113 protein-coding genes, 4 tRNA genes and 1 pseudogene (2 of these 118 cut by a window edge) are annotated in these 112,870 nt (G+C 59.1%); 50 read left to right on the top strand and 68 right to left on the bottom strand.

The features are described from left to right. Positions 1–1,994: the 3' portion of a DUF748 domain-containing protein gene (locus J2X66_RS27060; RefSeq protein ID WP_310270803.1), read on the top strand. The gene continues 958 nt to the left of window position 1, outside the view; only the last 1,994 of its 2,952 coding nucleotides appear in the window; the start codon falls outside the window, past its left edge; the stop codon is at positions 1,992–1,994. A gap of 35 nt (positions 1,995–2,029) precedes the next feature. After that, positions 2,030–2,290, top strand: coding sequence for a DUF2845 domain-containing protein (locus J2X66_RS27055; protein WP_310270895.1), 261 nt, complete (start codon positions 2,030–2,032; stop codon positions 2,288–2,290). A gap of 180 nt (positions 2,291–2,470) precedes the next feature. Here J2X66_RS27055 and J2X66_RS27050 read toward each other — a convergent pair whose 3' ends face one another. Both J2X66_RS27050 and J2X66_RS27045 read right to left on the bottom strand, forming a co-directional pair. Beyond that, positions 2,471–2,824, bottom strand: a complete 354-nt coding sequence (locus J2X66_RS27050) for a BON domain-containing protein (protein WP_310270800.1) — start codon at positions 2,822–2,824, stop codon at positions 2,471–2,473. A gap of 310 nt (positions 2,825–3,134) precedes the next feature. Then, on the bottom strand, positions 3,135–3,557 hold the full coding sequence (locus J2X66_RS27045; RefSeq protein ID WP_310270797.1) for a pilin: 423 nt from the start codon (positions 3,555–3,557) through the stop codon (positions 3,135–3,137). 225 nt (positions 3,558–3,782) lie between these two features. On the opposite strand from J2X66_RS27045, the gene pilB reads away from it, so the two are divergent. The 5 genes from pilB to yacG are packed head-to-tail and all read left to right on the top strand — an operon-like array spanning position 3,783 to position 8,394. Continuing rightward, positions 3,783–5,483, top strand: coding sequence for a type IV-A pilus assembly ATPase PilB (gene pilB, locus J2X66_RS27040; RefSeq protein ID WP_310270794.1), 1,701 nt, complete (start codon positions 3,783–3,785; stop codon positions 5,481–5,483). 2 nt (positions 5,484–5,485) lie between these two features. Beyond that, positions 5,486–6,703: a type II secretion system F family protein gene (locus J2X66_RS27035; RefSeq protein ID WP_310270791.1), complete on the top strand. Its 1,218-nt coding sequence runs from the start codon at positions 5,486–5,488 to the stop codon at positions 6,701–6,703. A 1-nt stretch (position 6,704) separates the two neighbouring features. Further along, complete coding sequence (locus tag J2X66_RS27030) at positions 6,705–7,577, top strand: A24 family peptidase (RefSeq protein WP_310270788.1); 873 nt, start codon at positions 6,705–6,707, stop codon at positions 7,575–7,577. Beyond that, positions 7,574–8,197, top strand: coding sequence for a dephospho-CoA kinase (coaE, locus tag J2X66_RS27025; protein WP_310270785.1), 624 nt, complete (start codon positions 7,574–7,576; stop codon positions 8,195–8,197). The genes J2X66_RS27030 and coaE overlap by 4 nt, the downstream gene beginning before the upstream one ends. Continuing rightward, on the top strand, positions 8,194–8,394 hold the full coding sequence (gene yacG, locus J2X66_RS27020; RefSeq protein WP_310270782.1) for a DNA gyrase inhibitor YacG: 201 nt from the start codon (positions 8,194–8,196) through the stop codon (positions 8,392–8,394). The genes coaE and yacG overlap by 4 nt, the downstream gene beginning before the upstream one ends. A 4-nt stretch (positions 8,395–8,398) precedes the next feature. Here yacG and J2X66_RS27015 read toward each other — a convergent pair whose 3' ends face one another. The 3 genes from J2X66_RS27015 to J2X66_RS27005 form a co-directional block, all read right to left on the bottom strand. Continuing rightward, positions 8,399–8,614, bottom strand: a complete 216-nt coding sequence (locus J2X66_RS27015) for a hypothetical protein (protein WP_310270777.1) — start codon at positions 8,612–8,614, stop codon at positions 8,399–8,401. Positions 8,615–8,677: 63 nt separating this feature from the next. Next, on the bottom strand, positions 8,678–9,367 hold the full coding sequence (locus tag J2X66_RS27010) for an energy-coupling factor ABC transporter permease (protein WP_310270774.1): 690 nt from the start codon (positions 9,365–9,367) through the stop codon (positions 8,678–8,680). Continuing rightward, positions 9,364–9,831, bottom strand: a complete 468-nt coding sequence (locus J2X66_RS27005; RefSeq protein ID WP_310270892.1) for an FAD/FMN-containing dehydrogenase — start codon at positions 9,829–9,831, stop codon at positions 9,364–9,366. The genes J2X66_RS27010 and J2X66_RS27005 overlap by 4 nt, the downstream gene beginning before the upstream one ends. 128 nt (positions 9,832–9,959) lie before the next feature. On the opposite strand from J2X66_RS27005, the gene J2X66_RS27000 reads away from it, so the two are divergent. The 5 genes from J2X66_RS27000 (at position 9,960) to J2X66_RS26980 (ending at position 13,406) form a co-directional block, all read left to right on the top strand. Next, entirely contained in the window at positions 9,960–10,586 is a 627-nt protein-coding gene (locus tag J2X66_RS27000) for a DUF1780 domain-containing protein (protein WP_027924174.1), read from the top strand. Next, positions 10,583–11,110 (top strand): MOSC domain-containing protein, encoded by a 528-nt coding sequence (locus J2X66_RS26995; RefSeq protein ID WP_310270770.1) that lies wholly within the window; start codon positions 10,583–10,585, stop codon positions 11,108–11,110. The genes J2X66_RS27000 and J2X66_RS26995 overlap by 4 nt, the downstream gene beginning before the upstream one ends. 50 nt (positions 11,111–11,160) lie before the next feature. Next, on the top strand, positions 11,161–11,334 hold the full coding sequence (locus tag J2X66_RS26990) for a DUF3094 domain-containing protein (RefSeq protein ID WP_032833555.1): 174 nt from the start codon (positions 11,161–11,163) through the stop codon (positions 11,332–11,334). A 60-nt stretch (positions 11,335–11,394) separates the two neighbouring features. Beyond that, positions 11,395–12,693, top strand: coding sequence for an NAD(P)/FAD-dependent oxidoreductase (locus J2X66_RS26985; RefSeq protein ID WP_027924176.1), 1,299 nt, complete (start codon positions 11,395–11,397; stop codon positions 12,691–12,693). Between the two features lie 314 nt (positions 12,694–13,007). Continuing rightward, positions 13,008–13,406, top strand: coding sequence for an EF-hand domain-containing protein (locus J2X66_RS26980; protein WP_310270766.1), 399 nt, complete (start codon positions 13,008–13,010; stop codon positions 13,404–13,406). A 63-nt stretch (positions 13,407–13,469) separates the two neighbouring features. Here J2X66_RS26980 and J2X66_RS30375 read toward each other — a convergent pair whose 3' ends face one another. From J2X66_RS30375 to rluD, 9 genes and pseudogenes are all read right to left on the bottom strand, one after another. Next, complete coding sequence (locus J2X66_RS30375; RefSeq protein WP_405046810.1) at positions 13,470–14,333, bottom strand: methyl-accepting chemotaxis protein; 864 nt, start codon at positions 14,331–14,333, stop codon at positions 13,470–13,472. Beyond that, a pseudogene (locus tag J2X66_RS30370) lies at positions 14,325–15,095 on the bottom strand (MCP four helix bundle domain-containing protein); the annotation flags it as partial. The gene J2X66_RS30375 and the pseudogene J2X66_RS30370, both read right to left, overlap by 9 nt. A 169-nt stretch (positions 15,096–15,264) precedes the next feature. Continuing rightward, positions 15,265–15,341: transfer RNA gene (locus tag J2X66_RS26970), tRNA-Pro, on the bottom strand. Positions 15,342–15,437: 96 nt separating this feature from the next. Further along, positions 15,438–15,513, bottom strand: a tRNA-Lys gene (locus J2X66_RS26965). Positions 15,514–15,518: 5 nt separating this feature from the next. Continuing rightward, positions 15,519–15,595: transfer RNA gene (locus tag J2X66_RS26960), tRNA-Pro, on the bottom strand. A 9-nt stretch (positions 15,596–15,604) separates the two neighbouring features. After that, positions 15,605–15,680: transfer RNA gene (locus tag J2X66_RS26955), tRNA-Asn, on the bottom strand. Between the two features lie 299 nt (positions 15,681–15,979). Continuing rightward, positions 15,980–18,544 (bottom strand): ATP-dependent chaperone ClpB, encoded by a 2,565-nt coding sequence (clpB, locus tag J2X66_RS26950; RefSeq protein WP_310270761.1) that lies wholly within the window; start codon positions 18,542–18,544, stop codon positions 15,980–15,982. Positions 18,545–18,674: 130 nt separating this feature from the next. Next, the gene (gene pgeF / locus J2X66_RS26945; RefSeq protein ID WP_310270759.1) at positions 18,675–19,400 is read right to left on the bottom strand and encodes a peptidoglycan editing factor PgeF; all 726 of its coding nucleotides are present in this window, start codon (positions 19,398–19,400) and stop codon (positions 18,675–18,677) included. Continuing rightward, positions 19,397–20,359: a 23S rRNA pseudouridine(1911/1915/1917) synthase RluD gene (gene rluD, locus J2X66_RS26940; protein ID WP_007942311.1), complete on the bottom strand. Its 963-nt coding sequence runs from the start codon at positions 20,357–20,359 to the stop codon at positions 19,397–19,399. Before rluD ends, pgeF begins: the two co-directional genes overlap by 4 nt. 151 nt (positions 20,360–20,510) lie before the next feature. On the opposite strand from rluD, the gene J2X66_RS26935 reads away from it, so the two are divergent. From J2X66_RS26935 to J2X66_RS26920, 4 genes are all read left to right on the top strand, one after another. Beyond that, complete coding sequence (locus J2X66_RS26935; RefSeq protein WP_310270753.1) at positions 20,511–21,533, top strand: outer membrane protein assembly factor BamD; 1,023 nt, start codon at positions 20,511–20,513, stop codon at positions 21,531–21,533. 122 nt (positions 21,534–21,655) lie between these two features. Beyond that, complete coding sequence (locus J2X66_RS26930) at positions 21,656–21,889, top strand: PP0621 family protein (RefSeq protein ID WP_027924182.1); 234 nt, start codon at positions 21,656–21,658, stop codon at positions 21,887–21,889. Next, a complete protein-coding gene (locus tag J2X66_RS26925) occupies positions 21,879–23,468 on the top strand; it encodes an ATP-binding protein (RefSeq protein ID WP_310270749.1) in 1,590 nt (529 codons plus the stop codon). The genes J2X66_RS26930 and J2X66_RS26925 overlap by 11 nt, the downstream gene beginning before the upstream one ends. A gap of 2 nt (positions 23,469–23,470) precedes the next feature. Beyond that, the gene (locus J2X66_RS26920; protein ID WP_310270746.1) at positions 23,471–24,811 is read left to right on the top strand and encodes a sigma-54 dependent transcriptional regulator; all 1,341 of its coding nucleotides are present in this window, start codon (positions 23,471–23,473) and stop codon (positions 24,809–24,811) included. Between the two features lie 58 nt (positions 24,812–24,869). On the opposite strand, the gene thiO is transcribed toward J2X66_RS26920, so the two are convergent. Genes thiO through J2X66_RS26885 form a run of 7 tightly spaced genes read right to left on the bottom strand, consistent with a single transcriptional unit; the run spans position 24,870 to position 31,617 of the window. Beyond that, a complete protein-coding gene (gene thiO / locus J2X66_RS26915) occupies positions 24,870–25,970 on the bottom strand; it encodes a glycine oxidase ThiO (RefSeq protein ID WP_310270743.1) in 1,101 nt (366 codons plus the stop codon). 55 nt (positions 25,971–26,025) lie between these two features. Further along, a complete protein-coding gene (locus J2X66_RS26910; RefSeq protein ID WP_310270739.1) occupies positions 26,026–26,427 on the bottom strand; it encodes a type IV pilin protein in 402 nt (133 codons plus the stop codon). A 14-nt stretch (positions 26,428–26,441) separates the two neighbouring features. Next, entirely contained in the window at positions 26,442–29,534 is a 3,093-nt protein-coding gene (locus J2X66_RS26905) for a PilC/PilY family type IV pilus protein (RefSeq protein WP_310270736.1), read from the bottom strand. Next, the gene (locus J2X66_RS26900; protein WP_310270733.1) at positions 29,521–29,991 is read right to left on the bottom strand and encodes a PilX N-terminal domain-containing pilus assembly protein; all 471 of its coding nucleotides are present in this window, start codon (positions 29,989–29,991) and stop codon (positions 29,521–29,523) included. Before J2X66_RS26900 ends, J2X66_RS26905 begins: the two co-directional genes overlap by 14 nt. Continuing rightward, complete coding sequence (locus J2X66_RS26895; protein WP_310270730.1) at positions 29,988–30,701, bottom strand: prepilin-type N-terminal cleavage/methylation domain-containing protein; 714 nt, start codon at positions 30,699–30,701, stop codon at positions 29,988–29,990. The genes J2X66_RS26900 and J2X66_RS26895 overlap by 4 nt, the downstream gene beginning before the upstream one ends. Further along, positions 30,698–31,147: a type IV pilus modification protein PilV gene (gene pilV / locus J2X66_RS26890; RefSeq protein WP_310270727.1), complete on the bottom strand. Its 450-nt coding sequence runs from the start codon at positions 31,145–31,147 to the stop codon at positions 30,698–30,700. The genes J2X66_RS26895 and pilV overlap by 4 nt, the downstream gene beginning before the upstream one ends. Continuing rightward, positions 31,144–31,617, bottom strand: a complete 474-nt coding sequence (locus J2X66_RS26885; protein WP_310270724.1) for a GspH/FimT family pseudopilin — start codon at positions 31,615–31,617, stop codon at positions 31,144–31,146. The genes pilV and J2X66_RS26885 overlap by 4 nt, the downstream gene beginning before the upstream one ends. Positions 31,618–31,747: 130 nt before the next feature. On the opposite strand from J2X66_RS26885, the gene J2X66_RS26880 reads away from it, so the two are divergent. Continuing rightward, positions 31,748–32,266: a GspH/FimT family pseudopilin gene (locus J2X66_RS26880; protein ID WP_310270721.1), complete on the top strand. Its 519-nt coding sequence runs from the start codon at positions 31,748–31,750 to the stop codon at positions 32,264–32,266. Here J2X66_RS26880 and ispH read toward each other — a convergent pair. From ispH to murJ, 6 genes are all read right to left on the bottom strand, one after another. Beyond that, positions 32,263–33,210 (bottom strand): 4-hydroxy-3-methylbut-2-enyl diphosphate reductase, encoded by a 948-nt coding sequence (gene ispH / locus J2X66_RS26875; RefSeq protein WP_310270718.1) that lies wholly within the window; start codon positions 33,208–33,210, stop codon positions 32,263–32,265. The genes J2X66_RS26880 and ispH overlap by 4 nt on opposite strands. A 78-nt stretch (positions 33,211–33,288) precedes the next feature. Beyond that, positions 33,289–33,726 carry an FKBP-type peptidyl-prolyl cis-trans isomerase gene (gene fkpB / locus J2X66_RS26870; RefSeq protein ID WP_177327872.1) on the bottom strand — a complete coding sequence of 146 codons (438 nt, stop codon included), beginning with the start codon at positions 33,724–33,726 and terminating at the stop codon, positions 33,289–33,291. Between the two features lie 7 nt (positions 33,727–33,733). Continuing rightward, a complete protein-coding gene (gene lspA, locus J2X66_RS26865) occupies positions 33,734–34,246 on the bottom strand; it encodes a signal peptidase II (protein WP_310270715.1) in 513 nt (170 codons plus the stop codon). After that, the gene (gene ileS, locus J2X66_RS26860) at positions 34,239–37,070 is read right to left on the bottom strand and encodes an isoleucine--tRNA ligase (RefSeq protein WP_310270712.1); all 2,832 of its coding nucleotides are present in this window, start codon (positions 37,068–37,070) and stop codon (positions 34,239–34,241) included. Before ileS ends, lspA begins: the two co-directional genes overlap by 8 nt. After that, entirely contained in the window at positions 37,071–38,021 is a 951-nt protein-coding gene (gene ribF / locus J2X66_RS26855; RefSeq protein ID WP_027924197.1) for a bifunctional riboflavin kinase/FAD synthetase, read from the bottom strand. Positions 38,022–38,149: 128 nt separating this feature from the next. After that, positions 38,150–39,688 (bottom strand): murein biosynthesis integral membrane protein MurJ, encoded by a 1,539-nt coding sequence (gene murJ / locus J2X66_RS26850; RefSeq protein WP_310270709.1) that lies wholly within the window; start codon positions 39,686–39,688, stop codon positions 38,150–38,152. A gap of 252 nt (positions 39,689–39,940) precedes the next feature. Between murJ and rpsT the strand changes: the two genes are divergently transcribed. Next, positions 39,941–40,219, top strand: coding sequence for a 30S ribosomal protein S20 (gene rpsT, locus J2X66_RS26845; protein ID WP_007942340.1), 279 nt, complete (start codon positions 39,941–39,943; stop codon positions 40,217–40,219). Between the two features lie 183 nt (positions 40,220–40,402). Here the strand turns inward: rpsT and J2X66_RS26840 are convergent, their stop codons facing one another. The 5 genes from J2X66_RS26840 to rplU all read right to left on the bottom strand — a co-directional run bounded on the left by J2X66_RS26840 (position 40,403) and on the right by rplU (position 44,178). After that, positions 40,403–40,867 carry a CreA family protein gene (locus J2X66_RS26840; RefSeq protein ID WP_015096894.1) on the bottom strand — a complete coding sequence of 155 codons (465 nt, stop codon included), beginning with the start codon at positions 40,865–40,867 and terminating at the stop codon, positions 40,403–40,405. Positions 40,868–40,879: 12 nt separating this feature from the next. Continuing rightward, positions 40,880–41,998, bottom strand: a complete 1,119-nt coding sequence (gene proB, locus J2X66_RS26835; protein ID WP_027924199.1) for a glutamate 5-kinase — start codon at positions 41,996–41,998, stop codon at positions 40,880–40,882. A 137-nt stretch (positions 41,999–42,135) separates the two neighbouring features. Further along, positions 42,136–43,359, bottom strand: coding sequence for an Obg family GTPase CgtA (gene cgtA / locus J2X66_RS26830; RefSeq protein ID WP_027924200.1), 1,224 nt, complete (start codon positions 43,357–43,359; stop codon positions 42,136–42,138). Between the two features lie 194 nt (positions 43,360–43,553). Then, positions 43,554–43,829: a 50S ribosomal protein L27 gene (gene rpmA / locus J2X66_RS26825; protein WP_007943982.1), complete on the bottom strand. Its 276-nt coding sequence runs from the start codon at positions 43,827–43,829 to the stop codon at positions 43,554–43,556. Positions 43,830–43,863: 34 nt separating this feature from the next. After that, positions 43,864–44,178 carry a 50S ribosomal protein L21 gene (rplU, locus tag J2X66_RS26820; RefSeq protein ID WP_003176051.1) on the bottom strand — a complete coding sequence of 105 codons (315 nt, stop codon included), beginning with the start codon at positions 44,176–44,178 and terminating at the stop codon, positions 43,864–43,866. 240 nt (positions 44,179–44,418) lie between these two features. Between rplU and J2X66_RS26815 the strand changes: the two genes are divergently transcribed. From J2X66_RS26815 to J2X66_RS26805, 3 genes are all read left to right on the top strand, one after another. Next, on the top strand, positions 44,419–45,387 hold the full coding sequence (locus tag J2X66_RS26815; protein ID WP_027924201.1) for a polyprenyl synthetase family protein: 969 nt from the start codon (positions 44,419–44,421) through the stop codon (positions 45,385–45,387). 122 nt (positions 45,388–45,509) lie between these two features. Continuing rightward, positions 45,510–45,851: a zinc ribbon domain-containing protein YjdM gene (locus J2X66_RS26810; RefSeq protein WP_027924202.1), complete on the top strand. Its 342-nt coding sequence runs from the start codon at positions 45,510–45,512 to the stop codon at positions 45,849–45,851. A 207-nt stretch (positions 45,852–46,058) separates the two neighbouring features. Further along, positions 46,059–46,316 (top strand): hypothetical protein, encoded by a 258-nt coding sequence (locus J2X66_RS26805; RefSeq protein ID WP_310270701.1) that lies wholly within the window; start codon positions 46,059–46,061, stop codon positions 46,314–46,316. A gap of 113 nt (positions 46,317–46,429) precedes the next feature. Here the strand turns inward: J2X66_RS26805 and J2X66_RS26800 are convergent, their stop codons facing one another. From J2X66_RS26800 to J2X66_RS26790, 3 genes are all read right to left on the bottom strand, one after another. Continuing rightward, a complete protein-coding gene (locus tag J2X66_RS26800; RefSeq protein ID WP_027924204.1) occupies positions 46,430–47,047 on the bottom strand; it encodes an FKBP-type peptidyl-prolyl cis-trans isomerase in 618 nt (205 codons plus the stop codon). A 121-nt stretch (positions 47,048–47,168) separates the two neighbouring features. Further along, a complete protein-coding gene (locus tag J2X66_RS26795; RefSeq protein WP_310270698.1) occupies positions 47,169–47,480 on the bottom strand; it encodes a DUF6482 family protein in 312 nt (103 codons plus the stop codon). Between the two features lie 212 nt (positions 47,481–47,692). After that, on the bottom strand, positions 47,693–48,181 hold the full coding sequence (locus J2X66_RS26790) for a TIGR00645 family protein (RefSeq protein ID WP_027924206.1): 489 nt from the start codon (positions 48,179–48,181) through the stop codon (positions 47,693–47,695). A 170-nt stretch (positions 48,182–48,351) separates the two neighbouring features. Between J2X66_RS26790 and J2X66_RS26785 the strand changes: the two genes are divergently transcribed. Beyond that, entirely contained in the window at positions 48,352–50,181 is a 1,830-nt protein-coding gene (locus J2X66_RS26785; RefSeq protein WP_310270695.1) for a hypothetical protein, read from the top strand. Positions 50,182–50,185: 4 nt separating this feature from the next. On the opposite strand, the gene J2X66_RS26780 is transcribed toward J2X66_RS26785, so the two are convergent. Further along, the gene (locus J2X66_RS26780; RefSeq protein WP_027924208.1) at positions 50,186–50,515 is read right to left on the bottom strand and encodes a hypothetical protein; all 330 of its coding nucleotides are present in this window, start codon (positions 50,513–50,515) and stop codon (positions 50,186–50,188) included. Between the two features lie 262 nt (positions 50,516–50,777). Next, a complete protein-coding gene (locus J2X66_RS26775; protein WP_310270690.1) occupies positions 50,778–53,216 on the bottom strand; it encodes an AAA family ATPase in 2,439 nt (812 codons plus the stop codon). Positions 53,217–53,494: 278 nt separating this feature from the next. Between J2X66_RS26775 and J2X66_RS26770 the strand changes: the two genes are divergently transcribed. The 4 genes from J2X66_RS26770 to J2X66_RS26755 all read left to right on the top strand — a co-directional run bounded on the left by J2X66_RS26770 (position 53,495) and on the right by J2X66_RS26755 (position 56,980). Continuing rightward, the gene (locus J2X66_RS26770; protein ID WP_123433504.1) at positions 53,495–53,983 is read left to right on the top strand and encodes a DUF3015 domain-containing protein; all 489 of its coding nucleotides are present in this window, start codon (positions 53,495–53,497) and stop codon (positions 53,981–53,983) included. Between the two features lie 92 nt (positions 53,984–54,075). Next, complete coding sequence (locus J2X66_RS26765; RefSeq protein WP_310270687.1) at positions 54,076–55,929, top strand: DUF4105 domain-containing protein; 1,854 nt, start codon at positions 54,076–54,078, stop codon at positions 55,927–55,929. Positions 55,930–56,058: 129 nt separating this feature from the next. After that, entirely contained in the window at positions 56,059–56,415 is a 357-nt protein-coding gene (locus J2X66_RS26760) for a hypothetical protein (RefSeq protein ID WP_310270685.1), read from the top strand. A gap of 70 nt (positions 56,416–56,485) precedes the next feature. Further along, the gene (locus J2X66_RS26755) at positions 56,486–56,980 is read left to right on the top strand and encodes a GreA/GreB family elongation factor (RefSeq protein ID WP_310270682.1); all 495 of its coding nucleotides are present in this window, start codon (positions 56,486–56,488) and stop codon (positions 56,978–56,980) included. Between the two features lie 95 nt (positions 56,981–57,075). Here the strand turns inward: J2X66_RS26755 and ettA are convergent, their stop codons facing one another. Continuing rightward, on the bottom strand, positions 57,076–58,740 hold the full coding sequence (gene ettA, locus J2X66_RS26750; protein ID WP_123433500.1) for an energy-dependent translational throttle protein EttA: 1,665 nt from the start codon (positions 58,738–58,740) through the stop codon (positions 57,076–57,078). Positions 58,741–59,025: 285 nt separating this feature from the next. Between ettA and J2X66_RS26745 the strand changes: the two genes are divergently transcribed. From J2X66_RS26745 to J2X66_RS26725, 5 genes are all read left to right on the top strand, one after another. Beyond that, positions 59,026–62,874, top strand: coding sequence for an EAL domain-containing protein (locus J2X66_RS26745; protein WP_310270679.1), 3,849 nt, complete (start codon positions 59,026–59,028; stop codon positions 62,872–62,874). A 211-nt stretch (positions 62,875–63,085) separates the two neighbouring features. Next, positions 63,086–64,339 (top strand): serine hydroxymethyltransferase, encoded by a 1,254-nt coding sequence (gene glyA / locus J2X66_RS26740; RefSeq protein WP_310270677.1) that lies wholly within the window; start codon positions 63,086–63,088, stop codon positions 64,337–64,339. 275 nt (positions 64,340–64,614) lie between these two features. Next, entirely contained in the window at positions 64,615–65,928 is a 1,314-nt protein-coding gene (locus J2X66_RS26735) for a C4-dicarboxylate transporter DctA (protein ID WP_310270674.1), read from the top strand. A 57-nt stretch (positions 65,929–65,985) separates the two neighbouring features. After that, positions 65,986–66,690 (top strand): FadR/GntR family transcriptional regulator, encoded by a 705-nt coding sequence (locus tag J2X66_RS26730; RefSeq protein ID WP_027924218.1) that lies wholly within the window; start codon positions 65,986–65,988, stop codon positions 66,688–66,690. A gap of 24 nt (positions 66,691–66,714) precedes the next feature. Next, complete coding sequence (locus J2X66_RS26725; RefSeq protein WP_310270671.1) at positions 66,715–67,404, top strand: GntR family transcriptional regulator; 690 nt, start codon at positions 66,715–66,717, stop codon at positions 67,402–67,404. Between the two features lie 68 nt (positions 67,405–67,472). On the opposite strand, the gene yjiA is transcribed toward J2X66_RS26725, so the two are convergent. The 3 genes from yjiA to J2X66_RS26710 all read right to left on the bottom strand — a co-directional run bounded on the left by yjiA (position 67,473) and on the right by J2X66_RS26710 (position 70,890). Continuing rightward, positions 67,473–68,447: a GTPase gene (gene yjiA, locus J2X66_RS26720; protein ID WP_310270669.1), complete on the bottom strand. Its 975-nt coding sequence runs from the start codon at positions 68,445–68,447 to the stop codon at positions 67,473–67,475. Between the two features lie 163 nt (positions 68,448–68,610). Next, positions 68,611–68,808, bottom strand: coding sequence for a YbdD/YjiX family protein (locus tag J2X66_RS26715; protein ID WP_007895266.1), 198 nt, complete (start codon positions 68,806–68,808; stop codon positions 68,611–68,613). 15 nt (positions 68,809–68,823) lie between these two features. Continuing rightward, positions 68,824–70,890, bottom strand: coding sequence for a carbon starvation CstA family protein (locus J2X66_RS26710; protein ID WP_310270665.1), 2,067 nt, complete (start codon positions 70,888–70,890; stop codon positions 68,824–68,826). A 161-nt stretch (positions 70,891–71,051) separates the two neighbouring features. Here J2X66_RS26710 and J2X66_RS26705 point away from each other — a divergent pair, with 161 nt between their 5' ends. Next, positions 71,052–71,420, top strand: coding sequence for a PilZ domain-containing protein (locus J2X66_RS26705; RefSeq protein WP_310270662.1), 369 nt, complete (start codon positions 71,052–71,054; stop codon positions 71,418–71,420). 122 nt (positions 71,421–71,542) lie between these two features. On the opposite strand, the gene radA is transcribed toward J2X66_RS26705, so the two are convergent. Genes radA through katB form a run of 3 tightly spaced genes read right to left on the bottom strand, consistent with a single transcriptional unit; the run spans position 71,543 to position 75,099 of the window. Beyond that, positions 71,543–72,910 carry a DNA repair protein RadA gene (gene radA, locus J2X66_RS26700; RefSeq protein WP_008040321.1) on the bottom strand — a complete coding sequence of 456 codons (1,368 nt, stop codon included), beginning with the start codon at positions 72,908–72,910 and terminating at the stop codon, positions 71,543–71,545. Between the two features lie 45 nt (positions 72,911–72,955). After that, the gene (locus J2X66_RS26695) at positions 72,956–73,498 is read right to left on the bottom strand and encodes an ankyrin repeat domain-containing protein (RefSeq protein WP_310270657.1); all 543 of its coding nucleotides are present in this window, start codon (positions 73,496–73,498) and stop codon (positions 72,956–72,958) included. Positions 73,499–73,557: 59 nt separating this feature from the next. Continuing rightward, the gene (gene katB / locus J2X66_RS26690) at positions 73,558–75,099 is read right to left on the bottom strand and encodes a catalase KatB (protein WP_310270655.1); all 1,542 of its coding nucleotides are present in this window, start codon (positions 75,097–75,099) and stop codon (positions 73,558–73,560) included. Positions 75,100–75,383: 284 nt separating this feature from the next. Here katB and mscL point away from each other — a divergent pair, with 284 nt between their 5' ends. Further along, the gene (gene mscL, locus J2X66_RS26685; RefSeq protein WP_310270652.1) at positions 75,384–75,797 is read left to right on the top strand and encodes a large-conductance mechanosensitive channel protein MscL; all 414 of its coding nucleotides are present in this window, start codon (positions 75,384–75,386) and stop codon (positions 75,795–75,797) included. Between the two features lie 44 nt (positions 75,798–75,841). Here the strand turns inward: mscL and J2X66_RS26680 are convergent, their stop codons facing one another. After that, positions 75,842–76,618 (bottom strand): ferredoxin--NADP reductase, encoded by a 777-nt coding sequence (locus J2X66_RS26680; RefSeq protein WP_310270649.1) that lies wholly within the window; start codon positions 76,616–76,618, stop codon positions 75,842–75,844. Between the two features lie 344 nt (positions 76,619–76,962). Between J2X66_RS26680 and J2X66_RS26675 the strand changes: the two genes are divergently transcribed. Both J2X66_RS26675 and J2X66_RS26670 read left to right on the top strand, forming a co-directional pair. After that, the gene (locus J2X66_RS26675) at positions 76,963–77,670 is read left to right on the top strand and encodes an autoinducer binding domain-containing protein (RefSeq protein WP_310270646.1); all 708 of its coding nucleotides are present in this window, start codon (positions 76,963–76,965) and stop codon (positions 77,668–77,670) included. A gap of 177 nt (positions 77,671–77,847) precedes the next feature. Next, positions 77,848–78,972 carry a class I SAM-dependent methyltransferase gene (locus tag J2X66_RS26670; RefSeq protein WP_310270643.1) on the top strand — a complete coding sequence of 375 codons (1,125 nt, stop codon included), beginning with the start codon at positions 77,848–77,850 and terminating at the stop codon, positions 78,970–78,972. A gap of 70 nt (positions 78,973–79,042) precedes the next feature. On the opposite strand, the gene J2X66_RS26665 is transcribed toward J2X66_RS26670, so the two are convergent. The 4 genes from J2X66_RS26665 to J2X66_RS30365 all read right to left on the bottom strand — a co-directional run bounded on the left by J2X66_RS26665 (position 79,043) and on the right by J2X66_RS30365 (position 82,166). Beyond that, positions 79,043–79,210, bottom strand: coding sequence for a DUF2474 domain-containing protein (locus tag J2X66_RS26665; RefSeq protein ID WP_310270640.1), 168 nt, complete (start codon positions 79,208–79,210; stop codon positions 79,043–79,045). A gap of 70 nt (positions 79,211–79,280) precedes the next feature. Next, positions 79,281–80,288, bottom strand: a complete 1,008-nt coding sequence (cydB, locus tag J2X66_RS26660; RefSeq protein ID WP_310270637.1) for a cytochrome d ubiquinol oxidase subunit II — start codon at positions 80,286–80,288, stop codon at positions 79,281–79,283. A 3-nt stretch (positions 80,289–80,291) separates the two neighbouring features. Beyond that, positions 80,292–81,728: a cytochrome ubiquinol oxidase subunit I gene (locus tag J2X66_RS26655; RefSeq protein ID WP_310270634.1), complete on the bottom strand. Its 1,437-nt coding sequence runs from the start codon at positions 81,726–81,728 to the stop codon at positions 80,292–80,294. A gap of 144 nt (positions 81,729–81,872) precedes the next feature. Next, positions 81,873–82,166, bottom strand: coding sequence for a hypothetical protein (locus J2X66_RS30365; RefSeq protein WP_405046807.1), 294 nt, complete (start codon positions 82,164–82,166; stop codon positions 81,873–81,875). Positions 82,167–82,224: 58 nt separating this feature from the next. Between J2X66_RS30365 and J2X66_RS26650 the strand changes: the two genes are divergently transcribed. After that, complete coding sequence (locus J2X66_RS26650) at positions 82,225–83,463, top strand: MFS transporter (protein ID WP_310270631.1); 1,239 nt, start codon at positions 82,225–82,227, stop codon at positions 83,461–83,463. Positions 83,464–83,470: 7 nt separating this feature from the next. Here the strand turns inward: J2X66_RS26650 and J2X66_RS26645 are convergent, their stop codons facing one another. Beyond that, on the bottom strand, positions 83,471–84,022 hold the full coding sequence (locus J2X66_RS26645) for a DJ-1 family glyoxalase III (protein WP_310270628.1): 552 nt from the start codon (positions 84,020–84,022) through the stop codon (positions 83,471–83,473). Between the two features lie 67 nt (positions 84,023–84,089). After that, positions 84,090–84,557 carry a DUF4879 domain-containing protein gene (locus J2X66_RS26640; RefSeq protein ID WP_310270888.1) on the bottom strand — a complete coding sequence of 156 codons (468 nt, stop codon included), beginning with the start codon at positions 84,555–84,557 and terminating at the stop codon, positions 84,090–84,092. A gap of 214 nt (positions 84,558–84,771) precedes the next feature. On the opposite strand from J2X66_RS26640, the gene J2X66_RS26635 reads away from it, so the two are divergent. Together J2X66_RS26635 and trmA are read left to right on the top strand one after the other, a co-directional pair. Continuing rightward, the gene (locus tag J2X66_RS26635; RefSeq protein ID WP_310270625.1) at positions 84,772–86,067 is read left to right on the top strand and encodes an NCS2 family permease; all 1,296 of its coding nucleotides are present in this window, start codon (positions 84,772–84,774) and stop codon (positions 86,065–86,067) included. Then, positions 86,064–87,143 (top strand): tRNA (uridine(54)-C5)-methyltransferase TrmA, encoded by a 1,080-nt coding sequence (gene trmA / locus J2X66_RS26630; protein WP_310270623.1) that lies wholly within the window; start codon positions 86,064–86,066, stop codon positions 87,141–87,143. The genes J2X66_RS26635 and trmA overlap by 4 nt, the downstream gene beginning before the upstream one ends. 54 nt (positions 87,144–87,197) lie before the next feature. On the opposite strand, the gene J2X66_RS26625 is transcribed toward trmA, so the two are convergent. Continuing rightward, complete coding sequence (locus J2X66_RS26625) at positions 87,198–87,644, bottom strand: DUF2442 domain-containing protein (protein WP_310270620.1); 447 nt, start codon at positions 87,642–87,644, stop codon at positions 87,198–87,200. Beyond that, the gene (locus J2X66_RS26620) at positions 87,641–88,069 is read right to left on the bottom strand and encodes a DUF4160 domain-containing protein (protein ID WP_310270617.1); all 429 of its coding nucleotides are present in this window, start codon (positions 88,067–88,069) and stop codon (positions 87,641–87,643) included. The genes J2X66_RS26625 and J2X66_RS26620 overlap by 4 nt, the downstream gene beginning before the upstream one ends. A gap of 267 nt (positions 88,070–88,336) precedes the next feature. Here J2X66_RS26620 and J2X66_RS26615 point away from each other — a divergent pair, with 267 nt between their 5' ends. From J2X66_RS26615 to J2X66_RS26605, 3 genes are all read left to right on the top strand, one after another. Then, positions 88,337–89,248 (top strand): LysR substrate-binding domain-containing protein, encoded by a 912-nt coding sequence (locus tag J2X66_RS26615; RefSeq protein WP_310270614.1) that lies wholly within the window; start codon positions 88,337–88,339, stop codon positions 89,246–89,248. Between the two features lie 141 nt (positions 89,249–89,389). Then, on the top strand, positions 89,390–89,830 hold the full coding sequence (aroQ, locus tag J2X66_RS26610; protein WP_310270612.1) for a type II 3-dehydroquinate dehydratase: 441 nt from the start codon (positions 89,390–89,392) through the stop codon (positions 89,828–89,830). A 5-nt stretch (positions 89,831–89,835) separates the two neighbouring features. After that, positions 89,836–90,690, top strand: coding sequence for a shikimate dehydrogenase (locus tag J2X66_RS26605; RefSeq protein WP_310270609.1), 855 nt, complete (start codon positions 89,836–89,838; stop codon positions 90,688–90,690). Between the two features lie 47 nt (positions 90,691–90,737). Here J2X66_RS26605 and J2X66_RS26600 read toward each other — a convergent pair whose 3' ends face one another. Continuing rightward, on the bottom strand, positions 90,738–91,415 hold the full coding sequence (locus J2X66_RS26600; protein ID WP_310270606.1) for a TetR family transcriptional regulator: 678 nt from the start codon (positions 91,413–91,415) through the stop codon (positions 90,738–90,740). 102 nt (positions 91,416–91,517) lie between these two features. Next, entirely contained in the window at positions 91,518–93,419 is a 1,902-nt protein-coding gene (gene quiC, locus J2X66_RS26595) for a 3-dehydroshikimate dehydratase QuiC (RefSeq protein WP_310270603.1), read from the bottom strand. Between quiC and J2X66_RS26590 the strand changes: the two genes are divergently transcribed. Continuing rightward, positions 93,418–93,657, top strand: a complete 240-nt coding sequence (locus J2X66_RS26590) for a hypothetical protein (RefSeq protein WP_310270600.1) — start codon at positions 93,418–93,420, stop codon at positions 93,655–93,657. The genes quiC and J2X66_RS26590 overlap by 2 nt on opposite strands. A gap of 149 nt (positions 93,658–93,806) precedes the next feature. Further along, positions 93,807–95,108 carry an MFS transporter gene (locus J2X66_RS26585; RefSeq protein WP_310270597.1) on the top strand — a complete coding sequence of 434 codons (1,302 nt, stop codon included), beginning with the start codon at positions 93,807–93,809 and terminating at the stop codon, positions 95,106–95,108. Positions 95,109–95,157: 49 nt separating this feature from the next. Here J2X66_RS26585 and J2X66_RS26580 read toward each other — a convergent pair whose 3' ends face one another. Next, positions 95,158–96,036 carry a DMT family transporter gene (locus J2X66_RS26580; protein ID WP_310270594.1) on the bottom strand — a complete coding sequence of 293 codons (879 nt, stop codon included), beginning with the start codon at positions 96,034–96,036 and terminating at the stop codon, positions 95,158–95,160. Between the two features lie 119 nt (positions 96,037–96,155). Further along, entirely contained in the window at positions 96,156–96,932 is a 777-nt protein-coding gene (locus tag J2X66_RS26575; RefSeq protein WP_310270590.1) for an IclR family transcriptional regulator, read from the bottom strand. Between the two features lie 261 nt (positions 96,933–97,193). On the opposite strand from J2X66_RS26575, the gene J2X66_RS26570 reads away from it, so the two are divergent. Together J2X66_RS26570 and J2X66_RS26565 are read left to right on the top strand one after the other, a co-directional pair. Beyond that, positions 97,194–98,087 carry a neutral zinc metallopeptidase gene (locus tag J2X66_RS26570; RefSeq protein WP_310270587.1) on the top strand — a complete coding sequence of 298 codons (894 nt, stop codon included), beginning with the start codon at positions 97,194–97,196 and terminating at the stop codon, positions 98,085–98,087. Next, positions 98,088–99,047 carry an alpha/beta hydrolase gene (locus J2X66_RS26565; RefSeq protein WP_310270584.1) on the top strand — a complete coding sequence of 320 codons (960 nt, stop codon included), beginning with the start codon at positions 98,088–98,090 and terminating at the stop codon, positions 99,045–99,047. It abuts the gene before it with no gap. A 32-nt stretch (positions 99,048–99,079) separates the two neighbouring features. Here the strand turns inward: J2X66_RS26565 and J2X66_RS26560 are convergent, their stop codons facing one another. The 3 genes from J2X66_RS26560 to J2X66_RS26550 all read right to left on the bottom strand — a co-directional run bounded on the left by J2X66_RS26560 (position 99,080) and on the right by J2X66_RS26550 (position 101,218). After that, complete coding sequence (locus tag J2X66_RS26560) at positions 99,080–99,673, bottom strand: HAD family hydrolase (protein ID WP_310270581.1); 594 nt, start codon at positions 99,671–99,673, stop codon at positions 99,080–99,082. Then, positions 99,670–100,539 carry an acyl-CoA thioesterase II gene (gene tesB, locus J2X66_RS26555; protein WP_310270578.1) on the bottom strand — a complete coding sequence of 290 codons (870 nt, stop codon included), beginning with the start codon at positions 100,537–100,539 and terminating at the stop codon, positions 99,670–99,672. Before tesB ends, J2X66_RS26560 begins: the two co-directional genes overlap by 4 nt. Before the next feature lie 109 nt (positions 100,540–100,648). Next, positions 100,649–101,218, bottom strand: a complete 570-nt coding sequence (locus tag J2X66_RS26550; RefSeq protein ID WP_310270576.1) for a GNAT family N-acetyltransferase — start codon at positions 101,216–101,218, stop codon at positions 100,649–100,651. A gap of 74 nt (positions 101,219–101,292) precedes the next feature. Here J2X66_RS26550 and J2X66_RS26545 point away from each other — a divergent pair, with 74 nt between their 5' ends. Together J2X66_RS26545 and J2X66_RS26540 are read left to right on the top strand one after the other, a co-directional pair. Next, complete coding sequence (locus J2X66_RS26545) at positions 101,293–102,213, top strand: histone deacetylase (protein ID WP_310270573.1); 921 nt, start codon at positions 101,293–101,295, stop codon at positions 102,211–102,213. Between the two features lie 194 nt (positions 102,214–102,407). Then, a complete protein-coding gene (locus J2X66_RS26540; protein ID WP_310270570.1) occupies positions 102,408–103,655 on the top strand; it encodes a TIGR03862 family flavoprotein in 1,248 nt (415 codons plus the stop codon). A 62-nt stretch (positions 103,656–103,717) separates the two neighbouring features. Here J2X66_RS26540 and J2X66_RS26535 read toward each other — a convergent pair whose 3' ends face one another. Next, positions 103,718–105,052 carry a DEAD/DEAH box helicase gene (locus tag J2X66_RS26535; protein WP_027924254.1) on the bottom strand — a complete coding sequence of 445 codons (1,335 nt, stop codon included), beginning with the start codon at positions 105,050–105,052 and terminating at the stop codon, positions 103,718–103,720. 78 nt (positions 105,053–105,130) lie between these two features. Continuing rightward, complete coding sequence (gene yedA, locus J2X66_RS26530; RefSeq protein ID WP_310270566.1) at positions 105,131–106,057, bottom strand: drug/metabolite exporter YedA; 927 nt, start codon at positions 106,055–106,057, stop codon at positions 105,131–105,133. Positions 106,058–106,220: 163 nt separating this feature from the next. On the opposite strand from yedA, the gene J2X66_RS26525 reads away from it, so the two are divergent. After that, on the top strand, positions 106,221–106,679 hold the full coding sequence (locus tag J2X66_RS26525) for an Lrp/AsnC family transcriptional regulator (protein ID WP_310270563.1): 459 nt from the start codon (positions 106,221–106,223) through the stop codon (positions 106,677–106,679). Positions 106,680–106,700: 21 nt separating this feature from the next. Here J2X66_RS26525 and J2X66_RS26520 read toward each other — a convergent pair whose 3' ends face one another. The 3 genes from J2X66_RS26520 to J2X66_RS26510 form a co-directional block, all read right to left on the bottom strand. After that, a complete protein-coding gene (locus tag J2X66_RS26520) occupies positions 106,701–107,312 on the bottom strand; it encodes a 3'-5' exonuclease (RefSeq protein ID WP_310270560.1) in 612 nt (203 codons plus the stop codon). A 22-nt stretch (positions 107,313–107,334) separates the two neighbouring features. Then, positions 107,335–107,814 carry an NYN domain-containing protein gene (locus tag J2X66_RS26515; RefSeq protein ID WP_007990686.1) on the bottom strand — a complete coding sequence of 160 codons (480 nt, stop codon included), beginning with the start codon at positions 107,812–107,814 and terminating at the stop codon, positions 107,335–107,337. Positions 107,815–107,952: 138 nt separating this feature from the next. Next, positions 107,953–108,717, bottom strand: coding sequence for a DUF2076 domain-containing protein (locus tag J2X66_RS26510; RefSeq protein WP_310270558.1), 765 nt, complete (start codon positions 108,715–108,717; stop codon positions 107,953–107,955). 179 nt (positions 108,718–108,896) lie between these two features. Between J2X66_RS26510 and J2X66_RS26505 the strand changes: the two genes are divergently transcribed. Further along, positions 108,897–109,571: a YciC family protein gene (locus tag J2X66_RS26505; RefSeq protein WP_027924259.1), complete on the top strand. Its 675-nt coding sequence runs from the start codon at positions 108,897–108,899 to the stop codon at positions 109,569–109,571. A 66-nt stretch (positions 109,572–109,637) separates the two neighbouring features. Beyond that, on the top strand, positions 109,638–110,714 hold the full coding sequence (locus tag J2X66_RS26500) for an endonuclease/exonuclease/phosphatase family protein (protein WP_310270553.1): 1,077 nt from the start codon (positions 109,638–109,640) through the stop codon (positions 110,712–110,714). A gap of 122 nt (positions 110,715–110,836) precedes the next feature. On the opposite strand, the gene J2X66_RS26495 is transcribed toward J2X66_RS26500, so the two are convergent. The 3 genes in view from J2X66_RS26495 to J2X66_RS26485 are tightly spaced (at most 9 nt apart) and all read right to left on the bottom strand, a layout consistent with a single transcriptional unit that may run on beyond the window. After that, entirely contained in the window at positions 110,837–111,673 is an 837-nt protein-coding gene (locus J2X66_RS26495) for an ABC transporter ATP-binding protein (protein WP_310270550.1), read from the bottom strand. Next, the gene (locus J2X66_RS26490; RefSeq protein ID WP_027924262.1) at positions 111,661–112,464 is read right to left on the bottom strand and encodes an ABC transporter permease; all 804 of its coding nucleotides are present in this window, start codon (positions 112,462–112,464) and stop codon (positions 111,661–111,663) included. The genes J2X66_RS26495 and J2X66_RS26490 overlap by 13 nt, the downstream gene beginning before the upstream one ends. 9 nt (positions 112,465–112,473) lie before the next feature. After that, positions 112,474–112,870: the final stretch of an ABC transporter substrate-binding protein gene (locus J2X66_RS26485; protein WP_310270547.1), read on the bottom strand. It continues 590 nt past the right edge of the window; 397 of the gene's 987 nt are visible here — the last part of the coding sequence; its start codon lies off the right edge, out of view; it ends in the stop codon at positions 112,474–112,476.

Here is a 112,870-nt window from a genome sequence, read left to right as displayed (position 1 = left end):
GGGCCGCCCTCGAAGCCGACGGGCAACTCGACTGGCAAAAGCTGTTCGCCAGCCAGCCGTCCAAATCCGCCGCCAAAGCCAAGGCCGAACCGGCCAGTACGCCAGCGGCAGCCGACTCGCCCAAACCGGAACCGGCGCCACCGAGCAAACCGTGGCAGGTGCTGCTCAAAGACGTGCAGCTGCGCAATTACCAGGTGCACCTGGCCGACCGCAAGGCGCAGCCCCCCGTAGCGCTGGAAGTCGGCCCGTTGAACCTGGACTTGCAGAACTTCGACAGCCTTAATGGCTCACCTTTCAATCTCAAGCTCGACACCGGCGTGGGCAAACAGGGCAAGCTCCTGGCAGACGGCGTGGTCAATCTCGCCCCGATCAGCGCCAAACTGAAGGTACAGACCAAAGACATTGACCTGCGTATCGCACAGTCCTACATCACCCCGTTCATTCGCCTGGAACTGCGCAGCGGTATGCTCGGCAGTGATCTGGCGGTCGATCTGAAAAGCACCGAGCCGTTGGCGTTCAGCGTCACCGGTCGTGCACAGGTCGATCAGTTGCACACCCTCGACACCCTTAAAACCCGCGACTTCCTCAAGTGGCAACAACTGGTGCTCGAAGGCCTGAATTATCAGCACGGCGACAGCCTGTCGATCGACAAGGTCAACCTGTTCCAGCCGTATGCGCGCTTCATGATCAACGATGATCGCACCACCAACATCGATGACCTGCTGATCCCGCAACCGCCCGATAGCGGCGCCAAAACCGCAGCGGCCAAACCGGCCAGCAAAGACAAACCCCTGGGCATTCACATCGGCGGCATTGCCATCAATGACGGTTCGGCGAACTTCGCCGACTTCAGCCTGACACCGAACTTCGCCACCGCCATCCAACAGCTCAACGGACAGATCGGCACCATCGACAGCCGTCAGGCGAAACCGGCCAGCGTGGACGTCAAGGGCAAGGTTGACCGTTATGCGCCGGTGACCATCAAGGGCGCAGTCAATCCGTTCGACCCAATGGCCAGTCTCGACATCGCCACCAGTTTCAAACGGGTGGAACTGACCACGCTGACGCCCTACTCCGGCAAATTCGCCGGGTATCGCATCCGCAAGGGCCGGCTCAATCTTGATGTGCATTACTTGATCACCAAAGGCCAGCTCAAAGCCGAAAACAAAGTGGTGATCGAGCAATTGCAACTCGGTGAAAAGGTCGACAGCCCGGATGCCGTGAGCCTGCCGCTGAAACTGGCGATTGCTTTGCTCAAAGATGTCGATGGCAAGATTTCCATCGAGTTGCCGGTCACTGGCGACCTCAATAATCCGCAGTTCAGCATCATGCCGATTGTCTGGCAGACCCTGCGCAACCTGATCGTCAAAGCGGCCGCTGCGCCGTTCAAACTGATTGGCGGACTGGTCAGTGGCGGCGGTTCCGAGGACTTGGGCACCGTGTCGTTCGCGCCGGGTTCAAGCGATTTGAGCAAGGACGCTGAAAGCGCCCTGGTCAAACTGTCCCAGGCCTTGAAGGAACGTCCAGCCCTGCGCCTGGAAATCGAAGGCACGGCCGCCGCCAGCAGCGACGGCCCGCTGATTGCCGAGCAACGCCTGGAACGTGAATACCAGTACAACTACTACAAAATGCTCCAGCGTCGTGGCGACAAGGTGCCGGCCCAGGCTTCGTTGCTTGAGGTCCCGGAGAACGAGAAAGGCCCGCTGCTGGAAGGCATCTACCGCACACGCCTGAAGACCCAGCCGCCAGCCGAATGGAAGGACCTGGGCAAGGAAGAACGCACCGCGAAAATGCGCGCCGACGTGATCAAGTTCTGGAGCTCCAGCGATGTGCTGTTGCGTCAGTTGGGGCAGGAGCGCGCCAGCAGCATCAAGGACTATCTGGTGGATAAGGGTCAGTTGGCCGATGACCGTGTGTACTTCATCGACGCCAACCTTGGCGAAGCCGAAAGTGATGGCCGGGTGGTAACGCCGCTGCATCTGGACGCGGAGTGATCGTGAGGCGATTGCTGACGGGACTGGCCCTGGTGATGATTGCCAGCCAGGCCTCGGCGGCCGATACGCTGCGCTGCGGCAGTCAATTGATCAGCGTTGGGGACAGGTCCAGCGAAGTGCTGCAGAAGTGCGGTGAACCGGTCAGCCGCGATGTGCTGGGCTACAAACGCAGTGCCAACCGACGCGAAGAGTTTCAGGTGGAAGAATGGACGTACGGGCCCAATGGCGGGATGTACCAGTTCCTGCGGTTTGAAGGGAATCGCCTGACGCAGATCACCAGCAAGCGCGGCAACTGAACTCATCGCTCCTACATTTTTATTTTGGGTGCCGCAAATAGAACAGGCCCCCGACACGAATGTCGGAGGCCTGTAATGGCCACATCCTTATGGCCGTTCGCATGAACTCCTAAGAAGCGGCAGGCGTATTACTCAGCCCGTCTGCCACACCTTCTCCCGGTCCAGGCGAGAAGTCTTGCCTTACTCGGCTTTCAGGCCGTCAGCGGAGACCGCTTTGACGCCTTTGATTTTCTTGGTGATCGCCACGGCGGTGGCTTTCTGGGAATCAGTCACTGCAACAGTGGACGACAGCGACACAACACCTTTGTTGGTTTCAACTTTGATGTCGGTACCAGGAATGCCTTTTTCGGTCAGCAGGTCGCTTTTGACTTTGGTCGTGATCCAGGTATCGGAAGTAGCTTCCTCAACCTTGGCAGCCTCACCAGCAGCCAAGGTCATTGGCGCTTGAGTGGTGGTGGTCTGTGCGAATGCCACGTTGGCCATGGTCAGGGTCAGCGCGGTAGCAGTAGCGGCAGCGATAGCGAACTTCTTCATACGAGTAACTCCTGTTTTTCTAGAAAGTCTGCTGGTTGTCTTCTCAGCAGGGTTACTGAGTATGTTGCGAACGCTGTGCCAACTTTACCAAATCAAATAAATCTTTATAAATCAATAACTTATAAATTAGGCCCATTTTCGAAATCATGCAAAATGCATGACCCGGGAAATCTCTGCATGCAACATGCGGCTTTTCACAAAGTTCCTAACACGCTGAATTTTTTGGCTTTTTTTCTGTGTCTGAAAGACATTCGCAAGCAAAAAAAAGCCCCGTGTCCTTTGGACGCGGGGCTGTTCTGGAAGTCAGCCTTCAGGTAGCGGAACCCGTGCAACCTTTAGGCACATAGTCCTGTTGAGCGGTGCTGGTACACGACCAGCCATTGGTTGCATCGCGGGTCAAGGTAATGGTCTTGCTCAGCACTGGCGCCGGTGCATTCAGAATTGTGCACACAATCGTGCCCGCGCCAGTGGACGCAGTACCGGTCACCGCAACGGTGCAGTTGCTGGTTGTGGCATTACCCGCCGGCGCAACGTTGGCAACCGTCGGCGCAGTCCCCTGATTGATCACATCTTCATACGGCACCTTCATCGCGGAAATCTCCGCCAGACCGGCCGTCACCTTCGCCCGGGCCTGATATTTGGAATACATCGGCAACGCAAACGTCGCCAGAATCCCGATGATCGCCACCACGATCAGCAGTTCGATCAGGGTAAAACCTTTCTGAGTCTTCATAGACAAGCTCCATGCATGAGTCGGAATCTCATGATCTGAAAGAGCTCCAGCATAGGCCGTGCCAAGCACGACAACCCCTGCTGACGGGGCGCCAGGTCGAACAAATGACCTTTCCTACACCCACTAACCGCACTATCTGACACTTTTTGTCACCTCAACGCGGCTGGTTGGGCTCGGGTCCTTGACTAGGCTATAAGTCATGAACTGCCTGTGTCCGGTATCTCAATGAATGACATCGCCCTTAGCGGTCTGGCCAAGCAATTGGTCCTGGCCGAGCTGCTCACTGACAAAAGCGCGCAACATGCGTATCAGCAAGCCCTGCGCAATAAAATCTCCCTGGTCAGTTACCTGGTGCAAAACAAACTGTTGAAGAGCAGGCAGATCGCCGAGATCGCCTCGGAGCATTTCGGCATGGCGCTGCTCGACCTCAATGGCCTGGACAGGGAAACCCAGCCCAAGGGACTGGTCAGCGAAAAACTGATCCGCCAGCACCACGCCCTGCCCCTCTGGCGGCGCGGCAACAAGTTGTTCGTGGGTGTTTCCGACCCGACCAATCATCAAGCGATCAATGACATCCAGTTCAGCACCGGGCTGAACACCGAAGCCATCCTGGTGGAGGACGACAAGCTCAGCGAGGCCATCGAGAAATTCTTCGACAGCCACGCCAGCGGCCTCGAAGACATGGCGGACGTTGACCTTGATGGGTTGGACATCGAGTCGGTCGACGACATCAAAAATGACGCCATCGCCGGGCAGGATGCCGATGACGCCCCCGTGGTGCGGTTCGTCCACAAAATGCTGCTCGATGCGATCAAGAGCGGCTCCTCGGACCTGCATTTCGAGCCCTACGAAAAAACCTATCGGGTGCGGATGCGCACCGACGGCATGTTGCGCGAAGTGGCCAAGCCGCCCATCCAGTTGGCCAGCCGCATTGCGGCGCGGCTGAAAGTCATGGCCAGTCTGGACATCTCCGAGCGGCGCAAACCTCAGGACGGGCGGATCAAGATGCGCCTGTCAAAAAGCAAGTCCATCGACTTTCGGGTCAATACCCTGCCGACCTTGTGGGGCGAGAAAGTGGTGATCCGGATCCTCGACCCGGCCAGCGCGCAAATGGGCATTGATGCCCTCGGCTACGAGCCCGACCAGAAAGACCTGTACATGGCCGCCCTGAAGCAGCCACAGGGGATGATTCTGGTCACCGGGCCCACCGGCTCGGGCAAGACCGTGTCGCTCTACACCGGCCTGAATATTCTCAACACCGTCGACATCAACATTTCTACCGCCGAAGACCCGGTGGAGATCAACATGGAAGGCATCAACCAAGTCAACGTCAATCCCAAGCAAGGGCTGGATTTCGCCCAGGCACTGCGTTCATTCCTGCGCCAGGACCCGGATGTGATCATGGTCGGCGAAATCCGTGACCTCGAAACCGCCGAGATCGCCATCAAGGCCGCGCAGACCGGGCACATGGTGCTGTCCACTTTGCACACCAACAGCGCGGCCGAAACCCTGACCCGTTTGCTCAACATGGGCATTCAGGGCTTCAACATCGCCACCTCGGTCACCCTGATTATCGCCCAGCGACTGGCGCGCAAATTGTGCAGTCACTGCAAGACACCCATCGAGATTCCCCGCGAAACGCTGCTCAAGGAAGGCTTTCCCGAGGAACGCATCGGCTCATTCACGATCTATGATCCGGTCGGTTGCGATCAGTGCAACGGCGGCTACAAAGGGCGAGTCGGGATTTATGAAGTGGTGAAGAACACCAAGGACCTGCAACGGCTGATCATGGCCGAAGGCAATTCACTGGAAATCGACAGCCAGATGCGCAAGGACGGTTTCAACGACTTGCGCACCTCGGGCCTGATCAAGGCCATGCACGGCCTCACCAGCCTTGAAGAAATCAACCGGGTCACCAAGGACTGAACATGGCGGTCAAAGCAGCAAAAATCAGCGTCTACGCCTGGGAAGGCACAGACCGCAAAGGCACGAAAATGACCGGCGAGTTGAGCGGCCAGAACCCGGCGTTGATCAAGGCCCAATTGCGCAAGCAAGGCATCAACCCCGGCAAGGTGCGCAAAAAATCCGCGTCGTTTTTCAGTTTCGGCAAACGCATCAAGGCTCAGGACATTGCCCTGTTCACCCGGCAGATGGCGACCATGATGAAAGCCGGCGTGCCGCTGCTGCAGTCGTTTGAGATCATCGGCGAAGGCTTTGATAACCCGGCGATGCGCAAGCTGGTGGACGAGGTCAAACAGGAAGTGGCGGCGGGTAACAGCTTCGCCGCGTCCCTGCGCAAGAAGCCACAATATTTCGATGAACTCTACTGCAACCTGGTGGACGCCGGCGAGCAGGCCGGTGCCCTCGATACCCTGTTGGAGCGGGTCGCGACCTACAAGGAAAAGAGCGAAAGCCTCAAGGCCAAGATCAAGAAAGCCATGACCTACCCTCTGGCGGTGGTCTTCGTCGCAATCATTGTCACCGGGATTCTGCTGGTCAAGGTCGTGCCGCAGTTCGAGTCGGTGTTCAAGGGCTTTGGGGCCCAATTGCCGGCGTTCACAGTGATGGTCATCGGCCTGTCGGAATTCATGCAGCAGTGGTGGTGGGCAATGCTCGGCGGGTTGTTCGCGGGCATTTTCGGCGTGCGTCACGCCTTCAGGAAATCCCCGGGGTTTCGCGACTGGCTGGACACCTGGCTGTTGAAACTGCCACTGATTGGCACGCTGATGTACAAGTCTGCCGTGGCCCGCTACGCCCGTACGCTGTCGACCACCTTCGCCGCCGGCGTGCCACTGGTCGAAGCACTGGATTCAGTGGCCGGTGCCACCGGCAACATCGTGTTCAAACGGGCGGTGTTGCGCATCAAGCAGGACGTGTCGACCGGCATGCAGCTGAATTTTTCCATGCGCACGTCCGGCATCTTTCCCAACATGGCAATTCAGATGACGGCCATTGGCGAAGAGTCCGGTGCGCTGGACGACATGCTCGACAAGGTCGCGAGCTTCTACGAAGACGAAGTGGACAACATGGTCGATAACCTCACCAGCCTGATGGAGCCATTCATCATGGTCGTGCTCGGTGTTATCGTCGGGGGCCTTGTGGTTGCGATGTACTTGCCCATCTTCCAACTCGGCTCAGCGATCTGACATGCCATTGACTGAAATCCTTACGGTTTACCCGGCGTACTTCGTGGTCATCGCCTTGGCGGTGGGCCTGGTGATAGGCAGTTTTCTCAATGTGGTGGTCTGGCGCCTGCCGAAAATGCTCCAGCGCGAATGGCGGCTGCAAGCCCATGACGTGCTGGGCGTGCCTCCCGAAGTGCCGGGCCCGACTTACAACTTGATGCTGCCCCACTCCCACTGCCCGCACTGCGACCATCGAATTCGCGCGTGGGAAAACATTCCGGTGCTCAGTTACCTGTTTTTACGCGGTCGCTGCTCAAGCTGCGCCGCACCGATCAGCAAACGCTACCCCCTGACCGAACTGACCTGCGGCCTGCTCTCGGGGTTTATCGCCTGGCATTTCGGTTTCGGCTGGCCGGCTTGCACGGTGCTGATCCTGACCTGGGGCTTGCTGGCGCTGAGCCTGATCGACGCCGAGCACCAACTGCTGCCGGATGTGCTGGTGTTGCCGCTGCTGTGGCTGGGGTTGATCGTCAACAGCTTTGGCGTTTTCGTCTCACTGCATGAGGCGCTCTGGGGGGCAGTGGTCGGGTATTTGGCATTGTGGTCGGTGTATTGGCTGTTCAAACTGCTCACCGGCAAGGACGGGATCGGCCATGGCGATTTCAAGTTACTGGCCATGCTCGGTGCCTGGGGCGGCTGGCAGATTTTGCCACTGACGATCCTCCTGGCATCGCTGGTAGGCGCCCTTCTCGGGGTGATTTTGTTGCGCCTGCGCGACGCGAAAACCTCGTCGCCAATTCCCTTCGGCCCCTATCTCGCGATTGCCGGCTGGATTGCCTTGCTCTGGGGTGGTCAAATAACCGACTTCTATTGGCAGTTTGTCGGTTTGAAATGAATATCCCTGTGCAAAAACCCTGGATTCTCGGCTTGACCGGCGGCATCGGCAGCGGCAAAAGCGCGGCCGCCCAACACTTCATCGACCTCGGTATCCACGTCGTCGACGCTGATCATGCGGCGCGCTGGGTGGTCGAGCCGGGGCGCCCGGCGCTGGCCGCCATCGCTGAACACTTCGGCCCCGGCGTGTTGCAAGCCGACGGACAACTGGACCGTGCCGCTCTTCGAAAACTGATTTTTGAGGTGCCGAAAGAACGTTTGTGGCTCGAAGGCTTGCTGCATCCGTTGATCGGTGAAGAAATCGCACACAATCTGGCCAAGGCACAATCGCCCTACGCGATTCTGGTTTCGCCACTGCTGATCGAGTCCGGGCAATACGCCATGACCCAACGGGTGTTGGTGATCGATGCGCCGGAACAGTTACAGATCGAACGCACCTTGCAGCGCGACCAGACCAGCGAGCAACAGGTCCAGGCGATCCTCAAGGCCCAGTCCAGCCGCGAAGACCGCTTGAGCCATGCCGACGATGTGGTGGTCAACGACCGCGACCTCGCCTGGCTGCACAGCGAGGTCGAACGCCTGCATCACTTTTACCTTACTTTGCGTGGAGGCCAGTCATGAGCCAACCAACAACCGTCGAATGCCCAACCTGTGGCGCGCCTGTCGAATGGAGCCCCGAGAACAAATTTCGGCCGTTCTGCTCGGATCGCTGCAAACTGATCGACCTGGGCGCCTGGGCATCGGAAGAACACAAGATTCCGGTCAGCCCGGACGCTGAAGACGAAATGTTCAGCGAAGATTTCGCCTCGCGTCACTGATTTCTCAGGGCCGCATAAAACCGTAATCCTGGTCGTCATCGAGGTTTTCCGCGAGAAAGCGCAACTCGTCAGCCAGGTCCTCGATACTGCGCACCGCCTTGCTTTGTTGCACCACTGCGCTGAGCAAGGCGCGCAGGCTCAACCCCGGATCAAAACCCACCTCCTGCGCCCCTTCAAGACTCTGACGCAGTTCCTGTCTTGCCCATTCGTACACACTCATGCCCATGCTCCTCAAGGTTTGGTCGAGCATGAGTTGACCGGCGGTTAGCCGATTTGATGTGGATCAAGACCTCGGATCGTCGTCTTTCCAGGGGGCCGACAGGTAGCGTGTGCGATTGAACGTCTCCAGCCATTCCGGGCAAAACACCACCAACGCGCTGACGATCATGCCGTTGATGAACGCTTCCGGAAAAATCAGCAGCCACAGATAACCGACAAAATCTTCCAGCCAATACGGCATGACAAAAATTTCGTCGTACCACAGCACCCACAGCGCCAATAGCAGACACAACAACGCCGACAGCGCCGCCGCAAAAAAGCCGGAACAGAAGATATAGACAAAGGGATTACGCGGTTGCGCGCGCTCCACCAGGATGGCCATGCACTCGGTGACCAGCACCGGCAGCAAGATCAGCAACGCCCCGTTCACACCGACGGCGATCAGGTCCTGACGCCCGAGCAGCACCAGCCCGAACTGCGCAATCAAGCCGCCGATGATTGCCAATGGCCAGTCCAGCAACAACGTGACGGCCGTCATGCCGATAAAGTGATAAGACACGCCGGTATCGAAATCCCGCCGCACCAGCCACAGCATAAACAGCGCGAACACCGTGCCGAACAGCAAATGCTGGCGCCGACTGTCGGTGAATAACTCCACCCACGGCGCACGCCAGATCGCCCAGAGCAGCACGGGCACATAGATCAGCCAGCCGACCGTCAGCGTTTCGGGTGACAGCAGCTCGGCACCGATCATGGCCGGACCTTCTCCAGCGCCTCATGCAGCTGCGCGGCCGTGCTGAATTCGTGTTGCGCCACCAATTGGCCTGCCTTGAGTTGCAGCCACAGCACCTTGTCCACCGCCCCTGGGTAACGCGGCACTATGCGCCCCTCACGGTCCAGCATTACCCTGTAGGAATAATCGCGCATGGCCGGAATAGCAAACATCTTCGCGATCAGCTGTGGCATGCGTTGGATGTCCGCTAGAAATACAACGTGCCGCGCCTCCAGATAGCCTTTGGGCTGGCCTTGCAACGCAGCCTCAACCAGTTTGGCGGCTTCCATGCTCCGCGCCACCAGCAGCGTCTGAGTCTGATTATCGAGCGTGAAGGCCTGATCGAACTGATCGAGCAGGGTCCAGGGCGCCAGTCGCTCACCCACCTCCAGCGCCTGGGCCCACACGGGTAGAAAACTGAGCAGCAACACCGGCCAATATTTCACGTTCACCCCTTGTCCTATCACTTATGCATGATGGCCATCAGTCTACACCGCCGATTCTGACTGCCCAGTGATCTCCAATGCCGGTAAACGGTTTCTGCTTGTCGCATTTGAACGCTAAGCTTGGGCCTATGGATGACTCAGATTATTTACGCCTGCTGACCATTGCGGCCGAGCAAGCCAACGCGTTCCTTTCCAATGCCCGCAAATGGGAGCGTGAGCGTTGGGTCTGCCAGCGCCTGCTGCAAGGGCTGAACATTTCCTACCGCGCCGACGAGTTCGCCCCGGCCGGGGAGCCGCCGGATGTGTTGTTTCGCGAGGCGAATTTCGAAGTGTTCTTCGTACTCGATGAGGGCCGCCGCCTGAACGACGAATGGCGCGACGAGCTGCAACGTCGGCGCAGCGCGTTTTCCCTGAGCCAGTTGGTGCGCCGCGAAGCCAAGCCTAAGCGCATCCCTGCCAATGAGTTTTTACTGCGACTGGCGCCAACCTTGCGCAAAAAAGCGCACAACTACAAAGAACGCGGCATGGACCTGGGGGAGCTCGACATCATCGCCTTCGCCAGCCTCAAGCGTGAAGTGCTGGACCTCAACAGCCATTTTCCGCCACCCACCGAATATTTGCGCCAGGGCTGGCGTTCGTTGTCGCTGGTCGGCCCGACATTCGCCCGGGTGCTGTTCGCGCACCCGGATGCGCCGGATTTCCTGCGCAGCAACCTGGGGCGCAGCATCGTCTTCGATGTTGGAATCAGCCTGTGAGCCCACTCCAGGAATTGATCGCACAAGTCCCGCAAACCGGCCGCGTCCGCTGGATCGGCGTGCGCCCGGCCCCTCATGTACCGATGATCGAACTGGATGCAGTGGAAGCGCGACTCGAGGCCGGTTTGACTGGCGATCGAGCCCGTCCCGGCATCCGTAACGCGCGGCAGGTGACATTGATTCAATGGGAACACTTGGCCGTCATCAGTTCGCTGATGGGGCGCCCGGACGATCAACCGGTTTTACCTGATGATTTGCGGCGCAACCTCGTTATTAGCGGTATCAACTTGTTCAGTCTCAAGGGCCGGCGCTTCCGGATCGGTCAGGCGATTTTCGAAACCACCGGTTGGTGCCAGCCTTGCACGCGTCTGCAAAACAACCTCGGCCCCGGGACCTTTCAAGCCGTGCGTGGCCATGGCGGAATCACCGCTCGGGTGATACAAAGTGGAATCATTCGACTGGACGACACGGTGAGCGTCGAGCCCATCCCGGACAGCGGCTATGCTCCGTTCAACGTGCGTTAAATCTGCCTGTAGCTTCTACACATTCAGCAACGTCTACTGACGAGGCCTTTATGACCAGCCGCCTGAACCCCGACGACCAAAAGCATGTCGAAGAGTACCTGCACTTGTCCCAGCACCAAGTCGAGCGCCGGCCTTTCCGGCCGTGGATGCTCCTGGTGGTGGTGTTGGCGGTGACCATAGGCCTGGGCCTGTTGAGCCGATTTATCAGTTACCTGACGCTATGAGCTGCCTTGCGCTCGCTCGGATAACCGTACCGATTTCTTTTAGCCTTGCGAGTTATCCCCATGTCCCATCGTATTGTTATTGTCGGCGGCGGCGCCGGCGGTCTGGAGTTGGCTACCCGTCTGGGTAAGACTCTGGGCAAGCGTGGCACGGCCAGTGTGATGCTGGTCGACGCGAACCTGACCCACATCTGGAAACCGTTGCTGCACGAAGTGGCGGCCGGGTCGCTGAACTCTTCCGAAGATGAACTCAACTATGTTGCCCAAGCCAAATGGAACCACTTCGAGTTCCAGCTGGGGCGCATGAGCGGGCTCGATCGCACGCAGAAAAAAATCCAGCTGGCCGCCACTTACGACGAAGCCGGCCTGGAACTGGTGCCCGCCCGTGAAGTGGGTTATGACTCGCTGGTGATCTCGGTCGGCAGCACTACCAATGATTTCGGCACTCAAGGCGCGGCGCAGCATTGCCTGTTCCTCGACACCCGCAAACAGGCCGAACGCTTCCACCAGCAACTGCTCAACCATTATCTGCGTGCCCATGCCGGGCAAACCGACAAGGTCGAACAGATCAGCGTCGCCATCGTCGGTGCCGGTGCCACCGGTGTTGAACTGGCCGCCGAGCTGCACAACGCAGCGCATGAACTGGCGGCTTATGGTCTGGACCGGATCAAACCGGAAAACATGCACATCACCCTGATCGAAGCCGGTCCACGGGTATTGCCGGCCCTGCCGGAACGCATCGGCGGGCCTGTGCATAAAACCCTGGAGAAACTCGGGGTCAACGTCATGACCAATGCGGCGGTCAGTGAAGTGACGGCCGACAGCCTGATCACCGCCGATGGCAAAGTGATCAACGCGAGCCTGAAAGTCTGGGCCGCCGGGATTCGTGCGCCGGGCTTCCTCAAGGACATCGATGGCCTGGAAACCAACCGCATCAACCAGCTGCAAGTGCTACCGACCCTGCAAACCACCCGCGACGAGAACATCTTCGCGTTCGGCGATTGCGCGGCCTGCCCGCAACCGGGTACCGATCGCAATGTGCCGCCACGCGCTCAGGCAGCGCATCAGCAGGCATCGTTGCTGGCCAAATCGCTGAAGCTGCGGATCGAGGGCAAGGCGTTGCCGGAGTACAAGTACACCGATTACGGCTCGTTGATCTCGCTGTCGCGTTTTTCGGCTGTGGGTAACTTGATGGGCAACCTGACGGGCAGCGTGATGTTGGAAGGCTGGCTGGCGCGGATGTTTTACGTGTCGCTGTACCGCATGCACCAGATGGCGCTGTATGGGGCGTTCCGAACGGCGATGCTGATGCTGGGCAGCAAAATCGGGCGAGGGACTGAGCCGCGATTGAAGCTGCACTAAAAACCCTGTAGGAGTGAGCCAGCTCGCGATCGCGGAGTGTCATTCAACATTGATGGCACTGACACACCGCCATCGCGAGCAGGCTCACTCCTACAATTGATCTCCATTGATTTGGAGATGTGTGTCTCACTGTATCTCCCCCCGCGTTTTCGCTCCTTCGCTTACAAACTCCCCCTTGCGCGACACAGTAGCGATACACCCATCCCGCTAAATGGCCACACCCGAGCAAGGCAACTCGCCAGCTTCGGTTGTCGCCGCACTTACGTGGCAACCCTTTATCGAGTGGTTGTGTCGTGCAACCCAGGAGAATTGAAATGTCCCGTACTACCAAAAACACTATCGGTCTGCTTGGCGCTGTTCTGGCTGGAGGCATGATGTTGACCGGCTCCGTCTTCGCTTCGCAGCCACTGACTCAAGGCTATCTGTTGGCCTCGGCTGAACAGGTGGTGAAAACCCCTGAAGGCAAATGTGGCGAAGGCAAGTGTGGCGACGCGTCGATGGCCAAGACCGACACTGATGGCGACGGCAAGGTCTCCCGCGCCGAATTCCAGGCGGTCGCGCCGAAGTCCAACTTCGACAAGATCGACACCAACCACGACGGCTTCATCGACGAGCAAGAGGCTTTCAACAACGTGAAAGCCAACTTCGAAGCCAACGGCAAAAAAATGCCAAAAGGCCTGTTCGAGCACCTGAAAGACCAAGACGGCGCCTAAGCCTCTGAGCACCACGCCCCGCTTTCTTCACCGAGAAGCGGGGCATTTTTTCGTCGGGCAGATTTACACCTGGAAGCGTTGCACCATGGTGCTCAACGAATTGGCCAGACGTGAGAGCTCATGGCTGGAGGCACTGGTCTGATTCGCCCCGGCAGCGGAACGCACGGACAGGTCGCGAATATTCACCAGATTGCGATCCACTTCTCGCGCCACTTGGGCCTGTTCTTCAGCCGCGCTGGCGATCACCATATTGCGCTCATGGATCTGGTGAACCGAGTCGGTGATGGTCTGCAGCGCTTCGCCCGCACGCTCGGCCAGGGCCAGAGTCGTCGCTGCGCGAGTTGAGCTCGCTTGCATCGAATCCAGCGCCTGGGTCGAGCCGCTGCGCATGCCCTGAACCATTTGTTCGATTTCCTGGGTCGATTGCTGCGTGCGATAAGCCAGTGCGCGAACTTCATCAGCCACCACCGCAAACCCCCGACCACTTTCCCCGGCGCGCGCCGCTTCGATGGCGGCGTTGAGTGCCAGCAGATTGGTCTGCTCCGCAATTGCACGAATCACATCCAGCACCTTGCCAATGTCCTGCGACTGGTTGGCCAGGGATTGAACCAGGCCACCCGTCACTTGCACATCACTGGCCAGCGCACCGATGGCCGTGACCGTTTCGCTGACGCGCTCCTGACCGGCGTGGGCGGATTCGCTGGATTGGCGCGTAGCGTCAGACGTCGACACTGCATTGCGAGCAACCTCCTCAACCGCTGTAGTCATCTCGTTGACGGCGGTGGCGGCTTGTTCGATCTCGTTGTTCTGCTGTTGCAGGTTTTGCGTGCTGTCGAGGGTGACCGCGTTCAACTCATCCGCCGCCGTGGCCAGTTGCGCCGCCGAGCCGCTGATACCTTGCAAGGTGTCACGCAGGTTCTGCTGCATGGTTGCCAGCGCCTTGAGCAAGCGGCTGACTTCGTCGTTGCCATGGGTTTCGATCGGCCGCGTCAGGTCGCCACGGGCCACGTTTTCCGCGGCCTGCAACGCTTCGCCCAAGGGCTTGACGATGCTGCGGGTCAGCAACATGGCGAGGCCGACGGTGGCCAGGGCCGCCAACGCGATGAACAGGCTGACGATCATTCGCGACGTGTCGTAATGCGCGGCGGATTTCTCGCTTTCGGCGGCGACTTGCTTGGCGAACAGGTCCGCCAGATCACTGAGCTGTTTACCGGAGCCATCGACCACGGTTTTCATGTCGATCAGCAGCAATTTGGTCAGTTCGTCACGACGACCTTGTTCCGCCAGGGAAAACGATTGGGCAATACCGGAACGGTAGGCCGCGAAGGTGGTTTTGAACTGGTCATATAACACCTTGCCTTCAGGTGTGTTTACCAGTTTGTCGTACGCCGCAATCCTGTCGCTGAGTTCCTTGTCGCGAGTATCCATCTGGCTGCGGTACTGAGGGATGTTGTTGGGGTCCTGATCCAGAGCCATGCGCAGGGAAATGGTACGGATGCGCAACATGATCTCGCGGATCTCGTCGCCACCGCGGATGCTCGGCAGCCATTGCTTCTCCACCGCCACCTCACTGTCGCGAATGCTCGCCATCTGCCCCAGCGCAAACACACCGAGCAAGGCGACCAATACGGCGATCAGGGCAAACCCCAAGGCCGCCCGAGGAGCAATATTCAACTGACGAAGCAACATAACGAACGCCCTTTTTTGTAATGGCCTGGATAAGGGGCGTGTATCGGCAGAACCCCGTCGCTTCGCTATCGGCAAGTTGTACGATGACTTGAAGGGGATCGCATTTTCGGTGGATAAAAACGGCAGACAAAAAAAATCCCCGTATCTTTCGATACGAGGATTTTTAATATGGTCGGGGTAAGGGGATTCGAACTCCTGACATCCTGCTCCCAAAGCAGGCGCGCTACCGGACTGCGCTATACCCCGGTAAAAAAAAGGCGACCTTCACAAGTCGCCTTCTTCGATCAGCGCTTTTGGCCTCTGATCTTAAGATCTGATCCCAGCGTTAACTGGTTTCAAAAATGGTGGGTCGTGTGGGATTCGAACCTACGACCAATTGGTTAAAAGCCAACTGCTCTACCAACTGAGCTAACGACCCAAAAATGGTCGGGGTAAGGGGATTCGAACTCCTGACATCCTGCTCCCAAAGCAGGCGCGCTACCGGACTGCGCTATACCCCGGTTTGAAATTGGCTCCGTGACCAGGACTCGAACCTGGGACCCAATGATTAACAGTCATTTGCTCTACCGACTGAGCTATCACGGAACTACATATTTCAATTTACAACGGTGAAGCTTTTTGCGTTCTCTTCGACCCGTTCGCATCGCTGCGTTCGTGTGTCTGAGGCGCGCTATTCTACAATCTTCAGCACCTCTGTCAACCCCCTAAATTGCTTTCAAGTTAATGATTTGCAACTTATTTTGGATTCCTGCTTGGGGAGCGGAAACCCTGACGGGTGACTGACTGCGGGGCGCACTTTACAAGCCTTTTCCTTAGAGTTCAACAGCCTGGCGAAAAAAAGGCCTCGCAATGCGAGGCCTTGTCGATTTTGTTGCCTGGATGGGTCAGACGAATACGATTTCGTCGTTTTCCACCACACCCTGTGCCGTATCGCCGGGCATGAAACGACCCGACAGAATCAACTGAGCCAGCGGGTTCTCGATCCAGCGCTGAATCGCTCGTTTGAGCGGACGTGCGCCGTACACCGGGTCGTAACCCACCGCGATCAGCTTATCCATGGCCTCAGGGCTCAACTCCAGCTTCAGTTCACGCTCGGTCAGGCGACTGCGCAGGCGACCCAACTGGATCTCGGTAATGCCCGCGATCTGATCCCGCGCCAATGGCTCGAAGATCACCACTTCGTCGACCCGGTTGATGAACTCCGGCCGGAAGTGGGTGGAAATCGCATCCATCACCGCCGCGCGCTGTGCCTCACGATCACCGACCAGTTCCTGAATCTGCACCGAGCCCAGGTTGGACGTCATGACGATCACAGTGTTCTTGAAATCCACCGTGCGGCCATGGCTGTCGGTCAAGCGGCCATCTTCCAGCACTTGCAGCAAGATGTTGAACACATCCGGGTGGGCCTTCTCGACCTCATCCAGGAGGATCACCGAGTAAGGCTTGCGACGCACCGCCTCGGTCAGGTAACCGCCCTCTTCATAGCCTACATAGCCTGGTGGCGCACCGATCAGTCGCGCCACGGAATGTTTCTCCATGAACTCGGACATGTCGATCCGCACCATCGCCTCTTCAGTATCAAAGAGGAACTCGGCCAGTGCCTTGCACAGCTCGGTTTTACCGACACCGGTCGGGCCGAGGAACATGAACGAACCGCTCGGGCGATTCGGGTCGGACAACCCGGCCCGGGAACGCCGCACCGCGTTGGAGACCGCGATGACTGCTTCGTCCTGACCGATCACACGCTGGTGCAACAGGCTTTCCATCTTCATCAGCTTGTCGCGCTCGCCTTCGAGCATTTTTGACACCGGAATGCCGGTCCACTTCGACACGACTTCAGCGATTTCTTCCTCAGTCACCTTGCTGCGCAACAACTGGTTCTCGCTTTTACCGTGCTGGTCGACCATTTGCAGGCTGCGTTCCAGGTCCGGGATCACCCCATATTGCAGCTCCGCCATGCGGTTCAGGTCGCCTTTACGGCGTGCGGCTTCCAGTTCCTGACGGGACTGTTCGATTTTTTGCTGGATCTGCGCAGAGCCCTGGACTTCGGCTTTTTCCGCGTTCCAGATTTCCTCCAGGTCCGAGTACTCACGTTCGTGACGAACGATTTCTTCCTGGAGTTTTTCCAGGCGCTTCTTCGCCGCGTCGTCGCTTTCTTTCTTCAGTGCCTGGGATTCCACCTTCAATTGAATCAGGCGACGCTCCAGACGGTCGAGCACTTCCGGCTTGGAGTCGATCTCCATGCGGATTCGGCTGGCCGCTTCGTCGATCAGGTCGATGGCCTTGTCCGGCAACTGACGGTCAGTGATATAGCGATGGCTAAGCTTGGCCGCTGCGATGATGGCGCCGTCGGTGATCGCCACCTTGTGGTGAACCTCATAGCGCTCTTTGAGGCCACGCAAAATCGCGATGGTGTCCTCTTCACTCGGCTCATCCACCAACACTTTCTGGAAGCGCCGCTCGAGGGCTGCGTCCTTCTCTATATATTGACGGTACTCGTTGAGCGTGGTCGCGCCGACGCAATGCAGCTCGCCGCGCGCCAGCGCAGGCTTGAGCATGTTGCCCGCGTCCATCGAGCCTTCGCCTTTACCGGCGCCGACCATGGTGTGCAGTTCGTCGATGAACAGAATGATCTGCCCTTCCTGCTTCGACAGCTCGTTGAGCAGCGATTTCAGGCGCTCTTCAAACTCACCGCGATACTTGGCACCGGCGATCAGCGCCCCCATGTCGAGGGACAGCAGACGTTTGCCTTTCAGGCCGTCCGGCACTTCGCCGTTGATGATGCGCTGGGCCAGACCCTCGGCAATGGCGGTTTTACCCACACCAGGCTCACCGATCAGCACCGGGTTGTTTTTGGTACGGCGTTGCAGGACCTGAATGGTCCGGCGAATTTCGTCGTCACGGCCGATGACCGGATCGAGCTTGCCTTCTTCGGCGCGCTTGGTCAGGTCGACGGTGTATTTATCCAGCGCCTGGCGCGATTCCTCGTGGTTGGCATCGTTGACCGCTTCGCCACCCCGCAGGTTATTGATCGCGTTTTCCAGGGCTTTCTTGCTCACGCCCTGCCCCAGCAACAACTTGCCGAGCTTGCTGTTCTCGTCCATGGCGGCGAGCAGCACGAGTTCGCTGGAGATGAACTGGTCGCCCTTCTGCTGGGCCAGGCGATCAGCCTGATTGAGCAGGCGCGCCAAGTCCTGCGACATGTTGACGTCGCCGGTCGGGTTCTGGATTTTCGGTAGCTGGTCGAGCTCTTTGGTCAGCTCTTTACGCAGACTGTTGACGTCGAAACCGACCTGCATCAGCAGGGGTTTGATCGAGCCACCCTGCTGTTCGAGCATGGCCTGCATCAAGTGCGCCGGCTCGATGCCGGGATGGTCGAGGCCGACGGCCAGGGATTGGGCGTCGGAGAGTGCTAACTGCAATTTGCTGGTTAATCGATCTATGCGCATGGGTCACCTTCCTTTTGAGCAGGCCGGACCTATAAAACATCCTGAATGAAGAAACCTGCCAGATACCGTTATAGATGCGGTCGATTCTGGGAGTTTCAAGCGTCGATCAGTTGATGCAGATCAGAGAAGTCTAGCGTTCCAGCCAGATAAGGGAGGCAAACCGACCGGTGCGCGGACTGCGGCGGTAAGAAAAGAAGCGCGGATCGGTCACGGTGCAGAAACCGCCACCATAAACAGCGGTGACACCACGGGCCGCGAGGCGCAAACGCGCCAGCTCGTAGATATCGGCCATGAACTTGCCAGCATTGGCACTCGGCACAAAGGCTTTGGCAGCTTCAGGCAATTGATCGACGAAGGTTTCACGCACTTCCGGGCCGACTTCAAAGGCTTCGGGGCCAATGGCCGGGCCGAGCCAGACGAGCACTTCCTCCGGGGGTACAGCCAACGCATCGAGCGTCGCTTCCAGCACACCCGCCGCCAATCCACGCCAACCGGCGTGGGCCGCGGCAACGCGAGTGCCGGCACGGTCGCAAAACAGCGCCGGCAAGCAGTCGGCGGTCATCGCTGCGCAGGCGATACCGGGCGTGGCTGTCCAACTGGCATCGGCAGTGGCTACCAGGCTTGGGTCCGCATGGGCCACGGCGATGCCGTGAACCTGCTGCAGCCAGGCCGGTTGAATAGAGAAATGATCGGTAAGACGACGGCGATTTTCGGCGACAGCTTCGGGGCTGTCGTCGACGTGATCGCCGAGATTGAGGCTATCGAACGGCGCCAGACTGACGCCGCCCGCACGGGTGGTCACACAGGCTTTAACCCCGGCAGGCGCAGGCCAGTCGGGAATCAGCCAGTCACTCATCCGATGAACGCCTCACGGTCTTGCTTGAGCAGGGTCAGCAACCAGACAAAATCGTCCGGCAGTGGCGATTCCCAGCTCATGCGTTTACCGGTGGTCGGGTGATCCAGTTCCAGGAACCGCGCGTGCAGTGCCTGACGCGGGAACGCCTTCAACGATTCGACCATGGTCACACTGGCTGCCGGCGGGATACGGAAGCGACCGCCATAGGCAGGGTCTCCGACCAACGGGTAGTTGATGTGGGCCATGTGCACACGAATCTGGTGGGTACGACCGGTTTCCAGCTTCACCCGCACGTGAGTGTGGGAGCGGAAACGCTCGAGCACGCGGTAATGGCTGACGGCTTGCTTGCCCCCTTCCATTACGGCCATGCGCTGGCGTTGCTGGCCGTGACGACCGATTGGTGCATTGATCTTGCCGCCTGCCGTCACCACGCCGATCACGATGCATTCGTAGATCCGGCTTACGCTGCGGCTCTGCAATTGCGTGACAAGCTGTGTCTGCGCCTGAATGGTCTTGGCCACCACCATCAGACCGGTGGTGTCCTTGTCCAGGCGATGCACGATACCGGCGCGGGGCACATTAATGATGTCCGGCACGTGGTGCAGCAAGGCGTTGAGCAAGGTGCCATCAGCGTGACCGGCGGCAGGATGCACCACCAGGCCCGCGGGTTTGTTGATCACCAGGATGTCGTCGTCTTCATAGACGATGTCCAGCTCGATGTCTTGAGCGATCCATTCGCCCTGAGCTTCCTGCTCGGCGGTCAGTTCAAGAATGGCGCCACCGTGGACGATGTCTCGCGGGCGGATAACCGCCCCATCCACAGTCAGGCGGCCGTCTTTGATCCAGGCGGAAAGGCGCGAGCGCGAGTGCTCAGCGAATAATTGTGCGGCGACTTGATCGAGGCGTTGGCCGCCCAATTCGGACGGCACCTCTGCGCGAAGTTCAATTTTATCGGACATGCTCAGACTAGGCGTCGGCACAGCCTTTGGTTTCGGCTGCGCGCTTGTGGTTAAATACGGCGTCTTTTGCCCCGAGGCTATTCAACGGGGCGCTCATCATAACAGGACGGCCCCGCCCAAGACAGCGGCCGTCATAGGGACGCAAGCCGCCATGCAAGTGAAACACCTGCTGCTGATCGCCATCCTCGCATTGACCGCTGCTTGCTCATCGAAGGAAGTCGTAGACGAAAACCTTAGCGAAGTCGAGCTGTACCAGCAGGCTCAGAACGATCTGGACAATAGTAGCTATACCAGCGCCATTGCCAAGTTGAAGGCTCTGGAATCGCGCTATCCGTTCGGTCGCTACGCTGATCAGGCTCAACTCGAGCTCATTTACGCCAACTACAAGAACACCGAGCCTGAAGCCGCCAAGTCTGCTGCCGAGCGTTTCATTCGCCTGCACCCGCAGCATCCGAACGTGGATTACGCCTACTACCTGAAAGGTTTGACGTCGTTCGACCAGGACGTCGGCCTGCTGGCGCGCTTCCTGCCGCTGGACATGACCAAGCGTGACCCGGGTGCCGCTCGCGACTCCTACAATGAGTTCGCCCAGCTGACCAGCCGCTTCCCGAACAGCCGCTACTCGCCGGATGCCAAGCAGCGCATGATTTACCTGCGCAACCTGCTGGCCTCCTACGAGATTCACGTTGCCGACTACTACCTGACCCGTCAGGCCTATGTCGCCGCCGCGAACCGTGGTCGTTATGTGGTGGAAAACTTCCAGGAAACCCCGTCCGTCGGTGACGGCCTGGCGGTCATGACTGAAGCCTACCAGCGGCTGCACTTGGACGAACTGGCAGCCACCAGCCTCGAAACCCTGAAGCTCAACTACCCGAACCACCCAAGCTTGGTGGACGGTCAGTTCCAGCCTTCGGTTGCCGAAGCCGACAACCGTTCGTGGTTGAGCAAGGCCACCCTGGGCCTGATCGAATCCCGTCCGCCGCTGCCGCCGGGTGAAACCCGCGCCAACCAGGACGTGCAGAAACAGTTCCAGGACGCCAAGGACGCGATTCCGAGCGAACTGAAGCCTAAAGATGGCAATGGCGACGCAGTCGAAGAAGAGCAACACGAGTCCGAGGGCAACAACAGCGACCGCTCGTGGTTCAGCTACATGACCTTTGGCGTGTTTGACTGACACCTCAGGTTGTACAAAAAGGAGCCTTGCGAGGCTCCTTTTTTGTGGGCGTGATGATTACGCTGTGCGCTCGGCATGACCTTGGCTAAACTGCTTAATCACTCGTCATAAAGCAGCTCACCATGCTTCGTTTACTGTTCTGGATCGCCCTGATTGCCGCTGCAGTATGGTTCTGGCGCAAGTTCAAGGGCGCGGCTAACGCCCCAAGGTCCTCCGCCGAGCTGGAGGCGGCTCCCATGGTCCGTTGCGCCCATTGTGGCGTGCACTTGCCCCGCGACCGCGCGCTGAGCCTTCAACAACAGTGGTATTGCAGCCAGGCTCACCTTGAGCAAGGCCCGGGCCCCAGTGGTCGCTGAGACCTCCAGTCCCGGCGGCAAACAAGCTCAGCGACTGCTGCGCCTCTATCACCTCTACCGTTTAAGTATCGGCATCACCCTCGTACTGTTGATGACCAGTAACCTGGACAACCAGTTGCTGGCGTTCGCCAATGACGACCTGCTGCGTAATGGCAGCTGGTTGTACCTGGTACTGAACATTCTGCTTGTGGTGTTCCTGGAAAACACCCGCCGGCCGGCGCAGCTGTTCAGCCTGGCGCTGGTCGATGTCTTGCTGCTCTGCGGTTTGTTCTACGCTGCGGGCGGAGTGGCCAGCGCCATCGGCAATCTGCTGATTGTGTCGGTGGCCATCAGCAATACGCTGCTGCGTGGGCGTGTCGGCCTGTTAATCGCCGCGGTCGGCGCGCTGGGCATCGTCGGTTTGAGCTTCCTCCTGAGCTTCAGCCATCCGGCCAGCCCCAACGATTACCTGCAAGTCGGCATGCTCGGTGCCCTGTGTTTTGCCTCGGCGTTGCTGGTGCAAGGGCTGAGCAGACGCCTGGAAGTCAGTGAACACCTCGCCGAACAGCGGGCCAGCGAAGTGATGGGGCTCGAAACCCTCAACGCACTCATTCTGCAACGCATGCGCACGGGCATTCTGGTGCTCGACGAACAGCGTCGAGTGCAGTTGGCCAACCACAGCGCATTGATCCTGCTGGGGCATAAAGCACTCGATGGACGGCTGATCGATGACTTTTCCCCCACGCTGGTCGAACGCCTGCAATTGTGGTTCAACAATCCAGCCTTACGTCCGCAAAGCCTGAAAATCCCCGGCAGCGGTCTGGAGCTGCAACCCAGCTTCATTGCCCTGGACCAAAGCCCGAATCCTCAGACCCTGGTTTTCCTCGAAGACATCGCTCAGGTCGCACAACAGGCACAGCAACTGAAACTCGCCGCCCTCGGTCGACTGACGGCGGGTATTGCCCATGAAATCCGCAATCCATTGGGTGCCATTAGTCATGCCGCGCAATTGCTGCGCGAATCCGAGGAACTCAACGGGGCGGACCGGCGTCTGACCCAGATTATTCAAGACCACTCTCAGCGAATGAATCGGGTTATCGAAAACGTCCTGCAACTGTCCCGCCGCCAGCAAACCATCCCGCAACGGCTGGACCTGAAGCCGTGGCTGGAACGGTTCGTCGCTGAAACCCGTGAGAGCACGAACGACGCCCAGCAAATTCACCTGCGCATGGGTTCCGGCGACTTCAACACCTTGATGGACCCGAACCAGCTCACCCAGGTCCTGGACAATTTATTGCGAAATGCCTGGCGCTACAGTGCCCTGAATCACGACACGGCTCAGGTCTGGCTCGAGTTGTTTGTCGATGCCGACAGCCAATTGCCGATCCTCGAGGTTGTGGACGACGGCCCCGGCGTGACGCCCGACCAGCAGGGGCATTTGTTCGAGCCGTTTTTTACCACCAGTAGCCAAGGCACAGGCCTGGGGCTTTATCTGTCCCGTGAGCTGTGCGAAAGCAACCAGGCCCGCCTAGACTTCAAACCACGCCAAGGCGGCGGCTGCTTTCGCATCACTTTTGCTCACGGACGGAAACAAAGTTGAACATGAGCCCACGGCCCAAAGTCCTGATCGTCGACGACGAACCGGATATCCGCGAACTCCTGGAAATCACCCTGGGACGGATGAAACTCGATACTTTCAGCGCCCGAAACCTCGGCGATGCGCAAGCGTTGCTGGCTCGGGAAACCTTCGATCTGTGCCTGACCGACATGCGCCTGCCCGACGGCAGCGGCCTTGAACTGGTGCAGCACATCCAGCAGCGTTACGCACAGGTGCCGGTGGCGATGATCACCGCCTACGGCAGCCTTGAAACAGCTATTAGCGCGCTCAAGGCCGGTGCCTTTGACTTCCTGACCAAGCCGGTCGACCTCACTCGCCTGCGGGAACTGGTCACCAGCGCCCTGCGCCTGCCTGCTCCAGCCGACGCCAGTACGGCGATTGATCGCCGGCTGCTGGGCAACTCGTTGCCCATGCGCAGCCTGCGCAAACACATCGACAAACTCGCCCGCAGCCAGGCGCCGGTGTACATCAGCGGCGAGTCCGGCAGCGGCAAGGAATTGGTTGCAAGACTGATCCACGAACAAGGCCCGCGAGCCCATCATCCCTTCGTCCCGGTCAACTGTGGGGCGATTCCGTCAGAGCTGATGGAAAGCGAATTCTTCGGGCATCGCAAAGGCAGTTTCAGTGGTGCCATCGAAGACAAGCGCGGACTGTTCCAGGCCGCCCGGGGAGGCACGCTGTTCCTCGATGAAGTCGCAGATTTGCCGTTGCCGATGCAGGTCAAACTGCTGCGTGCGATTCAGGAAAAAGCCGTGCGCAGTATCGGTGAGCAACAGGAAACCGTGATCGACGTGCGCATTCTTTGCGCCACCCACAAAGACCTTGAGGCCGAAATCACCGCCGAACGCTTTCGTCAGGATTTGTACTATCGGCTCAACGTGATCGAACTGCGGGTTCCGCCCTTGCGCGAACGCCGTGACGACATCGAACCACTGGCCAGCCATGTGCTCAAGCGCTTGGCAGCCGGTAGCGGCCGACCTCCCGCGACGCTCCATCCGCTCGCCTTGGATGCGCTGAAAGGCTACCGATTTCCGGGCAATGTGAGAGAACTGGAGAACGTACTCGAACGGGCTCACACCTTGTGCGAAAACAAGCAGATTGAAGCCAGCGACTTACGTCTGGCCGACGGTAATTGCACGGCAGAAGGCGGGCTTGCGGACCTGACGCAGATCGACAATCTGGAAGACTATCTGGAAAACGTCGAGCGCAAGGTCATCCTCCAGGCACTGGAAGAAACCCGCTGGAACCGCACGGCGGCGGCTCAGCGGTTGAATCTTTCGTTCAGGTCGATGCGTTACAGACTGAAAAAACTCGGGCTGGATTGAGGCCCCCTTCGCGGGTTTGCTCGCGAAGGCAATATGACAGTCGCCGAAGATCCTGCGGCTAGATACGCCCTACCGGCGCATAAGGTGCAGGATCAATAATCGGCTCACGCCCCAGCATCACATCCGCAAACAACTGACACGACGCCGGCGCCAGCACCAACCCGTTGCGGTAGTGCCCGCAATTAAGCCAAAGCCCTTCAAACCCGGGCACCTGACCGATGTAAGGAATGCCTTCCGGCGAGCCCGGCCGCAAACCGGCCCAATGCCCGACGACTTCGGCATCCGCCAACGCGGGAATCAACTCCACCGCCGAGGCCTTGAGGCTTTCCAATGCCAAGTCGGTCGGCGTCTTGTCATAGCCTTCATGCTCCAGCGTGCTGCCAATCAGAATGTGCCCATCGCGCCGGGGAATCGCGTAACGCCCCTTGGCCAGCACCATGCTCGGCAAAAAATCCGCCGCGCACTTGTACAGAATCATTTGCCCTTTTACCGGTTCGACCGGCAACGCCAAGCCCAGTTCTTTGAGCAAATCACCACTCCAGGCGCCGGCAGTCAGAACCACTTGATCACCCGGAACGGCACCCGTAGAGGTCTGTACGCCAACGACCTGATCACCTTCACGAATAAACCCGCTGACTTCGCACTGCTCGTGAATCGTCACATTCGGCAGCGCCAGCAATGCAGCTTTCAGCGACTTTACCAGCCGCGGATTGCGTACATTGGCCACGTCGGCCATATAGATCGCCCGCGAAAAACCCGCGCCCAACACCGGCACGGCATCATGCGCCGCAGAGATATCCACAGCCCGTAGCGGGCGGTTTTCCCGTTTCGCCCACGCCAGTGCCTCGGTTTCATCATCCAGGTCAAGCCAATACAGGCCGGTGGTGTGAACCTCAGGATCAACCCCGGTCGCCGCGAACAATCGCTCACCGAGCTGTGGATAAAAATCCTGGGACCAATGCGCCAACGCAGTGACCGCCGGGTTGTAGCGCCACGGATAGAGCGGAGAAACAATCCCGCCGCCCGCCCATGATGACTCCTGCCCAACGTTCGAACGATCCAGCAGCACCACACTGCGGACTTCGGACGCGAGATTGAACGCCGTCAGCAGCCCGATCACGCCGCCGCCGACAATCACCACTTGCTGTTGCCTGGTCATGTTCAGATCCAACCGTTAAATAGACAGAGGGCGCAAAAGGCACCCGAAAGAAAACTCAGCGACCCCAGCAATCCTTGGCGGTCAAACCGGCTGTTGCGTTGACCATGCTCCGGACACCGGTATTGGTCAGGGTGAAATCCCCGCACTTGTCGATTGCCATGCTCGAACCTGGTTTGCGCACGGCCGTCAGCAGGAAGGTCTGGTCAGTGATAGTCGGGGTGATGGTGTAATAGTCGTTGCCGGCGCTCAGGCCTGTGGCGTTGGTGTAGACATTGCTCTTGGTGTAGAACCGCTCAAGGATCTGCGCCTGCTCCGACAACACCCCGGCGATTTCGCTGCGTCGGCCTTTCTTCAAGTATTCGGTGAAGCTCGGGGCGGCAATGGTCATGACGATCCCGATGATCGCAATCACGATCATGATTTCGATCAGGGTAAAACCTCGGTTGGATCTACGCATGCCTCAACTCTCACTTACTGTATTTGTCGCCACATGATGCGACGGCTGCCGCCGCCGGATTTTTCCACCAGCGTGCTGATACCGCCACTGGAATCGTTCACGATTTTGCGGGTTGCACCATTGACGATGGCGTTCAGGGTCGGAATGCCACCGGTGAAAATCACCCCGCTCGACACCGTATCTGTACTGTCGACCACCCCGTCGCCATTGGTATCAAGCACCGCATAGTTGAGCATCTTACCGCTGAATGCCTCCAGCTCGACCAGTTTGCCGGTACCGAAGCTGGCGCACGGGTCCGTAGTGTCCACACTTGCCGTAGTAAAAACGATCCGCCCCAGTATCAGACTGGCCTGATTGATCACTCGCTCGCCGATCAGCGCGTTGTTGTACCCCAGTGGCAAATACCAGCCCTTCTCTGCCGGGTAGGTCACGTCGTTCTGGCTGGTGGTGATGAACTGGCCAGTGCTGCCAGAGAACACCCCCGTTACCGCCTGAGCCTGCAAACTGGCCACGGTGATTTGACCCGATCCGCCGTCCGCATCCCACACTGCATAAAACGCCTGTAAATCCTTGTTGGTCTTGTCGGCCGTCTCATTGAATTTACCAGTGCCGACAAACACCTCCTTGCCGCCCAGTGCATTGTCCGCCAGCAAAGGTTGCGCGGTAATGGGCTGAGTGGCGCCACCGGCCGTGGTAAACAGCGGCTTGCCGGAAAAGGCCACGCCCCAGGTATCGGGCGCCGTGGCGCTCAGATCGAACTTCCACAACCGCCCTTTCAAGTCGCCGCCATAAGCAGCCTGCACCACATTCTGCGAGTTGACCCTGAGCTTCACCGACGACAGACCATTGGTGGTTTCAGTGCTGTCGACCACGATTTTCTTGATCAACGACCCATCACGCACATCCACCACGTACAACGCAGCGACGCCAGAGTTGCTGCCATAACCGTTAGAAATAAACGCGGCCCATCGACCATCGGCCAAGCGTGCCACTTCCGGTCGAGCGTAGGCATAACCCAGGTCATTGAACACGTTCGCCGTACTCGGCGTGGTCGGCGCAGCGATTTCCCACAACGCCTTGAACGCGTTACCCAACGAGGCATCGAACAGTTGCAGCGCATAGAAGACTTTGCCGCCCGCCCCGGTGCCGCCAATGGCCAGGGTTTTCCAGGTGCCGCTGAGTTGGGCATCGAACACACCGACCTGCCCATCGACCAGATACTTGTGGCTCACACCGTTGATGTAGGCTGGATCGGCGATGTACCGCAGCGAGGGCAAAACACTGGACGGCATGTAGGCATAGCGCCTGACACCATTGGCCGAGTTGATGACATTCACAAAACCGTCGTTGGCGTTCACCACCAGGCTGGCACTCATATTGGCGGCTTTGATGTTCAGGTAGGTGCTGTAAGTACTGTCGCCCAGCAGATCGGATGCGGTTTTATCCACAGGGGAGGCCAACACCAGCGGCGAGTTGATGATGTCGCCGAGCAATACGCTGCGCACCTTGAGCCCGGTTTTGTTGGTGCCCTTGCTCCACTCCACCAGATCGCTGCCAGTGATGCCGGTGGGCAGGCTCTGACTCAACGATGTCTGCTGCGCCGGGGAAAAACTGCTGTAGGCCAGCGTGACAGCGGTGTTGCTCAGGGTGTTCCAGGATTGAAACGCCGGTACGGTCGCGCCGGGGACGATGGTAGTGTCGGTGGTCCATTGCACAGCGGCAGTGTTCACCACCCCAGCAGACGTGAAACCAAAGGACTTGAGGGTGCCGCGCCAGTCTTTCGGGTCATAGCTGGTCTGAAAATAGCTGGATCCGCTGGTCAGGGTGGTACCGCTGGTGACCCCGCTCCCCCCGGAACCAGCCTTGGAAGTGATCTCACTCAACGCTGACGACAATGCGTTGTTGAGCCCCACGCTATCGGTCGCCTGATAATACTTGCCCTGCCCATAGCCGGCCGCGTCCGACAACATCTGATTCGCAGCGGTAAACCCTACGGTGTAGGTGTTCATGTTCTGTTTCGGGAAGTCCACCGCGTTCCAGCTTTTGCCCGCCGCATCGGTGCCGGTGGAGCGCATGTCGATGTCGAACGCGAACTTGGCGATGTCGTCGAGGTAAAGGGTGTCACCTTCGCCGTCACCGTTGAGGTTGTTGCCATCATTGTTCACGCCGTCCCAGTTTGGCAGCCGGGTGCCCCCCAGTGGGTCGTTGGTCGGGAAGCTCCGGTCAAACGTCGGCAGGCCATCGGTGATGACCACACCATAGTTTTTCTGGCAACGGTACTGGATCGGGCTGGTGTAGGTGGCTGGCGTCGAGTTGTAGTACGGCGCCAGCCCCCGGAAGTAGCGGGTGATTTCGTAGTAGGTTTCCGCCAGCGGGGTGTTGGCCACGGCGCTCAAGCCATTGATGGAGCTGATCAGGTTGTTGTAATTGTTGTCGGCCTGCGATTGGGTCACGCTGCCGCTCACCACCGATAGATCACTGATCGAGCGGGCGATGAAGCCGCCATTGCCGGAGTTGCTGCTATTTACCGGATTGAACGTCGCAAGCCCCATGCGCAGGCCGCGGTTGCTGCTCACCAGTGCCGTGGACACGTTTCGCGCCACGTTCATGCGGTAGTCGTTGGGGATCGAGCCGGTGGTGAAATCCCGGTTGCTGCCGTTGGCCAAGCCCACCAGGTAGGACAGGTAATCGTCGGAGTAGCGGGTGTTTTCATTGCCCACCGGGTCTGGCAACTTCAGGCACAACGGCGCCAGGCTGTTGTTGTAAAACGCGTAGGCCCCACTGGAACAACCGGACTGCGGCAGGCTGGACAGGAAGATCGAATCACCGACGATATCGCTGCCGCTCAAACACAGCCCGAGGAAAAAATTACATTGTCTGGCGGGCGTGCGCCCAGTAACGGTCGGATCGAACCCGGCGGCGTAAAGGATGCTGTTCATGCTCCCCGAGTCGTCGATCAGCAACATCACGTTCGGCGCAACAGCCGCGGCGCTTAACAGCGGTGAATCCGAAGGCGTGAAGGCATACGCCGGGGCCGACAGATAAAGGCCGAACACAACGCCGCAAAGCAGCCGACACATGCGGGCGCGCCATTCAGTACTTAGCATAAATACTCTCCACGACGCTGCGCGAGTTGCCCGCGATGCCGACGGCGGTCACCCGGTAAAGCGTCGCCGAGGTATTGCTCGGCACATTGACGGCGTTGAGCGTGGTGCCGATGTTTTGCACCCCGTAAAAGCCACCGCCGGAAGCGATCCACGTCACACCAGAGCTGGAGTTGAGACCGGCGGCCGTGAGGCTCGTGGCCTCGGCCGGCGGGGCGCACTGGCTGCAGACCGGCAATGAATAGCTGTCGAGCTGCACCGCGCTTTCACCCACGCGCAACGCCGCTTCGGCCCCCTGAAACGACTGGTTGCGCAGGCTCACACTGCCGGCCATTTTTTCCTGCAGGGTGGCATTCTGCATCGAAGAAAGGCCGATCAGTGTCAGCAATAGCAGAAACACCAGACTGACCAGCAGCGCCATGCCACGCTGGGCTTGAGACGTCATGGTGGCCGCCCTCATGGCAGACGGTTGCGCAAGGCGGCAACCACGCTGAAGGTCTGGTTGCGCACCCGATTATTCGGGTCGGTGAGGGTCAGGCTCAGGCGTACGCTGCGGATGCGTGCCGGGTCCGACGGGTTGCTGCTGTAACTGGAAGCCGCCACATCTGTGGCGGAACTGGCGAGACCGAAGCTCACGTTGAACGCACTCACGTTGTTCACCAGCACGTACTGGGTGGGCGTGCCGGCACCCGCCCCCATCAATATCTGGTTGTTGCTGAAGCTGTAGATCAACCGCCGGATCGGAAAGGCCAGAAACCCTGTCGCGGGTGTTCGTGCGCCGGTGTACGCCGTCGCCGAGTTTCGACAGTCAGACACCACCGTCCAGGTCGGCGCTCCGCCGTTGCCGCCAACATCCGCCGTCACCAGCGTCAGCTTGAGGTTGGCGTTGTCCCAACTGATGGGCGTTATCTGACTGGCGTTGAAGTCACCCGACGAACTCGAATCGGTGATAGTGCCCAGACAGCCGAACATGCCGACCATACGGATTTCCTGAATCATTTTGCTCAACACAAAACGCGCGTCTTCCTGCATCCCGGCGGAGACGTTCTGGCTGACGTAGGTATTTTTCGCCGCGATGAAAATCTGCGCCACGCCCAGGACCACGATCAGGCTCAACGCCAGCGCGATCAGCAACTCGATCAAACCGAACCCTCGGCTGGAGCGGTTCATGGCGTGGACACCGGGTCGGCCGTGGCGCGACTGGTCAGGACAAAGCTGCGGCGCGAGCTGGCGATATTGGCGGCGCGCGAGTCGTCCCAGTTGATGGTAATGGTGTAAACCCGCTGGTTCAGCGTCACGCTGCCAGTGGCCGTCGCGCCGCCGAAATTGACGATGTTGGTGGTGAAGTCGTAGAGATCCTGGTCCCGGGTGACACTCAGGTTGCCCGAGGTCGGAGGCGTGATGGTGTAGTCGGCAGCGGAATTGGCGCGAATGCGGTCCATCATGTCGTAGGCGATAAAACTCGCCTGGCTGGTCATCCGTGAACTGTCGGTGTACTTCAGCGCATTGAGCTGAATCGCCGCCGCCCCCAATAGCCCCACCGTCAGTATCAACAACGCCACCAGGACTTCGATCAGCGTCATGCCCTCCTGTGCACGCTTGCTCCATTCCCTCATCCGCAACTTCCACCCAATAGAATTCGTCCGTTCAAACACACATTCAGCGTCCTGCTTTGCGTCCCCAATACATAGTTGATGACGACGGCGGTAGACGGTGCCGACAAACCGCCCAGGTTGTTGAAGTCCAGCGCGGTCACTCCTGAGGTTAGCGTCAGAGTGGCGCCGCTGCTCATCGCTGGAACAACCCGCAATACATTGGCCGGTGTGCCAGTACCGTCATAGACCGTCAATTCACCAGTCCAGACACTGCCGCCCGCCGTCGGGCGGACGCGGGTGGTGATGCCACGGTCGATGGCCTCCAGTCGGGCGAAATTGAGTCCGCGCTGCAAGTCGCCGATTTCGGTATCGGCCCGGGTGGTTTGCACCGAACGGGTAAACGCCGGTACGGCCAGGGTGATCAGGATCAGAAACACCGCGAGCGTGATCAACAGTTCGATCAGCGTGAAACCTTTTGTACGATGATCCATCGGTGCCCTCCGTTGCCGTCGGCTATACCTGCTTCTACACGCTAGAACATTCGACCGGCCCAGGCGGGTTGTTTTGCCATTACTTGCGCATGGATTGCGCGGGTCACACCACTCCAGGGAGGGAAATGCCATGCATCAGCAAGGTTTCAGCCTGATCGAACTGCTTATGGGACTGGCGATTGCCGCAATTGTTCTGCTGTTGGTCAGTCCGGCGTTCGCGGCACTCACTGAATCGAACCATCGCGAGGCGACGGCGAACGCTCTGGTCAGTGGTATTCGCAATGCCAGAACCCTGGCCATCACACGCAATCAGGCCGTTGTGATTCATGGCATCAACGGGGATTGGGGTCAGGGCTGGCGGATCATTCTGGACATCAGTGGCAAAGGACCGGAGGACAGCAGCAATCCGCTGCTGGTTGAGCGCGTGGATAGCGCTCGGGGAGCGATTGTCGGCAATTGGCCGGTCAGGCGATATGTTCGATTCAGCGGGATCGGCGAACCCCAGATGCCCGGACGGGCGTTTCAAGCGGGGACTGTGCATTTTTGCGCAGCCCGCGAACCGGTCAGCCAGCTCCAGGTGGTGCTGGCCGCTACGGGTCGCGTCAGCCTGCGCAGCGACAAGGTTGAGCAGGCTTTATGTCAGCGTTAAAGCAGGGAACGCACGCGCAGCTCTTTAGGCATGGAGAACGTGATGTTCTCCTCGCGACCGGCCAGTTCATCGGCGCCGGTGGCGCCCCATGCCTGTAACTGCTGGATCACGCCCCGCACCAACACTTCCGGAGCGGAGGCACCAGCGGTAATGCCGATACGTTCGACCCCCTCAAACCAGCTCTTTTGCAGGTCTTCGGCACCGTCGATCAGGTAGGCCGGGGTGGCCATGCGCTCAGCCAGTTCACGTAGGCGATTGGAGTTGGAGCTGTTCGGGCTGCCGACCACCAGGACCACGTCGCATTCGTCGGCGAGTTGCTTGACCGCGTCCTGACGGTTTTGCGTGGCGTAGCAGATGTCATCCTTGCGTGGACCACCGATCGCAGGGAAACGTGTACGCAGTGCGTCGATGACGCGGCTGGTATCGTCCATGGACAGGGTAGTCTGGGTCACGAACGCCAGTTTTTCAGGGTTGTTCACCTGCAATTCGGCGACGTCTTTCTCGTCTTCGACCAGATAGATCGCGCCACCATTGCTGCCATCGTACTGGCCCATGGTGCCTTCGACTTCCGGATGACCGGCGTGGCCGATGAGGATGCATTCACGGCCGTCGCGGCTGTAGCGGGCCACTTCGATGTGAACCTTGGTTACCAGAGGGCAAGTGGCGTCGAACACCTTCAGGCCACGACCGGCGGCTTCAGTGCGCACGGCCTGGGAAACACCGTGGGCACTGAAGATCACGATCACGTCATCGGGCACCTGATCCAGTTCTTCGACGAAAATCGCCCCGCGAGCACGCAGGTCTTCGACGACGAATTTGTTGTGGACTACTTCGTGGCGCACATAGATCGGCGGCCCGAAGACTTCCAGAGCGCGATTGACGATTTCGATCGCACGGTCCACACCGGCGCAGAAGCCACGGGGGTTGGCGAGTTTGATTTGCATGCTGTGCCTCGTGTCTTGCGCGCAAGAAGTAAGATCATTAAAACCCCGTAGGAGCTGAGCTTGCTCAGCTCCTACAAGTTACAGCGATTTGACGTTGATGATCTCGACGTCAAAGGTCAATGTCTTGCCGGCCAGCGGGTGGTTGAAGTCGATGGTCACTTGCTCGTCATCGAATGTCTTCACCACACCGGGCAGCTCAGTATTGGCCGCATCGTTAAAGATCACCAGCAAGCCAGGCGACAGTTCCATGTCCTTGAACTGCGAGCGCGGGATGATCTGTACGTTCTGCGGGTTGGGTTGGCCAAAAGCGTTTTCTGGCTGAATGGTCAGCGTACGCTTGTCGCCAGCCTTGAAGCCGAACAGTGCTGCTTCGAAACCTGGCAACAGGTTGCCGTCACCGACCTTGAAGGTCGCCGGGGCTTTGTCGAAGGTGCTGTCGACCGTGTCGCCGTTCTCCAGGCGCAGTGCAAAGTGCAAGGTGACTTCCGTGTTCTGGCGGATGCGTTGCTCAGCCAATACCTGTTCAGTCATGAACGGCTTCTCCGGTTTTCTTACTTTTGAACATGTCTAGCGCAAGCATTACGGCACCGACAGAGATTGCACTGTCGGCAAAGTTGAACGCCGGGAAATACCAGCGGTTCTGCCAATGCACCAGAATGAAGTCGATCACGTGGCCCAGGGCGATGCGGTCATACAGATTACCCAGCGCGCCACCCAGCACCAGCGCCAAAGCGACGGCCAGCCAGGTTTCATTGCGCCCCAGACGCTTGAGCCACACCACCAGCACCGCACTGACCACCACGGCGATCAGGGCGAACAGCCAGCGCTGCCAGCCGGAGCTGTCAGCCAGGAAGCTGAACGCAGCGCCAGTGTTATAAGCCAGGGTCCAGCTGAAGTAATCGGGGATCACCACGATTTGCTGGTACATCTGGAGCTTGCCTTCGAAGTAGAACTTGCTGACCTGGTCGATGACCAGGACCAGCAAACTCAACCAGAGCCAGCTCAGCCGCCCGAAACGGCCAACGGCATTAGGCATAGTGACGAACCTCGCCAGCGCCGCTGATGTTGTCGACGCAACGACCGCAGATTTCCGGATGCTCCGGGTTCACGCCGACATCTTCACGGCAGTGCCAGCAACGGGCGCACTTGGCGTGGCTGGACTTGACCACTTGCAGCTTCAAGCCGCTGACTTCGGTAACCACCGCATCGGCCGGTGCCTGTACAAACGGCGCAACGGTCGCGGTCGAGGTAATCAGCACGAAGCGCAGTTCGTTGCTCAGCTTGGCCAGGTCGGCGCTCAGCGCGTCATCGGCGAACAGCGTCACTTCGGCTTGCAGGTTGCCACCGACGGCCTTGGCCGCGCGCTGGATTTCCATTTCCTTGTTGACGGCTACCTTTACGGCCATGATCCGCTCCCAGTAGGCGCGGTCCAGCTCGACGCCTTCCGGCAGCTCGGTCAAGCCTTCGTACCAGGTGTTGAGCATCACCGATTCGTTACGCTCACCCGGCAGGTATTCCCACAGTTCGTCAGCGGTGAATGCGAGGATCGGCGCGATCCAGCGCACCAGCGCTTCGGAGATGTGGTACAGCGCGGTTTGCGCCGAACGGCGCGCCTTGCTGTTGGCGCCAGTGGTGTACTGACGGTCCTTGATGATGTCGAGGTAGAAACCGCCCAGCTCCTGCACGCAGAAGTTGTGGATCTTGGAATAGACGTTCCAGAAGCGGTATTCGCCGTAGTGCTCTTGCAGCTCGCGTTGCAGCAGCAAGGTACGGTCCACAGCCCAACGGTCCAGCGCCAGCATGTCTTCGGCCGGCAGGATGTCGGTGGCCGGGTTGAAGCCGGTCAGGTTCGAGAGCAGGAAGCGCGCGGTGTTACGGATACGCCGGTAGGCGTCCGCACTGCGTTGCAGGATCTGCTCGGACACGGCCATTTCACCCGAGTAATCGGTGGAAGCCACCCACAGGCGCATGATGTCGGCGCCCAGGGTGTCGTTGACCTTTTGCGGTGCAATAACGTTGCCCAGCGACTTGGACATCTTGCGGCCGGACTCATCGACAGTGAAGCCGTGGGTCAGCAGTTCGCGGTACGGCGCGTGGTTGTCGATGGCGCAACCGGTCAGCAACGACGAGTGGAACCAGCCGCGGTGTTGGTCCGAGCCTTCCAGGTACAGGTCGGCGCGCGGACCGGTTTCGTGGCCCATTGGGTGCGAACCGCGCAGGACGTGCCAGTGCGTGGTGCCCGAATCGAACCAGACGTCCAGGGTGTCGCTGATTTTGTCGTAAAGCGGCGCTTCGTCACCGAGCAGTTCGGCGGCGTCCATCTTGAACCAGGCTTCGATGCCTTCGACTTCGACGCGCTTGGCAACTTCTTCCATCAGCTCGGCAGTGCGTGGGTGCAGTTCGCCGCTTTCCTTGTTCAGGAAGAACGGGATCGGCACGCCCCAGTTGCGTTGACGGGAGATGCACCAGTCCGGACGGTTGGCGATCATCGAGTGCAGGCGCGCCTGGCCCCAGGCCGGGACGAACTTGGTCTCTTCGATGGCTTTGATCGCGCGCTTGCGCAGGGTGTCGCCGGTCACAGGCTCTTTGTCCATGCCGATGAACCACTGCGCGGTGGCGCGGTAGATCAGCGGGGTCTTGTGACGCCAGCAATGCATGTAGCTGTGTTCGATGATGCTGGTGTGCAACAGCGCACCGACTTCGGTCAATTTGTCGACGATGGCCGGGTTGGCCTTCCAGATGAACTGGCCGCCGAAGAACTCCAGCGACGGTACGTAAACGCCGTTGCTTTGTACCGGATTGATGATGTCATCGTTGACCATGCCGTACTTCTTGCAGGTCACGAAGTCGTCTACGCCGTAGGCTGGCGAGGAGTGAACCACACCCGTGCCGGCGCCCAGCTCAACGTAGTCGGCCAGGTAAACCGGCGACAGACGGTCGTAGAACGGGTGACGGAAGTTGATCAGTTCCAGCTCTTTACCGGTGGTGGTCGCAACGACCGAGCCTTCCAGGCTGTAACGGGCCAGGCACGACTCGACCAGCTCTTCAGCCAGCACCAGCAGTTTGTCGCCGACATCGACCAGGGCGTAGTTGAATTCAGGGTGAACATTCAACGCCTGGTTGGCCGGGATGGTCCACGGGGTAGTGGTCCAGATCACGATCGAAGCCGGCTTGGCCAGCGACGCCAGACCGAAAGCGGCAGCCAGCTTGGCTTCGTCGGCAATCGGGAACGCCACGTCGATGGTCGAGGACTTCTTGTTCTCGTACTCGACTTCCGCTTCAGCCAGGGCCGAACCGCAGTCGAAGCACCAGTTCACAGGCTTCAGACCCTTGAACACGAAGCCGCCCTTGACGATTTCCGCCAGGGCACGGATTTCACCGGCTTCGTTCTTGAAGTCCATGGTCTTGTAGGGGTTGGCGAAGTCGCCCAACACGCCCAGACGGATGAATTCGGATTTCTGCCCTTCGATCTGCTCGGTGGCGTAGGCACGGCACAGTTCGCGGGTCTTGTCCGCGCCCAGGTTCTTGCCGTGGGTCACTTCGACTTTGTGCTCGATCGGCAGGCCGTGGCAGTCCCAGCCCGGAACATAAGGTGCATCGAAACCCGACAGGGTCTTCGAACGGATGATCATGTCCTTGAGAATCTTGTTCAACGCATGACCGATGTGAATCGTGCCGTTGGCGTACGGAGGACCGTCGTGAAGTACGAACTTCGGACGATCCTTGCCAATCTCGCGCAACTTACCGTACAGGCCAATGCTGTCCCAGCGCTGCAGAATCTGCGGTTCGCGCTGAGGCAGGCCGGCCTTCATTGGGAAGGCGGTGTCCGGAAGGTTTAGCGTGGCTTTATAGTCGGTCATTTAAGGCTCTTCATTAGCGATTGGCGCTAGGTGCGACAGGGCACGGGCGGCGGCGACATCCGCATTGATCGCCGTCTTAAGCGCCTCCAGAGAGGCGAAACGCTGCTCTTCACGCAGCTTGTGGTGGAAGACCACCGTCAAACGCCGGTCATACAGATCGCCGGCAAAATCTAAAAGATGCACTTCGAGGTGGGCTTTGCCATCACCTTGGACCGTTGGCCGCACGCCGATATTGGCGACGCCTGGCCAGGTCTTGCCATCGATGTCGACGTTGACCAGGTAAACCCCGGTCAGCGGCACGCGACGGCGCTTGAGTTGTATGTTGGCCGTGGGCGTACCCAACTGGCGCGCCAGCTTCTGGCCGTGCAGCACTCGTCCGGTAATCTGGAACGGCCGCCCGAGCAGTCGCTCGGCCAGGACGAAATCGGCAGCGGCCAGGGCATTGCGGACCTGGGTGCTGCTGACGCGAATACCGTCCAGCTCGACGGTTTGCGCAGCTTCCACGGTAAAGCCCTGCACGATGCCGGCCTGTTGCAGGAAATCGAAATCGCCGACGCGGTCACAGCCGAAGCGGAAGTCGTCACCGACCTCGAGGTGCTGCACACCAAGGCCGTCCACCAGAATGGTATCGACGAATTCGCTGGCGCTGAGCTTGCTCAGCCGCTGGTTGAAGGCCAGGCACAGGACGCGGTCGACACCTTCGTCGGCCAGCAGCTGCAGTTTGTCCCGCAGCCGGGCCAGACGGGCCGGGGCCGTGTCCGGGGCGAAGAATTCTCGCGGCTGCGGCTCAAAAATCACCACGCAGCTAGGCACGCCCAACTCGAGCGCACGTTCACGCAGCCTCGCCAGGATAGCCTGGTGGCCACGGTGAACACCGTCAAAGTTGCCAATAGTGGCGACACAGCCCCGATGCTGGGGGCGCAGATTTTGGAGGCCTCGAACCAGCTGCATAACGCGCTTCTTGCTCATAAAGTGGTCGATTATAACCACACCCGGCGGCCGACGACAGGCAACACCGTAACCAAAGTGATCGAGCCGACAAAACCACCGGCTCGCCCGTGTTTATCGAGGCTGCAACCTCAGCTCAATGCCTTGCGATTGAAGTCGCGCAAACGGAAGCCCATCAGCAGCAACATTCCGAAGTAAGCGACGATGCCGGCGGTGATCAAGGCGCCCAGACGCAGGAATCTTTCAAGCATATGCCCTTGATCCCATGCCGGCATAAAGTGCATCCCGACCAGCAATACGGCGGACATCACCAACACGGCAATAACGAGCTTGGCGCCGAACTTCGCCCAGCCCGGCTGCGGCTGATACATCTGCTGCTTGCGCAGTTGATAGAACAACAGCCCGGCGTTGATGCAGGCGCCGGCGCTGATGGCCAGGGCCAGGCCGGCGTGAGCCAGCGGACCGATCAGCATCAGGTTGAACAACTGCGTAACCACCAGGGTGAAAATGGCGATTTTTACCGGTGTGCGGATGTTTTGTTGCGCATAAAAGCCCGGTGCCAGCACTTTGATCACGATAATCCCGAGCAAACCGACGGAATAAGCGATCAGCGCACGTTGGGTCATCGACGCATCAAAGGCACTGAACTGGCCGTACTGGAACAGCGAAACGGTCAGAGGCTCAGCCAGAATCCCCAGCGCCAGCGAACACGGCAACACCAGGACGAAGCACAGGCGCAGCCCCCAGTCGAGGATGCGCGAATATTCGTGACGGTCTTTGCTGGCGTAGGTTTTGGCCAGCGTCGGCAACAGAATCGTGCCCAGCGCCACGCCCAATACACCGGACGGCAATTCCATCAAGCGGTCGGCGTAGTACATCCAGGACACAGAGCCGGCCACCAGGAAGGACGCGAAAATGGTGTTGATGATCAGGGAAATCTGGCTGACCGATACGCCGAGAATCGCCGGCAGCATCTGCTTCATCACTCGCCAGACACCGTTGTCACGCAGGTTCAGGCGCGGCAACACCAGCATGCCGATTTTTTTCAGGTGCGGTAGTTGATAAAGCAATTGCGCCAGGCCACCCACCAGAACCGCCCATCCGAGTGCCATAACCGGCGGATCGAAGTACGGCGTCAGGAACACCGAAAAGACGATCATGCTGACGTTGAGCAAGGTCGGCACAAAGGCCGGCACTGAAAAACGGTTGTAGGTATTGAGGATCGCACCGGCCAGGGACGACAGGGAAATCAGCAATATGTAGGGAAAGGTCACCCGTAACAGGCTGGAAGTCAGCTCGAATTTTTCCGGCGTATCGGTAAAACCCGGCGCAGTCGCCCAGATAACCCAGGGCGCCGCAATCATCCCCAATGCCGTGACTAGCGCCAGCACCAATGTCAGCAAACCCGAGACGTAGGCAATGAATGTTCGCGTCGCCTCCTCGCCCTTCTGGCTTTTGTATTCGGCCAGAATCGGCACGAAGGCTTGGGAAAACGCCCCCTCGGCGAAGATTCGCCGCAACAGATTGGGCAATTTGAAGGCGATAAAGAAGGCGTCCGTCGCCATCCCGGCACCAAATGTACGTGCGATCAGCGTGTCACGAACAAACCCCAAAACCCGGGAAATCATCGTGATAGAGCTGACGGCGGCCAACGATTTGAGCAAATTCATTGAAAGAGTTTGTGCCTGTCGATAAACAGCAGGCGAACAAAGCGCCTACTTATGCGATACTCCGCGCCGCAGCAGCACAGAGCCAAAGCTCGCGAGTTTACAGGTCAAGCGCCGGAAATAAATATCCCGCCTCTTTATACCTACCACTTAGCGGAACGTCTCAACCGCCCTTGACAAGACATCAACTCATCGGCATGATTCGCGGCCTATTTTGTTTGCTATTTCCTAAAAAGTCTTTCGAGGAGCTCGACGGTGGCCAACACACCTTCCGCCAAAAAACGTGCAAAACAGGCTGAGAAGCGTCGCAGCCACAACGCCAGCCTGCGTTCCATGGTTCGTACCTACATCAAGAATGTAGTTAAAGCCATCGACGCAAAAGACGCTGCTAAAGCTCAAGCTGCTTACGTTCTGGCCGTGCCAGTTATCGACCGTATGGCCGATAAAGGCATCATCCACAAGAACAAGGCTGCTCGTCATAAGAGCCGCCTGAACGGTCACGTCAAGGCTCTGAACCTTGCTGTTGCCGCATAAGCGGTAAGCTTGTTAAAAAACCGACCTCAGGGTCGGTTTTTTATTGCCTGCGAATTAACAAACCCCACACAAAAAATGTAGGAGTGAGCCTGCTCGCGATAGCGGGGCAACACTCAACACCGATGTCGACTGTTGCACCGCTATCGCGAGCAGGTCACTCCCACAATTTGGATCTTTGTCAGATTACTGAGCGTGCGCCCACGGCAGGATCGGGATCGCCGTCACCGCATTCTGCGGACTACCCTCGATCAAGCGATCACTGTAGACCAGATACACCAGCGTATTGCGCTTCTTGTCGAGGAAACGCACCACCTGCATGGTCTTGAACACCAGCGACGTGCGCTCCTTGAACACCTCATCACCATCCTTCAGCTCACCCTTGAAACTGATGGGGCCGACCTGACGGCAAGCAATAGAGGCCTCGGCGCGATCTTCCGCCAGGCCCAAACCACCCTTCACGCCACCAGTCTTGGCGCGCGACAGGTAGCACGTCACACCCTCGACCTTAGGATCATCAAACGCCTCGACAACGATCCGGTCGTTCGGCCCGACGAATTTGAACACCGTCGACACCTGGCCAATTTCCTCAGCCGAAGCCAGCAGCGGCATCGCCAGCAGCAGACCTAACAATCCTTTTGCCACACGCATTCAAATATTCCTTCAGACCAGAATCAGGTTGTCGCGGTGAACCAGTTCCGGCTCAGCCATGTAACCCAACAGACCGACAATCGCCTCAGACGACTGACCGATGATTTTTTGTGCTTCCAGCGCACTGTAATTAGCCAGGCCACGGGCGATCTCACGACCATCCGGCGCCACGCACACCACCATTTCGCCGCGACGGAAGCTGCCCTGTACCAGCTTGACCCCCACCGGCAGCAAACTTTTATGGTCTTGGGCCAGCGCTTTAACCGCACCGCCGTCCAGCACCAGCGTGCCACGGGTTTGCAGGTGCCCGGCCAGCCATTGCTTGCGCGCCGCCAGCATGCCACGCTCAGGCGAGAGCAAGGTGCCGATGCGCTCACCCGCCTTCAGGCGATCCAGCACGCGCTCAATGCGCCCACCCACGATGATGGTGTGCGCCCCGGAACGAGCTGCCAGACGCGCCGCACGCAATTTGGTCTGCATACCGCCACGCCCCAGCGCACCGCCAGTACCGCCCGCCACCGCATCCAGCGCCGGATCATCAGCGCGCGCCTCGTAAATCAGGTTGGCGTCAGGGTTGTTGCGCGGATCGGCGTCGAACATGCCATCGCGATCCGTGAGGATCACCAGCAAATCAGCTTCAACCAGGTTGGCCACCAGCGCCGCCAGCGTGTCGTTGTCGCCAAATCGGATTTCATCGGTCACCACGGTGTCGTTTTCGTTGATCACCGGGATCACTTTCAGCTCAACCAGGGCGCGCAAGGTGCTACGGGCGTTCAGGTAGCGCTTGCGATCGGACAAATCATCGTGCGTCAGGAGAATCTGCGCGGTGTGCCGGCCATGCTCGGCAAAGCTCGACTCCCAGGCCTGCACCAGCCCCATCTGACCGATGGCGGCGGCGGCCTGCAACTCGTGCATCGCGCTGGGTCGTACGGTCCAGCCCAAACGGCTCATGCCCGCGGCCACAGCCCCGGAAGAAACCAACACCAGTTCGACGCCCGCTTCATGCAAAGCCACCATCTGCTCGACCCAGACACCCATTGCCGCGCGATCCAGGCCCTTGCCGTCCGCTGTCAGCAAAGCGCTGCCGATCTTCACGACCCAACGCTGCGCACCTGTCACCTTGCTCCGCATCATCTTCAACCTTAGCTTGAGGACAGCGCGACCTGGCACTGCCCGTGACGTTAATCGCGGCTATTACTGACCAACGATCGATTTCCAGATACTAAAACGCCGCTCGATTGAGCGGCGCTTAAGTTTACTGCAACGAATCAGTCACGCACGTAAATGATTTCCGGACCGTCTTCGTCATCCACATCTTCTTCGTCCCAATCATCGTCGCCGATGTCATGGACCGACTTCACGCCGCTACGGCGCAGGGCACGCTGGTCATCCAGGGCCTGCAGCTGAGCACGCGCTTCGTCTTCGATGCGCTGATCGAGTTCTGCCAGCTCTTCCTTGTAGGCCGGGTCGGCAGCCAGGCGATCAGCACGATCTTCCATGTAACGCATGATGTCGTGACACAGACGCTCGGTACCAAGCTTGGAGATGGCCGAGATCACATAGACCGGACCAGTCCACTCCAGGCGATCAACGATCTCCTTGACGCGAGCATCGTGCTCTTCTTCAAGGATCTGGTCGCACTTGTTCAGCACCAACCAACGATCACGCTCAGCCAGGGACGGGCTGAATTTGGTCAACTCGCTGACGATCACTTCAGCGGCATCCGGTGCGCTGGTGTCATCCAGTGGCGCCATGTCCACGAGGTGCAACAGCAAACGGGTACGCGACAAGTGCTTGAGGAAGCGAATCCCCAGGCCAGCACCATCGGAAGCGCCTTCGATCAGACCCGGAATGTCCGCGACCACGAAGCTTTTCCAGCGATCGACGCTGACCACACCCAGGTTCGGCACCAACGTGGTGAACGGGTAGTCGGCGACTTTCGGCTTGGCGGCCGATACCGAGCGAATGAAGGTACTTTTACCGGCGTTCGGCAAGCCCAGCAGACCTACATCAGCCAGCACTTTCATTTCCAGCTTGAGATCACGCGCCTCACCCGGCTTACCCGGAGTAGTCTGACGCGGAGCACGGTTGGTACTGGATTTGAAACGGGTGTTACCCAGACCGTGCCAGCCGCCGTGAGCCACCAGCAGCTTCTGGCCGGCCTTGGTCAGGTCGCCGATCACTTCTTGGGTGGCCGCGTCGATGACGGTGGTGCCAACCGGTACGCGCAGCACCAGCTCTTCACCCTTCTTGCCGGTGCAGTCGGTGCTGCCACCGTTGGAACCGCGCTCGGCATCGAAGTGACGGGTGTAACGGTAGTCGACCAGGGTGTTGAGGTTTTCGTCGGCGATCATGTAGACCGAGCCGCCATCACCACCGTCACCGCCGTTCGGGCCGCCGTTTTCAATGAATTTCTCGCGACGGAAGCTCATGCAACCGTTGCCGCCGTCGCCGGCCTTTACTCGAATCGATACTTCATCAACAAACTTCATAACAAAACGCCTCTCGCCATACGGACGAGCCGAAAAAATCTAGACATAAGACTCTTGCAAAAATGAGCGCAGCGACCTCAATCAACGACCGCAAAAACCTGCGCTGGAGCCCATCACAAACAGCTTTGCAAGAGACTCACCCCACAAACGAAAAAGCCCCGTCGCAAGACAGGGCTTTTCCAGCAACCACGTAATTATGCCGCGACGACGTCAGTCTTCGGGACAATGCTTACGTAACGGCGATTGAAAGCGCCTTTTACTTCGAACTTGATCACGCCGTCGATTTTAGCGAACAGAGTGTGATCCTTACCCATGCCAACACCGTAACCGGCGTGGAATTGGGTGCCGCGCTGACGCACGATGATGTTGCCCGGAATGATAACCTGGCCGCCATACATCTTCACGCCAAGGCGTTTGGCTTCTGAGTCGCGACCGTTACGGGTACTACCACCAGCTTTTTTGTGTGCCATGAGTCAATTCTCCTAGTGAGGAATTAGGCTGAAATTAAGCCTGAATACCGGTGATTTTGATCTCGGTGTACCACTGGCGGTGGCCCATACGCTTCATGTGGTGCTTACGACGACGGAACTTGATGATGCGGACTTTATCGTGACGACCTTGGGAGATCACTTCAGCCACAACGGTAGCGCCAGCAACAACTGGAGCGCCGATGTTCACGTCATCGCCATTGGCGACCAACAGAACGCGATCAAAAGTAACGGATTCGCCGGTAGCGATTTCCAGTTTTTCGATCTTCAGGTATTCACCTGGGGCGACCTTGTATTGCTTGCCACCAGTAACAATTACTGCGTACGACATGGTATTTCTCCGATAATCCTGCTCACCCAGCTCTTTATAAGAAGAGGTATTGGCTGGCATGGCTGCATAGGGCTGGAAGGCCGGTTTGCAATTGCGTAAGGCAGGTGCTGCCCAGGAAGTTCAGGGTGCGCGATTGTACGCAAGCTGCCGGAGTGATGCAAGAGGCCGTCCATCGCGCCTTGACACTCGCCGACGTGGGTCCTAGCATGCCGCGCAACCCTTCTGGAGCAACTGTCGCTGATGCAACCCCAAGCTTTCTACCGCGCGGTGGCGGACGATTTTAGCGCCGTCGACGGCATCATCAAGAAGCAGCTGACTTCCCGAGTGCCGCTGGTATCGAAAATCGGCGATTACATTACCTCGGCTGGCGGCAAACGCCTGCGTCCTTTATTAGTGTTGCTGTGTGGCAAGGCGCTGGGCCGCGAAGGCGACGACCTGCGTCTGCTGGCCGCGACCATCGAGTTCCTGCACACCGCCACCCTGCTGCACGACGACGTGGTCGACATGTCCGGCATGCGCCGTGGCCGCTCGACCGCCAACGCCATGTGGGGCAACGCACCCAGCGTGCTGGTCGGCGACTTCCTGTATTCGCGCTCCTTCGAAATGATGGTCGAGCTGGGCTCCATGCCGGTAATGAAGATCCTTTCGCAAGCGACACGCATCATTGCCGAAGGCGAAGTATTGCAGCTGTCGAAGGTCCGTGACGCCAGCACCACCGAAGAAACCTACATGGAAGTCATCCGCGGCAAGACCGCGATGCTCTTCGAGGCATCGACCCACAGTGCTGCCGCGCTCTGCGAAGCCACAGCTGAACAGGCCGAAGCCCTGCGCACCTTTGGCGACCACCTGGGCGTGGCCTTCCAACTGGTCGACGACCTGCTGGATTACAAAGGCGATGCGGAAACCCTGGGCAAGAACGTCGGCGACGACCTGGCCGAAGGCAAGCCGACCCTGCCGTTGATCTACACCATGCGCGAAGGCACGCCGGAACAGGCAGCCCTGGTGCGCAAGGCGATCCAGAAAGGCGGCATCGAGGATCTGGAAAGCATTCGCGAAGCGGTAGAAGCTTCCGGTTCGCTGGAATACACCGCGAAACTGGCCCGTGATTACGTGGCCCGCGCAATCAAATGCCTCGACGCACTGCCTGCCAGTGAATATCGCGACGCATTGGTTGAGTTGAGTGAGTTTGCGGTAGCCCGCACGCACTAACTGCACCGTAATACCCTGTGGGAGCGGGCCTGCTCGCCCCCACAGTTTTTGGCGTCGCCCCCTCCCAACTAAAACCCTATATAATGTGCGCTTTTTAGCGATCCTGAATCCAAGGAGCTTTAGTGAGCACGTTGCCACCCTGCCCAAAATGCAATTCCGAATACACTTATGAAGACGGCGCACAGCTGATCTGCCCCGAGTGCGCGCACGAATGGTCCGCCAGCGGCGAAGCCGATGTGGCGTCCGATGACGCCGTGAAAAAGGATTCGGTCGGCAATGTCCTGCAGGACGGCGATACCATCACCGTGATAAAGGACCTCAAGGTCAAGGGCACGTCGCTGGTGGTCAAGGTCGGCACCAAGGTCAAGAACATCCGCTTGTGCGATGGCGACCACGACATCGACTGCAAGATCGACGGCATCGGCCCGATGAAGCTCAAATCCGAGTTCGTCAGAAAAGTCTGAATCCGCTGTATTCCATCCCGCGCCATGCGTGGGATGGTGCTTCGCCCTCCCCCCACTTCAACCCGCCTGCACGCGCAATAGCCAATCGCCAGCCGATTTGACCTTACGCAACCTTTACCCGCAAAGAAGCACAAACCGCCAATAGGCCCTTGCTATTCTATTAATAAGAATTATTCTCATCAAAACCCAAATCAATGGAGATGAGACATGACTTATTTGATCGATGCCTGGCTGGACCGCCCACACCCTTACCTCAGGATCCTGCATCGGGAAACCGGGGAAGTCTGTGCCGTACTGGAAGAAGACGCCTTGAACGAGCTGCAGGACCAGGGTGACCTGGACGTCAACGGCCTGAGCTCCAACGAGCCAGTGGTGCTGAAGGAACTGGTGCGTAATCTGTTTCTATTCTGTTATGCCCGGGCGTTGCGCCCATCGAGTGAACTGCACCACAAGATCGAAATATGAAAATCACCGCAAAAAAATGTGGGAGCGAGCTTGCTCGCGATGACTGACTAACATTCAACATCTCTGTCGACTGTTACGCCGCTATCGCGAGCAAGCTCGCTCCCACAGAGGTCTTACAGAACGTCGAGCAGTTCGACGTCGAACACCAGTACGCTATGCGGCGGAATGCTGCCAACGCCTTGAGCGCCGTAAGCCAGTTCGCTCGGCACGTACAGACGCCATTTGCTGCCGGCATTCATCAGTTGCAGGGCTTCGGTCCAGCCAGCGATCACGCCGCCAACCGGGAATTCTGCAGGCTGGCCGCGCTCGTAGGAGCTGTCGAACACAGTGCCGTCGATCAGGGTGCCATGGTAGTGGGTACGCACTTGATCTTCACGGGTCGGCTTCGCGCCTTCACCGGCAGTCAGCACTTCGAATTGCAGGCCGGAAGCCAGGGTAGTGATGCCTTCACGCTTGGCGTTTTCAGCCAGGAAAGCCAGGCCTTCGCCAGCAGCCGCTTCAGCTTTGGCAGCCGCTTCGGCTTGCATGATTTCACGGATCACCTTGAAGCTGGCGGACATTTCTTCCTGGCCAACACGGCTTTCCTTACCGGCGAAGGCATCGGTCAGACCCGCCAGGATCGCGTCCAGGCTAACGCCCGGTGGCGGGTTGTCGCGCAGTTGGTCGCCCAGCTGACGGCCAATACCGTAGCTGACGCGGGTTTCGTCGGTGGACAGATTTACTTCGGACATGACACTGCTCCGCTGTGCGGACGGCCCGGGAACTTGCCGTGCGTGCACAGCGCGTCCCGGAGCGCCCGGAACCAAAAGGGCCAGCAGACTAGCACAGATGGCATCGTCCTGATGAGGGCTGTCAGTGATGCCAGGAAGAGCGGAAGGCAATCGGTACCTTCAGACTTTCCCCCACGCTGGCACCCAGCCCGCACATTTCATCATGAACCGAGGCATGAACCAGATTGAAGGGTAAGGTCGGGAAGTTATGCAGCACCTGACGAGCATGCTCGACCGAGCGCACGTGAAACATATGGTCGTGGGCATCGCTCAAGGGATACGCGGCACCGTGCATGCGCGCTTCCAGCAGATAGATCCCGCCTTCCATGGAGATCAGGTTCAACTCATCGACTTTCCCTGCGATGGCATAAGCGCGTAGTTCAACAAGGTTCATGAAGGCACCTCATACAATGGCGAGCCAAGACTACTTACAGGGATAGGCCCCGGCGCATCAAAGTACAAGCCAGCAACGGCACCGCCCGTCCGGTTCGACCATCTCTCCTTGCGGGAGCATGGCTTGCCCGCGATGGCATCAGCGCGGTTTATCGCCAAACGGAGGTGATGCCATTGCGGGCAAGCCACGCTCCCACAGGGATTTTGGGTGAATCAGTGCTTGGTCAGCTTGTCCAGATAACCCATGGCGAAGGCCGACACGACGAATGTCATGTGGATGATCACGTACCACTTCAAATGCTCGGGATCGACGTTCTTGGCGTCCATGAAGATCCGCAGCAGGTGAATAGAGGAAATCGCCACGATGGACGCGGCCACTTTCATCTTCAGGGAAGATGAATCCATGGTGCCCAGCCAGTTGAGCTTTTCCTTATGGTCATCGATGTCCAGTTCAGAGACGAAGTTCTCGTAGCCGGAAATCATCACCATCACCAGCAAACCGCCCACCAGCGCCATGTCGATCAGCGACAGCAGCACCAGGATCAAGTCCGATTCCGCCATCGAGAACACATTGGGAATAACGTGGAAAACTTCCTGGAAGAACTTCAGCGCCAGCGCCAGCAGCCCAAGCGACAACCCGAAGTAGATCGGCGCCAGCAGCCAGCGGGAGGCGTACATTGCATTTTCGATAAAGCGTTCCATTGAATCTCACACAGGGGTTGAAAATGGCCGCGAGTATACCAGCCACCTGTCGCTATCCAGAAGCTGCCAGAAACCATCGAGAAATCCGCCACCTGCGCGTGTGTCACAAAGTTTTTCTGCTAGTGTCCAGACTATTGACCGCTCAGCGACATCGGACAGGAAGACTGGAAATGGATGTGCGATTGCCTTTAACGAGTGCCGGCATTTGCCTGACGCTGCTGATGAGCGGCTGCTCGCCGGGCGAGGACAAGCATCAGGTCAGCCTCGAGGAAAAAACCGCACAGTTCGAACAATCGCTAGATCATATCCAGGACCCGAAACTCAAGGATGCCGTGTCCGAGCTCGGCGGCTCACTGCTGTTGCTCGAACGTGCGCAACTCAAGCTCGACAGCAAACCGGTGGAAACCGAATACGGCGAAGATGCCCTCGCCGTGCTCAAGCACTACCCAACGCCACAGGCCCTGGTCGACACCTACATCAATGGCCTGTTCGTGCTGCACAAGGATTCCAGCTCCGATTACCTGACCGACCTGCAACCGGTATTCCCATTCAACTTCAATATTCCAGCGGCATTCCTGTTCCCTCATGGCCTGGAATGGCAATCGGTGACGCTGAGCAATAAACGTGTCATCCCCTTCCAGCCCGAATGGTCGGAAACAGATCCCGGCATCCAGCTCAGCCCATCAAGTTCCAACCTGACCAACCCCGACGACCTGACGGTGACCTACCCTTTCATCGACGGCCTGGATGTCGACAAGAAGAACCAGCCGCAACCGGTGAGCCTGCAAGGCAAAGTCGAAGTGATCGCGCCGCGCCGGCTCTACAGCTTCGACCTGACCCAAAAAGACGTTGGCCAGACCCGCACCAACGACAACCTCAGCGTCACCCTCTTGAAGCTTGGAAAGAACTACGCCGAGATTGAATACAACAACAGCGCACCAGTGGCGCCTGAAGTCGGAGAAACCCCGCTGAACCCACTGATCGTCCAGGCCAAGGACAGCACCGGGCAATTTCTCTCGCGTTCCGGTTCGATCAACGAAACGGCCACGCAAATTGCTTTCTATCAAAAACAACTGGAGAAAATGCAGCAGCAGAAAGCCTGGAGCGAGGCGTTCGAAAAACAGCTCAATGAAGAACAGCGCACGTTCGAGCAGCAGCAGGGCCAGCATTATTCCAAGGTGTATTTCAACGGGCCGATCGAAACCCTTGAAGTCAGTCTGCTGGATTTTTCGACCGCCACCATCACCCGAAAAGACCTCAACCTGCCGGTGCGCCGCTTCGACCCGCACACCACGGCAAAAACCGTGCAGCCGCTGAACTTGCCGGTGGTGGTGTATGACGATCAGGCGCCAAACTGGCTCAAGGGCGCGACACTGAGTGAGGAGCAGCTGAAAAAAAGCATCAACGTCAATCAGTCGGTGGACGACCCGAGTGCCGCGCGCATCGAATTCGATCACCCCAGAAGTTTCAACGACGAGTTGCTCGGCACGTCATTCAGCCCCGGCGATAGTCCGGTCAGTTTCTTTACCGCAGACAGCAGCGGTAAGCGCGATGAGCCGATCGAACTGCCACCGGAGGCCTATCAGGTCGACCCTCTGCGCGGCACGATCACCTACGACCTGAACCTGTTTCCGCAAACGCCGGTGTTTGCCGTGGGCTCCATGCCGTTGTTCCTGGCCACGGTAGACAAACAAACGCTCGACGCACAGAAATTGCCCAAGGGGATTGAGCTCAAAGGCAATGCGCTGGTGGTGGATGCGAAACTGTTTCCTGCGCAGGACTGGCGCTTTTTCGCCAGGGACGACAGCGGGAACTACCTGAAGGAGATTCTTGCGGTCACCCATGACGCCAGCGCCGACGGGCTGGCGTTATTTGACGTGCATTACTTCTATGGCCAGCCCACACGTCTGGAAACATATCAGCGAACCGACCTCACCACGGTGCAATATGGCTTCGAGATCAAACTGGCCAAGGCTGATCTGAGCCAGCTTGATCAATAACCCATCAGTGCTCGAAACCACCCAGATTGCGGCAGCGCCCCCCGTTGATTTCCCGCAGTTGGGCTTGCAGGTGCAGGCACCAGATTTGTGGATCGTCGGCCAGTTCGTAGCCGTGCAGCGTCAGGCTTTCAACGATGGTGTCGAGGATGGATTCAGCCACGAAAGGGCCATGAAACGGGCCTTGTGCCTTGATGGCTGAAGGTTGCTCGCCAGCCATTCCGGCGGCGAAGAGCAAGGTCCACATGCCCGTATCTCCCGCCAAAGGGCGGATGGCACATTCGATACGGGTCACGAGGCCCAGGCATTGACGGGTGAGGCAGAGGTTGCGCGACATGGCGGCGACCCTCGGTAGATCCGGTATTCAGCCCCTGTGGGAAGGCTGTTTCGATCCTGTGATTGCTGTCGATATCCTTGAACCAGAGAATAGAAGAAAAGTCCGGCCAGCACGTCAGGCGAGACCAGAAGGCGCCGAATGGTCATAGTGTGAATATTGACGCCAGAGTGATGGCACTTTTCCAGCCTTCACTCAAAACAAATGTGGGAGCGAGCCTGCTCGCTCCCACATCAGATCGGTATAAACCTCAGGATTGTTTCAGTCAGGCCGGCTTGGCCTCGACCAACGCTTCCTGCGCCGCTTCTTTCTCGGCGTCCTTGAGGTCTTCCTCGCTGATCATTTCCGCGATCACCCGCAGGCGCTCCACCACCCGCGCATTGACGCTGCCTTCAGGGAATTCGCCATTCTCATCCGGCGCCCCCGCCGGCTCGCCGACCAACAGGCTCAACGCCTCGTCCGCCTGACGCACCGCGTAAACATGGAACTGCCCCGCGCGCACGGCAGCCAGCACCTTCTCGTCGAGCATCAAGGTGGCAACGTTCGCCTGCGGAATGATCGCACCTTGTTTGCCGGTCAGTCCGCGCGCTTCGCAGAGGCGGAAGAAGCCTTCGATCTTCTCGTTGACCCCGCCCACGGCCTGCACTTCACCGAATTGGTTGATCGAACCGGTGATCGCAAAGCACTGTTTGAGCGGTGTTTTCGACAAGGCCGAAATCAACGTACAGGCTTCGCCCAGCGACGCACTGTCGCCATCGACATAACCGTAGGATTGCTCCAGGGCGATGCTCGCGGAAATCGCCAGCGGGAATTCCTGGGCGTAACGACTGCCCAGATACCCGGTGAGGATCATCACGCCTTTGGAGTGAATCGGCTGCCCGAGATTAACCTCGCGTTCAATGTCGACAATGCCGCTGCCGCCCGGATACACCGTGGCAGAAATCCGCGCCGGCACACCGAAGGCCGAGTCACCGACTTCCAGCACTGTCAGCCCGTTGCACTTGCCGACGGCAGCGCCGTCGGTGTCGATCAGGATGATCCCGGCCAGCATGTCATCAAGAATCCGCGCCGAGACTCGCCCGGTACGGGTGGCCTTGGCCTTGAGCGCACGTTCGATGTGCCCGGCATCGGTCATTTCGTCGCCTGCCAGGTGGCGAATGAAATCCGCCTCGCTGACCAGCTGAAACAAATCGCCGATGCGCGCCGACAAACGTCCCTGGTGTTCAGCCAGGCGCGCGCTGTAAGTCGCCAGACGCGCCACGGCATCTGCCGTCAGCGGCGCCATGCCTTCTTCAGAGGTGCGGGTTTTGAGCAACTGGGCGAACTGCTCCAGGCTCTCGTCAACCATCGGGATGTCTTCATCGAAGTCCACCAGGACGCGGAACATCTCCTGGAAGTCCGGATCAAGGTCTTGCAGCGTGTAATACAGCTGACGGGCACCGATGATGATGACTTTGACCGCCAGCGGAATGTGTTGTGGCGTCAGGGTTACAGTGGCCAGTCGCCCTAGCTCACCCAACGGCGATTCCATTTTCAGCTTGCGCGATTGCAGGGCACGCTTGAGCGCATCCCAGACGAACGGCTCGCTGAGCATTTTTTCCGCTTCAAGAATCAGGAACCCGCCGTTCGCCCGGTGCAAGGCGCCCGGTCGCAGTTGTCGGTAGGTCGTGTACAGCGCGCCCTGATCGGTGCTGTATTCAATCCGGCCGAACAGGTTTTCGTAAGTCGGGTGCGGCTCGAACACCACCGGCGCACCGCCGCTGGCCGAATGCCCGACCACCAGGCTCGGCGCGTATTGCTCTTCCAGCAGCTTGCGGGCAATGGCGTCGGTCTTGCTGTCGTCCACCAGTTGCTCGACCACCGTCTTCAGCAGGTAAACCTGCATCGCTTGCAGGTAACCGCATACAGCCGCGTTCTCGGCGTACTTCTCCGACAACGGCGACAACAGCGGCTGCAAGGCCAGGGTAATGGTCTCTTCGTTGAGGTGGCGCAGTTGATTGCTCGACTCACGCTTCCATTGCGGCAGGCTGGCGAGCTCCTCATTCAGACGCTCCTCCAGGCCGGAAATATCATCGTGAAAACGCTCGCGATCAGCTTCCGGCAATTGGGCGAACTCCGCTTCGTCCAGCGCCTTGCCTTCACTCATCGGGGTAAACGCGATGTTGCTGGCGTCGCGATACAGCGCGACTTCTTTCTCCAGGGCCAGGCGCTCGATGACGTCCAGCGCCTTGTCGTAACGCTGGTTGAAGGCGCGGTCGATGGCGCTTTTCTTTTGCTGGTAGGACGGGTGTTCAAACACCGCAGGAAAGGTCGCCAGCAGGTTATCGATCAAACCGTTGATGTCGCCGATGAAGGCACCGGCGGTGCCCGACGGCAATTCCAGGGCGCGGGGCTCGCGCGGTTCATCGAAATTGTTGACGTAGACCCAGTCCGCCGGGGCCTGCTGGCGTTTGGCTTCGGCCTTCAGGTAGCGTTTGACGAACGAAAACCGGCCGGTGCCGGGTTCCCCCATGACGAACACGTTGTAACCGGGGCGTGGCATGGCCACACCGAACTGCAAGGCTTCGACCGCACGTTCCTGGCCAAGCACACCGCGGAAGGGCTCCAGATCATTGGTGGTAGAGAAGCTGAACTGTTCAGCGGAAAACGGACGGGTCAGCGCTTCAGGCGCTAGACGCAAGCTGGCAGCAACAGGATCAGGCATCGGGCTTCCTTACATCAGGCGGGGCAGATAGCGGCATTCTGGCGCCGCCCATACCCCACTTGCAAGGCGCGCCTCCAGCCAAAGCATAGACAAACTGCCATCCCCAGGCGGACCGGGTCTAAATCACTGATTTCGGCGAATGTTTTGCAAAAAATCACGGAACCCTGTGATCGTGCCTAAACTCCAAACTGCGCGGCTGGACTAATAACCGGCCCAACTGGCGCCGACACGGGCCAGAACCCCTTGTCCATCGGTATGCACACAAAGAGAACATAGCTATGAAACGGATTCTTCTCGGTACTCTCTTCACCGTTGTATCCCTCAACGCCATGGCGCAAGCGCCAGGTGGCCCGGATTGCGGTTGGGGCAACATGCTGTTCGAAGGTCAGCGTGGCACCCCGGCTCACTTCATGGCCTCCACCACCAACGGCACCTCCGGCAACGCAACCTTCGGTATGACCTCCGGTACCAACGGCTGCGCAACGAATGCGTCGCTGACCTACGGCGGCAAATCCTGGTTTGCCATGAATGGCATGATGAACGAGCTGTCCGAAGACATGGCTAAAGGTCAGGGCGAAGCGCTGACCACTTACGCCGTGGTCCTGGGCGTGGCGCCGGAAGACCGTGCGCATTTCGCCGCCGTGACTCACGAGCACTTCCAGCAAATCTTCAGCAAGGCTGACGTGACCGCTGAAGACGTGCATACCAACACCCTGGCCGTTCTGAAAAGCGATCCGCGTCTGGCCAAGTACGCCACTCAAGCTTAAGCTCGAACCGCCCGCTCCTTTCGGGGAGCGGATTTATTTTTTTGACCCGCCCCTCCTTGGGTCTTTGTTTTTTTCGACTTAAGTTGCCCATTATGCTCAAACGCCTTGCCTGGCTGGCGCTCTGTGTCTGCGCCCCGCTGGCCGCCGCGCCGCACATCGAACCTCAACGTTTGCAGCAACTGGCCAATGACCCCTTCTGGATTTCCCTGGGCCACTATGAAACCGCCAAGCTCGGCGGCTGGCGCAGCTATGTCAGCGACAAGAAGTTTTTCCTCGCGCCCGACGGCAATGAGCACCCCGACCATGAACTGGCCGCCACCGTGCAAGCGTTGTACGCCCCGGCCAGTGCCGGCGACCACCACGCCCAATGCGTCTATCCGGCCCGTACCCGCTGGCTGAAGGCGCAGCTCAACCTGACCGATCTGCCGACACTGGACTGCAGCGAATTCAAGCAATGGTTCAAGGACGTCTCGCCCCACAGTGCGGTGATGATTTTCCCGGCAGCGTATTTGAACAGTCCGTCATCGATGTTTGGCCACACGTTGCTGCGCATCGACCAGGCCGATGTACAGAGCGACCACACGGCCCTGCTCAGTTATGCGATCAACTTCGGCGCCTACATCGAAGGTTCGGACAACAGCATCCTCTATGCCTGGAAAGGCTTGATGGGCGGTTACCCGGGGCTGTTCGCGCTGGTGCCCTATCAAGAAAAACTCTCGGAATACCGCAGCCTCGAGAACCGTGACTTGTGGGAATACCGACTGAACCTGACCCAGGAAGAAACCGCACGCATGGTCGAGCATGTCTGGGAGCTGAAACAGATCAAGTTCGACTATTTTTTCTTCGACGAGAACTGCTCCTACCGCCTGCTGGAATTGCTGCAAGTGGCACGGCCGAGCCTGCGCCTGACCGAGCAATTCCCGCTGACTGCGATTCCGACCGACACCGTCAAAGCCGTGAAAGAAGCCGGTCTGGTGGAATCCATTCAATATCGCCCGTCCCGCGAACGTGAGTTGTTGAGTCGTGCCGAACCGCTGAGCCCTGAAGAACAGCAATGGGTGCTGAAAGTCAGCGCCGATCAGAAGCAGTTGCAGGAGCCTGCGTTCAAGGCACAACCCAAGGATCGCCAGGCGCTGATGATCGATGCGGCCTATCGACTTGAACGCTACCGCGCCAATGGTCAGGAGCGCGACCCGGCGCGGGCTCAGCGCAGTTTCGAACTGCTGCGGGCGATCAACCAGAACCCGGCGCCGGAATTGGATATCCCACAACCCGGCCTGCCCGAGGATGGCCATGAATCGCGCACCTGGCAGGCCGGCATCGGCACCCGCGGTGACAAGGCGTTTGGCGAATACGGCTTGCGCATGGCTTATCACGATCTCAACGATAACGCCGAGAGTTTCCCGCTCGGTGCACAGATTGAAATCCTGCAAATGAAACTGCGCCAGTACGAAGGCAATCACTGGCAGTTTCAGCAGCTGGATCTGGCGACGATTCGCTCCCTGACCCCGCGCAACGAGCTGCTGCAGCCGCTGTCGTGGCAGGTAACGGGCGGCCTGGAGCGGGTGCCGGGCAAGCATGACGACGAAACCCTGGTCAGTCACGTCAATGGCGGTGGTGGCGGCACCTGGCAACTGGGCGACGACATGCTCGGTTTTGCGCTGGGCACGGTGCGCGTCGAACACAACAATGACTTCGCCGAATTCATCGCCCCGGCGGCGGGCTTCAACACCGGTGTGCTGTGGAAAAACCCGCTGGGCAACTTCAGCCTGGAGACCAAGGGCGATTTTTTCACCAATGGCGAAGTGCGCCGCAACATCAGCCTGAATCAGCAGTGGGAACTGTCGCGCAACCTCGGCCTGCGCCTGAGCGCCCAGCGAGACTTCAGCCACCTCGCCACACCCGAGAACGAAGTGATGCTTGAAGTGAAGTGGTATCACTATTGACCCGAACTCACCGTAAACCCCTGTAGGAGTGGCGTTATCCAACAGATCCATCACAGGCCTTTCACACACGCCTCACGAATCCACTTCTAGACTTCCCTTATAGGCCGTTGCACGGCCCGGGAGCTTGAGATGTGGCGGTGCGTGGCAGTCATAGGTGTGTTGATGTTGATCGCAGGTTGCCAGACAACCCACGAAGAGTTGATCTCCAAGGGTTATCCACCGGCATTCGCCGACGGCTTCGATGATGGTTGCAGCAGTGGACGGCAAGCCGCCGGGGCGATGAGTGGCGAGTTTCGCAAGAATGTCCCGCGTTATCTCAAGGACAAGCAGTACGCCGAAGGCTGGAGCGATGGCTTTCGTCAGTGCCAGGCGATGCTCGAAAATCAGGACCGCGATGACTATCGCAGCCACCACTGGGATGAGCGCGAAAAAGCCTGGCAGCAACAGAAAGACCAGGACGCTGCACGTGCCTATCACTCGCCATGAGTCGCTTATAGACATCCGCTGAAACTAAAGGCCTGCAACCATGGCCCAAACCCTATAACGGGAGAAGACCATGAGCCGGGCATTCGTCAACGAAGATAACGCCGCCGAGCAAGCCGATCAGCCGGTCGAACGACAGGTCAGCACGCAACCCAATTACGTCACGCCCACGGGACTTGCGCAGTTGCAGGCGAAAGTCGCCGAGGTGCAAAACCTGATCAATGAACAGAGCGCGAAAGGTGAACTGGCCGACAAACAGCGCCAGGCCGACCTTGAGCGAGACTGGCGTTATTACAACCAGCGCCTGCAAAGCGCTCAACTGGTCGTGCCGACTTCCTCGACCGACAAGGTACAGATTGGCGCCTGGGTGACCTTTGCCGATGAACAGGGCAGCGAACAACGTGTGCAGTTGGTGGGTGAGGATCAGGCGGATGCCGCCAGCGGATTAATCAATTGGGGCTCGCCGTTGGGGCGGGCGTTGTTGGGCGCGCAGGTGGGGGATGAGGTGGTTTGGAAACGACCGGTGGGGGATTTGGTGATTGAGGTGTTGAGCATGGATATTGAGTGACCATCAGGCTCGCGAAGGCCACACCACGGTGTCACTGAACGCCCATAAAAAAACGGAGCCCCGAAGGCTCCGTTTTTTATGCAACCGACCCGATATCAGGCCAGTTTCTTGTGCCGTACACGATGCGGCTGGGTAGCCGCTTCGCCGAGACGCTTGCGGCGGTCAGCTTCGTATTCGGTGTAGTTACCTTCGAAGAACACCGCTTGCGAATCGTCTTCGTACGCCAGGATGTGGGTCGCGACGCGGTCAAGGAACCACCGATCGTGAGAGATCACAATGGCAGCGCCCGGGAAGTCCAGCAGGGCTTCTTCCAGGGAACGCAGGGTTTCAACGTCGAGGTCGTTGGACGGTTCGTCGAGCAGCAGGACGTTGCCGCCCTCCTTCAGGGTCAGGGCCAGGTGCAAGCGACCACGCTCACCACCGGACAGGTCCTTGACGAACTTCTGCTGATCGCCGCCCTTGAAGTTGAAACGACCGACATAGGTGCGCGACGGGATCTCGTAGTTGCCGATGCGAATCTGGTCGGAACCGTCGGAGATCTGCTGGAACACGGTCTTGCTGCCGTCCAGGTCTTCGCGGCTCTGATCGACACACGCCAGTTGCACGGTTTCGCCGACTTCGATGCTGCCCGAATCCGGTTGTTCCTTGCCCATCAGCATGCGGAACAGGGTCGATTTACCGGCACCGTTACCGCCGATCACGCCAACGATGGCGCCTTTAGGCATGGAGAACGACAGGTTGTCGATCAACACGCGATCGCCATAACCCTTGGAGACGTTCTTGAATTCGATGACCTTGTCACCCAGGCGCGGACCGGCCGGGATGTAGATCTCGTTGGTTTCGCTGCGCTTCTGGAATTCCTGCGACTGCATTTCTTCGAAGCGTTGCAGACGAGCCTTGGATTTCGACTGGCGGGCCTTGGCGCCTTTGCGCACCCACTCCAGTTCTTCCTTCATGGCCTTTTCGTGAGCCGACTGCTGCTTGGATTCGGCGGCCAGACGATCGGACTTGGCTTCGAGCCAACCCGAATAGTTGCCTTCGTACGGAATACCGGCGCCGCGGTCGAGTTCCAGAATCCAGCCGGCAACGTTGTCCAGGAAGTACCGGTCGTGCGTGATCGCAACCACGGTACCCGGGAAGTCGTGCAGGAAATGCTCCAGCCAGGCGACAGAATCGGCGTCCAGGTGGTTGGTCGGTTCGTCGAGCAGCAGCATGTCCGGCGCGGACAGCAGCAGGCGGCACAGCGCCACACGACGCTTTTCACCACCGGACAGGAATTCGACCTTGGCATCCCACGCCGGTAGACGCAGCGCATCGGCGGCGACTTCCAGTTGGCGATCCAGGTTGTGACCGTCGCTGGCTTGCAGGATGGCTTCGAGCTTGGCCTGTTCTGCCGCCAGTTTGTCGAAGTCGGCATCTTCTTCAGCGTAAGCCGCGTAGACCTCGTCCAGGCGCGCCTGGGCGTTCTTGATCACGCTGACCGCTTCCTCAACCACTTCACGCACGGTCTTGGTCGGGTCCAGGATCGGTTCCTGTGGCAGGTAGCCGATGTTCAGCTCCGGCATCGGACGGGCTTCGCCCTCGAACTCGGTATCGACACCGGCCATGATTTTCAGCAGCGTGGACTTACCCGAACCGTTGAGGCCGAGTACGCCGATCTTGGCGCCAGGGAAGAACGACAGAGAAATGTTTTTCAGGATTTCCCGCTTCGGCGGAACAACTTTGCCCAGCCGATGCATGGTGAAGACGTATTGAGCCATGGAGAACCTTGGGTCAGTGACAGATGAATGATTGCAGCGCAGGCGAAGCCCGGCCAGACCGTGCGCGTCGTCCGATTGATGGGGATCAATGCGTGCGCGCTGAAAAAGTCTGAGTTTAGGAGCTGGAACGCTCCCGCGTAACCGGCAAAGCTACCTGAATGACGGAAGGCAGTCCAGCCGACAGGGGCTGGCACTTAGCCACAACTCAAGGCATGCTAGCCGCCCTTCGGGCGTCAGGCTTATAGTGCACGTCGCGCCAGTCCAGTCAAACCGCAGGATTCCAGTTTGCCTAATGCCACCCCGCCAGTTCCCGTGAGCGCCCCCAGTCCTGCGACCGGCTCGCCCCTGCGTGGAACCTTGAAAGGCGCACTGGCCACCCTCGTCCTGTTACTGCTCGCGCTGCTGTTCTGGCAGTTGCTGGATCAACTTCGCGAAACCCAGAAACACCAACGCCAATACACCATCGATTACACCGCCGACCTGGCCGCGCAAATCAGCCTGAACATGGCGCTCAACGCCCAGATCGCCCTTAACCTGCTACCGATCGTCGAGCAACCGCAAAGTGCCGACGAACAACAGGCGTTGCTGCGCAAACTGCAGCAGTCATTGCCCGAATTGCGCAGCCTGGCGCTGCTCAGTCCCTCCGGAAAAATTATCAGCGACAGTGCCACTGACAGTCAGGACGCCGACTACCTGAGTGAACTGGTGCGGCGCAGTCACGCCCAGGCGCACTATTTCAGTAATGCCGATGACGGCTCCATGGTGCATCTACTATTGCATCAGGCTAGCGGCAGCACGCGAGGCTATTGGGCCTTGCGTCTGACACCGACCTTTTTCTCGGCCCTGACCAAACAAAACGAAGCCGGCATCCGCCCGCTGTGGCTGGTGGAGAACCGCGTCAATCGCCAGATCATCAGCCGCGATGATGCATTGCCGTCAAGTACGCCAACCGTGCTGACGCCAGATGAACTGGCCAGCAGTGTGCTGACCGTTCCCCTGAGCAGCAGCGACTGGCAGCTGCGTGGGTTGTTCGATCGGCAACGGGTGCTCGAAGACTTGCTGCCGGCCTTCATCGGCAAATGCCTGCTGGGCCTGGCGCTCTCGTTACTGCCATTCATCGCGCTGCTGAACATGCGCCGGCGGCAACGCCAGGTGCATGAAGGCCGTCGACGTTATCAGGACATTTTCGAAGGGACGGGAGTTGCACTCTGTGTTCTCGATGTTTCCGGGCTCAAGAGCGTTTTCGACAAGGCGCAGCTGAACAGCAGCGAACAATTGCAGGCCTGGCTTGATAATCCGCAACAACGACGGCAACTGCTTCAGGAGCTGCGCATCACCGAGGTCAACCTGGTTGCCCTGCAACTGCTTAACGTCAATTCCTGCGATCAAGCCTGGAACCTGCTGATCAATGGCAATCCGCTGGACGGCACCGCCATCGGCAATCAAGTGCTTGAAGCGGTGCTCAACCAGCAAAACCAGCTGGAGCTGGAAATCAAATTGCAGGGCGCCAATGAGCGTGATCAGCATTTGTGGCTGGTTCTGCGCCTGCCGGCCGATCAGGACGACTATAAAGCGGTGATCCTGAGCATCACCGACATCACCAGCCGCAAGCTGATCGAGCTGTCGCTGCTGGAACGTGAAGGGTTCTGGTCCGATGTGGTGCGCACCGTGCCGGATCACCTGTACGTGCAGGACGTGATCAGCCAGCGGATGATCTTTAGTAACCACCACTTGGGCCAGACCCTGGGTTACGACCGCACCGAACTGCATCAAATGGGTGAGTATTTCTGGGAAATCCTGCTGCACCCCGAAGACGCCGATTTCTACCACCGTTCGCGCCAGATCCAGCGCCAGGCGGGTTACAGTCAATTGATGCAGTGCCAGCTGCGCTTCCGTCATCGCGACGGCAAATGGCGGCGATTCGAGATTCGTGAACAGGCCCTGGCACGGGACAAGCACAATCAAGTCACGCGCATCATTGGCGTGGCCAAGGACATCACCGACCAGATCGAAGCCAGCGAATCGTTGCGCGACAGCGAGCAGCGTTACCGGATGCTCGCCGAAAGCATCAGCGACGTGATTTTCTCCACCGACAGCAAGCTGTCGCTCAACTACGTCAGCCCCTCGGTGCAAGCCGTGCTGGGTTATGACTCAGACTGGATCTTCCAGAACGGTTGGCAATCGATCGTCGCCAACCCGCAACAACTGACCGGCATATTCACCCTGATGGACCGGGTCAGCAAAGCGCTGGATAAACCCGAGCAACTGGCGCTGTTGCGCAGCCAGGTGCAGACCCAACTGTTCCTGTTCGATTGCCTGCGGGCCGACGGTCGCAAGATTCCCATCGAGCTGCGGCTGGTGCTGGTCTGGGACGAACACGGTGCCTTCGAAGGCGTGCTCGGTGTCGGTCGCGACATCAGCCAGCAGCGCCGGGCCGAGAAAGACCTGCGCATGGCGGCCACGGTATTTGAGCACTCGACCTCGGCGATCCTGATCACCGACCCGGCCGGTTACATCGTTCAGGCCAACGAAGCGTTCAGTCGCGTCAGTGGTTACGCCGTGGAACAGGTGCTCGACCAGTTGCCGAACATCCTGACCGTCGACGAGCAGCAGGAAGCGCATCTGCGCTACGTGCTCAAGCAACTTCATCAGAACAGCACGTGGGAAGGTGAAGTCTGGCTCAAACGCCGTAGCGGCGAACACTACCCGGCCTGGGTCGGTATCACGGCGGTACTCGATGACGAAGGCGACCTGGCCAGTTACGTGTGCTTCTTCAGCGACATCAGCGAACGCAAGGCCAGTGAACAGCGGATTCACCGCCTCGCCTACTACGACGCCCTGACTCACCTGCCCAACCGCACACTGTTCCAGGATCGCCTGCACACCGCGCTGCAATCGGCGGAACGGCAGAAGTCGTGGGTGGTCTTGATGTTCCTCGACCTCGACCGTTTCAAGCCGATCAACGACTCGCTGGGCCACGCCGCTGGCGACCGCATGCTTAAGGAAATGGCCACGCGCCTGCTCGGCTGCGTCGACGATGACGACACCGTGGCACGCATGGGCGGCGATGAATTCACCTTGCTGCTGCAGCCGAAGGTCAATCGTGAAATCGCGCTGAACCGGGCGATCCACGTAGCGGAACAGATTCTCGCCAGCCTGGTGAAACCCTTTGTGCTCGAGGGGCGCGAGTTCTTCGTCACGGCCAGTATCGGCATCGCCCTGAGCCCGCAGGACGGCAACGAACTCAGTCAGTTGATGAAGAACGCCGACACGGCGATGTACCACGCCAAGGAACGCGGCAAGAATAACTTCCAGTTTTATCAGGCGGACATGAACGCCAGCGCCCTGGAACGCCTGGAGCTGGAAAGCGACTTGCGCCACGCCCTGGAACAGAACGAATTCGTGCTGTATTACCAACCGCAGTTCAGCGGCGACGGTAAACGCCTGACCGGTGCCGAAGCCTTGCTGCGCTGGCGTCATCCGCGACGCGGACTGGTGCCGCCGGGGGACTTCATTCCGGTGCTCGAAGAGCTCGGCCTGGTGGTGGATGTCGGCGACTGGGTGATCGGCGAAGCCTGCCGTCAGCTCAAGACCTGGCACCAGTCCAAGGTCCGTGTGCCGAAGGTGTCGGTGAACATCTCGGCGCGGCAGTTCTCTGACGGCCAGTTGGGCACGCGTATCGCCAATATCCTCAAGGACACCGGCCTGCCGCCAGCGTGCCTGGAGCTGGAACTGACCGAAAGTATCCTGATGCGTGAAGTCAGCGAGGCGATGCAGATTCTTGCCGGGTTGAAAAATCTGGGCTTGAGCATCGCGGTCGACGACTTCGGCACCGGTTATTCATCACTCAACTACCTCAAGCAATTCCCAATCGACGTGCTGAAAATCGACCGCACGTTTGTCGATGGCCTGCCATCCGGTGAGCAGGACGCACAAATCGCCCGGGCGATCATCGCCATGGCTCACAGCCTGAATCTGGCGGTAATTGCCGAGGGCGTTGAAACCCACGAACAACTTGACTTCCTGCGTGAGCATGGTTGCGATGAGGTTCAGGGGTATCTGTTCGGCCGGCCGATGCCGCCTGCCCGGTTTGAGGCGCAGTTCAGCAATGATGCGCTCTTCATGTTTGACTGATTGGAGCTGACAGTTCCAATCAGTCAAACATGAAGAAAGCTGCAAGCTTCAAGTGGCAAACTACAACCAAGAGCGAATCGGCTTTTACTTGTAGCTTGTGGCTTGCTGCTTGAAGCCCGCTTATCCACAACCTGACTGCGTTTCATATCCCTTCTAAAAGCGGTTGGGTTAGAATGCCCCCCTTTTCTGCCCCCGATCCTTGAGGACCGCCATGTTCAGCCGTGATTTGACTATTGCCAAGTACGACGCCGACCTTTTTGCCGCCATGGAGCAAGAAGCTCAGCGCCAGGAAGAACACATCGAGCTGATCGCTTCGGAAAACTACACCAGCCCAGCGGTGATGGAGGCTCAAGGCTCGGTACTGACCAACAAGTACGCCGAAGGCTACCCGGGCAAGCGCTACTACGGTGGTTGCGAGTTCGTTGACGTTGTCGAGCAACTGGCTATCGACCGTGCCAAGGAACTGTTCGGCGCCGATTACGCCAACGTACAACCGCACGCCGGTTCCCAAGCCAACAGCGCCGTTTACCTGGCCCTGCTGTCGGCTGGCGACACCATCCTGGGCATGAGCCTGGCCCACGGTGGTCACCTGACCCACGGTGCCAGCGTTTCGTCCTCCGGCAAGCTGTACAACGCCATCCAGTACGGCATCGACGCCAACGGCCTGATCGACTACGACGAAGTCGAGCGTCTGGCGGTTGAGCACAAGCCGAAAATGATCGTGGCCGGTTTCTCTGCCTACTCGCAGATTCTGGACTTCCCGCGCTTCCGCGAAATCGCTGACAAAGTGGGCGCTTACCTGTTCGTCGACATGGCCCACGTGGCCGGTCTGGTCGCCGCTGGTGTCTACCCGAACCCGGTGCCATTCGCTGACGTCGTGACCACCACCACGCACAAGACCCTGCGCGGTCCACGTGGCGGCCTGATCCTGGCTCGCGCCAACGCCGACATCGAGAAAAAGCTGAACTCCGCCGTATTCCCGGGCGCCCAGGGTGGCCCGCTGGAGCACGTGATCGCCGCTAAAGCGATCTGCTTCAAGGAAGCGCTGCAGCCTGAGTTCAAGACCTACCAGCAACAAGTGGTGAAGAACGCTCAGGCCATGGCCGAAGTGTTCATCGAGCGCGGTTTCGACGTGGTATCCGGCGGTACCAAGAACCACCTGTTCCTGCTGTCGCTGATCAAGCAGGAAATCTCCGGTAAAGACGCCGACGCCGCTCTGGGCAAAGCGTTCATCACCGTGAACAAGAACTCCGTGCCAAACGACCCTCGCTCCCCGTTCGTCACCTCCGGCCTGCGCTTCGGCACTCCGGCCGTGACCACTCGTGGCTTCAAGGAAGCCGAGTGCAAGGAACTGGCCGGCTGGATCTGCGACATCCTGGCTGACCTGAACAACGAAGCGGTGATCGACGCTGTTCGTGAGAAGGTCAAGGCCATCTGCAAGAAGCTGCCGGTGTACGGCGCTTAATTGCACCGTTAGACCCGCAAGATGAAAACCGGCCAGCGATGGCCGGTTTTTTTTCGCCCGTGATTTTTTCTAGGGCCGAAAAAGGCTCAAGATCGGGGCATTCCGCGCAACTGGTAAGACCGGTCATGCCGCTGACGCATTTTTCACTTGCGATCACCCGAAACCTGCGCCTAGACTGCGCCTGCACTGGACATACCGGTAAGACCACAATAATTAAGTCCTGAATTTGATGCGCCTCGCGCACGGCAGCCAGGACACCGACCAGGATTCCTCCCATGCTCAGATGGTGCTCGCGTTCAATCTTCCTTCAAGTGGTTCTCGGACTGGTGCTCGGCATCGTCTGCGGGCTGACCCTTCCCGAATACTCCGCCCAGCTCAAACCCCTCGGCGACGGCTTCATCAAGCTGATCAAGATGCTCATTGGCCTGATCGTGTTTTGTGTGGTGGTCAGTGGCATCAGCGGTGCCGGCGACCTGAAGAAAGTCGGGCGCATTGGCCTCAAGTCGGTGATCTACTTTGAAGTGCTGACCACCATCGCCCTGGTGATCGGCCTGGTGTTCGCCTTCAGCACCGGCATCGGCAGTGGCGCGAACATTCATCTGGATCAGCTCTCCGCTGCCGACATGGGTGACATCGCCCAGCGCGGCCAGCACATGCACACCACCACGCAATTCCTGATGGACCTGATCCCGACCTCGGTGATTGGCGCCTTCGCCGACAACAACATCCTGCAGGTGCTGCTGTTTTCGGTGCTGTTCGGCAGCGCGTTGAACCTGGTGGGCGAAGCGGCCTCGGGCATCTCCCGACTGATCAATGAACTGAGCCACGTCATTTTCCGCATCATGGGCATGATCGTGCGCCTGGCGCCGATCGGCGTGTTTGGCGCAATAGCCTTCACCACCAGCAAATATGGCCTGGATTCGCTGCAGCATCTGGGCAGCCTGGTCGGCCTGTTTTACCTGACGTGCGCCGCTTTTGTGTCGCTGATCCTCGGCCTGGTGATGCGCCTGTCCGGCCTGCGTATGTGGCCGCTGCTCAAGTACCTGCGCGAAGAACTGCTGATCGTCATGGGCACCGCTTCGTCAGACGCCGTGTTGCCGCAAATCATGCGCAAGCTTGAGCATCTGGGCATCGGCAGCTCGACGGTCGGGCTGGTGATTCCGACCGGTTACTCGTTCAACCTCGACGGTTTCTCGATTTACCTGACCCTCGCCATCGTGTTCATCGCCAACGCCACCGGTACGCCGCTGGCCATGACTGACCTGCTGACCATTTTGCTGGTGTCGCTGATCACCTCCAAAGGTGCCCACGGGATTCCCGGTTCAGCGCTGGTGATTCTGGCGGCCACCCTGACGGCGATCCCGGCGATTCCGGTGGTTGGCCTGGTGCTGGTGCTCGCGGTGGACTGGTTCATGGGCATCGGCCGGGCGCTGACCAACCTGATCGGCAACTGCGTCGCCACCGTGGCCATCGCCCGCTGGGAGAAAGACATCGATATCCAGCGCGCGAACAAGGTGCTTTCCGGTCAGGTGGGTTATACCTTCCAGCCGAGAAAACCGGTCACGCCGGCGCACCAGCAGGAATTTTGAATCAAGTGGGCGCCTGCCAGACGGCGGGCTCCCTTGCCTTTATCCATGGAGCAAACCGTGATTACCACTTCAACGGTCGTCAATTCAGTCGTAGAAAAACTTCGGGCCGCACTGGCCCGTGGTCAGTGGCGCTCCGGCGAGATGTTGCCGGGACAGCGTGAACTGGCCGAACAACTGGGCATCAGCCGTCCGAGCCTGCGCGAAGCCGTGATCGTACTGGAAACCCTCGGCCTGGTGCGTTCAATGCCGGGCAAAGGCGTGGTGGTGCTCGACGCCCACCTCGGCGACAGCCAAAGCCACGACAGCGCAGTGGCCGGCGCGAGCCTGGAAGACGTGCTGCAGCTGCGCTACACCCTTGAGCCGTTCATCGTCGGTCTGGTGGCGCAGTCGATCAGCAGCAAGGAAGTCGGGCAACTGCGCCTGACCCTGATGGACATGCGCGAAGCGCTGGAAGCCAACGACGCCGAGGCCGGGGTCAACGCCTACATCGCCTTCCACGAAGAATTGTTCACGCTGACGTCCAATCCGATTTTCCAGAGCGTGGTGCAGCAGACCAGTAACGCACTCAAGCAAAGCGCGCAAGTGCTGCGCAACTCGCCGGAACACCTGGCCGAACGTCTTGAAGAAAACGAAGCCGTGGTGCGCGCCATCCGTAGCAAGAACAGCGCACAGGCCAGTGCCGAAATGCGTCGCCACATCCTTCGCGAAGGACGGCGAATGGGCATCGAATTGAACATACCGGAAGACAACCTCGGCAGTTAAAACCATTGGAACCGGAGACCGGCCATGAACAGCTTCGCTTCACCGCAGACGCTTGTTGCCCTGCCCTTTCCCAACCGAGAGGAGAATCTGTATTCACGGGTTTTCGATGCGATTCTCGAACAGCGCCTTGATGCGGGCAGTCGTTTTACCGAAGAAAGCCTGGCGCAGATATTCAACGCTCGACGCGGTGATATCCGGGGTGTGCTGACGCGATTGGCTCATCAGCAGATCATCGTCCTTCGGGCGAATCATCGGCCCCGTGTCGCTGCGCTTGATGTCGAGCAGGTCCGGCAAACGCTGCATGCACGGCGGCTGGCCGAGATCACGCTGATGCGGTTGGCCTGTCAGCACCCGTGCCCGCACGCGTTAAAACGCCTGGGAGCGTTGATCGACAGCGAGCGCGAAAGTACCCAGCGTGGTTCGGCGATTCGGTTGTCGGGGGAGTTTCATTTACAGCTGGCGAAAATGGCTGGGAATGCTCCTTTGGCGCATTTTCTGGACAGCCTGGTGCCGCGGACTGCGTTGGCAGTTGCGCAGTTTAATGGATGGCTGGAGGGTTATTTCGATTGGCGGGTGCATCAGCGAATTTTGACGGCGGTGGAGAGTGGCGATGAGGAGCTGGCGGTCGCCTTGCTGAATCAGCATCTGGATCATCTGGAAAATATGTTGCTGAGCTCGGAACTGCCACTCAGTCAGAATTGTGTTGCCGGGTAAATCGCCTTCGCGAGCAGCTGCGACGATTCGACCTGCTCGCGAAGAGGCTCTTTCAACCACCGAAAATATCAGGGCTTCGCCGCCACCCGCGCAAAACCCTCCCGAATCTTCTCTTCCGGCAAATCATCGGCAATAAACACGATTACGCTTTCCCGCGCCTCGCCCTCTGCCCATTCCGTGTCCCAGTCGAATCCGTACAACTTCAGGACACCCTGGAACACCATGCGTCGCGGCTCGCCAGCAATGTTCAACACGCCTTTGTAGCGCAGCAACTGCTTGCCGTGATCCTCCAGCAGCTCATTCATGAACTCGCTGAGTTTGTCGATATCCAGTGGCTGATCAGTACGCAGCACCAGGCTGGAGATACGGTCGATGGAAGGCGCTTGGCTCACCGGACGCAAACTCACGCCACCGCCGAGGTCGGCATTCAGGTTAAAACCACGCACGTCAAGCAATTCGGCCAGGTCGATCTGGCCGTGATCGACCACGCGAATCGGTGCTCGTCGGTTGATGCGGGTCAGACGCTCACTCAATGCGGTGAACGTCGGCTCGTCCACCAGATCACGCTTGCTCACCAGCAAGCGGTCGGCGAAACCGATTTGCGCCTGGGCGATGGTTTGGGTCAGGTGAGTCTCGGCGTGCGCCGCGTCCACCAGGGTAATAATGCCGTCGAGGATGTAGCGCTCGCGCAGCTCTTCATCGATGAAAAAGGTTTGCGCCACTGGCGCCGGATCGGCCAGGCCGGTGCATTCGATCACCAGGCGATCGAAGGCGATGTCGCCGCTGTCCAGGCGTTCGAGCAACAGGTACAGCGCTTTGGTCAGGTCGGTGTGGATGGTGCAGCAGACGCAGCCGTTGGACAGCGTCATGACTTGTACCGGCTCGTCGCCCAACAGCTGGGTGTCGATACCGGCATCACTGAATTCGTTTTCGATCACGGCGATTTTCAGCCCGTGCTCGGCTTTGAGCAGGTGGCGCAACAGCGTGGTCTTGCCAGCGCCGAGGAAGCCGCTGAGGATTGTTACCGGGATGGGAGAGGACAAACTGGATCTCCTGACTCACAAAATTAAAGTATCAACACAAAACAACTGTGGGAGCGAGTTTGCTCGCGATAGCGGCTTAACATTCAACATCACTGTTGATTGAAATTCCGCCATCGCGAGCAAGCTCGCTCCCACAGGTATTGCTGTTAAGCCGACAACCGGATCAACAGCACTTCGGCCCACCCTTGCCACCGTAACGAGCTTCCTGGCGTTCGCGGAAGAACATCTCGTAGCTCATTACCGGTTTGTCCGGGTGTTTGGTTTGCATATGCTCGACGTAGTTGTCGTAGTCGGGCATGCCGACCATCAGGCGCGCGGCCTGACCGAGGTATTTACCGAGGCGACTCAGGTCATTGAACATGTTTGCAATCCTCGATTACGCGTCCGGCAGGGCCTGGAATGGCGCTTCTTTATCCGTACGCTCTTTGGTACCCCAGGCGGCAATGCCGACCTTGAGTGCGTAGAACAGAATGCTGAAGACCACGAACAGGAACAGCGCTGTCAGCGTTGCGTTGGTGTAGGCGTTGAAGATCACGTGCTGCATCTGCGTGATGTCCTTGGCCGGGGCAAGGAGCTGACCATTGGCCAGCGCATCGCTGTATTTCTTCGCCAGCGACAGGAAGCCGATGGCCGGATTGGCGTCGAACAGCTTGATGAAACCCGCCGTCACGGTGCAGATCAGCAGCCAGACGGCCGGCAGCATGGTCACCCAGATGTAGCGTTGGCGTTTCATTTTGATCAGCACAACGGTTGCCAGCATCAGCGCGATACCGGCCAGCATCTGGTTGGAGATACCGAACAGCGGCCACAAGGTGTTGATCCCGCCCAACGGGTCGATCACGCCTTGGTAGAGCAACCAGCCCCACATCGCCACGCAACCGCCGGTAGCGATCAGGTTGGCGGTCCAGGACTCGGTACGGCGCAAGGCCGGCACGAAGGAGCCAAGCAAATCCTGGAGCATGAAGCGACCGGCACGGGTACCGGCATCGACCGCCGTCAGGATGAACAGCGCTTCGAACAGGATCGCGAAGTGGTACCAGAACGCCATGGTGTTTTCACCCGGCAGGACACTGTGCAGGATCTGCGCGATCCCCACCGCCAGGGTCGGTGCACCGCCGGCACGGGCCAGGATGGTGGTTTCACCGATGTCATGGGCCACCGCTTGCAAGGCTTCCGGGGTAATCGCAAAGCCCCAGCTGCTGACGGTTTGCGCGACCGCTACGATGTCACCACCGACTACGGCAGCCGGGCTGTTCATGGCGAAGTACACACCCGGCTCGATCACCGAGGCGGCAACCATGGCCATGATGGCCACGAAGGATTCCATCAACATCGCGCCGTAACCGATGTAACGGGAATTGACTTCGTTATCCAGCAGCTTCGGCGTGGTGCCGGAAGAGATCAGCGCGTGGAAACCCGAGACCGCGCCACAGGCGATGGTGATGAACAGGAACGGGAACAGACCGCCCTTCCACACCGGGCCGGTGCCGTCGATGAACTGGGTCAGCGCGGGCATTTTCAGCTCGGGCATGGTCACCAGAATGCCGATCGCCAGCGCCACGATGGTGCCGATTTTCAGGAAGGTCGACAGGTAGTCACGGGGTGCCAGGATCAGCCACACCGGCAGTACCGCCGCGACAAAACCGTAGCCGACCAGCATCCAGGTGATCTGGATCCCGGTGAAACTGAACGCCTTGGCCCACACCGGATCAGCGGCAATCTGCCCACCGAGCCAGATCGAACCCAGCAGCAACGCCACGCCGACCACGGAGATTTCGCCAATGCGACCCGGGCGGATGTAGCGCATGTAAATGCCCATGAACATCGCAATCGGGATGGTTGCCATCACCGTGAAGATGCCCCAAGGGCTCTCGGCCAAGGCTTTCACCACGATCAGTGCCAGCACCGCGAGGATGATGATCATGATCAGGAAGCAGCCAAACAGGGCGATGGTGCCGGGGATGCGGCCCATTTCCTCACGGACCATGTCGCCCAGGGACCGGCCATTGCGGCGGGTGGACATGAACAGGACCATGAAGTCCTGAACCGCACCGGCCAGCACCACGCCGGCGATCAGCCACAATGTGCCGGGCAGATACCCCATCTGCGCCGCCAGCACTGGCCCGACCAACGGCCCCGCGCCAGCGATGGCTGCGAAGTGGTGACCGAAGAGGATGTGTTTGTTGGTCGGAACGTAGTCCAGACCGTCATTATTGAGTACGGCGGGGGTGGCCCGTCGCGGGTCGAGTTGCATCACATTGTTCGCGATGAACAAACTGTAGTAGCGATACGCGACCAGATAAATGGCCACGGCAGCGACCACAATCCACAAGGCGTTGATCGCCTCACCTCTGCGCAATGCCACCACACCCAAGGCGCACGCACCGACGATTGCCAGCAGCAGCCAGGGTAAATGGCGTAGCAGGCTATTATTATTTTTCATTTTATGATTCCAGCCAGAGTGGACAAGAAAGACAGCCACCCCGAGTTTAGCTCTCCTGACGGCAAAGGCCATACCCCGACATTGGTCTAGACGCCCGCCTGCGCTGGCAGCGCTTTAATAATGCAGGTCTATAGTCAGCGTACCTTTCCGAGGATTGCGCCATGAGCGAACACGCCGCCGACCGTCGCCGCTTCAAACGTATCGCGTTCGATGCCCAAACCGTACTGCGCCAGGACGAAGACATCTGGCAGGTGAAGTTGATTGATCTGTCGCTCAAGGGGCTGTTGGTCGAGAAGCCCGAGCCGTGGCTGGGCAATCCGGAGCATCACTTTTGCGTTGATATTCATCTGACGCCTGAAGTTGCGATCAAGATGGATGTGCTACTGACCCACGATGACCATGGCCAACTCGGCTTCGTCTGCAAACACATCAGCCTGGAATCCATCGAGCGCCTGCGGCGGTTGATCGAACTCAACCTGGGGGACCCGCAAGAGCTGGAACGAGAGCTGGGCGCCCTGATCGAAGCCTGAACCGATTGCGCTATGCCCTATAGGAGCCGGGCTTGCCCGCGATGACGGCTTTACTTTCAACATCATCGTTGAATGACAGGTCGCTATCGCGGGCAAGCCTGGCTCCTACAGGGATTTGTGGGTTATTCGAACAATGCGTCGAGGGCCTGTTCCAGACGGGTAACGGCAATAATCTGCAACCCCGGCGGCGCCTCTTTCGGTGCATTGCCCTTGGGCACGATGGCGCGTTTGAAGCCGTGCTTGGCGGCTTCTTTCAGGCGTTCCTGACCACTTGGCACCGGGCGCACTTCGCCGGACAGGCCGACTTCGCCAAACACGAGCAGATCATGTGGCAAAGGCCGGTTGCGCAAACTGGACATGACAGCCGCCATCAAGGCCAGGTCAGACGCGGTCTCCAACACCTTCACACCACCGACCACGTTGAGAAACACGTCCTGATCGTGGGTCGGAATGCCACCATGACGGTGCAGAACCGCCAGCAACATCGCCAGGCGATTCTGATCCAGCCCCAGCGTGACCCGGCGCGGGTTGGCCAAATGGCTGTCATCCACCAGGGCCTGGACTTCCACCAGCATGGGCCGCGTCCCTTCCCATGTCGCCATGACCACACTGCCAGGGACTTCCTCCTGAGCGCGTGTGAGAAAAATCGCCGACGGGTTAGAGACTTCTTTCAGCCCCTTGTCCGTCATGCCGAACACACCCAATTCGTTGACCGCGCCGAAACGGTTTTTGACCGCTCGCAGCAAACGTAAACGCCCATCGGATTCGCCTTCGAAATACAGCACGGTATCAACCATGTGCTCCAGCACACGGGGACCGGCCAAGGCGCCTTCCTTGGTTACGTGACCGACGAGGAAAATCGCGGTGCCGCTCTGCTTGGCATAACGCACCAGCAAGGCCGCACTCTCGCGCACCTGGGAGACGCCGCCCGGGGCCGATTGCAGTTGTTCGGTGAAGATCGTCTGGATCGAGTCGATCACCATGACCTTGGGCTTTTCCACCCGGGCCGTGGCGATGATGGTTTCGATGCAGGTTTCGGTCATCACTCGCAGTTGGTCCTGCGGCAAGCCCAGCCGGCGGGCGCGCATGGCCACTTGTTGCTGCGACTCTTCACCGGTGACGTACAGCGCCGGCATGCTCTTGGCGAGGTTGCACAAGGTTTGCAACAGGATGGTCGACTTACCGATGCCAGGGTCGCCGCCGATCAGCACCACCGAACCGTCGACCAAGCCACCGCCCAGCACTCGATCGAGTTCACTGGAGGCTGTGGAAAAGCGCGGGATTTCTTCGACACTGACTTCGGCCAGAGTCTTGATCTGGGCCTGTTGGCCAGTCCAGCCGGTACGCCCGCTCGGGGCGGCGGCACCACCGCTTTCCACCATGGTTTCGGTCAGCGTGTTCCAGGCACCGCACTCGCCGCACTGGCCGGCCCACTTGGGGAAGGTTGAGCCACACTCGGTGCAGCCGTACATGCGTTTGGCCTTGGCCATCTGAACTCCCGGCAAAAACCGCGATGATAGCTCAGCTGACGCCGATCAGCGCGGCGCGGCGATACGGATTTCGCCGCTGGCCAGACGCGTGGCACTGTTGCCCAATGGATCTTCAGACTCCAGATCCGCACCTTTGGCCTTGAGTGCGTCGAGCAGTTCGGCATGCTTGAACAATCCGGCGTACATCGCCGCCGTTTGCCCCGCGCCGTTGCGTTGGTCGGGGCTGCAATTGGCCAATAGTAAAGTCCGGGCAATCTGTACCTCCCCTTTGAAAATCGCCCCCATCAATGCCGTGTTGCCTCGCTGGTCCTGAGCACAGGCATCCGCGCCGGCGGCGAGCAAACGCTCTACTGCGGCGACCTGGCCGTGATAGGCCGCCAGGATCAGCGCGGTGTAGCCCTTGCTGTCGCGAGTATCGAGTGAGTATCCAGCCTCAATGAACGTGTCGAGCATGGGCACATCGCCACGGCGGGCGGCGTCAAAGTAGTAATCCTGCAGTTGAGCAGACAGCGCCGCAGAGTCGTCGGGTGTGGTGGAAAAGGCACTGGTCGAGAGCAACGCCAGCCATACAAACAGATAAATACGCATCGCAAACTCCTTGGCCCGACGGGACCTCACCGGAGGTCCCGCATTTCAGGAAAACGCCGTCAGTCGACCAGGTCGGCCGCCAGCGCCTTGACCCGGCTCAGGTCACCCTTGGCCACTTTGGTCACGCCGGTCCCGTATTCCGGGTCGGCTTTGTAGAGGAACGACAGAATGATGTGCTTGCTCTCGTCATCGGTTGTCGCGAGCGAATCGCCAAAACTCTCGATAAGGTCGCTGCGCTCTTTTTTGCTGAAGGAGCGATACAGATCACCGGCCTGCTTGAAGTTTTGCTCGCGCTGGATCTTCGCCTGCTGGGTGCTGCCCGTCAGTGCCGATTGGCTGTAACGCGCGGTTTTCGGCTCTTCGCGGGGCATCAAACGGCTTGGCTGATAGTTCACGCCTGTGGTGCTGTGGCCGATGTTCATCGCACCGTCCTGATTGCCGTTATTCACGGCAACTTTTGGCGCATTGATCGGCAACTGAAGTGCGTTGGCACCCAGGCGATAGAGTTGAGTATCGGCATAGGAGAACACTCGCCCTTGCAGTAAGCGATCTTCCGAAGGTTCGATACCGGGAACCAGATTGGCCGGAGCCATCGCCACTTGTTCGGTTTCCTGGAAGACATTCGAAGGATTACGATCCAGGACCATTTGTCCAACTTTTCGTTCAGGAACTCCAGGCCAGATCTTCGTCGCATCCAATGGATCGAAATCAAATTTGTACAAGTCTTGTGAGCTTACAACCTGAACGTACAAGTCCCATTTCGGAAAGTCACCCTTGTTAATATGAGCAACCAAATCATTGGTCATATGGCTGTAATCTTTCCCTTGAACTTTCGACACCGACTCAGGATCGAGATTATTAATCCCCTGCAAACTCTTCCAGTGAAACTTCACGTAATGCACATCGCCTTTTTCATTAACTAACTTGTACGCATGTACACCGTTTCCATCCATCTCCCGATAACTGGCCGGTGTACCCGAGTTGGAATACAACTCGGTCAGGGTGCGAGTGGCTTCAGGGACATGGGAGAAGAAATCAAATCGCCGCGAATCATCGTCGAGGTTGGTGCGCGGGTCAGGTTTGAACGCGTGGACCATGTCTGGAAACTTGATTGCATCACGGATGAAAAAGGTCGGAAAATTGTTTCCCACCAGGTCCCAGTTGCCGTCGGCGGTGTAGAACTTGGTAGCGAAACCACGTGGGTCGCGCAGGGTTTCCGGCGAATGGTTGCCATGAACGACGGCGGAGAAACGCACGAACACCGGTGTGCTCTGACCGCCAGCAAACACTTTCGCCTTGGTCAGGTCGCTCAGGTCATTGGTCACGGTGAAGGTGCCGTGGGCGCCAGTGCCACGAGCATGCACCACACGTTCAGGAATGCGTTCACGGTCAAAGCGCTGCAGCTTCTGGATCAGTTGCACGTCCTGCAACAACACCGGGCCTGTGGCACCTGCCGTTTGTGAGTTCTGGTTATCGCCCACGGCAGCGCCATTATCACGGGTCAAGTTGTCAGCATGGACGGAGAAGGACAGCAGGCTGGCGGTTAATACGCCAAGCGTACGCCATTGGGGAAAGGCCCCAAGGCCAAGTGTAGAAGTCATATCAGGTTCCTCTGTTTTCAAGGCGCACTCCCAGTGCGCTGAACCGAGGCTAGAGGCCGAACCGGCAAAACTTAAATAGAAAAAACGCAACGTGATGATTCAGATATTTATGTCGCTAATCAGTCAGTTAGCGCGTATTTCGCGCGCGATTGCTGGCACTTTGCAAACTTATTGTCGGCAGACAGGTCGATAGTCACAAGCATTGTAATGAGGTGTTTCGAGCAAGAGCCGTTTTGCTGAATTACACTGCGTTCACCAACCTCATCTGTAACAAGGAATAACCTATGGGCGTGATAAGTGAGTTCAAGGCCTTCGCGGTCAAAGGTAATGTGATCGACATGGCCGTCGGTATCATCATCGGCGCCGCCTTCGGCAAGATCGTGACGTCGTTTGTCGGCGACGTGGTCATGCCGCCCATTGGCTTGCTGATCGGCGGGGTGGACTTCAGTGATCTGGCCATTACGCTCAAGGCTGCCGAAGGCAATGCCCCGGCCGTGGTGCTGGCCTACGGCAAATTCATCCAGAGCATGATTGACTTCGTCATCGTCGCGTTCGCGATTTTCATGGGGATCAAAGCGATCAACCAACTGAAGCGCGAAGAGGCCGCGGCCCCAACACTGCCGCCGGTTCCAACCAAGGAAGAAGAGTTGTTGAGTGAGATCCGCGATCTGCTCAAGGCTCAGAACAATCGGCCCTGAAGGCTGGTTCTAAACAGAAACGGCGCCCTTGAGGCGCCGTTTTTTTACCAGAAGTTTTCCACAGCCACCTGGCCTGGGCGTCGGCTGAGGCTCAGGTGCATGTCCCGCTGCTTGAGCAGCTTGCGCGTGTCATCGATCATCTGCGGGTTTCCGCAGAGCATGACCCGCGAATGCTCAGGTGTCAGCGCCACGCCTGCGGCCCGCTCCAGTTCGCCGTTTTCGATCAGCGTGGTGATTCGTCCGTTCAGGGCGCCTGGGTGTTGTTCGCGAGTGACGGTGGCGATGAACTGCAATTTATGGGCGTATTCGGCCAGATAATCACGCGCTCCCAACTCCGCAATCAGCGTCTGGTACGCCAGCTCCCGGGCTTCGCGCACACTGTAGACGAGGATGATGCGCTCGTACTTCTCCCACACCTCGAAGTCTTGCAGGATCGACAGGAACGGGGCAATGCCGGTGCCTGTGGATAACAACCAGAGGTCACGCCCATCGACAAAGCGGTCCGGGGTCAAATAACCAAAGGCCTGGCGGTCGACCAGCAAGGTATCACCTACCTCCAGTCGACTCAGTTCGCTGGTGAACTCACCGCCCGGCACCACGATGGAGAAAAATTCGAGAAATTCATCATACGGTGACGACACCATTGAATAGGCGCGCCAGACCGTGCTGCCATCGGCTTTGGTGACGCCTAGCCGAGCGAACTGACCGGCCCTGAAACGAAAACCCGGATCTCTTGTGGCTCGCAGCGTAAACAGGTTTGGGGTCAACGGCTGGACGTCGAGCAAGGTTTGGCGAGTGTATTTTTCGGCACTGGCGGTCATGGGACGCTCCATTGAACTGATATCACCAGTGTCGCGCAAAGCAGGCGATGTAAACACCGATGATTTGTAGTGTCTTTGGTATTAGATCCGTTGTTAGTTGTACAGCTGCTTTTATATTGTCAATGACATGACTAAAACTTATACAAACACAATACATAGAATGATATACGCCATGCGAAAATGAATGCCATGAGCCTGAACTGCTAAGAACCAGATACGCACTATTTATAATTTTCAAGAGCAAAAAAATTGCAGCGCATTTGTAGGATTGCTCCTACACTCGGGGCGTGCTGGATTTCGGATCCAATTTGCACCCCCGAAGATAGACACATGGAGTTGCTGCAATGAAGATGTGGAAGGAGTCACAGTTAAGACAGATACTTGAAGCCAAGGAAGTTAAGCCCGCCTATGAGATCTCACTCATGCTGGCTCAGGATCTTGGCTTCAATTTCTGTGCTTTTTCAATTACATCCCCCGCGGTTTTGCTTAATCATGACACGGTAAGTTTTAACAATTACCCAGTCGATTGGAACACGGCATATGAACATGACCATTTCGGTGACACAGACCCAATACTAGCTCATTGCAATCATTCGGAATTGCCAATTCTTTGGGAAGATGAACTCTTCTCAAAGGTCCCTCAACTGAGGCAAGTGCAAAAACAACAAGGCTTGCAGTATGGGTGGTCACAATCGATTCATGACAGCGGTCTGCGCAGCATGTTTAGCCTGGCCAGAAGCAACAGCCCGATCTCTGCCGATGAATGGTATGCCCATCTGGCCTACGCCATTTTAATCAACCGCCATTTGCATGGGCTCGTGGCAAAAAAGCTGGATCACCGCCAGGTGACTGCATTCACCCCACGGTTGTCCACGCGTGAAATCGAAATCATGAAATTATCGGCCGATGGCAAGACGGCCTATGAATGTTCCAAAATCCTGAGCATCAGTGAACGCACCATCAATCATCATGTGCAAAACTTCATCCGTAAATTTGGGGTGAACAACAAGATTGCAGCCGTGATAAAGGCTGTGAGGGTCGGCGCTATCTGAATCCATTCAGTACGAAGAAAACCCACGGGTAATCCAGCCGAAAAAAACGTACCATTTGCGGCCCCCTGAGTGATGTCGTATATAACTTCACGACGCAGTGCACTCGGCCGGTCCCGCCTGCTGCAACGCCTCCGGCCGCGGGACACCACACCCGTTGACTACCCAGAGCCCCGCCTCATGCCCCTGCTCGAAACACCCTTCGCCCAACTCGACCTGATCCGTCAGCCAGAACAGCAGAACGAACCGCTGCAAGCGTTCGATGCCGCCGACGAATACCTGCTCAACCACTTGGCCGAACAACAGCCCTCGGCCGAAACCCGGGTACTGGTGTTGAACGACAGTTTTGGTGCATTGGCCGCCAGCCTCGCGGGCAAGGTCCGGGTCATCAGCAGTGGTGATTCGTTCCTCGCCTTTCAGGGACTGGAAAAAAATCTGATCCGTAACGGCCAGGCGTTTGACGCCGTACCGAGCGTGCCCGCCAGCGACGTGTTCAGCGGCCCGTTTGACCGGGTATTGATCCGGGTGCCAAAGACGCTGGCATTGCTGGAAGAACAACTGATTCGCCTGCAAGGCCAACTGGCGCCGGGCGCGCAAGTTATTGCTGCGGCGATGATCAAGCATCTGCCACGTGCTGCCGGTGATCTGCTGGAACGCTACATCGGCCCGGTACAGGCCTCCCTGGCGGTGAAAAAGGCCCGGCTCTTGATCGCCACACCTGAAACCAAAGCCCCGCTCGTGTCCCCCTACCCTTCGCGCTATCAGCTTGATGAGCCGGCCATTGAACTGCTGAACCACGCCAATGTGTTCTGCCGCGAAGGACTGGACATCGGTACCCGGGCCTTTCTGCCGCACCTGCCGAAAAACCTCGGCACCGCGCGAGTCGCCGATCTCGGTTGCGGTAACGGCGTGTTGGCCATTGCCAGTGCGCTGCAAAACCCCGAGGCGCAGTACACGCTGGTGGACGAGTCGTTCATGGCGGTGCAATCGGCTGCCGAAAACTGGCGCGCGGCGCTGGGCGACAGAGCGGTCATTGTGCGGGCCGGCGACGGGCTGGCGGGGCAGGAACCTCAATCCCTGGACGTGGTGTTGTGCAATCCGCCGTTCCATCAGCAACAGGTCGTCGGCGACTTTCTCGCCTGGCGCATGTTCCAGCAAGCCCGCGAGGCGCTAGTGGTGGGTGGCGCGTTGTATATCGTCGGCAATCGTCACCTGGGTTACCACAGCAAGCTCGCACGGCTGTTCCGCGGCGTCGAACAAGTGGCCGCCACGCCAAAATTCGTGATTCTCAAAGCCCGCAAATAAACCGGGCAAAAAAAACCCTCCATGCAGGAGGGTTGTAAATCCGTGCCTCCAAGGCAACGGGATGGGATCTTCAGTGCGTGCTCAGACCTGCCGCATTCATGAACATGCGCATCAGGCTGGCCACGATAAACAGGGCGCCGACGCTACCGGCCCAGATCAGGGCCAGCCATCCAAGCCGCTGCAACAGCGGTTTTTTTTCGGCTTCTTCAATGTCGTGCAGGGAATGTTTACCGGTCATTACAACAATCCTCAGGTAGATCGATGGCGCCAGTGAGGGCGCCATCGCGAGCACGCTCGCTCCTACAGTGTCAGTGATAACCGTCTTCGTGGGTCACCTTGCCGCGGAACACGTAATAGCTCCAGAAGGTGTAACCCAGGATGAACGGGATGATGAACAGCGTGCCCACCAGCATGAAGCCCTGACTTTGCGGCGGTGCGGCGGCGTCCCAGATCGAGATCGACGGTGGCACGATGTTCGGCCACAGGCTGATGCCCAGACCGCTGTAACCGAGGAAGATCAGCACCAGCGTCAGCAGGAACGGCGTGTAGTGCGCATTGCGGGCGACGGCGCGGATCAAGCCATACATGGTCACCAGCACCAGAATCGGCACCGGCATGAACCAGAACAGATTGGGCAGCGTGAACCAGCGGGCGGCGATTTCAGCGTGGGCCAAGGGTGTCCAGATGCTGACAATACCGATCACCGCCAACACCACGAAGGCCAGCGGCCGTGCCAGGTCGTGCATTTGCTCCTGCAGCTTGCCCTCGGTCTTCATGATCAACCACGTGCAACCAAGCAGCGCATACGCCACCACCAGTGCCACGCCGCAGAACAGCGTGAACGGTGTCAGCCAGTCCAGCGAACCACCGGCAAACTGGCGATTGACCACCGGCAATCCATCAATGAAGGCGCCCAACGCCACCCCCTGAAAGAAGGTCGCGGTGATGGAGCCGCCGATGAAAGCCTTGTCCCAGAGGTGACGCTTGTGGTCCTTGGCCTTGAAGCGAAACTCAAAAGCCACGCCCCGGAAGATCAACCCGATCAGCATCAGGATCAGCGGCAGGTACAACGCCGAAAGCACCACCGAATAGGCCAGCGGGAAGGCGCCAAACAACGCGGCACCGCCCAGTACCAGCCAGGTTTCGTTACCGTCCCAGACCGGGGCGACCGTGTTCATCATCACATCACGGTCGGTCTTGCCCGGGATGAACGGGAAGAGAATCCCGATCCCCAGGTCGAAGCCGTCCATGACCACGTACATCATGATGCCGAAGATGATGATCACGGCCCAGATCAGCGGAAGATCAATACCCATGACTCAAATCTCCTTGGTCAGGCTGTGTTCACTGTCGGCGTCATCATCGTCAGCGGCGGACAGCGGACGGGCTGGTGTGCGTTGCTTGCCAGGCCCACCATCGCTGGTTTCCTTGCCTTCGTCGATCTTCGGCCCTTTGCGCACCAGGCGCATCATGTAGCCCAGGCCGGCACCGAACAGCGCGAAATACACCACCACAAACAGAATCAACGTGATGCTCATCTGCATGAAACTATGGTTGGAAGAAGCATCCGCCGTGCGCATCAGTCCGTAGACCACCCAAGGCTGACGGCCGATTTCAGTGGTAAACCAACCCGCGAGGATCGCGATCAGGCCCGACGGACCCATCCACAACGCCAGGTAAAGGAACGGTCGCGAGGTATAGAGCTTGTCGCGCTTACGCAGCCACAGGCTCCACAACCCGGTGAAGATCATCAGGAAGCCCAGGCCGACCATGATCCGGAACGACCAGAACACGATGGTCGAATTGGGCCGGTCTTCAGGCGGGAATTCCTTGAGCGCAGGGACTTGTTTGTCCAGCGAGTGGGTGAGGATCAGGCTGCCCAGATACGGAATCTCGACGGCAAATCGGGTTTTCTCGGCTTTCATGTCCGGCCAGCCGAACAGGATCAACGGGGTCGGTTCGTCGCCGATGTTTTCCCAGTGACCTTCGATCGCGGCAATTTTCGCCGGCTGATGCTTGAGCGTGTTGAGGCCGTGGAAGTCACCGATGACCGCCTGGATCGGCGCCACAATCAAGGCCATCCACATGGCCATCGACAACATGGTGCGGATCGCCGGGTTGTCCTTGCCGCGCAGCAGGTGCCAGGCCGCCGAAGAGCCGACGAAGAAGGCGGTGGCAACGAATGCCGCCGTCGCCATGTGCATCAGGCGGTACGGGAACGAAGGGTTGAAGATCACCGCCAGCCAGTCGGTGGGGATCACCTGACCGTTAACGATTTCGAAACCCTGCGGCGTCTGCATCCAGCTGTTCGAGGCGAGGATCCAGAAGGTCGAGATCAGCGTGCCGATGGCCACCATGACCGTGGCAAAGAAGTGCAGCTTGCGCCCGACCTTGTTCCAGCCAAACAGCATGACCCCAAGGAAACCGGCTTCGAGGAAGAACGCTGTCAACACCTCGTAGGTCAGCAACGGCCCGGTAACCGATCCGGCAAAGTCCGAAAAACGGCTCCAGTTGGTGCCGAACTGATACGCCATCACCAGCCCGGAGACCACCCCCATGCCGAAGTTGACGGCAAAGATCTTCGACCAGAAGTGATACAGGTCGCGGTAGGTGTCGTTATGGGTTTTCAGCCACAGACCTTCGAGTACCGCCAGGTAACTCGCCAGGCCAATGGTGATGGCCGGGAACAGAATGTGAAACGAGATGGTAAACGCGAACTGCATTCGGGCGAGATCAAGTGCCTCTAAACCGAACATAAGTCTTCCTCTGTCAGGTAATACGGCTGCTGGCTGGAAGCCTGCACCCAACGGCCCCCACGGGTATGGAGTGCGGCGAATTCGAATTCGTTCTTTTTATTGAAAGCCTCACAACGCAGGGAGTCTGGCCTGGTGGCCGCCGGATCAATTCCTCGTGGGGTTTTGATCTGGATCAATCAACGTTGAAAGAGTAGTCCCATTTCCGGGGATGAACCGCGTGGTCTTTTGCCGCGTGACAAGTTGCCTCATGGCTATCGTTACAGGCAGACACATTTCCCTGTGGGAGCGAGCCTGCTTGCGAAGCGGTGTGTCAGGCACAGGGGTATCGATTGATATACCGCCATCGTCGGAACGCCGCCCGGAGCCAGCTCGCTTCCACAGGGGAATTCGGCGATTTTGCGATCGGTGTCTAGCTAAGTATATTTTCCGTGGCTGCAACTTCTGGTTACAGGTTGGTGATAACCTCGCCCTTCCCCTCCCCCAGATTTCCCCGCAGATGCCCAGCCAAGAGCCCTTGCTGTTACGTCATCACCGTCCTTTCATCGCGTTCTGGCTGGCTCGGGTGTTCACCGCCAGTGGTTTTCAGATGCTCACCGTGGCCATTGGCTGGAACCTGTACCAGTTGACCGGCAACGTGCTCGATTTGGGCCTGGTCGGGTTGGTGGAATTTGCGCCGCGCGTGCTGTTCATGCTGCACACCGGGCACGTCGCGGACCGCTATGACCGACGCAAAGTCGCAGCGATCTGCCAGTCGCTGCAAGCGTTGATCGCCCTGTCGCTGGCCATCGGCAGCGCCACAGATCACGTCACCCGGGAAATGATCTTTATCCTCGCGTTCCTGCTCGGCGCGGCGCGCTCCTTCGAAATGCCCACCACTCAGGCCCTGTTGCCGAGCATCGTGCCCAGCGCGCTATTTCCCCGTGCGGTGGCCGCCGCGCAATCGGCGCAACAATCAGCCACCATCGTCGCTCCGGCGCTCGGCGGTTTGCTCTACGCCTTCGGCAGCGTCTGGGTGTATGGCCCGACCGTGATCCTCTACATCATTGCCTGCGGGCTGATGCTCAACTTGCCGGCCCGGCAGACGCCACTGAACAAGGGCAAGGCGACGCTGGATTCGCTGCTGGCAGGTATCCGCTTCATTCGCAGTCGCCCGGACATTCTCGGGGCGATATCGCTGGACCTGTTTGCCGTCTTGCTCGGCGGCGCGACGGCGCTGCTGCCGGTGTTTGCCAAGGACATCCTGCTGACCGGCCCGTGGGGGCTGGGCCTGCTGCGGTCTGCCCCGGCCGTCGGCGCGCTGTTGATGTCGCTGTTCCTGGCGCGGTTTGCGGTTGAGCGCAACGTCGGACGGGTGATGTTCACCGCCGTCGGTGTGTTCGGCGTCGCCACCATCGCCTTCGGCCTCTCGACCTCGTTCTGGTTCTCGCTGGCGGTGCTGGTGGTGCTGGGCGCGGCCGACATGATCAGCATGGTGATCCGCGCCTCGTTCGTGCAGCTGGAAACCCCGGACGAAATGCGCGGCCGGGTCAGCGCCGTGAACGGCCTCTTCATCGGCGCCTCGAACCAGTTGGGCGAATTCGAATCCGGACTGACCGCCCACTGGTTCGGCACCGTGCCGGCGGTAGTCATGGGCGGGATCGGCACGCTGGTGGTGACCGGGGCCTGGGTGAAACTGTTCCCGACGTTGGCCAATCGCGATCGCATGCATGTGCCGGTGGAGGAAATGAAGGTCTGACCGACTTTTAAGCCAGCATCTCCCCCGCCACCGCCATGCGCGTGGCTTTGCCGCAGAGTTGTTCCACCAGCGTCAGGGCAAATGCCAAAGCGGCCCCGGAACCCTGGGCGGTCACGCAGTTGCCGTCGACCACCACCGGTTGGTCGATGAAGTTGCAACCTGACAACTGATGACTGGCGGAGGGCAGGCAGGTCATGCGTCGCTGACGCAATACGCCGAAGTGTTGCAGTGCGACCGCCGGGGCTTCAGCGATGCCGGCGAACAGGCGCCCGGCGGCGGCCTGATCCTTGATCAGTTGTTGCAGGGGTTGATGGGCCGCCAGGTGTTGCGCGCCCACGGCACCGCCCGGCAGGGCGATCAGGTCGAACGGCTGGGCCAGCAAGTCCACCAGCATGGCATCGGCCGTCAGCCGGGTACCACGGGCGCAGGTGAGCATGCGCCGCCCCTCGATGCTGGCCACCACCACTTCAACGTTGGCGCGGCGCAGCACATCGACCAGGGTCACTGTTTGCAGGTCATCGATGCCCTCGGCGAGGGTAATCAAAGCTCTAAAGGTCATGGGTGCAGTCCACAGGATGATCTTTAAAGCGTAGTCAGGTTTCCTGACGCTTGTTCGAGTGCAGCCGTTACTTGATGTAAAGCTGTGTCGACATCTTATCGCTCGGCGCATTAATCGAGGTGTTGCTGAAGGTGAAGATCCCGTCCTGCTTGCCCGCAAGATTGAAGATATACAGATAGCCGACAGTTTTTGCCCCTGGCGTGCAGTCGGTCAGGTTGCCGGTCTGAAAGGCACATACCGGCGTCCGGGTGCCGTCCACTTCAAAACCATCCAGCGCGACATGTGGACTATTACTGCCGTATCCGATTTCCAACACATAGACCTTGATGCTCGGACCACTATGATCGCAACGCGTCTCGGTCTGCCCTTCGGCAATGTTTTCAAAGCCACAGGCCGGCGATTCAACCTTGACCACTTTCAACTGGCTCAATCGCGGAGCCATTGCTGCCGAAGCGTTTTGTGCCCCCAGCAACAAGGCCATCACGACGCCAATGACGGCAATGACGGCAATCACACGCGTTTTCATGCAATACATAACGCCCCCCAAAACCAGCGCGCAGTATGGCTCACTTCGCTTGACGGCAAAACATCGACGACGATCGCAGCCATAAGCAGCCATAACCCCACGCTGCTGGTATGATGCGCGGCTTTTTCCGGCCCACAGTAATTTCCCAGGCGCGTTCAGCGGTCTGTGCTTTGCTGTTGAGGTCGATACATTCACGGCGCCGGGCGCGCCACGGGGAGCAGACATGCTGGAAAGGCTGTTTCAACTCAAGGCACACAACACCAACGTGCGGACCGAGATTCTGGCGGGCGTCACGACTTTCTTGGCCATGGCCTACATTCTGTTCGTCAACCCGAGCATCCTCGGCGAGACCGGCATGGACAAGGGCGCGGTGTTCGTCGCCACCTGTCTGGCTGCGGCGATTGGCTCCACGATCATGGGCCTGATCGCCAACTACCCGATCGCGCTCGCGCCGGGCATGGGCTTGAACGCCTTCTTCACCTACACCGTGGTCCTGCACATGGGCCACACCTGGCAAGTGGCGCTGGGTGCGGTGTTTATCTCGGCGGTGTGCTTCTTCCTGCTGTCGATCTTCCGCATCCGTGAATGGATCATCAACAGCATCCCGCTGCCACTGCGCTCGGCGATTGCCGCCGGTATCGGCCTGTTCCTGGCGCTGATCGCCCTGCACAACGCCGGCATCGTGGTCAGCAACCCGGCGACCATGGTCGGCCTCGGCGATCTGAAACAACCGGCCCCGATCCTCGCGACCCTGGGGTTTGCCCTGATCGTTGCCCTTGAAGCCCTGGCTGTACGCGGCGCCGTGCTGATCGGCATTCTGGCGGTGACCCTCGTTTCCATCGTGATGGGCTTCACCCCGTTCGGCGGCGTGATGTCGATGCCACCGTCGCTGGCCCCGACCTTCATGCAACTGGACATCAAAGGCGCACTGGACATCGGTCTGGTCAGCGTGATTTTCGCCTTCCTGTTTGTCGACCTGTTCGATAACTCCGGCACCCTGATCGGCGTCGCCAAACGCGCCGGCCTGATGGGCAAGGATGGCCACATGCCGAAAATGGGCCGCGCCCTGATCGCCGACAGCACCGCAGCCATGGCCGGTTCGCTGCTGGGCACCTCGACCACCACCAGCTACATCGAATCCGCAGCCGGCGTGAGTGCCGGTGGCCGCACCGGCCTGACCGCCGTTGTGGTGGCGATCCTGTTCCTGCTGGCACTGTTTTTCTCGCCATTGGCGTCCAGCATCCCGGCATTCGCCACGGCACCGGCACTGCTGTTCGTCGCCGTACTGATGACCTCCGGCCTGGCCGAAATAGACTGGGACGACATCACCGTTGCCGCACCGGTGGTGATCACCGCGCTGGCGATGCCGTTCACTTATTCGATCGCTAATGGCATCGCCTTCGGTTTCATTTCCTGGACCGCCATCAAGCTGATGTCCGGTCGTGGCCGTGAGCTGAACCCGGCGCTGGTGATCCTGTCGATTCTGTTCGTGATCAAGTTGGGTTGGTTCAACGCATGACTTTTGATTCCCAGGCCTACGCTGTTCAGCTTGAAGAAAAGGTCACGCGCCTGCGTGACCTCCTGGCCCCGTTCGATGCGCCAGAACCGGCGGTGTTCGACTCTCCGCTGAAGAACTTTCGCCTGCGTGCCGAATTCCGCCTGTGGCGTGAAGGTGGTGAGCGGCACTACGCGATGTTTTCCCAGGAAGACAAACGTACGCCGATCCTGATCGAAGAGTTTCCGATCGCCAGCCTGCGCATCAACGAACTGATGCCGAAGCTCAAAGCAGCATGGAAAGCCAGTGCGGCCCTGAGCCACAAGTTGTTCCAGGTGGAGTTCCTGACCACCCTGGCCGGCGATGCGATGATTACCCTGTGCTATCACCGCCCGCTGGACGAGCACTGGCATGCGGCGGCCACGAAACTGGCCACGGACCTGAACGTCAGCATCATCGGTCGATCGAAAGGCAAACGCGAAGTGATCGGTCACGATTATGTGGTCGAGCAGCTCGAAGTCGGCGGCCGTACTTTCAGCTATCGCCAGCCGGAAGGCGCATTCACCCAGCCCAACGGCACCGTGAACCGGAAGATGCTGAACTGGGCTTACGACGCGTTGGGTGATCGCCCGGACGACTTGCTCGAACTGTACTGCGGCAACGGCAACTTCACCCTGCCGCTCGCGACCCGCGTACGCAAAGTGCTGGCCACCGAAATCAGCAAGACCTCGGTCAATGCAGCGCTGAGCAACCTCAGCGAAAACGCGGTGGATAACGTCACCCTGGTGCGACTCTCCGCCGAAGAGCTGACCGAAGCGCTGAACGAAGTCCGCCCGTTCCGCCGACTGCATGGCATCGACCTCAAGAGCTACGAATTCGGTAGCGTGTTCGTCGACCCGCCCCGCGCCGGCATGGACCCGGACACCTGCGAGCTGACCCGACGTTTCGACAACATCCTCTACATTTCCTGCAACCCGGAAACGCTGGCGGCGAACATCGCCCAGTTGCACGACACGCATCGCATCACTCAGTGCGCGATGTTTGACCAGTTCCCGTGGACGCATCACATGGAATCCGGGGTGTTGTTGACCCGTCGTTGATTGCAGTTGCCAGTACAAATGAGCCGTCATGACGACGGCTTTTTTATGGGCGAATCAAAGTGCCGTATCGACCTTGCGCGGTCGCCCGCCCTTTTTGCCATTGGCCCGCGCCGCCTCGGCCTTGGCAACGCTGCTCTGACGCCCATTGCGTGAGGCGATGACAGAAGACGCCATGTCCATCAGTGGCTTGCTCGCTGAAATCAGGCCGGCGATAGATACCTGCAAATCACTGCCTTCATGGCAGAGCGCGGTTCCCGCAAAGCCTACCCTCAAGTCGGCGAAATCCTCATCGTCAAAGCCATCAAACTCCGGGTAGTTCTTCGCTGGCAGGAGCACGCCACTACCGTCCTCAAAGCTGATGATCAGGCAATGTCCGGTCCAGTTCACCGCCTTCGCATTCAAACCACTGCGACGACTCAACTCACCTCGCTGAATGGCCTGCTCCAGCGTTTCTTCGGTGACGGGGCGATCCGCCTGAATGCTCGCCTGTATGGTTTTCATAATTCGATTTCCACTCCCTCGGCAGCCCCCGTCAGGGATAACAGCGTCTTGTTCACTTCGGGCTCGTAACTGGCCGAGTCAATCAGGTAAGTCGTGCGGGCGAGTTGTTTCATCACGACCACTTCATTGCCCTCCCAATCCCACAACTGATTATCGAGGCAGGCGGTGCGCAATTTTCGCCACCAGAGGCCACGCGCTCGCTGTAAATGCGCCGGTTGCCGCAGCGCCTGGCGCAATCCTTCCAGCACTGCTGAAGGGGGGCGCTGCGAATGAGGAACGACGTCCCAAAGCTCCACGCCGTTGTGCCAGAAACTGAATTTGAAGCGTGCGCTCCATGTCTGCGCATCGACATGGACATGCGGCGGGCAATGTTGATCGCGCAACATGATGACCAATGAAAAGTCCTTGTAGCGACATACGTTCATGCCAACCCATCCGTTAGGTTATAGAGTGCAAAGATTCTCCATTCCTTGAAGAACCCGGTAATTGGCGGTTGATCCGATTGACGATCGACTCGGTTTTGAGCCTAGCGCTTCAACGTTTTTTGACCCACCAATGACGGCGCCAAAATAGTAAGCAATCCTTTCACTGCACTCACAAAAAAAACCACTAACGCCAGCAAAGCACTGCCACGGCGATTTCATCTACAGTGACGCCATCCAGCCCTCATTTGATCCCCGGTGTAATCAATCATGCAGCGTGTCTTCGATGATCTTCAGTTGGGCAGCATCGAGCTGTTTTGCCTCGCCGCCGAGGCCGGCAGCTTTACGGCCGCCGCACTGGTGGCGGGCGTGACACCGGCCGCGGTCAGCCGCTCGGTATCGCGCATGGAAGAGCGTCTGGGCGTTCGGCTGTTTGCGCGTACCACCCGCAGTGTGAAGTTGACCGACAGCGGTCGTCGTTACTACGAAGAATGTCGTCAGGCTCTGGCGCAGCTGGTCGAGGCTCAGCGCGAGGTCATGGGCCAGCAGCAGCAACCGTCTGGCACATTGCGCATCAGCATTCCCACGACTTATGCACACCACCGGATCTTGCCGTTGCTGCCAGCCTTTCGGGCGCGTTTTCCCGACGTGAAGGTCGAGTCGCACATCAGCAATCGCAACATCGATTTCGTCGGCGAAGGTTACGACATGGCGATTCGCGTACGGGCCATTCCGGACTCCGGCCTGATCGCCCGGCATCTGGAGGACGCCGCGCTGGTGATGATTGCCAGTCCCGATTACCTCAAGCGTGCAGGCGTCCCCCAAACACTCGAAGACTTGGCGCAGCACGAATGCATCCAATACGAACTGCCCAGCAGCGGTCGGCGGATCGCCTGGCTGTTCAATGACAACGGCACACCTCGGGAGATTCTCGCCGAGGGCAGTCTCAGTTGCTCTGACGATGTGCTGGGTGGCGTGACTCTGGCCAAACACGGGGCGGGGTTGTTTCAGACGTACCGGTTTATCGTCGAAAACGAATTGGCCGATGGCTCGCTGGTAGAAGTCTTGAAGCCTTACAGCGGCCGCTCGCGGCCGTTCACGTTGCTGTATCCGCAAAGCCGCCATGTGCCCCTGAAGTTGCGTGCCTTTATCGATTTCCTGGTGGAGCATCTGCCGCGATAAACAGCGAAACCGTCCGATCACCGCACACAAATCCCCTTCGAGACGTCTCTTCAATTGACCGAATTAACCAGCTAGTACAATTTATCTCCACAGGCTGAAACCTACAGCCGATTCCAAAAATAATAAGTGGAGAGACCCTCGATGCCCCCTATCGTTCTGGTGCTCAACGGCCCGAACCTGAACCTGCTCGGCACCCGCGAACCGGCGACCTATGGCCACGAAACCCTGGCAGACATTTCGGCGCTGTGCGCACGCGCCGCTGAAGAGTTCGGCCTGGCCGTGAAGTTTCGCCAGACCAACCACGAAGGTGAATTACTCGACTGGATTCACGCCGCTCGCGGTCGTTGCGCCGGAATTGTCATCAATCCAGCCGCGTGGACCCACACCTCGGTGGCGATTCGCGACGCCCTGGTCGCCAGTGAACTGCCCGTGATCGAAGTCCACCTGTCGAACGTCCATGCTCGCGAGCCTTTCCGGCATCACTCGTTTGTCTCGGCCATCGCCACCGCGGTGATGGCCGGTTTCGGCAGCCACGGCTATCGCCTGGCGCTGGAACATTTCAGTCTGAAATTGAAGGGGTGAACACGATGACTCAGCACAACACTGTATTGGCCGGGCTGATCGGCGCCGGGATTCAAGCCTCGCGCACACCGGCGCTGCACGAGCACGAAGGCGAAGCACAGGGCATGCGCTACCTCTATCGCCTGATCGACCTGGATCAATTGAAGCTCGATAGCAGTGCCCTGCCCGACCTGTTGATGGCGGCCGAACGAATGAACTTCACGGGGCTGAATATCACCTTCCCGTGCAAGCAGGCGATCATCCCGTTGCTTGACGAACTGTCGCCGGAAGCCCGCGGCATCGGCGCGGTGAACACGGTGGTGTTGAAGGACGGTAAACGCATTGGCCATAACACCGATTGCCTGGGTTTTGCCGAAGGATTTCGCCGTGGCTTGAAGGATGCTGCCCGTGAGCGCGTCGTACAAATGGGCGCTGGTGGCGCCGGCGCGGCAGTGGCCCACGCGTTGTTGAGCGAAGGCGTACAACTGCTGAGCATTTTTGACGTCGAGCCAAGCCGCGCGCAGGCGCTGGCAGACAATCTCAATCAACACTTCGAACCTGGCCGGGCGGTGGCCGGGCACGATTTGCCGAGCACGTTGGGCCTGGCTGATGGTTTGGTCAACACCACGCCCATGGGCATGAAAAAACTGCCGGGCATGCCGGTGCCGGTCGAGTTGCTTCGCGCAGCCTTGTGGGTGGCGGAGATCGTGTACTTCCCGCTGGAAACCGAACTGCTGCGCAACGCCCGCGCGCTCGGTTGCCGCACGCTGGATGGCGGCAACATGGCGGTGTTTCAGGCGGTGAAGGCGTTTGAACTGTTCAGCGGCGTGGTGCCGGATGCGCAGCGAATGCTGGCGCACTTTCAGAGCATGAACGACTGAGGGGATGCGGTGAGGGATGCAGTGAGGGGTAGCCCCCTCACCTGATATCAGGCCTGCAGATAACGCAACACCGACTCGCAAATCATCGCTCGATGGCGCTGCTTGATGGCTTCATCCGGCAAGTCGATTTGAAAAATCTCACCGAAAGTATGACGGTTCGACACGCGATAGAAGCAGAACGAACTGATCAGCAAATGCACATCCAGCGGCACGAGCCCTGCGCGGAACAGGCCCTCCTCGGCACCGCGACGCAAAATCTCGCCCAGCGAATCGAGGATCGTATTGTTCATCGCCTTGATCGCATCGGAACGCTTCACGTATTCGGCATTGTGAATATTCTCGATGCTGACGATGCGCACGAAATCGACGTTGTGATCATGGTGATCGAAGGTGAATTCCACCAGGCGCCGAATCGCCTCCACCGGCGCCAACTCCGTGAGGTGCAAGCGGTTTTCCGTGTGGCGAATGTCGCCGTAGAGTTTTTCCAGCACCTCGACGTAGAGCTGTTCCTTACTGCCGAAGTAGTAATAGATCATGCGTTTTGAGGTGTGGATGCGCTCGGCGATTGCATCGACGCGAGCACCGGAAAGCCCCTGTTGGACGAACTCGACAATCGCCTCTTGAAGGATGTTCTCGCGGGTCTTTTCCGGGTTGTTCTTGCGGCTCTTGCGGGGCTCGGCGATCAGTTCGGCGGGCACTGCGGAGCGTTCTGAAGTCATTGTCATTGCGGGCTCACGGCCATCACTGCACAAGCTGGCGATTATGGGCCGCTGCGCACAGTGAAGGAAGTCGCGTGGCAGCGGTTTGTCCCGGTGTTTACGATTTTCCTACAACTTGGCCTGACGAATGGCACCGCTGCGGGATTTGGCCATCGCTGCCAGTCGAACCGCGACGTTGGCCGCACCATAACCGGCATAGCCGTTTTTGCGCTTAATGATTTCAAAGAAAAACCGCCCTTCGAACGGCTCGGTGTACACATGAAACAGTTCGCCACCCTGGGCATCGCGGTCGTACAGCACGTTGAAATACGCCAGCTCGCTGAGGAACTCCTCATCGAAGTCGAACCGCGCGGCGAGGTCATCGTAGTAATTGAGCGGGATGTCCAGCAACGGCACGCCCGCCTCTTTCGCACGGCTGACTTGCGCAAAGATGTCATCGCAATCAAACGCGATGTGATGCACGCCGGAGCCGCGATAACTCGACAGCGCGTGGGAGATCGCGGTATTGCGGTTCTCGGAAATGTTCAACGGCAAGCGAATCGAACTGTCTCGGCTACGCAGTGCGCGGCTTTTTACCAGGCCATACGGGTCAGGCAGAACCACTTCGTCGTCGGCTTCAAAATCCAGCAGGCTCTTGTAGAACAGCACCCAACTGTCGAGGCTGTCGGCGGGCAATGCCATGGCCATGTGGTCGATACGCTTGAGGCCACCGCTGGCCACCGCCGCGGGGTTCAGATTGAAGTCGGTGCCGTAGACGTCGGCCTCCTGATCCACCAGATAGATCAGGCTACCGTCCGGCGCGCGCACCGCCGCCAACTCCAGTTCATTGGGGCCGACCAGCCCACGATACGGCTGGCCTTTGTAAGCCACGGCTCGGGCCAGCGCGCTGGCGCTGTCCTTGACCCGCACGGCGGTGGCGCACAGCGAAGGGCCATGCGCTTCGAAAAAGCTGTGGGCAAACGAATACGGTTCGGAGTTGAGGATCAGGTTGATATCGCCCTGACGCAGCAGGCTTACGCTCTTGGAGCGATGCTGCCCGGCCTTGACGAAACCCAGCCGCTCAAGCCAATGGGAGAGCTTGGCGCCGAGGCTTTCATCCACGGCAAATTCGAGAAATTCGATGCCGTTGTATTCGCTGGCCGTGGGTGTCTCGAACAGGATGTCGAGGTTGGGCGCCGGCTGAGCTTCCTGCGCCAGGCGTTGGCGGGTTTTCTCTTCCAGGTACAGCAACGAACGCAAACCGTCGGCGGCGTTGGCCCGGGGTGGCGCGGCACGGAAACCGTCGTTGAAGATTTCCAGTGACAGCGGGCCGGTGTAGCCACTCTTGATGATCGGCGCGAGGAACCCCGGCAGATCAAATTCACCCTGGCCCGGGAAGCAGCGGAAATGCCGGCTCCATTCCAGCACATCCATGGCGAGGATCGGCGCGTCGGCCATTTGCACGAAGAAGATCTTGTCGCCCGGAATCTCGGCGATGGCGCTCGGATCGCCCCTGAGCGACAGGGTGTGAAAGCTATCGAGCAAGACACCGAGGCTCGGATGATCGGCTTGGCGGACGATGTTCCATACCTGCTGATAAGTGTTCACATGCCGGCCCCAGGCCAGCGCTTCATAACCGATTCGCAGACCGCGCGTACCGGCGTGTTCGGCCAGCAGGCGCAGGTCATCGACGAGGATTTGTTCATCACCGATGGAATCGGCAGATGCATTGCTGCAGACCAGTACCAGGTCAGTGCCCAGTTCCTGCATCAAGTCGAACTTGCGTTCAGCCCGCTCAAGATTGCGGGGCAGTCGGTCACGGCGGCATCCCTCAAAATCCCGGAAGGGTTGGAACAGCGTGATCGCGATCCCGAGATCGGCGCACATCTGTTTGATTTCCCGTGGGCTACCGTCGTAGTAGAGAAGGTCGTTCTCGAAAATCTCCACCCCGTCGAAACCGGCGGCGGCAATGGCTTCAAGTTTTTCCGGCAGGGTACCGCTCAGGGACACGGTGGCAATGGAACGCTGCATGTTTCGACTCCCGGTGGTGGAGACAGTCTTGTCAGGGCGCTGCACGCTTTATGCAGGAGCATGGCTTGCCGGCGATGGCAATCTCGCGGCGGCCATCGCCGGCAAGCCGTGCTTCTACAGAACTGCGTTTTTTCTTGTGGGGAATTATTGGCTGGACGAACTCGCACAGCAATTTAAAGTGTACTACCCGGTTAGTTTTGTGTTCGATTATCGAACACAATGGCCGTTGGTGAATTGACGATTTTTTGTCCACTGCGCAACATCGACTCCACATTGAGACCGGTCATGCATCGTCGGGCTCGGTTACCAAAGACACAGAACACCACATAAAAATAATCGGTGGACTAAATGACTCCTTCTCAAAGTTCTCCCGTGGAGCACGCCTCCATGACTCCTGCCAGCGGCGGCATCGGCGACAAAATCCGCGGCGCCATGGCGGTCGGCAAAACCCGTTGGGGCATGCTGGCGCTGGTGTTTTTCGCGACAACCCTGAACTACATCGACCGCGCCGCCCTCGGCGTCATGCAGCCCATCCTCGCCAAGGAAATGAGCTGGACGGCGATGGACTACGCCAACATCAACTTCTGGTTCCAGGTCGGCTACGCGATCGGTTTCGTGCTGCAAGGCCGGTTGATCGACCGGGTCGGCGTCAAGCGCGTGTTCTTCTGCGCCGTGCTGCTCTGGAGCATCGCTACCGGTGCCCACGGTCTCGCGACGTCGGCGGTAGGCTTCATGGTCTGCCGATTCATCCTTGGCTTGACCGAAGCCGCCAACTACCCGGCCTGCGTGAAGACCACGCGGCTGTGGTTCCCGGCCGGCGAACGCGCCGTGGCCACCGGCATCTTCAACGCCGGGACCAACGTCGGCGCGATGTTCACCCCGATGTTGCTGCCACTGATCCTCCACGTATGGGGCTGGCAGGCCGCGTTCCTGTGCATGTCGGCACTGGGCGGAATCTGGTTGCTGTTCTGGGGTTTGAAATACTTCAACCCGGAAGATCATCCGAGCGTCAAACAATCGGAACTGGACTACATCCAGAACGAAGTCGAACCGGAACAAGCCCGCGTGCCGTTTTCGAAAATCCTGCGCATGCGCGGCACCTGGGCCTTCGCCCTCGCCTACTCGATGACCGCGCCGGTGTTCTGGTTCTACCTGTACTGGTTGCCGCCGTTCCTCAATCAGCAATACAACCTGGGGATCAACGTGACCCAGATGGGGATTCCGCTGATCATCATCTACCTGACCGCCGACTTCGGCAGCGTCGGTGGCGGGATCCTCTCCTCATTCCTGATCGGTCGCGGCGTCAATCCGATCAAGGCGCGGCTGATGTCGATGTTCCTGTTTGCCTGCTGCATCGTCGGCGTGATCATGGCGGCGGGTTCGAGCAGTCTGTGGGTCGCGGTGTTCGCCATCTCCCTGGCCATCGGCGCGCACCAGGCCTGGACCGCGAACATCTGGAGCCTGGTCATGGACTACACGCCTAAACACATGATGAGCACAGTGTTCGGTTTTGGCGGCATGTGCGCAGCCATCGGCGGGATGTTCATGACGCAGTTGGTCGGCCACATCCTGACCGTCACCAATAACAACTACACCGTGCTGTTCACCCTGATTCCGGCGATGTACTTCATTGCCCTGACCTGGATGTACTTCATGGCACCGCGCAAGATTCCTGCCGTCACCGAGTAAGTGTCCTTCCCCCGGCAGGCCTGATTCCAGGCCTGCCTTTTTGTTTGTCCTACCGACGACTCTGTTGCCACGCCGCCGCCAACCCGCTGCAGCAAATCACCGCGATCCCGACCACCGTGGTCAGGGTCGGCGTGTGGGCAAACAGTAGCCAGCCCAGCAGACCGGCAAACACAATCTGGCAATAACCGAACGGCGCCAGCAACGCCGGCGCGGCGTAGCGAAACGCCTGGGTCAGAAACAAGTGAGCCGTCATCCCGCAGGCGCCCAGCGCCACCATCATGAATCCATGGCCCAGACTGGGGACTTGCCAGAAGAATGGCACCAGCGCGCTCATCACCAGGGTGTTGCACAGCCCGGCGAAGAAGTTGCTGGTGGTCGGGCTGTCGATGTTGCTGAGCTTGCGGGTGAGCAATTGATAGAAGCAGAAAAACAGCGCCGAGCAGAGCGGCAGCAGCACAGCGGGAGTGAACAGATCACCGCCGGGGTGGACGATGATCAACACGCCGGTAAATCCACAGATCACCGCAATCCATTGGCCACGGGTGACGTGTTCCTTAAGCAACGGCACCGACAGCGCCGTGACCAGCACCGGCGCAAGAAAGTTGACCGCCGTGGCTTCAGCCAAGGGGATGTATTGCAAACCCGTGGTGAAGAACAGACTGGTGCCCAACAGGCACAACGCCCGCATCACTTGCAGCCATGGCCGTTTGGTTCGTAGCACGCGCAATCCGGATTGCGGCAGGAAAATTCCCGCCATCAACAAGGTGTGAACCACATAGCGCGCCCAGACCACCATGACGATCGGATAGAAACCGGACAGGTATTTGGACAGGGCGTCGTGACTGGAGAAAAGAAAGGTAGCGACGACGATCAGCAAAATCCCTTTGAAGGGCTGGTTTACGCCGGAGAGCGGAGTGCTGACGGTCATGGGGTTCCCTTGTGCCTGGCGAATTCCAATAATTTAGAACCTGGTTCCAGATTCCTATACAAGCATAGGCCGAAAGTGTTCGAACATCGCACAGTTTCCGGACGAACAGACATCCCAAATCAGCTGAACAGCTCTGAAGCAAGACTCGCCGACGACAACTCTTCTGTGTACTTCAACAACAGCGGCGCCAACTCATGCAACCGCGCCCCCGGCATACGCGCACTGGGCCCGGCGATGCTCAACACCCCCATCACTCGCCCCTCGCTCGGGTGCCGCACCACGGCAGCTATCGCCGAGGTGCCCACCGCCGAACTCTCTTCAACCCAGGCATAACCCTGCTCACGCGCCAGCCGCAGACGCTCGAGCAATTCAATGTTGGAACGCGGCGCATTCGGCCCCAGGTCTTTGGGCCGCTCGCCGCCCTGGCGTTCTACCAGCGACAACGCCTCGGCATCGCTCATGCACGCCAGCCACGCGTGGCCCGATGCGGTGTAGAACAAGGGCGCATCGCGGCCCATGTCCGGGTCGTAACGCAGGCCGGACCGGGCACCTTGCGACTTGGCGATCCAGACCTGCCGCTCGCCTTCAATGACGCCCAGGCGCACCAGTTCGCCGGTCTCCTGCGCGAGGCGATCCAGCACCGGCTGCACGATATCGGCGCCGCTGCCCGAGAGATAACGAAAGCCCATCGCCACCAGTTTGGTGGTCAGGTGATAGCGCAGGTTCTCTTGATTCTGTCGCACATAGCCCAACCGGATAAGCTCGGCGAGCAAGCGATGGGTCGCGCTTTTCGGGATGTCCAGTTGTTCCGCCAGCGCCTGCATCGGCACACCGCGAGGCTCACTGGTAAGGCTTTCCAGCACACTGAAAACACGTTCGATCTGACTGCCGGCCATGGGAGGTTCCACACACAATTTGCCTGATTCTAGAAGATGAACCCGATTATGCGAAATCTGGAACTCGACGATCGCCAGGTTCATTCGATAAAAACCCGTCGCCTGACGGAATTCGATAGAGCGTCCACGTTCATACAAGTCTGGAATACTGCCGGCGAACACCGACGATTACCGGGAATAGCCGAAACCCGGACGATCGGACTGGCGTCGCTCCGCCACACCAGCAACACTCATCCCCACGGACAATCAGAGGATTCCCACATGCTATGGAAAAAAGGCCGACGCAGCGACAACGTGGTGGACGCCCGTGGTGATGATGTCGGCGGCGGTGGCGGCGGGATGCGCTTTGGTGGCGGCAAGGGCCTGAGCCTGACTGCGATCATCCTGATTGTCGGCATTGGCTGGATCACCGGCCAGGATCCGATGCAGATCCTCGGACAACTCACCGGCCAAATGAGCGAGCAGTCGGCGCCAGCGACCAACCAGACCCGCAAGGCGCCACCGGCCAATGATGAGGGCGCCGAATTCGTGCGCTCGATCCTCGGTGATACTGAAGATACCTGGGGCCAGATTTTCCAGCAGGCCGGCCGGCAATATAAGAACCCGACCCTGGTCCTGTTCAGCAATCGCGTCAATTCCGCCTGCGGTCTGGCGACCTCGGCGACCGGTCCGTTCTATTGCCCGGCCGACCAGAAGGTCTACCTGGACATGGCATTCTTCCAGGAAATGTCGCAACGTTTCTCAGCGGCCGGCGACTTCGCCCAGGCCTACGTGATTGCTCACGAAGTCGGACACCACGTTCAGACTTTACTCGGCGTATCGGCGAAAATTCAGACCGCTCGCGCCCAAGGCCGCCAAATGGAAGGCGACGGCGGTTTACTCGTGCGCCAGGAATTGCAGGCCGATTGCCTGGCCGGAGTCTGGGCCAACAATGCACAAAAGCGTCTGAACTGGCTGGAACCAGGCGACATCGAAGAAGCCCTGAACGCCGCCAACGCCATCGGCGACGACCGCTTGCAACAGCAAGGTCAGGGGCGCGTGGTGCCGGACTCGTTTACCCATGGAACGTCAGCGCAAAGGGTGCGCTGGTTTAAAACCGGATTTGCACAAGGCCAGGTGGGCCAGTGCGATACCTTTGCGGCGAAAAACCTGTAAATGAATAAGTGGCTGTTAGCTGTCCTGTTTACCTGCGCAAGTACCCAAGCCGCCGAACATGCGGTCAAAGAACTCAGCCCCGGCCGGCTGTTGCTCAAAGAAGGCGAGATGGCGGTGAGCCTCGGCGCCGCGCCGGCCAAAATCGAACGTGTGCTGATCATCATCCACGGCCGTCTGCGCAACGCTGGAACCTACCGCCAGAGCGCCGAGCAGGCGGCTGAACTGGCAGGACAAAGCCAGACCACGCTGGTGATTGCCCCACAATTTCTCAATGAAACCGATGTCGCCCTGCATCCAGTGGCTGACAGCGTACTGCGCTGGCAGGGCAATGACTGGATGGCCGGTGGTTTATCCACAGCCCCGTTTGCGTTGAGTTCCTATGGCGCACTGGATCAAATCATCGCGAGGGTCAGCAACCGTCAACAGTTTCCGGACGTGAAAGAAATCGTCATCGCCGGTCACTCCGGTGGAGCCCAGGTGGTTCAGCGGTACGCATTACTGGCTCACGAGCAACCGGCGCTCACGGCCGCCGGTGTGAAAGTCCGCTATGTGGTCGCCAACCCCTCCTCGTATGCGTATTTCGATGAGCGGCGTCCCGTAGCGTTCAATCACGCGAAATGCCCCGGTTTCAACCGCTGGAAGTATGGCCTGACGGATTTACCCCTCTATGCCAGTGGGCAAACCGCGCCACAGATTGAAGGAAATTACGTCAAGCGTGACGTGACGTATCTGCTCGGGCAGCAAGACACCGACCCGCAGCAAGCGGCGCTGGATAAGGGGTGCGAGGCTGAAGCCCAGGGCACCAATCGGCTGGCTCGCGGGCATTTTTACTTTGAGTATTTGCTGCGTCGTAATCCGCGTGGGGTGAACCAGCGACTGGTCGAGGTTCCCGGGGTCGGGCATAACGGGGATGGGATGTTGACGTCGCCTGAGGGGCAGAAGGTGTTGTTTGGGCAGTGAGTTTGATGGGGCCTGATCCGACGATGGGGCCCTCAAGCCAACAACATTTCCCGCAATGCCACACAGTCCGCCGCATGCCAATCCGTCAGCTCCGGCCACGGGTTATCCGGTAAATTCACCAACACCGTTCGCGCCCCCGCCGCGCGACCGCAATCCAGATCAAAGCGGTAATCACCGACCATCACCATCTCGCTCGCCGGCACGTTCCAGGCCTCGGCCAGCTTCAGCAAACCACCGGGATGCGGCTTGGGCGGTGCTTCATCACGCCCCAGCACATCCTCCACGGCGAAACAGTCGGCCAGGCCGATGGCCTCCAGCGTCACATGCGCCAGCTCCCGGGCATTGCGTGTGAGAATGCCCAGGCGATAACCGCGCCCGGCCAACTCACGCACAAGCTCTACCGCACCGGGTGCCGGTTTCGACCCCAGTGCCAGATCACGTTCGTGCTCCAGCAGCCACGCATGTTTAGCCGCCGCTTCATCGGCCGGCAATGCAGCGAGGTGGGTCAGGATGTCGTCTTCGGCCGGGATCGCCAATGCCACGCGAATCGCCGCAAAATCATGCACGGCCACCGTCAGGGTGCCGTCCATGTCGAACACCCAATGACGCACCTCGGACAGGCTCATGCCCAATCCTTGCGATGACGAATCAGGCCTTCCTGCGTGACCGAGGCCACCAGTTGTCCTGCGCGGTTGAACACGCTGCCGCGGCTGAAGCCTCGGGAATTACCGGCCCATGGGCTATCCATCGCATAGAGCAACCAATCATCGGCGCGCAGATCCTGATGGAACCACAGTGCGTGATCGAGGCTCGCGACCTGCATGTCTTTCTGCCAGACAGATTTGCCATGGGGCTGCATCGAGGTCACCAACAGACCGAAGTCCGAGGCATAGGCCAGCAAATATTTGTGCAGCGCCGGTGAGTCGGCCAACGCACCGTCGGCACGAAACCACACGTACTTGACCGGGTCGGACGGTTGCGGGTTGTAAGGGTCTTTCTCAGTCACAGGGCGAAACTCGATCGGTTTCGGGCACAGCAGTTTTTCGCGCATTTTTTCCGGAATCAGGTGCGCGCGCTGTTGAGTCAGCTCCAGTTCCGACGGCAGGTTTTCCGGGCCTACCACCACCGGCATCTCGAGTTGGTGCTGGAAGCCTGCTTCGTCGTACTGGAACGAGGCGCTGCAGGTGAAAATCGGGTGGCCTTTCTGGATCGCCGTCACCCGGCGCGTACTGAAACTGCCGCCGTCGCGTACCCGGTCAACCTGATACACCACTGGCAGCCCGGCATCGCCCGGACGCAGGAAATAACCGTGCATCGAATGCACGTGGCGCGCTTCTTCTACCGTCTGACTTGCCGCCGACAACGACTGGCCGAGCACCTGACCGCCGAACAACTGGCGAAAACCCAGGTCCTGGCTGCGGCCACGGAACAGGTTTTCTTCGATCGGTTCCAGGGTCAACAGGTCGACCAGATCATCCAACACTTGGCTCATTCAGGCTCTCCTCACGCAAAACATTGCCGCGCAGTCTTGGCTGCGACGGTCGATTCAGTTGCTGGCCAGGGCCAATAAGATGGGGGTCATTGTAAACGTCCTCGGCGGCTTATCCATGCAAGGTTTGCAGCCATTGTTCACGGGTGATGCGGTACAGCACATGGTGACGCAGGGGATGGCCGGCGGCGAGCTTCGGATGCTCGAAGTCATCGGCTGAATCATGGTGCATGCCGATCGCCTGCATGACTTTCTCGGAAGGCGTGTTGGTTTGCGTGGTAAAGGACACGACTTCTGCCAGCCCCAAGCGGTCAAACCCGCAACGCAGAGCGGTCCACGCGGCTTCACTGGCATACCCCAGGCCCCAATGTTCGCGGGCCAGACGCCAGCCGATTTCGGTCGCAGGGGTAAATGGCGCATCGAAGCCCACCACACCCAGCCCGGTAAACCCGATGAATTGGCCAGTGTCCTTGCGTTGCAGCGCCCACAAGCCGAATCCGTGCTCGGCAAAATGCCCGCGAATGCGCCCGATCAGCGAAGCGCTTTCCAGACGACTCAACGGCGCCGGAAAATAACGCATAACCTGCGGATCGGCACACATCGCCGCAAATTCCGGCAAATCCTCATCGCGCCACTGCCGCAACAGCAGTCGCGCACTTTCGAGTTGCAGTATTGGCTCCATTGCGTTCCCCCGTTTCCATGCTGCAAGTCTACATCGCTGGTAGGATCCTTCTCTCATTCCTACATGAAATCATCATGCCGCTGCCGCTGATTTATCACGAAGACTACAGCCCCGAGTTTCCGGCGGATCACCGCTTCCCCATGGACAAGTTTCGCCTGTTGCGCGATCACCTGGTGGACAGCGGTCTGACCCGGGACGCCGACCTGCTGCGCCCCGAGCTCTGTCCCCCGGAGATTCTCGCCCTCGCCCATGACGCTGCCTATATCGAACGTTATATGAGCGGCGAGTTGTCCCGTGAAGACCAGCGGCGTCTCGGCCTGCCCTGGAGTGACGCCCTGGCCCGGCGCACGGTGCGCGCGGTCGGCGGGTCGTTGCTGGCGGCGGAGCAGGCGCTGGAACACGGTTTGGCCTGTCACCTGGCCGGCGGCACCCATCACGCGCATTTCGACTACCCGGCGGGCTTCTGCATCTTCAATGACCTGGCAGTGATCAGCCATTACCTGCTGGAAAGTGGCCGGGTGAATCGGGTGTTGATCTTCGATTGCGACGTGCATCAGGGCGACGGGACTGCGCGGATCCTGCACAACACCCCGGACGCGGTGACCGTTTCCCTGCACTGCGAAAAGAATTTTCCTGCGCGCAAAGCCGAAAGTGACTGGGACATCCCGTTGCCCAAGGGCATGGGCGACGCCGACTACCTGAAAGTGGTCGACGATGCGCTCAACTATTTGCTGCCGCTCTATCAACCGGACCTGGTGTTGTATGACGCCGGGGTCGATGTACACAAGGACGATGCCCTGGGTTATTTGAAGCTGACGGACGAAGGCGTGGCGGCGCGTGATGAAAGCGTGATGCGCCATTGCCTGGGCCGGGATATTCCAGTGGTCGGGGTGATTGGCGGCGGTTACAGCAAGGACCGCAAGGCGTTGGCGCGGCGGCACGGGATTCTGCATCACAGCGCACAACGGGTGTGGCAGTCATCAGGTTGTCATTGAACCGTGAGTGTTTACCCACAATGCCTGTGGAACTGCCTGTGGATAACCTGAGTGAAAGCGCCTACAGCCCTTACGGCGCACAGCCTACACTGCGATGGTTGTTTTTTAACCAGATCCTAAACACATAACAAATCCCCTGTGGGAGCGAGCTGGTAGAATGCGCGGCTTCACTCCGCCAAACCGCAGCGCATTCCATGACCCGATCCTCCACCGCCCTCCCCCCTCACGTCGCCATCATCGGTGGTGGCCCCGCCGGCCTGATGGCGGCTGAAGTGTTGAGCCAGGCCGGGATCAAGGTCGACCTGTACGACGGCATGCCCTCGGTAGGACGCAAATTCCTCCTGGCCGGGGTCGGCGGCATGAACATCACCCACTCCGAAGCCTACCCGGCGTTTCTCTCGCGTTACGCCGAGCGCGCGCCACAGATTGCACCGCTACTGCGCTCCTTTGGCGCCGACGCGTTGTGCCAGTGGATTCATGACCTGGGCATCGAAACTTTCGTCGGCAGTTCCGGCCGGGTGTTCCCGACCGACATGAAAGCCGCGCCCTTGCTACGTGCCTGGCTCAAACGCCTGCGCGACGCTGGCGTAGTTATCCACACCCGCCACCGCTGGCTCGGCTGGAATGCCGACGGCAGCCTGAAACTGTCGAGCCCCGACGGTGAAAAAAGCCTGACACCGGACGCCACCCTGCTGGCCCTCGGCGGCGGCAGTTGGTCGCGGCTCGGTTCGGATGGCGCGTGGAGGCTGCCGCTGGAACAACGCGGTGTAGGACTTGCGCCGTTGCAACCGAGTAATTGCGGCTTCGAGGTCCAGGCCTGGAGCGAATTGATGGTCAGTAAATTCGCCGGCGCACCGCTGAAGAACATCGCCATCGGTCTCAATGACGACGTGCCACGGCTCGGGGAATGTGTAATCACCGCGACCGGGATGGAAGGCAGTCTGATCTATGCCCTGTCCGCACCGATTCGTGAAGCGATCAACCTCAACGGTTCCGCGACCATTCATCTGGACCTGCTGCCGGGCAAGCCTGTGGATAAAGTGCAGGCCGCGCTGAGCAAACCTCGCGGTTCACGCTCGATGTCCAAACACCTGCACAGTCAGCTGGGCATTGATGGCGTGAAAGCCGCGTTGCTGCGCGAGCTGACACCGGCCGATTGCTTCAGCGACCCGGCGTTGCTGGCCAGAGCGATCAAGGCACTGCCGCTGACGCTGGTGAAAACCCGCCCACTGGACGAAGCCATCAGCAGCGCCGGTGGTGTGACGTTCGAGTCGATGGATGAACGCTTGATGCTCAAGCAATTGCCTGGCGTGTTTTGCGCGGGGGAGATGCTGGATTGGGAAGCGCCGACGGGCGGCTATCTGCTGACCGCGTGTTTCGCCAGTGGGCGTGCGGCGGGGATGGGGATGGTGGAATGGCTCCGAAGCAGCGCCAAGTTTTAACTACAAGCTGCAAGTTAATGGCTTTTAACTTGCAGCTTGTAGCTTGCAACTTATAGCTGCTGTTAAGGCTTGCGCTTGCGCGGCCCAGTGTTGAACACCGGCACTTTACGCACAGGCTTGATCGAAGGCTCCGGCGCCGAAGCATCCCCGCTCTCGACCCACTTGCCCAAGTTGCGTTTACCGCCACTGGAAGTCTTCGGTTTCTTCGGCTTTTTCGGTTTTTTCACCACCTGACCGCTGGCATCGGTGTCCGGCACGCGGTGCTCAGGTTCGAAGTCATGCTCCATCTGCCGAGGCAAAGTCTGACGGGTCAACGTCTCGATGGCCGACAGCAGATTCACTTCATCGGCGCACACCAGCGAAATCGCCTGCCCGGTGTTACCCGCACGGCCGGTACGCCCGATGCGGTGGATGTAATCCTCGGCCACGATCGGCAGGTCGAAGTTGACCACCAGCGGCAAATCTTCGATGTCCAGACCACGGGCCGCGACGTCAGTGGCGACCAGGATCTGCACTTCACTGGCCTTGAAACGGTCCAGTGCGCGCTGACGCGTCGCCTGCGGTTTGTCGCCGTGGATGCCGTCGGCATTGATGCCCAGGCCCTGGAGTTTTTCCACCAGCGCGTCGACACCGTTGCGGGTCTTGGCGAACACCAGCACCTGCTTCCATTTGCTTTTACGCAGCAAGTGAACGAACAGTTCCGGCTTGCGCTTCTTGTCGACCGTCACCACCCACTGCTTAACCGTGTTGGCCGCCACGTTACGCGGGCTGACTTCGATACTCAGCGGATCGTTGAGCATCTGTCCGGCCAGGGTGCGGATCGCATCGGAGAACGTCGCCGAGAACAACAGCGTCTGGCGTTTCTTCGGCAGCGCCTTGTAAATGTTGCCCAGTTCCTCGGAAAAGCCCAGGTCGAGCATGCGATCGGCTTCGTCGAGCACCAGGGTTTGCAGCTGATTGAACTTGAGCGCGTTCTGGCGGAACAGGTCGAGCAAACGGCCCGGCGTGGCCACCAGCAGGTCGACGCCTTTGCGCAGCTTCATCATTTGCGGGTTGATGCTGACGCCGCCATACACCGCGTAAGTGCTCAGTGGCAGGTTCTCGGCGTACTGACGCACGGCTTCGTGAACCTGCTCCGCCAGTTCGCGGGTCGGCACCAGAATCAATGCTCGCACCGAGTTGGCGGTGACTTTCGGCCCTTCCATGGCCAGCAATTGCAGGAGCGGCAACGCGAAACCGGCCGTCTTGCCAGTACCGGTCTGGGCCGCGGCCATCAGGTCGCGACCGGCCAGCACCGCCGGAATGGCTTGCGCCTGAACCGGCGTCGGGGTCTGGTAGCCGAGCGTCTCGAGGGAGCGCAGCAAGGGTTCGATCAGGCCAAGGGTGGCGAAAGTCATGGGATTACCGTAGGAAAATTCAGCGCGAGTTTTTCAAAACAAGTGTGCAACACAAGATGCAATGGCGCGCAGTTTACCCTAATTCACACGGGATTCTGTCGGCACGACTACAGCCGGCTGCACAGGCGCCCGACGCCACTGCGGCAATCCGATCAACACCACGGCGCTGATGATCACCAGCATCGCCAGCCCTTCTTCGATTCCGATGGTCTCGCCCACAAATACGATCCCCAACAACACTGCCACGGCCGGATTGACGTAGGCATAGCTGGTCGCCGCCGCCGGACGCACGTTTTTCAACAGGTACATATAAGCGTTGAACGCGATGATCGAGCCGAAGAACGTCAGATACGCCAAGGCCGCCCAGCCTTCAATCGGTGGCATGGCTTGCAGCTGCTCGCCGCTCACGGCGCTGCCGATCAGCAGCGCCACGCCACCGACCAGCATTTCCACCGCACTGGCCATTGCCCCCGCCGGCAACGGCACGTGTTTGCTCCAGACTGACCCGAATGCCCAGGACGCCGCCGCGAACACCAGCAACAGCGCGCCCAACGGGCTCGATTGCAGGTTCGAACCGAGATTCAACATGGCAATGCCGATCAGCCCGAGCGCAATCCCGGCCCATTCGAGACGGGTATTTCGCGCCCCCCAGAAATAGCCGAACAACAAAGTAAACAAGGGCACCGTCGCCACCGCCAATGCCGCCACACCGGAAGCCACCCCCATGTGTTCGGCGACACTGACGCCGCCGTTACCGCAGGCGAGCAACAAGATCCCGATCATGCCGGCCGCTTTCCATTGCGCCCACGTCGGTGCCGGCGCCCCGCGCCAGCGCAGGAACGCGTACATCAACGTCCCGGCGAGCACAAAACGGATCCCGGCGAGCAGCAACGGCGGCCAGTACTCCACGCCAATGCGGATCACCAGATAGGTCGAGCCCCAAATCACGTACAACGCGAAAAAGGCAGCGATCAAGGGTAAGGGAAAACGACGTACGCCAGGCATGGGCAGCTCGATGACAGAACAATGTGAACAGCTATTCTAGAAAGGCCAAACGCTAAAAATAAGTTACAAAACCTGTTTATAGCGCCGGTACACTTTTCAAAACACGGAGATCAGCGCTATAAACCATGCTTTCGAAAGTCAGTCATTTTCAAGGTGTACGCCGATGGATAAATACGACCGCATGCTCCTCAGCGCCCTGCTGGAAAACGGTCGTGCGTCCTACGCCGACCTCGCGCGCAAGGTCAACCTGTCCGCCCCGGCCGTGGCCGAACGCGTGGCCAAGCTGGAAGCCAGCGGCGTGATTACCGGTTACCAGGCGAAAGTCGACATGGCCAAGCTCGGCTTGCCGATCCAGTGCGTGATCGAACTGCGCCTGAACCAGCACGGCAATCAAAAGGCCTACGACGATCTGATCAAAATCCCGCAGTTGACCGAGTGCCACCGGGTGACCGGCGATCCGTGCGTGATCATGCAGGCGGCGGTGGGCTCGATGCCGGAGCTGGAGGAGTTGATCAACCGGATTGCCAAGTTCGGGTTCAGCAAGACGTCGATTGTGTTGTCGAGCGCTATAGAGAAACGCGTGCCGCTGGGGCACATCGAAAGTAATGGAAAAACGATCTAAAGCTGCCGGTTTGTGGTGGTATCAGAACCCGCGATGGCGCTTGAGGTGTTCGTTGATCTTCGCCGCCGGCACTTTCTGCAAGCCGCACAGCAAATCATGGGACAACTCGCGCAACCCATGCTTGCGCCGCAACTCGTCCATCAAATGCGTCGTCAGATTCGCGGCCATCTCGGCGTCGGCCATGGCCCGGTGAGCCTTGCCAGTATCGGGCAAGTTGGCGAACGTGGTGAGGGTGCCGAGCTTGTGATTCGGCGCTGCCGGCATCAGCCGACGGGCCAATAGCAACGAGCAGGCAAAGTTCTGCAAACGCGTGCGCTTGATCCGCCCCAGCTCAAAGTCCCAGAACTTCTGGTCGAACGCCGCATTGTGCGCCAGCAGCGGCGTGATGCCGACGAACTCATTAACCTCGTTCATTACCTGCTCGGCCGATGGCGCGGTGCGCAACATGGAATTGCTGATGCCGGTGAGTTGCTCGATGAAGGCCGGCACGCGCACGCCGGCGTTCATCAGGCTTTGGTAACGCTCGACGATGCGCCCCTGTTCAAGAATCACCACGGCAATTTCCGTGGCCCGGCAGCTGCTGCTCGGGGAGATCCCGGTGGTTTCAAAGTCGATGACTGCTATGCGTTCCAAACCTGTTTCAACTCCGTAAAAATCAATTCTTGAGCAGCAACGCGCCTTCGATCGGCACATACCGGCTAGCGGCGCGGATCAGCGAGTTGGCGGTCAGCCCCGGCACGCCGTAGGCCACCGCTTGCACCCCGTGCTTGCTGATGATGCGTTCCAGCAGCATGTCGAAATCACCGTCGCCGGAGGCCAGTACGATTTCGTCGACGTGATCGGCGGCGTCCATGATATCGAGGGTGATGCCCACGTCCCAGTCGCCCTTGGCAGAACCGTCGCTGCGCTGGATGTAGGGCTTGAGCTTCACGGTGAAGCCGAGGTTGCGCAGGATCTGCTGAAACTGCTGCTGCTTGCTGTCGCCACGATCGATCGCGTAGGCGTAGGCCTCGACGATCTCGCCCTGTTTGCTGATGTCAGCCCACAGCGCGGCGTAGTTGAAGTGGCAACCATAGGCCTGACGCACGGTGTAATAGAGGTTTTGGACATCGGCGAACACTGCGATTTTTTTCACCGCGGGTTTCCTCTTGGCGCACAGGCGCGCAGGCGAGATCAGGCACCTGGCCCGAAAAGTCGCCCAGTATGCCAGCCCGAAGGATTGTTCCGCGAATAATCGGCCCGGGGCACGGTCGCGCCCCGGACGAATGGCGTCTTAGACGAAGGAATCGTCGTCATCGCCGCCGAAGAATGACGAGCTGTCATCGCTGTAATCAGTGTCGGCAAAACCGCCCTGATCATTGGTGCTGTTGTCAGCCATACGCTGGTCATCGCCCCAACCGCCGTTGCTCTGGTCATTGACCTGAGCCGGTTCTTCCTTGATCACTTCAACCACTTCCGGCTGCTGGTTGTGATGGAACAGGCTGCTGATGCCTTGTGCCAGCATCACGCCACCCGCGACACCGGCCGCGGTCTTCAGCGCACCACCGAGAAAACTGCTGCCCGCCGCCGGCGCTTGCTGTTGCGGGGCGTAGTTTTGTTGGGGCGGCGCGGCACCAAAATTCTGCTGCGGTGGCTGTGAGTTGAACGATGGCCGTGCCGGTTCACGCCAGCCGCCCGTGGACGGTGGGGCGCTCTGGGTCGGTGCGGGTTGTGGATCGCGGGCACTGCCCCCGAAGATGCTCGACAAAAAGCCACCACCGCTTGGCGCCGGGGCCGCTGTCTGTGCCTTGGCTGCTTGCAGTTCGGCCTGCAACTGCTGCACTTGCCGGGTCAGTTGCTTGTTCTGTTCGTCAAGGCTCTTGATGGCAGCTTCCTGAACCAGGATCGCCTGGGTCATGAAATAGCCGGCCGCAGGCTGGCGAGTCAGGTGTTCCTTGATCCGCGCCTCAGCCAGGGCATCGCGCGGGGCTGAGTCCGTTTCGGCCTGTTGCAGCCGGGAAAACAGTCCATCGATCAGGGTTTGTTCTTCGCTGTTCATGGCGACCTCGTAGATTGCCGGGGAAAATCGTTGTCCTTTTCCAAAGAGGATAAGGTGCTCGACCTTAATGGAGGCTGAAACAAGTTGTTTCAATGAGCTTTACCTAACGTTTACGTTTGCGTTTCCAAGTGTTTCATCGGTTAAAGTGGGGCACTGCTTCCAACCTGCGATACCGACTGATGAATCCGTTCGATGTACTGCGTGACTCCTTGTATTTCTTCAAACGCAATCTGGGGCAGATCGTGCAACTGTGCCTGCCGCTGGTGATCTTCGAGGCGCTGCTGCAACAAATTGTCGACCACTCCACCGAGCCGGACAGTTTTCCCGGCGTCAGTGTGATCGTCGGCTTGCTGGTTTATCCGCTGTACACCGCCGCCCTGATCCTCTTCCTCGACGCCCGCAGTCGCGGTGAGTCACCGCGCAACCGTGACCTGCTGACACGTTCGGCGTACCTGTGGCCGCGTTTCGCCCTGCTCACGGCACTTAACACCCTGTTGATCCTGCTCGGTCTGTCGCTGTACTTCCTGCCCGGTATTTATCTGATGGTGACCCTGGCCTTCGGCGAATACCTGCTGGTCCTGCGTGGCATGGCCCCGTTGGCGGCCATGAAAGAAAGCCTGCGCCTGACCCGCGGCCATTTCATGCGCATTCTGGTGTGCATCCTGTGTGTGATGGGTCCGCTGTGGGTGCTCAAGGGCGCCACCCTCGCGGTGTACCCGGACCCGCAAAACCCGGTGATTTCCCTGCTGATCGACAGCGCCCACAGCTTCCTGCAACTGTTCACCAGCGTGGTGTTGTTCCGCTTGTTCATGCTGATCGGCGATACACCCGAGAAGATTGAGGGGCCGCTCTGACCGTGGGCTTCGGCTCCGGTCTCGGTTATGCTCGGGGCCACCTTTTGTAACGCTATAAGCCGAGCCATGACCCGTCTACTGCGCTACACCCTGCTGAGCCTGTTGATCGTGACCGGCGTGATCGCATTGCTGATTTACAACCTGACCTGGCGCCCCGACTCCAAGGAAGTGCTGCCGGTCAGTTGCACGACTCAAGCGCCCTCCCTGGTACCCGGTCAGGCATTGAAAGTGATGACCTGGAACGTTCAGTACCTGGCGGGTAAACGATATGTGTTCTGGAACGACCTCGCGCAGGGCGCCGATGAAAACCCCACCCCCGAAGACATGGCCTTCAGCCTCGACGAAGTGGCGCGGGTGATACGCGACGAAAACCCCGACATCGTGTTGTTGCAGGAGCTCGATGACAACGCCAAGACCAGCGATTACCAACACCAGTTCAAACTGCTGCTAGAGCGGGTCGCCGACCTGTATCCGTGCAGCGTTTACGCCTTCGACTGGAAGGCAGACTTCGTGCCGGATCCGCATATCTTTGGCAGTGTCGGCCGGCAACTGGCGACGCTCAGCCGCTACCAGATCGAACATGCCGAACGCCTGCAATTGCCGGTCGCGCCGGCCAACCTGATCAGCCGCCAGTTCAAACCGAAAAACGCCTTGTTGGTGTCTTACCTGCCGTTCAACGACGGCGGTCAGATGGCGGTGCTCAATACCCACCTGGACCACCTCATCCAGCCCGACGAAACCCTGCAAGCCCAAGTAACGGCTGTTGCCAAGGTCCTCGACAAATTCGAAGGCCGTGGCACGCCGTGGTTGACCGGTGGCGATTTCAATCTGTTGCCGCTCGGGCAGTTTCGCCGACTGCCCGAGGAACAACGCACGCCCTACTCGGCCGACAGCGCGCTGCATGTGCTGTGGGACAAGTACCCGATGATCCCGACCAACAATGAAGCCAGTGGCGCGGATCGGGCCCGGTGGCTGACGCATTACCCGAATGACCCCGGCTTGAGCGGCCCGGACCGCACGGTTGATTACCTGTTCTACAGCCCGCGCCTCAAACGGGTCGAGGCGATGGTGAGGCAGGACGATACGTTGCGCATCTCCGATCACTTGCCGGTGATTGCGCGGTTCCTGCTACCTGCCAACTGACGATGCATAACCTGCGGGAGTGAGCCTGCTCGCGATGGCGGAGTTCCAGCTACATTGATGTCGACTGACACGACGCCATCGCGAGCAGGCTCACTCCTACAGGGATGGGTGCAGGGCCGGCATCAATGCACCTCTTCCAGATCGTCATGCAACAGCCCGAAGATCTTGCGCTTCATGTCGATGAACGAGCGCTCCATGACCATGTCCAGGGTCCGTGGGCGTTCGATCGGTACATCCAGAATCTGCTTGATCCGCCCAGGCCGCGCGCCCATCACGTAGACCCGGTCGCCGAGCAAAACCGCCTCGTCGATATCGTGGGTCACGAACAACACGGTCTTCTTGCTGTTGCCCCAGACCCGCAACAACAGCTGTTGCATTTGCAGGCGCGTCTGGCTGTCGAGCGCGCCGAAGGGTTCGTCCATCAGCAGGATTTGCGGATCATTGGCCAGCGCGCGGGCAATCGCCACACGCTGCATCATGCCGCCGGACAGCTGCTTGGCGTAGTTATCGGCAAACCCGCTCAGGCCCACTTCATTGACGTAATAGTCAACGATCTCCTTGCGCTGGGCAGCCGCCATGCCGCGACGCTTGAGGCCGAATTCGACGTTCTGGCGCACGGTCAGCCACGGGAACAGCGTATAGCTCTGGAACACCATGCCGCGGTCCGCCCCCGGCCCCTGCACTTGCTGGCCACCGACGTAGATCTCGCCCTCGGTGGGTTCGTTGAGGCCGGCGGTGAGGTACAGCAAACTCGACTTGCCGCAACCGGAAGGTCCGACCAGCACGGCAAATTGTTGGTCCGGCACCTCGAACGACACCTGCTCCAGCGCAGTGAACATGCCGCCGTCAGGTTTCTGATAGCGCAGGCTGACCTTGTCCACTTGCAGCCTTGGAGCGGCCTGCACCGGGGTGGCCGAAGGTGTGACGAAGCGAGGGTTGACGGCGCTTACTGAGCCCATGCGGCGATCCTCAGACGTAGGAAACGGAACAGTTGATCGGTGACCAGGCCCAACAGGCCGATGATCGCGATTGCCAGGAAAATCACATCCACTTGAAAGCCACGCATGGCTTTAAGGCTCAAGTAACCCAGGCCACTGGAAGCGGCGACCAGTTCGGCAACCACCAGGTAGGTCCAGGCCCAGCCCATGGTCACGCGCAAGGTATCGAGCACACCCGGCAAGGAGGCCGGGGCGATCACATGCAGCACCGCATCGCGACGGGTCGAGCCCAAGGTGTAGGACGCGTTGATCAAATCCTTGGAGATACCTTTGGACACGTCCGCGATCATCACCAGTTGCTGGAAGAACACACCGAAGATGATCACCGAGACCCGCTGCTCCAGGCCGATCCCGATCCACAGAATGAACAGCGGCACGAACGAGGTGACCGGCAGGTAGCGGATGAAATTGACCATCGGCTCAAGGAACGCCTGGACGATGCGGAAGCTGCCCATCAGCAACCCCAGCGGCACCGCCACCAAGGACGAGACAATGAAACCGACCATCACCACTTCAAGACTGGCCCACACATGCAGGCCAAGGGTGCCGTCGCGGCCCAGGCGCACGGCAGCTTCGGCCACCGCACCCGGTGTCGGCAGGAACATGCCCGGCACCACGCCGCCATAGGACAAACCAGCCCACAGGCCGATCAACAACACCCAGGCCAGGCCGCTAGCGCTCCAGATCACCTGCACCGGCAGGCCGGTCTTGGGCGTGATGCAGCGGCTCAGCCATGAATTGCGCTTGAACATGCAAACCTCCTACAACGGGGTGACGAAACGGTTGTCGATCAAATCGTCATTGCTGACGTTGTAGGGTTTGCCCTGCAATTCGCTGGCAGTTTCATTGGCCAGTTTGATCAGCGGTTCGCTGTCGCCCGGCTTGCCTGGCGAGCCGAGGAGTTTTTCGCTCATGGCCTGATCGTAGAAGCGCACGCCTTGCGCGGCGGCGGCCAGTTCCTTCGGATCGGCGAGGTAACCACCAACGCCTTTGGCCATGATTTTGTAGGCTTCCTGCGGATGGTCCTTGGTGTACTGGACTGCTTTGTACAGACCGGCGACCAGGGCCTTGACGTCTTCCGGCTGCTTTTCGATGACCGTGCAGTTGAGCGCGACCACGTCGACAATCACGCCCGGCGTGCTGCTGCTGTCGATCAAC

Source organism: Pseudomonas sp. 3296 (assembly GCF_031456615.1).
GTDB classification, from domain to species: Bacteria; Pseudomonadota; Gammaproteobacteria; order Pseudomonadales; family Pseudomonadaceae; genus Aquipseudomonas; species Aquipseudomonas mucoides.
Note: the sequence above shows the minus strand (reverse complement) of the source record. Positions and strands in the feature narration are given on the sequence as shown.

Coding starts and splice junctions, on each gene's coding strand:
- J2X66_RS27055 (WP_310270895.1), top strand. CDS start 2,030: ATGATTGCCAGCCAGGCCTCGGCGGCCGATACGCTGCGCTGCGGCAGT.
- J2X66_RS27050 (WP_310270800.1), bottom strand. CDS start 2,824: ATGAAGAAGTTCGCTATCGCTGCCGCTACTGCTACCGCGCTGACCCTG.
- J2X66_RS27045 (WP_310270797.1), bottom strand. CDS start 3,557: ATGAAGACTCAGAAAGGTTTTACCCTGATCGAACTGCTGATCGTGGTG.
- pilB (WP_310270794.1), top strand. CDS start 3,783: ATGAATGACATCGCCCTTAGCGGTCTGGCCAAGCAATTGGTCCTGGCC.
- J2X66_RS27035 (WP_310270791.1), top strand. CDS start 5,486: ATGGCGGTCAAAGCAGCAAAAATCAGCGTCTACGCCTGGGAAGGCACA.
- J2X66_RS27030 (WP_310270788.1), top strand. CDS start 6,705: ATGCCATTGACTGAAATCCTTACGGTTTACCCGGCGTACTTCGTGGTC.
- coaE (WP_310270785.1), top strand. CDS start 7,574: ATGAATATCCCTGTGCAAAAACCCTGGATTCTCGGCTTGACCGGCGGC.
- yacG (WP_310270782.1), top strand. CDS start 8,194: ATGAGCCAACCAACAACCGTCGAATGCCCAACCTGTGGCGCGCCTGTC.
- J2X66_RS27015 (WP_310270777.1), bottom strand. CDS start 8,614: ATGAGTGTGTACGAATGGGCAAGACAGGAACTGCGTCAGAGTCTTGAA.
- J2X66_RS27010 (WP_310270774.1), bottom strand. CDS start 9,367: ATGATCGGTGCCGAGCTGCTGTCACCCGAAACGCTGACGGTCGGCTGG.
- J2X66_RS27000 (WP_027924174.1), top strand. CDS start 9,960: ATGGATGACTCAGATTATTTACGCCTGCTGACCATTGCGGCCGAGCAA.
- J2X66_RS26990 (WP_032833555.1), top strand. CDS start 11,161: ATGACCAGCCGCCTGAACCCCGACGACCAAAAGCATGTCGAAGAGTAC.
- J2X66_RS26985 (WP_027924176.1), top strand. CDS start 11,395: ATGTCCCATCGTATTGTTATTGTCGGCGGCGGCGCCGGCGGTCTGGAG.
- J2X66_RS26980 (WP_310270766.1), top strand. CDS start 13,008: ATGTCCCGTACTACCAAAAACACTATCGGTCTGCTTGGCGCTGTTCTG.
- J2X66_RS30375 (WP_405046810.1), bottom strand. CDS start 14,333: ATGCAGCAGAACCTGCGTGACACCTTGCAAGGTATCAGCGGCTCGGCG.
- clpB (WP_310270761.1), bottom strand. CDS start 18,544: ATGCGCATAGATCGATTAACCAGCAAATTGCAGTTAGCACTCTCCGAC.
- pgeF (WP_310270759.1), bottom strand. CDS start 19,400: ATGAGTGACTGGCTGATTCCCGACTGGCCTGCGCCTGCCGGGGTTAAA.
- rluD (WP_007942311.1), bottom strand. CDS start 20,359: ATGTCCGATAAAATTGAACTTCGCGCAGAGGTGCCGTCCGAATTGGGC.
- J2X66_RS26935 (WP_310270753.1), top strand. CDS start 20,511: ATGCAAGTGAAACACCTGCTGCTGATCGCCATCCTCGCATTGACCGCT.
- J2X66_RS26930 (WP_027924182.1), top strand. CDS start 21,656: ATGCTTCGTTTACTGTTCTGGATCGCCCTGATTGCCGCTGCAGTATGG.
- J2X66_RS26920 (WP_310270746.1), top strand. CDS start 23,471: ATGAGCCCACGGCCCAAAGTCCTGATCGTCGACGACGAACCGGATATC.
- thiO (WP_310270743.1), bottom strand. CDS start 25,970: ATGACCAGGCAACAGCAAGTGGTGATTGTCGGCGGCGGCGTGATCGGG.
- J2X66_RS26910 (WP_310270739.1), bottom strand. CDS start 26,427: ATGCGTAGATCCAACCGAGGTTTTACCCTGATCGAAATCATGATCGTG.
- J2X66_RS26905 (WP_310270736.1), bottom strand. CDS start 29,534: ATGCTAAGTACTGAATGGCGCGCCCGCATGTGTCGGCTGCTTTGCGGC.
- J2X66_RS26900 (WP_310270733.1), bottom strand. CDS start 29,991: ATGAGGGCGGCCACCATGACGTCTCAAGCCCAGCGTGGCATGGCGCTG.
- J2X66_RS26895 (WP_310270730.1), bottom strand. CDS start 30,701: ATGAACCGCTCCAGCCGAGGGTTCGGTTTGATCGAGTTGCTGATCGCG.
- pilV (WP_310270727.1), bottom strand. CDS start 31,147: ATGAGGGAATGGAGCAAGCGTGCACAGGAGGGCATGACGCTGATCGAA.
- J2X66_RS26885 (WP_310270724.1), bottom strand. CDS start 31,617: ATGGATCATCGTACAAAAGGTTTCACGCTGATCGAACTGTTGATCACG.
- J2X66_RS26880 (WP_310270721.1), top strand. CDS start 31,748: ATGCATCAGCAAGGTTTCAGCCTGATCGAACTGCTTATGGGACTGGCG.
- ispH (WP_310270718.1), bottom strand. CDS start 33,210: ATGCAAATCAAACTCGCCAACCCCCGTGGCTTCTGCGCCGGTGTGGAC.
- lspA (WP_310270715.1), bottom strand. CDS start 34,246: ATGCCTAATGCCGTTGGCCGTTTCGGGCGGCTGAGCTGGCTCTGGTTG.
- ileS (WP_310270712.1), bottom strand. CDS start 37,070: ATGACCGACTATAAAGCCACGCTAAACCTTCCGGACACCGCCTTCCCA.
- ribF (WP_027924197.1), bottom strand. CDS start 38,021: ATGCAGCTGGTTCGAGGCCTCCAAAATCTGCGCCCCCAGCATCGGGGC.
- murJ (WP_310270709.1), bottom strand. CDS start 39,688: ATGAATTTGCTCAAATCGTTGGCCGCCGTCAGCTCTATCACGATGATT.
- J2X66_RS26840 (WP_015096894.1), bottom strand. CDS start 40,867: ATGCGTGTGGCAAAAGGATTGTTAGGTCTGCTGCTGGCGATGCCGCTG.
- proB (WP_027924199.1), bottom strand. CDS start 41,998: ATGCGGAGCAAGGTGACAGGTGCGCAGCGTTGGGTCGTGAAGATCGGC.
- cgtA (WP_027924200.1), bottom strand. CDS start 43,359: ATGAAGTTTGTTGATGAAGTATCGATTCGAGTAAAGGCCGGCGACGGC.
- rpmA (WP_007943982.1), bottom strand. CDS start 43,829: ATGGCACACAAAAAAGCTGGTGGTAGTACCCGTAACGGTCGCGACTCA.
- rplU (WP_003176051.1), bottom strand. CDS start 44,178: ATGTCGTACGCAGTAATTGTTACTGGTGGCAAGCAATACAAGGTCGCC.
- J2X66_RS26815 (WP_027924201.1), top strand. CDS start 44,419: ATGCAACCCCAAGCTTTCTACCGCGCGGTGGCGGACGATTTTAGCGCC.
- J2X66_RS26805 (WP_310270701.1), top strand. CDS start 46,059: ATGACTTATTTGATCGATGCCTGGCTGGACCGCCCACACCCTTACCTC.
- J2X66_RS26800 (WP_027924204.1), bottom strand. CDS start 47,047: ATGTCCGAAGTAAATCTGTCCACCGACGAAACCCGCGTCAGCTACGGT.
- J2X66_RS26795 (WP_310270698.1), bottom strand. CDS start 47,480: ATGAACCTTGTTGAACTACGCGCTTATGCCATCGCAGGGAAAGTCGAT.
- J2X66_RS26790 (WP_027924206.1), bottom strand. CDS start 48,181: ATGGAACGCTTTATCGAAAATGCAATGTACGCCTCCCGCTGGCTGCTG.
- J2X66_RS26785 (WP_310270695.1), top strand. CDS start 48,352: ATGGATGTGCGATTGCCTTTAACGAGTGCCGGCATTTGCCTGACGCTG.
- J2X66_RS26780 (WP_027924208.1), bottom strand. CDS start 50,515: ATGTCGCGCAACCTCTGCCTCACCCGTCAATGCCTGGGCCTCGTGACC.
- J2X66_RS26775 (WP_310270690.1), bottom strand. CDS start 53,216: ATGCCTGATCCTGTTGCTGCCAGCTTGCGTCTAGCGCCTGAAGCGCTG.
- J2X66_RS26770 (WP_123433504.1), top strand. CDS start 53,495: ATGAAACGGATTCTTCTCGGTACTCTCTTCACCGTTGTATCCCTCAAC.
- J2X66_RS26765 (WP_310270687.1), top strand. CDS start 54,076: ATGCTCAAACGCCTTGCCTGGCTGGCGCTCTGTGTCTGCGCCCCGCTG.
- J2X66_RS26760 (WP_310270685.1), top strand. CDS start 56,059: ATGTGGCGGTGCGTGGCAGTCATAGGTGTGTTGATGTTGATCGCAGGT.
- J2X66_RS26755 (WP_310270682.1), top strand. CDS start 56,486: ATGAGCCGGGCATTCGTCAACGAAGATAACGCCGCCGAGCAAGCCGAT.
- ettA (WP_123433500.1), bottom strand. CDS start 58,740: ATGGCTCAATACGTCTTCACCATGCATCGGCTGGGCAAAGTTGTTCCG.
- glyA (WP_310270677.1), top strand. CDS start 63,086: ATGTTCAGCCGTGATTTGACTATTGCCAAGTACGACGCCGACCTTTTT.
- J2X66_RS26735 (WP_310270674.1), top strand. CDS start 64,615: ATGCTCAGATGGTGCTCGCGTTCAATCTTCCTTCAAGTGGTTCTCGGA.
- J2X66_RS26725 (WP_310270671.1), top strand. CDS start 66,715: ATGAACAGCTTCGCTTCACCGCAGACGCTTGTTGCCCTGCCCTTTCCC.
- J2X66_RS26715 (WP_007895266.1), bottom strand. CDS start 68,808: ATGTTCAATGACCTGAGTCGCCTCGGTAAATACCTCGGTCAGGCCGCG.
- J2X66_RS26710 (WP_310270665.1), bottom strand. CDS start 70,890: ATGAAAAATAATAATAGCCTGCTACGCCATTTACCCTGGCTGCTGCTG.
- J2X66_RS26705 (WP_310270662.1), top strand. CDS start 71,052: ATGAGCGAACACGCCGCCGACCGTCGCCGCTTCAAACGTATCGCGTTC.
- radA (WP_008040321.1), bottom strand. CDS start 72,910: ATGGCCAAGGCCAAACGCATGTACGGCTGCACCGAGTGTGGCTCAACC.
- J2X66_RS26695 (WP_310270657.1), bottom strand. CDS start 73,498: ATGCGTATTTATCTGTTTGTATGGCTGGCGTTGCTCTCGACCAGTGCC.
- katB (WP_310270655.1), bottom strand. CDS start 75,099: ATGACTTCTACACTTGGCCTTGGGGCCTTTCCCCAATGGCGTACGCTT.
- mscL (WP_310270652.1), top strand. CDS start 75,384: ATGGGCGTGATAAGTGAGTTCAAGGCCTTCGCGGTCAAAGGTAATGTG.
- J2X66_RS26680 (WP_310270649.1), bottom strand. CDS start 76,618: ATGACCGCCAGTGCCGAAAAATACACTCGCCAAACCTTGCTCGACGTC.
- J2X66_RS26675 (WP_310270646.1), top strand. CDS start 76,963: ATGAAGATGTGGAAGGAGTCACAGTTAAGACAGATACTTGAAGCCAAG.
- J2X66_RS26670 (WP_310270643.1), top strand. CDS start 77,848: ATGCCCCTGCTCGAAACACCCTTCGCCCAACTCGACCTGATCCGTCAG.
- J2X66_RS26665 (WP_310270640.1), bottom strand. CDS start 79,210: ATGACCGGTAAACATTCCCTGCACGACATTGAAGAAGCCGAAAAAAAA.
- cydB (WP_310270637.1), bottom strand. CDS start 80,288: ATGGGTATTGATCTTCCGCTGATCTGGGCCGTGATCATCATCTTCGGC.
- J2X66_RS26655 (WP_310270634.1), bottom strand. CDS start 81,728: ATGTTCGGTTTAGAGGCACTTGATCTCGCCCGAATGCAGTTCGCGTTT.
- J2X66_RS26650 (WP_310270631.1), top strand. CDS start 82,225: ATGCCCAGCCAAGAGCCCTTGCTGTTACGTCATCACCGTCCTTTCATC.
- J2X66_RS26645 (WP_310270628.1), bottom strand. CDS start 84,022: ATGACCTTTAGAGCTTTGATTACCCTCGCCGAGGGCATCGATGACCTG.
- J2X66_RS26640 (WP_310270888.1), bottom strand. CDS start 84,557: ATGTATTGCATGAAAACGCGTGTGATTGCCGTCATTGCCGTCATTGGC.
- J2X66_RS26635 (WP_310270625.1), top strand. CDS start 84,772: ATGCTGGAAAGGCTGTTTCAACTCAAGGCACACAACACCAACGTGCGG.
- trmA (WP_310270623.1), top strand. CDS start 86,064: ATGACTTTTGATTCCCAGGCCTACGCTGTTCAGCTTGAAGAAAAGGTC.
- J2X66_RS26625 (WP_310270620.1), bottom strand. CDS start 87,644: ATGAAAACCATACAGGCGAGCATTCAGGCGGATCGCCCCGTCACCGAA.
- J2X66_RS26620 (WP_310270617.1), bottom strand. CDS start 88,069: ATGAACGTATGTCGCTACAAGGACTTTTCATTGGTCATCATGTTGCGC.
- J2X66_RS26615 (WP_310270614.1), top strand. CDS start 88,337: ATGCAGCGTGTCTTCGATGATCTTCAGTTGGGCAGCATCGAGCTGTTT.
- aroQ (WP_310270612.1), top strand. CDS start 89,390: ATGCCCCCTATCGTTCTGGTGCTCAACGGCCCGAACCTGAACCTGCTC.
- J2X66_RS26605 (WP_310270609.1), top strand. CDS start 89,836: ATGACTCAGCACAACACTGTATTGGCCGGGCTGATCGGCGCCGGGATT.
- J2X66_RS26600 (WP_310270606.1), bottom strand. CDS start 91,415: ATGACAATGACTTCAGAACGCTCCGCAGTGCCCGCCGAACTGATCGCC.
- J2X66_RS26590 (WP_310270600.1), top strand. CDS start 93,418: ATGTTTCGACTCCCGGTGGTGGAGACAGTCTTGTCAGGGCGCTGCACG.
- quiC (WP_310270603.1), bottom strand. CDS start 93,419: ATGCAGCGTTCCATTGCCACCGTGTCCCTGAGCGGTACCCTGCCGGAA.
- J2X66_RS26585 (WP_310270597.1), top strand. CDS start 93,807: ATGACTCCTGCCAGCGGCGGCATCGGCGACAAAATCCGCGGCGCCATG.
- J2X66_RS26580 (WP_310270594.1), bottom strand. CDS start 96,036: ATGACCGTCAGCACTCCGCTCTCCGGCGTAAACCAGCCCTTCAAAGGG.
- J2X66_RS26575 (WP_310270590.1), bottom strand. CDS start 96,932: ATGGCCGGCAGTCAGATCGAACGTGTTTTCAGTGTGCTGGAAAGCCTT.
- J2X66_RS26570 (WP_310270587.1), top strand. CDS start 97,194: ATGCTATGGAAAAAAGGCCGACGCAGCGACAACGTGGTGGACGCCCGT.
- J2X66_RS26565 (WP_310270584.1), top strand. CDS start 98,088: ATGAATAAGTGGCTGTTAGCTGTCCTGTTTACCTGCGCAAGTACCCAA.
- J2X66_RS26560 (WP_310270581.1), bottom strand. CDS start 99,673: ATGAGCCTGTCCGAGGTGCGTCATTGGGTGTTCGACATGGACGGCACC.
- tesB (WP_310270578.1), bottom strand. CDS start 100,539: ATGAGCCAAGTGTTGGATGATCTGGTCGACCTGTTGACCCTGGAACCG.
- J2X66_RS26550 (WP_310270576.1), bottom strand. CDS start 101,218: ATGGAGCCAATACTGCAACTCGAAAGTGCGCGACTGCTGTTGCGGCAG.
- J2X66_RS26545 (WP_310270573.1), top strand. CDS start 101,293: ATGCCGCTGCCGCTGATTTATCACGAAGACTACAGCCCCGAGTTTCCG.
- J2X66_RS26540 (WP_310270570.1), top strand. CDS start 102,408: ATGACCCGATCCTCCACCGCCCTCCCCCCTCACGTCGCCATCATCGGT.
- J2X66_RS26535 (WP_027924254.1), bottom strand. CDS start 105,052: ATGACTTTCGCCACCCTTGGCCTGATCGAACCCTTGCTGCGCTCCCTC.
- yedA (WP_310270566.1), bottom strand. CDS start 106,057: ATGCCTGGCGTACGTCGTTTTCCCTTACCCTTGATCGCTGCCTTTTTC.
- J2X66_RS26525 (WP_310270563.1), top strand. CDS start 106,221: ATGGATAAATACGACCGCATGCTCCTCAGCGCCCTGCTGGAAAACGGT.
- J2X66_RS26510 (WP_310270558.1), bottom strand. CDS start 108,717: ATGAACAGCGAAGAACAAACCCTGATCGATGGACTGTTTTCCCGGCTG.
- J2X66_RS26505 (WP_027924259.1), top strand. CDS start 108,897: ATGAATCCGTTCGATGTACTGCGTGACTCCTTGTATTTCTTCAAACGC.
- J2X66_RS26500 (WP_310270553.1), top strand. CDS start 109,638: ATGACCCGTCTACTGCGCTACACCCTGCTGAGCCTGTTGATCGTGACC.
- J2X66_RS26495 (WP_310270550.1), bottom strand. CDS start 111,673: ATGGGCTCAGTAAGCGCCGTCAACCCTCGCTTCGTCACACCTTCGGCC.
- J2X66_RS26490 (WP_027924262.1), bottom strand. CDS start 112,464: ATGTTCAAGCGCAATTCATGGCTGAGCCGCTGCATCACGCCCAAGACC.